The organism is Streptomyces zingiberis (genome assembly GCF_012034935.1).
GTDB classification, from domain to species: domain Bacteria; phylum Actinomycetota; class Actinomycetes; order Streptomycetales; family Streptomycetaceae; genus Streptomyces; species Streptomyces zingiberis.
Map to the genome: position 1 here is coordinate 1 of NZ_JAATEN010000026.1, position 92,338 is coordinate 92,338.

Sequence of the window (92,338 nt, forward strand, 5' to 3'; positions counted from 1 at the left end):
CGATGGGCTGCCACCGCCCCCTAGGGGCTGTCGGCAACTCGGAGAACAGTAGGGATCTTCTCCGGGGGTGTCAACTCGCCACGGTGGGCGGCCACCGGGGTGGTCCGGCAGACGGCACGGCGCCACCCCGTTCATCGTTCGTGTCCGTGCCTGCGTCCGTGGGAACGACGGCGGGCCGCTGGTCCCGCGGCGCCGGCCGGCCGGTCACATGCCCACCGGCCGCGGTGGCGGTGCTCTCAGCCCGGCGGGCGGCAGCTGTCCGGGAGGGCGAACTCGCACCAGACGGCCTTGCCCCCGCCCGGTGTCCGGCGGGAGCCCCAGGCGGACGCGATGGTGGCGATGATCGAGATGCCCCGGCCCGATTCGTCCACCGGCTCGGCGCGGCGGCGGCGCGGCAGATGGTCGTCCCCGTCCGTCACCTCGACGATGAGGCGCCGGTCCGTACGGCGCAGCCGCAGGCGCATGGGGGGCGTGCCGTGCTGGAGCGAGTTGGCGACGAGTTCACTGGCGGCCATCACGCCGAGGTCGTGCAGATCGTCGGGGAAACGCCAGCTGGTGAGCACTCCGGAAGCGAAGGCCCGGGCGCGGGGGGCCGCTTCCACGCCGCCGAGAAGGTCGAGCGCCGCGTTGTGGAACAGCTCGGCGTCCGGCCCGGTGCGCATCGGATGCTGGAGGACGAGTACGGCGACGTCGTCGTCGTGGTCGGCGGTGACGCCGAGGGCGTGGATCAGCCGGTCGCAGACCGCGCGGGCGGGCCCGTCGGCCGAGGCGAGCGCTTGCTCGAGCGCAGCGATGCCGTGGTCGATGTCGGCGTCACGGCGTTCGACGAGTCCGTCGGTGTAGAGCACCGCGGTGGAGCCCGCTCCGAGTTCGAGCGAACCGGAGGTGTGCACCCAGCCCCCCGTGCCGAGGGGAGGGCCGGTGGGCTCGGCCGCGCGGCGCACGGTGCCGTCCGCGTCGCGGACGATGATCGGGAGGTGGCCGGCGGAGGAGTGGACCAGGCGGTTCTCGTTGGGATCGTGGACGGCGTAGAGGCAGGTGGCGATCTGGTTCGGGTCGATCTCGGCGGCGAGACCGTCGAGAAGCTGGAGGACCTCGTGCGGCGGCAGGTCGAGGCGGGCGTAGGCCCGCACGGCGGTGCGGAGCTGGCCCATCACGGCGGCGGCGCGGACGCCGCGGCCCATCACGTCCCCGATGACCAGGGCCGTCCGGCCCGCGCCGAGGGTGATCACGTCGTACCAGTCGCCGCCGACCGCCTCGTCGGTGCCGCCGGGCCGGTAGGTGGCGGCGACCCGCAGGTCGTCCGGCTGTTCGAGCTTCTGCGGGAGGAGACTGCGCTGCAGGGTGACGGCCGTTTCGCGCTGGCGGCGCTCGCTCGTCCGCAGCCGTTCGGCCGCCTCGACCTGGTCGGTGACGTCGGTGGCGAAGAGCATGACGCCCCTGCGGCGGGTGGACGCGGCGGGGGAGGCCGGGGCGTGCGGGAGCCGGGCGCCGTCACCGCCGACACCGCCACTGCGGCGGCCCACCCCGTCCACACCATCCTCACCGTCCACACCGTCAAGGCGGTGCAGGCCGTCGAGGCCGCCCACACCGTCGGCGCGGCCGAGGGTGGCGGGGGCGCGCCTTCCGTCGGGCGGCGCCCCTTCCACCGCGCCGGAACCGCCGTCCGTCGCGCCGGGGGAAGCGCCGTCGGCGAGGACACGCGGCTGGTCGGCGGGGAGGGCGCCGGTGGGGGATTCGCCGTCGGTGGCCGACAGTTCGACAGGGGTGCAGGTGAAGGTGTAGTGCCCCGCACCGGCGGGTCCGTGGGTACGGTGTGCCCGGACCGTCCGGGGGCGACCGCTGCGCAGCACCTGGTCCATCACCGGCAGGAGCCCGAGTTCGGAGAGTTCCGGCAGTGCGTCCCCGGCGGGGCCGCCGACGGGACGGTCACCGAAGACCGTCGTATACGCCCGGTTGACGTAGGCGATCCGGTGTTCGGGGCCGTGGACCACCGCCACGAGGCCCGGGACCTGGTCCAGGACGTCTCGGGCGAGCGAGTCCCGCGGGGGCGGCAGGCCCGGGACGCCCGGTCCGGCGCCGTCCGCGCGCGACGGTGGATCCGGCCGCTCCTTCCCGTCCTTCCCGTCCTTCCCGGCGGCCGGCGCGGCACCGTCGGGCGGGGTCTGCGGGCCCGGGCCGCGGCCGGACCGCACCGCGGCGCGTCGCTGTGTACCGGGGAGACGGGCGCTCCAGCGCGTGAAGTTCACTGAGATTTGCCTCGTGATGTCGCTTCGGGTCAGCGGACCGGCCGGGGTGTGCCGCTGCTTTCGTGGTTCGGTGGGACTCGGGGAAGGGCGGGGCCGCGCGGAGTCGGCGCTCGCGGTCCTCCCGGCGCGGGAGGCCGCGGTGCTCCTGGCGGGGAAGAGCCGGGCCCGGTTGGTCACCTGCCCAGTGTGACCGACCGGGATGACATCCGTCAGACGAGCCCACCGGCCGGTAAGTTCCAGGGGCCGCCGCCGCCCGGGTCATCAGCGGTCACGCAACTGGTCTGCCCCGGCCGCGAGTTCGAATTCGGCCCGTGGGTGCTCCAGCGAGCCGAGGGAGACGATCTCCCGTTTGAAGAGACCGGCGAGGGACCATTCGGCGATCACCCGGGCCTTGCGGTTGAAGGTCGGTACCCGGCTCAGGTGATAGACGCGGTGCATGAACCACGCCGGGTAACCCTTGATCTTCTTTCCGTACACCTGCGCGACGCCCTTGTGGAGTCCCAGCGAGGCGACCGAGCCCGCGTGCGCGTGCCGGTACTCCTCGGTCCGTCCGCCGCGCAGGTGCGCCACCAGGTTGTCGGCGAGCGTGCGGGCCTGGCGCACCGCGTGCTGGGCGTTGGGGGCGCAGAGCGCGCCGGGCGTGGTGGCGGTGCGGTCCGGCACGGCGGCGGCGTCCCCGGCCGCCCAGGCGTGCTCCGTGCCCTCGACCCGGAGGTCCGCGCCGCACCTCAGCCGCCCGCGCCCGTCCAGCGGCAGCCCCATGGCGGCGAGGACCGGGTGCGGCTTGACGCCGGCCGTCCACACCAGGGTCCGGGTGGGCAGCCGCGAACCGTCGCTGAGCACGGCGACCCGGTTCTCGCAGGAGGCGAGCCGGGTGCCCAGGCGCACGTCGATGGTGCGGCGGCGCAGTTCGCGGACGGCGTAGCCGCCCATCTCCTCGCCGACCTCGGGCAGGATGCGCTCGCCGGCGTCGACGAGGACCCACTTCATGTCCTCGGGTTCCACGTTGTGGTAATAGCGCAGGGCGTAGCGGGCCATGTCCTCCAGCTCGGCGATCGCCTCGACGCCCGCGTAGCCGCCGCCGACGACGACGAAGGTCAGCGCGGCGTCGCGGAGGGCGGGGTCCCGGGTGGAGGAGGCGATGTCGAGCTGTTCGAGGACGTGGTTGCGGAGCATGATGGCTTCCTCGACGGTCTTGAAGCCGATGCCGAACTCGGCGAGACCGGGGACCGGGAGGGTGCGGGAGACCGAGCCCGGGGCGAGGACCAGCTCGTCGTAACCGATCTCCACCGGCGGGCTGCCCTCCTCCGCGGTGGCGAGGGTGCGCACGGTCGCGCTGCGCGCGGCGTGGTCGAGGGCCGTGACCTCGCCGACGACGACCTGGCACCCGCGGAGCACGCGGCGCAGGGGCACGACGACGTGGCGGGGTGAGATCGAGCCCGCGGCGGCCTCCGGCAGGAAGGGCTGGTAGGTCATGTACGGCTCGGGATCGACCACGGTGACCAGCGCCTCGTCGCGTTTGAGCCTCCGCTTGAGCCGCAGCGCCGTGTACATCCCGACACAGCCGCCGCCGACCACGAGAATGCGCGCCGGTTCCGTCACAGAGGGTCTCCTCGCGATGTCGTTCGTCCGCGCCCGCTTCCCGGGAAGCACGGCACCCTCCCATGAGGCACCGGCGTCGGCCGTTTGTCCACAGGCCCCGCGAAATGTATGACTGCCACGCCGTGATCAACGGAAGGGCGTGTTCCGGTAGGTCGGGCACAAGGCACGCAGGTCAGCGTGGGGGTGTCCGTGGTGGGACGTTCCGGGCTCCGCTCCGGGCGGCAATCCGCTTCGGCCGGGGGGCGGTCTGTGCTGAACTGCCCTCTTCTTTCCGGGCCTGGGCTCAACTATGTTCGTATCCCGCCGGGGGAGCCAGACCGCCGCCCGGCGCCAAACGACGGGGAGTCTCCGGGGGGAGACGTCATCACCGGGGGAAAACATGCACAGGCAGAGCTCTCAATGGCCCGCCGCTGTCGCGACCGGCTCGGACGGCGGCTCACGGGTCGTCCCGGCCGCCACGGACGTCCTCGGAGCGGCCCGTTCGGCACCGCTGCGGGTCGACGCCCAGCGCAACCTGGAGCACGTGCTGCGCGCGGCGCGGGAAGTATTCGGGGAACTCGGTTACGGGGCCCCGATGGAGGACGTCGCCCGGCGGGCCCGGGTGGGCGTGGGGACGGTCTACCGCCGCTTCCCCAGCAAGGACGTACTGGTGCGCCGGATAGCCGAGGAGGAGACCGCGCGTCTCACGGAGCAGGCGCGGACGGCGCTGGGCCAGGAGGAGGAGCCCTGGTCGGCACTCTCCCGCTTCCTGCGCACCTCCGTCGCCTCCGGTGCCGGGAGGCTGCTGCCGCCGCAGATCCTCCGGGTGAGTGTCGGACCGGATGCCGAGGCGGACGGCGCGGGCACCGTGCGGGTGCCTCACCAGCGGCAGCCGGCGGGCGGGCAGGAACCGGGCCAGCCCGAGCTGCGGCTCGTCGAGCGGACTCCCCAGCCGGAGGACGACCCGGGGGTGGCCGCCCTGCTGGACGTCGTCGGGCAGTTGGTCGACCGGGCCCGCGCCGCCGGTGAGCTGCGCGGGGATGTCACGGTCGCCGATGTCCTGCTGGTCATAGCCACCGCGGCGCCCGCTCTTCCGGACGCGGCGCAGCAGCAGGCCGCGTCGGCACGGCTGCTGGACATCCTTCTCGAAGGGCTCCGCCCGCGGCAGACCGCATGAGGTGATCCGCGCGGCCTTCCGGGTCCTCACCGATGTTCCGGGGCCCGGGGGCCGTGCCGGGCGGCACGGTGCACCGATGATCGCGGGGAAGGCGCGTCCTCCTGTCCACCGGCGTCCTCGCGCTCCCTGGGCTGTGCGGGTGGTGCGGGGGCTGGTGCGCCGGAGCGCTGGGTCAGAGCTCGCGCGGGGATGCGGTCGCGAGTTCGCCCGGGGGCCGGCGGCCTCGGACGCGGTGACGGCCGTACGGGCCGTGTCCCGTGGCCGTGGTGCCGGGACCGGCCGGCCGGTGATCTCGGCGTGGTGCGAGGCGGTACGAGGCGGTCCCGCCGGAAGGAAGGGGCCTGGTCGACGGCAGCCCGGGTGCTCGGGGTGTCTGAGCTCCCAGGGGCGGGAGGGACTGCTGAGCGCTCCGCGGCGTCACGGGAGCAGTGGAATCCCCGCTCCAGCCACGAGTTCTGAGGTTCCGTCTGGGGCGTGACCCGGCCTTGTGGCACTCTTCTTCCGGGGATTCTTCCGGGATTTCGGGTGCGTCATCGCGTACGGGGGCTCCTGCCATGGCATCTGAGCAGTGGACGTCCGAACCGGACAGACAAGCGGCCGCCGATCCTGATCTGCTCCGGCGGACCACGGCCGGGGACGACCGCGCCTTCGAGGAGTTCTTCCGGCGTCATGCCGGTGCCGTACGCCACCATGCCCGTCGTTGCTGCCGGGACGCCGATTCCGCGGACGACCTGACGACCGCCGTCTTCACCCACGTACTGCGGGAGGTTCGCGCCGGGCGGTGTCCGGAGGCGCCACTGCGGGTGCATCTGCTCACGACGGTCCGGCGGATCGCCGCGGCCTGGGCATCCGCCGGCCAGGGAGATGGTCTGCGGCCCGGGTTCGCCCGCTTCGCCCAGCTCGCCGAAGGTGCGGCGCTCGTGGCGGACACGGCGGGCAGCGGGAACGGAGGCCGCGGATACGCGGCGGCGACCGGGGCAGCCGCCCGCTCCGGAGCGGGCGGCGGGGTACCGGAACCAGCGCCCGGGTGGGCCGCCTTCGCACTCAGGAGCATGCGGGCGGCGGAGCGTTCTTGCGTTGTCGAGGCGTACCGGAGCCTGCCGGCGCACCACCGGACCGTGCTCTGGCACACGGTGGCCGAGGGCGCGCCGCCGGCGGACGCCGCGCCACTGCTCGGGCTGAGCGCGGACGAGACGGCCGGACTGGCGCGCCGCGCCCGGGCGGATCTGACGGAGGCCTGGCTCCGGGCCCATGCCCGGGCCGCCGCAGCAAGAGGCGGGAACTGCGCCCGCTACTCCTCCCTCCGTGGGCCGGGAGCCGAACGGGCTCCGGCCGCCGGACCCGCCGGACCCGCCGGACCCGGCGGCTGGGGCGGCTGGGGCGGCTGGGGCGGCTGGGGCGGCTGGGGCGGCTGGGGCGGCTGGGGCGGCTGGGGCGGCTGGGGCGGCTGGGTGAGCCTCCCTGCGATCGCGGCCCGTCGTCATCCGCGGAACTGCGCCGCGTGCCGCGAGGCCGGCTCGGGGCCGGCTGGGGCCGTCGCCCGCTTGCGGGAGGAACTGCCGTCGGCGGTCCTCGGTCCCGGTTACGCGGGATCGTTCGGTGACCGGTGGACCGGGGAGGACGTACGGGCTCTGCCGCACCGCCGCCGACGGCGCGGAGCGGGGGTGGTCGCGGGGGCCGGGCGGCCGTTGCGGGCCGGGTTGGTCGCGGGGGTGGCCGCGGCCGTCGCCGCCGTGATGGTGACGGCCGGGAGGACCGGCCCGCCCGAGAGCGGGCCACAGGCCGGGCGTTCGGCCGTCGCCGTGGAGCCGCGGGCGTCGGCGTCCCTCCCCACGGCGGACGGCGGGCCGGTGCCGACGGCACCGTCCGCAAGCGGCGCCCCCGTCGCCGGTGCCCCGTGGGCGGCCGGACGGGGAGGTTCGAGGTGGGGGTGACCGTCCGCACCCGGTCCTCGGTCACGGTCGACCTCAACCGGGCGTGCAGGGCCTTCGAGGCACGGGTGGGCCTGGACGGCCTGCGTCCCGTACCGGGCGCGGCGCGCTTCTCCGTGCTCGGTGACAGCGCGCTGCTGTGGCGTTCACCCGTGCTGCGCGACGGGGACGCGGCCGTCCGGGTACGCGTCCCGCTGGTGGAACGCGCCACGCTGCGTCTCGTCGTCGAGCCCCGGGGGCTGAGCCCCGAAGCGCTCGCGGACTGGGCCGAGGCCCGCATCGACTGCCGTTGACCGGTGGCGCGGGCGCGCCCTGCGGGGCGCGCCCCGCAGGGCGCGCCCCGCAGGGTTTGGCCCCGGGCCTCGGCGGTCCGGCCGGCGGCAGGGGTGGCCCGGTCGCCGACGGCGTCCGGTGCGGCCCTTCCCGGCCCGGGCTTCCCCGCTCCGAGCCCACCCGTCACCCGTCACCCGTCACCCGTCACCCGTCACCCGTCACCCGTCACCCGTCAGAGCAACGGCCGGGAGGTGCCCGGGACTCCTGCGGACACCGCCCGCTGCCGCCGGGGTTCCGGGCCCGTCCAGCAACTCCCCCGGCGGGCGATCAGCCTGCGCAGCCAGAGTTCGGTGGAGACCAGCTCGGCCAGGCCGTCCAGCGGCACCGGCTCGCCCTCGGCGGCGGCGCGCAGCGCCTTGCGCACCACGCGCGCCTCGACGAGCCCCGCGTCGGCGAGCAGCGGTGCGTCGAAGAGTGCGACCAGCGCGTCGACGCCCGCCCGCAACCCGGCGCGTACCGCCGCCGCCTGGGAGGCCTGGGAGGGGGCGCCCCAGCCGGGCGGCAGGTCGCGGATGCCCGCGCCCGCCAGAACGGTGCGCAACACGGAAGCGCGCGCCCCCGGTTGGACGCGGAGCGCCTCGGGGAGCGCGCGGCAGGCACGGACGACCTGGTTGTCGAGGAAGGGCGCGTGCAGCCGCTGGTGTCTGATCTCCGCGGCCTGTTCGAGGACGCGGTGGTCCGCCGCGTGGCGGGCGAGGGCGGCGTTGGCGCGCCGCTGTCCGGGGCGTTCCACGGTGCCCGGCCGGGAGGCCGCGTCGTGCAGGCGCACCGAGACCTCGGCGAGCGCCTCCCCCGTCAGCCAGCGCGCGGCGGGCCCGGGCCGGCACCAGGTGAGCGCGGCCAGGGAGGCGTCGACGGCGCCCGCCTCGGCGGCCGGGACCGGGATGCCGCGGGCCGGTCCGCCGTAGCCGCCGGTGTCGGTGAAACGGCGTTCCAGGAGCATGCCCGCGACGTCGCGGACCCCTTCGTGGTACGGGGTGCGGGCGAGCCGGCGGGCCGCGCGGTAGACGGTGAGCGGTACGAAGAGTGACTGCGCGCTGGGCCCGTCGGCCCGGGCGAGCGCGGCCATCGGACGGAGCAGACGGCGCCGCTGGCGGTCGATCAGCAGGTCGGCGAGGCGGGCGGGGTGCGCGTCGAGCACCTGCCGGGCCCCGTGGCCGACGATGTGGTCGGCGCTGCCCGCGGCGAGCCGGCGGCGGTGCCGGGCGGCGGCGACGAGGGACGGCCCGGGCTCGTCGGTGAGGAAGACGGTGTCGAGCCCGGCATACGGGAGGGCCTCCTCGCCGGCCGCCACGACGACGTGGTGCAGCCGGGGGTTGGCGGCGACACTGCGGGCCCGCTCCAGTTCGGCCTCGTGTTCCCGGCCGCCGCCGGTGGCGAGGTCGTTGAAGGTGACGGCGAGGAGCCGCTCGCCGGCCCCGGTGCCGTGGTGGCCCAGGACGGTGCCGGGGTTGCCGGGGAGCCCGGCGGCGAGCAGGGCGAGGGTGGCGGAGGCGCTGCCGCCGGAGAGGTCGGCGCCTATGCCGGGGACGGGCGCGCCGCGGGCGGCTCGGCGCTCGGCGGGGCCCATGCCGGGCACGGGGCCCGGGTCGGCCGGTTCGGTCTCCGGGGCGTGCCGGGGGGCGGCGAGGCGGGTGCGCACGGCGTCGACGAGGGCGTCCCGCACCCCGTCGACGGCCTGCCGCGGGTCGAGTTGGGGGGCGGCGACGGCGAGGGAGGCGGTCGGTTCGTAGCCGGTGATCTCGCGTGCCCCGTCGCGGAGGATCAGGGCGTGGCCGGGCGGCACCCGTCTGACGCCGGCGTAGGGGGTGCCGTCGCCCAGGGCCTCCGGGGAGTCGGGGCAGGTCAGCAGCGCGGCGAGATGGCCGACGTCGAGTTGCGCCTCGACGAGGTCGGCGAGCGGCAGGGCGGCGGTGGCATAGGCGGTGCCGCCGCGCCAGGGGGTGTGGAAGACGGGCCGGGCGCCCGCCAGATCGCCGGTGACGGTGATCCGGCGGCCGACCTGGAGGACGGCGGTGTAGCCGCCGGGCCAGGCGGTGAGGTGGCGCAGCGCCCCGCCGCGGGCGGCGAACAGGCCGACACGCAGTTCCTCGTCGGTGGCGCCGCAGCAGCCGAGCACGGCGATGCGGGTGAACGGGTCGGCCTGGACGACGCGGATCTCGTCGGGCCGCCAGTCGCCCACCGCCCAGAGCGGATCGGGCCCTCCCCACAGCGGCTGGGAGCCGACGGGGTGGACATCGGCGTCACCGTTGACGCCGGCCGGGTCGCGCCTCACGCGGGACGCACCCGCGGCGGCGCTGCTCCACCCCACCAACCACCGCATCGCCGCCTCCCCAGACCGTGGCCAACCATGTCCCCGCGCCATGTCCCCGCGGTACCCACGTACGTAGTCATACGTGCACAGCGGTCACCCTGCACAGTAGTCCGAGGATGCCGCCGGTGGCCGGGCGACGCTCCGGAGGCCGCCGCGGCCCCGCCCGCCGGCGTGCTCCTCCGTACTCCGGCAGCCTCCGGCGCCCGCCGGCCTGCCGCGGGAAGGGCCGGTTCGCCGCGGGCCGGAGGGGCATGGGAGCGTCGCCGGTGGCCGCCCCTCGCCGGGGCCCGGGACCGGGCGGGCCCGGCACCGGACGGATGGGGCGGGGCGGGGTGAGGTGGGCCCGGCAGGGCGAAACGGCCAGGGGAACGGCGCCTCTCAGCGTGGGCAAGCTCACTCCTGAGGGGCGAAATTCAGCCAATTTCAAGGGGACTTGAGCGGCCCGGCCGGGTGACACCGTGCGCACGGCCCGGGAGAACGCGGCCGCCTCCCGGACCCCCCTCGCCCACGGAGGACGGGGGGTCCGGTACGCCGGACCGCCGGATCCGGCGCGGCGTGCGCCCGCCCACGCGCTCCGGAGCGAGGCGCTCCGGCCCCGGCCGCCACGGCGCGTCCGTCCGGCCACGGGGTGGCACGTTCCCACCGCGCGGTGGACCGCGGGCTTCCCGCCACCCCCGCGCCACGGCCACAATCGCGCCAACCGGAAGTTCGGCCCTTAACGGTCGGGAGGCATGGAACTACGCTGGGCTTACGAATGCCCCGTGCCCAGGCCGGGGCGGGCGTCGGTGTGTCGAGGGGTGGCTCATGTCCAGGGAGCAACGCGGGCCGAACGAGAAGCTCGGCACCGTACTCGCCCTCGCGGGCATCAGCAACGCCGGCCTGGCCCGCCGGGTCAACGACCTCGGCGCGCAGCGCGGCCTGACCCTCCGCTACGACAAGACGTCGGTGGCCAGGTGGGTCTCCAAGGGCATGGTCCCGCAGGGCGCCGCGCCCCACCTCATCGCCGCCGCCATCGGCAGCAAACTCGGCCGCCCCGTGCCGCTGCACGAGATAGGGCTCGCCGACGCCGACCCGGCCCCCGAGGTCGGACTCGCCTTCCCGCGCGCCGTCGGTGCCGCGGTGCGCTCGGCCACCGAGCTGTACCGGCTCGACCTCGCCGGACGCCGCGCGGGCAGTGGCGGCATCTGGCAGAGCCTCGCCGGGTCGTTCGCCGTCAGCGCCTACGCCACCCCCGCCTCGCGCTGGCTGATCACCCCGGCGGACAGCAACGCCGCCCGGGATCCCCAGGAGGCCGAGGCCACCTCCACCGACGGGTCACCGCCGCAGCGCGTGGGCCACAGCGACGTCACCAAGCTCCGCGAGGCCGCCGAGGACGCGCGCCGCTGGGACTCCAAGTACGGCGGCGGCGACTGGCGCTCGTCGATGGTCCCCGAGTGCCTGCGGGTGGACGCCGCGCCGTTGCTCCTCGGCTCCTACAGCGACGAGGTCGGGCGCTCCCTCTTCGGCGCCACGGCCGAACTGACGCGGCTGGCCGGGTGGATGGCCTTCGACACCGGGCAGCAGGAGGCGGCCCAGCGCTACTACATCCAGGCGCTGCGGCTGGCGCGGGCCGCGGCCGACGTGCCGCTCGGTGGTTACGTCCTCGCGTCCATGAGCCTCCAGGCCACCTACCGGGGCTTCGCCGACGAGGGCGTGGACCTCGCCCAGGCCGCGGTGGAACGCAACCGCGGCCTGGCCACCGCGCGCACGATGAGCTTCTTCCGCCTCGTCGAGGCGCGGGCGCACGCGAAGGCGGGCGACTCCCCGGCCGCCGGCGCGGCGCTGCGCTCGTCCGAGGGCTGGCTGGAGCGTTCACGCGCGGGCGATCAGGACCCGAGCTGGCTCGGCTTCTACTCGGAGGGGCGGTTCGCGGCGGACGCGGCGGAGTGCTACCGCGATCTCAAGGTGCCGCGGCAGGTGCGCCGCTTCACCGAGCAGGCCCTCTCCCACCCGACGGAGGAGTTCGTCCGCTCCCACGGGCTGCGGCTGGTCGTCGCCGCCGTCGCCGAACTGGAGTCCGGGAACCTGGACGCCGCCTGCGCCCAGGGCGCCCGGGCGGTGGAGGTGGCCGGGAAGATCTCCTCCGCGCGCACCAAGGAGTACGTCCGGGACCTGCTGCACCGGCTGGAGCCGTACGGGGACGAGCCGCGCGTGGCCGAACTGCGCGAGCGGGCCCGGCCGTTGCTGGTGACCCAGGCGTAGGGCGGGCGTACGGGCGGAGCGGCGGCTCCGCCCGGCGGGTGCGGCGTCCGGCCGGGCATCGCGCCGGGTCTCCGCCCCGGGCGGGACCTCCGGCTCCGGGCGGGGCCCGCGTTCCCGCGCGGCTCCGGTGGGCCCGGCGGTCGTGCCGGGGTGTCCCCCGTCCGGTTTCGCCCCCTCGCCGGCCCCGGACGGCGGGCGGTCGCCCCCTTGTTTCGGGGTTGTTGTCAGTGGGCCCGGGCATCATCTGAAGCGGCAGCGCCGAGCGGGGAGGTGGGGGCGGTGTCGTACGACTGTGACGTGGTGGTGATCGGCGGCGGGATCGTCGGTCTGTCGTCGGCGTATGCGATCACTCGTGAAGCGCCGGGTACCGATGTGCTGGTGCTGGAGAAGGAGCCGGGCCCGGCGCGTCATCAGACGGGCCGGAACAGCGGCGTGATCCACAGCGGGATCTACTATCCGCCGGGCTCGTTCAAGGCGCGCTTCGCGGTGCGGGGCGCGGAGGAGATGGTGCGCTTCTGCGCCGAGCAGGGGTTGGAGCACGAGGTCACGGGCAAGTTGATCGTCGCCACCGAGCGGGCGGAACTCCCCCGGCTGCACGCTCTGGTGCAGCGCGGCCGGGAGCACGGCATACCGGTGCGCGAGCTGGGCCCCGCCCAGATCGCGGAGTACGAACCGGCGGTGCGCGGGCTGGCCGCCATCCGCGTCGGCACGACGGGCGTCTGCGACTTCGGGGCCGTCGCCCGCCGGCTGGCCGCGCTCGCGGCGGAGGGGGGCGCGCGCGTCCGCTACGGGACGGAGGTGCGGTCCGTCGGCCGGGACGCCCGCTCGGTGACGGTCCGGACGGCCGACGGCACGGTGGTCCGCGCCCGTGCCCTGGTGAACTGCGCGGGGCTGCACAGCGACCGGGTGGCGCGGCTGGCCGGTGACGACCCGGGCATGCGGATCATCCCCTTCCGGGGCGAGTACTTCACGCTGCGCCGTCCCGGCCTCGTCCGCGGGCTGGTCTACCCCGTGCCCGACCCGGCCTTCCCCTTCCTGGGCGTGCACCTCACCCGCGGTGTCGACGGGGAGGTGCACGTCGGGCCGAACGCCGTGCCCGCACCGGCGCGGGAGGGTTACACCGGGAGAGCGTTCCGCCCCACCGAGTTCGCGGAGACGCTGGCGTTCCCCGGCGCCTGGCGGCTGGCCCGCCGCCACTGGCGGTACGGGGCCGGCGAGCTGCGGCGGTCACTGTCCCGGCGCGCGTTCACGGCCGCGGTGCGGCGGATGCTGCCGGAGGTCTCCCCGGAGGACCTCGTCCCGGCACCGGCCGGGGTCCGGGCCCAGGCGGTGCTCCCGGACGGCTCGCTGGTGGACGACTTCCTCTTCGCCGAGGCGCCCCGCACCGTCCATGTGCTCAACGCTCCCTCACCCGCCGCGACGGCCTCCCTACCCATCGGACGTGAGGTGGCGCGCCGCGCACTGGCCGCCCTGGGGGCGATACAGGTCTGATCGGCGCGGGTCGGCGCCCGGGGGCGGCGGGCCGGGCGGGACCGCCCGCCCGGGGCGGCACACCGGATCCGAGCCGGCGCCGGAGCCGCCGCGGCGGCAGGGCGGGGAGCCGCGGGCCGGGGTACGGCCGGAGGCGGGGTGAGACCGGAGGCGGGGGTCAGGCCCCCGGGCTCGCGGACGGGCCCGGCGGCCGGGGCCGGGGTGGGCCGTAGAATCGGGGGCATTGTGTCCGAGTCCCACCAGCGCCCGTCCCCCTCCGCACCCGAGCGGCCTGCCGTCGCGCCCGTGCCCCCAGTGCCCCCCGCCCCCACCCCCGCCCCCACCTCCGCCGAGCCTGCGGCCGGATGTGCGGACGGGCCGGCGGGCGACCCGGTGGGCGGGATCGGTGCTCCCGCCGGGTCCACGGCTCGTCCCGGGCCGGCGTCCGGGAGCCGTTCCGGGCGGCGGCTGCTGTTCCCCGAGGGGCCGGCCGTGGATCCGGCCGGTTCGCACCACGAGCGCCGGATCCGGAGCTTCCGGCCCCGCCGCGGCCGGGTCACGGCCGGGCAGGGCGAGGCGCTGCGCCGGCTCTGGCCCACCTGGGGCCTGGACATCGACGGCCGCTCCGTGCTGGACCTCGACGCCTTCTTCGGCGGTCTGCCCGTGGTGCTGGAGATCGGCTTCGGGATGGGCGAGGCCACCGCCGAGATGGCCGCCACCGACCCCGGCACCGGCATTCTGGCCGCCGATGTGCACACCCCCGGCCAGGGCAATCTGCTGGCGCTCGCCGAGCGCGCGGGGCTGACGAACCTCCGGGTGGCCAACGGGGACGCGATCATCCTGCTCCGCGAGATGATCGAGCCCGGCGCCCTGGCGGGGCTGCGCGTCTACTTCCCCGATCCCTGGCCCAAGACGCGGCACCACAAGCGGCGGCTGATCCAGCCCGAGTTCGTGGAGCTGGCCGCCGCGCGGCTGGCGCCGGGCGCCCTGTTCCACTGCGCCACCGACTGGGAGCCGTACGCCGAGCAGATGCTCGAGGTGCTGTCGGCCTGCCCCGAGCTGGAGAACACGGCGGCCGGCGGGGGTTACGCGCCCCGGCCCGCCTTCCGGCCGATGACCAAGTTCGAGCGGGCGGGGATCGGCAAGGGCCACCGCGTCCACGACCTGCTCTTCCGCCGCCGCTGAGCGAAGAGGCTCCCCCCGGCGGCGGCGTTGGTTAGGGTCGGTGGATGCACCCGTCCCCGCCCCCACAGCAGCCGGGTCAACGGAGGCTCACCGTCCCCCAGTTCGAAGCCGCTCCGCCGTCCGCGCCTCCCGTGCCGTCCTCACCGCCCGGGCCGGCCGCGCCGCCGCCGGCACCGCCGGTGCCGCTCACGCCACCGTCGGGGCCGCCGTGGTCCTCCAGCTCTCCCCGGCCCGTACCGTCCCTGCCCCCCGTGCCGCCGTCCGTCCCGCCCCCCGCACCGTTCCCCGTACCGCCGCCCGGTGCCACGGCGGGGGACCACCGCCCGTCGCACCGGGCGCGCCCCCCGCTCCGGCAGCGCGGATGGGTGCGGGCCGGCGGGCCGATGACGCTGCTGGCGCTCTGCGGCCTGGTGATCCTCGCGCTGGTACGGCAGCAGACCGGCACCCAGGGGTTCGTGGTCGGTCTCTCGCTGGCCGTACTGCCCGTGCCGCTGCTGCTGGGGGCCTTCTGGTGGCTGGACCGTGTGGAGCCGGAACCGTGGCGGAACCTCGCCTTCGCGTTCGCGTGGGGCGCCTGTGCGGCGACGCTGGTGGCGATCCTGGCGAACGGCCTCGCGGTGCGCTGGATCGTCACCCGCGGGGAGATCTCCTCGGCGGGCGAGGCCGACACCTGGGGCGCCGCGGTCGTCGCACCGGTGGTGGAGGAGAGCGCCAAGGGCGCCGCGCTGCTCCTGCTGTTCGTCTTCCGCCGCCGCCACTTCGACGGGATCGTGGACGGGGTCGTCATCGCGGGGGTCACCGCGACGGGGTTCGCGTTCACCGAGAACGTCCTCTTCCTCGGCACCGCCTTCGGCGAGGACCAAGCCCTCGGGAACACCGGCCTGGAATCGGTCACGGTGCAGACCTTCTTCGTCCGCATCGTGCTGTCGCCGTTCGCGCATCCACTGTTCACCGCGCTGACGGGGATGGGTTTCGGGCTGGTGGCGCTGTTGTCCCCCGCCGCCCGGGCGGGCCGGGTGCTGCTGCCGCTGGCCGGACTGGCCACCGCCATGGGGCTGCACAGCGTGTGGAACGGCTCCACGAGTCTGGGCGGGAACGGGTTCCTCACCGTCTACGCGCTGTTCATGGTGCCGCTCTTCGTGATCATGACCACCGTGGTGGTCCGCTCCCGGGCCGCCGCGCTGAGAACCGTCCGGGAGCAGCTTCCCGCCTATGTGGCGGCCGGGTGGCTCGCGCCGGCCGAGCCCCACGCGCTGGGGTCGATGCGGACCCGGACGCGGGCGCGCCGACTCGCCCGCCGCGCGCACGGGTGGGAGGCCGGCCGCGAGGTGGCCGAGTACCAGACCTTCGCCACATCACTGGCCTTCCTGCGGCGCCGGGCCCATCGGGGCGCGCCGGACCGGGACTTCACCGCGCGGGAGCGGGAACTGCTGCACGAGTTGTGGCGGCGGAAGGCGCGGTCACAACCGGCCCTGCTCCAGGCCGCCGCGGCCGCGATGCCCTACGGCGCCCTGCCCCTGCCGGGGTGGGGGCCGCCGGGGGCCGGTGCTCCCCACCCGGCGGGCGGTGGTGGTCCGCACGCCCCGGGAGGCGGGAGCGGCCACCCGCCGGGGAGCGCCGGGGCGTACCCGCCGGGCGCCCGTTTCGGCCCGGGGGGCTTCGGGGCGTACGGGGCCGGGCCGGGAGGCGCGGGGGTGTACGGCCCCGGGCCCGCCCCGGCGTACGCGCCCGGGGCCGTCGGCCCGTACGGAATCGCCGGCGAGGGTCCCGGGCTGGCCAAGAGGGGCGCGCCGTACGCCTCCGGGGGCGCGGCGGGCACGGCGCCGTACGGGGCCTTCGGCGCGCGGCCGGGCCCAGTAAACCCGCCGGGCCCAGTCACCCCGCCGGGCCCGGCCGTCCCGCCGGGCCCGGGCACCGGTGTCCCGCCGTCTGTGCCTCCCGGCGCGCCGCCGTACCCGGGCGCCCCGCCCCCGCCCGCGCCTCAGGGCCCCCCGGCGTACGGTGCGGGCTCCGTCGACGGTGCGGGGCTCCCGCGGCCCGGCGCACCCCCCGGCCCGTCCGGCCGGACCGGGGCGGACGGTGGAGATCCCGGAGACCCCGGGCATCCCGGGCCGTGCCCGCCGGAGAGCGCCGGACCGCCGGGCCCCCGGCAGGGGGCTCCGCCGCCGTGCACCCCGTGAGGGGGGCCGCGCACTCTCCCCGGCACATCGCGGGTCGGTGACGCCGCCGCACCGGCCCCGCGCCACACCGCACCGCCGCCCCGGCCCTGGGCAGGAGAGCCGGGGCGGCGGCTGATCCGCGGCGACCGGCGCGGCGTGCGCGGCTGCGGCTGCGGCTGCGGCTGCGGCTGCGGCTGCGGCTGCGGCTGCGGCTGCGGCTGCGGCTGCGGAGACGGTACGCCCGGAGAGCCCGTCGCCGGAGCCGGCAGGTCCTCGGCGTCAGGTCCTCGCCGGGCCCGGGGCCGGTTCGGGCTCGGTGCGCTGGGAGAGCGGTGTGGCGATGTCCTCCAGCGAGCGCCGCTCGGCCGGGACGGCGAGGGCGGCGGCCACCAGGCCGGCCAGGGTCATGAGCACGGCGCCGATCTGGAAGGCCAGCACGGTGTCCCCGACCACGCCCGACTCGGTGAGCCGGGCGAAGACCAGCGGGCCGCTGATGCCGCCCGCCGCGGTGCCGATGGCGTAGAAGAAGGCGATCGACATGGCGCGGGTCTCCATCGGGAAGACCTCGCTGACGGTGAGATACGCCGAACTCGCCCCGGCCGAGGCGAAGAACAGCACCACGCACCAGCAGGCGGTGAGAGTGGTCGCGGTCAGATGGCCGCCGTCGAACAGCCAGGCGGTGACGAACAGCAGGATTCCGGAGAGGAGATAGGTGCCCGAGATCATGATCTTGCGGCCCAGCGTGTCGAAGAGCTTGCCGAGCAGCAGCGGGCCCAGGAAGTTGCCGAGCGCGATCACCGCGAAGAAGTAGCCGGTCGAGCCGGTGTCCACGTCGAAGAATTTCGTGAGGATCGCCCCGAAGCCGAAGGTGATGGCGTTGTAGAGGAACGCCTGGCCGACGAAGAGCGAGAAACCGAGGACCGCGCGGCGGCGATAGCGCGAGAAGACGGTGCGGGCGATCAATCCGAAGCCGATGCTCTTCCGCTGGTGGATCTCGATCTCACCGGCGTGCTCGGGGAGTTCGTCGAGGCCCTTCTCGGCCTTGATCTGCTCCTCCGCCTCGCCGACCAGCCGCTCCGCCTCCTCGCCGCGGCCGTGGATGAACAACCAGCGTGGGCTCTCCGGGACGTTCCGGCGGACCAGGAGGATCACCAGGCCGAGGACGACGCCGAGGGCGAAGGTCAGCCGCCAGCCGACGTCCTTGGGGAAGATGTCGGTGTCCAGCATGACGATGGAGAGCAGGGAACCGCCGACCGCGCCGAGCCAGAAGCTGCCGTTGATGATGAGGTCCACCCGGCCGCGGTACTTCGAGGGGATCAGTTCGTCGACGGCCGAGTTGATGGCCGCGTACTCACCGCCGATACCGAAGCCGGTGAGGAAGCGGAAGGCGAAGAACCACCAGCTGGAGAAGGAGACCGCGGTGAGGGCGGTGGCCGCCAGGTAGACGGCCAGGGTGAGGATGAACAGCTTCTTCCGGCCGAAGCGGTCGGTGAGGCGGCCGAAGAACAGCGCCCCCAGGCAGGCCCCCGCCACGTAGAGGGCGGCCGCGGTTCCCGTGACCTGGGCGGAGCTGATCGGCAGCCCGCTGCCCTCCTCCGAGAGGCGGCCGGCTATGTTCCCGACGACCGTCACCTCCAGGCCGTCGAGGATCCACACGGTGCCGAGACCGATGACGATGGTCCAGTGCCACCGCGACCACGGGAGCCGGTCCAGGCGGGCGGGCACGGCCGTGGCGACGGCCTCCCCTCCCGCTCCTCCCCCCACTGTTCGATCCGCCGTCATCCCCGTTCCTCCGTTCCGCTCCACGCCCGGGCGGTGCCCGGGGCCCATCCGTGGGTGCGAATGCCCCCCACGGCCCCGTTCACGCACTCGGCGGAACGGCGGGGGAGCGGGCCGGGACGCGGGGGACGGAGGAATCCGGGGGCGGACCCGGGGCCCGACCGGGCCCGCGGTCAGGAGAGGTTGAGCGGCGGGAGCGGACCGCCGGGGCTCGCGGGGATGACGGACCGGCGCGGTGCTGCCCGGACCGTACGGGGAGGCCGGGGAGCCAGGGGCCGCACGGAGATGCGGGGCACGGCCTGCACCGCTCCCGAACCCGGAGCCGTCGCCGGGGTTTGCCACGCCGGGACGGGGTCAGACGGAGTGCGGGACACGGGGTAAGAACTGGAGCCCGGGAGCGCGCATCACACGCGCCCCGGGCTCCGGCCGTTCTTCCCTCACCGGGGCGGCGGACAACGTTCCGAGGGCTCCCCGGGCCGGCGGCCCGACGCCCCGGCCGGGGTGCGGACGACGCCACGGGGGTCAACTTCCGCCTGCCTCCCGCGCCGTGGCCCCGGGGCCGGGCACCGCGGCGGCCCGTCCCGGGCACTCGCCCGGGGCAGGCCGGGGTCCGCCCGTCCGGGGTCCGCCCGTCCGGGGTCCGCGGTGGAGGGGACGGGCGGCTCGGCTCAGATGTTTCGGCTCAGATGTTCTTGCCGTGCTCGCGGAACCAGGCGGCCGGGTCGACCGGGTCCCCGCCACCGGGCCGGACCTCCAGATGCAGGTGCGGGCCGGTGGAGTTGCCGGTGGAGCCGACCCGCCCGATGGTCTCGCCCGTCGTGACCTTGCCGGAGGTGACGGTCATCGAGGACAGGTGGTTGTACCAGATCTCCGTGCCGTCATCGAGGGTGAGGATGATGCGGTAGCCGTAGCTGCCGGCCCATCCCGCCTCGGTGATCGTGCCGCCGTGCACCGCCTTGACCGGGGTGCCGGTGGGCGCGGCGAAGTCCTGACCGGTGTGGGTGCTGGACCACAGCGAGCCGGACGCGCCGAAGCTGGAGGTGATGGTGTAGCTGGAGAGCGGGAGGGCGTAGCTGGCGGCCAGTTCGGCCAGCCGCTTCTCCTCGGCCTTGCGCGCGGCCTCCTCGGCCGCCTTGCGCTCGGCCTCCTTCTCGGCCTTCTTCTTCTCGGCGTCGGCCTTGGCCTTCTTGGCGGAGGCGGCCTCCGCGGCCTTCGCACGGGCGGACTGCTCGGCGGCGAGCCGGTCGCTCTCCTCGGCGGCGGTCTGCTGCCGCTCGGCCTGGCGCATGATGCGGGCGCGCAGCGCCTCGCCGGCGTCGGTGCCACCGGCGGCCTCTTCGGCGGTCAGCCCCGCCTGAGTCAGCGGCGCCCGGTTGGCGAGTGCGGCGGCGTCGGAGCCGCCGACCAGGGTGTCGAGGCCGGGGACGTCCTGAACGGAGAGGTCGGGCAGCGAGAGGGGGGCCTGCGGGCTGTCCTTCGCGGTGGCCATGCCACCGGCGCCGACGGCGGCGATCACGCCCACGCCGAGTACCGCGCCGCTTCTGGCCATACCGCCGCCGCGCTGCTTGACCACCCGGTGCCGGCCCCGGACGGGGACGATGGATTCGGCGGTGGGATTCCACTCACCGGCCGGCTCGCCGTCGAAACGGGGGCCGGAGTCGGCCGGACCGGCCCAGGTGCCGGGGGCAGGGCTGCTGGACGCCACGGAGGCGCACTCCTTCCTTCCTTCTCGCCTACCGGGTTAGCTGACGGGTTCGGAGCAGGAAGGTCTCCTACGGTCCCCTCCTCATGGAGGGTTCCGATTCACCCCAAGGATTGGTTCCCCGGTTCCCTTGGTGCAGGTGGTGCTGGTTCCGCGCATGCGGGATTCGGCGATTGCGCGCACGGTGCCACCCTCGGTGGCGGCTGGGACGACCGCGCTGCGTTATCAAACGTTAATTGACGGGCACGGAGTATTCCAACCCGTCCCGGCTGATCTTTTGGTCAAGCCCCCTTGCACCAAACGGACATCGGAGTACGGAGCGGGGCGAGTCGCCGCCGCGCCGGGAAACCTCTTTCCGCTGATCGTGCGTCAGTCGTTATGGATCGGGCCGCTTCGGTCACGGAGTGTGACCGTCGGGGTCCTCGGAACCGTCCCTGATCGCCAGCAGCGCCATGTCGTCGTGGGCCCCGCCGCCGGTGTACCCGGTCACGTCCGCCACGAGGGCGTCGAGGAGGTGTTCCGGGCTCTCGAAGGTCCAGCCGCTCAGCCGCACCACGGGATCGTAGAAGTCGCCGGCCCGGTCACGGGCCTCCGTGACGCCGTCGGTGACGACCAGCAGGGTGTGGCCGGGCGGGAAGGGAAGCTCCTCCACCCGGTCCGGCTCGGCGGCCAGCCCCACCAGACCGAGCGGGAGCGCGGGCTCCACCGGGTCCAGGGTCCGTACGGTGGAGCCGTCCGGGGAGAGCAGCAGCGGTGCGGGGTGGCCGCGGTTGAGCAGCCGCACCACCCGGTTCGTCGCCGGGCCGGAGCCGGCGCGGTGCCCCGAGGCGACGCCCCCCGCCGAGCCCTCGACCCCCACCTCGTCCGGGACGGTGAAGGGGATCTCGGCGAGCAGTGCCGTGGCGAACCCCTCGTCCTGCTCCAGCCCTTCCCGCCGCTTCGCCTCCCGGCGGAGGGCCGACTCCAGCCGGTGCGCGATGCCGTTCAGCCCGGCCTCCTCCTCGGCCGCCTCGCGGAAGGCGCCGAGGAGGATCGCCACCGCGCCCACCGCGCCCATGCCCTTGCCCCGCACGTCCCCGACGAGAAGGCGCAGCCCGTGCGGGGTCGACTGGGCCGCGTAGAGGTCGCCGCCGATCCCCGCGTCCGCCTGCGCCGCCTCGTAGCGGGCGGCGACGCGCAGCCCGCCGATGCGGCCGGACGGGGTGGGCAGGACGGCTCGCTGCGCGGCCTCGGCGACGTTGCGGACCGAGGACAGCGCGCGGTGACCGTGGCGCACGACCCGGTTGACGTAGACCGAGGTCGCGGCGGCGGCGAGGACGGAGGCGACATCCAGATACCGGTGCAGCTCGCTCTCGGTCCCGCGCACGAGGTTGAAGAAGGCACCGGCCAGGACGGCGACCACCGCGGTCGCCACCGTGCCCGGTGCGGTGTAGACGGCGGCGGCCATCATCGGGGCGACCGCGAAGAACGCGGAGCCGGTCAGTTCCGGCGGGCCCAGCACGCCGAGGAGGATCCCCAGAACGAGCAGCACCCCGGGGACCCAGCAGGGCAGAGGGGCATGACGCAGCCGCGTCCGGCCCTCGGCGTCACCGCAGAGCTGTCCTGAGCGTCCTGCTCTTCGCTGTGCCACCTGGTGTCTCCTGCCCGGTCGTGGCGCCGCCCGGTGACGGCCCGGGACCGCGCCCTCCCCTCAGGCTGGTGCGCCCCGGGGTGCGGGGCGACTCCTCGGGCCCCGACCGGGCGACGGCGCGCGGCCGGCGGGGTGGGCGGGGTGGGCGGGGTGGGCGGGGCCGAGGCGGTCCGGGCAGCGTGGTTCGCCGTCCGCTTCCTGTAGCTTCGAAGGCATGAGGAGCACTTCGCACCGTCCCGTGCTCGGGCTGATACCGGCCCTGCTGGCCGTCCTGCTGATCGCCGCCGGGATGCTCGCCCCCGGGGCGCGCGCGGCGGACGGGCTCGGCACCGTGGCGGAATCCCTGCGCGAGGGCCCGGTCCATGTGGACCCGCGCGCCGCCGGCCGGCTCTCCGAAGCGGACGCCAAGGCGCTGACCGACACGATCGAGGAAGCGGGCAAGCCGGTGTTCGTCGCCGTGCTGCCGGAGGACCCGGCCTTCGACCCCGGCACCCTGCTCCAGGACCTGCGGACCCGGACCGGCGTCGCCGGGGTCTACGCGGTCGTCCTCGGCGACCGCTTCGACGCGGGCGCCGACCGCTCCGTGATGTCACGGAACGCGGTGGCCAATCTGACCGGCGCGGTCGAGCGGTCGCACGGCACGGACACCCCCGCGCTGCTGGACGACTTCGTCGGCCAGGCCGTCGGGCAGGCACGGGGGGAGGCGCCCGGCTCGTGGAGCGGCGGGGGCGGCGGGGGCGGCTCCGTCTCCGGGGTCGTCACCCTGGTCACCGTGGGCGCGCTGGTCCTGGCCGGGACGGCCGCGGGCCTCACCGTGTCCCGGCGCCGGCGGGTCCGGCGCGAGCAGCGCGAGCGAGCCGAGCTGGAGACGGTGCGGCCGCTGGTGGACGAGGACATCACCTCCTTCGGCGAGGAACTGGACCGGATCGGCTTCGACCCCAGCGCGCCGGAGACCGGCGACGCGATGCGCGAGGACTTCTCCCGGGCGCTGGACTCCTACGAGAACGCCAAGGCCTCGCTCGGCCGGGCACGGCGACCGGAGGACATCCGCCGGGTCACCGAGGCGCTGGAGGACGGCCGCTTCGCCCTGGCCACCCTGGAGGCCCGGCGCTCCGGCACCCCGCTGCCCGACCGCAGACCGCCGTGTTTCTTCGACCCCCGCCACGGCCCGTCCGTCGAGGACGCCGAGTGGCGGCCCGAGGGCGGCACACCCCGCTCCGTCCCGGTCTGCGCGGCGGACGCGGCACGGCTCGCGGACGGCCACGAGCCCATGGCCCGGACCGTCGAGACCGCCGACGGACGGCGCCCGTACTGGGAGGCCGGACCGGCCTACGGCCCCTGGGCCGGGGGTTACTTCGGCGGAGCGCTGCTGCCCGGTCTCCTGGCGGGCACCCTGCTCGGCAACATGGCCTTCGCCCCGTACGCCTACGGCGCCGGCGGCTTCGGCGGTGACGGCGGGGCCGGGCCCGAGGGAGGCGACGTCACCGGCTCGGACTTCGACGCCGGTGACTTCGGCGGCGACTTCGGCGGAGGCGGCGGCTTCGGGGGTGGTTTCGACGGAGGCGGCTTCGGCGGCGGAGGGGACTTCGGCGGGGGCGGCGGTTTCTGAGGGCGCTGTTCTCCCCTCCGGGAGTCCCGCTTTCCGAGGGATTCCTTCGGGACAGCCGGGACAGCCACGGTGATCCCCGTCGGCGCCACGCTCCGGCCACGCGTCAGTCGCCGAGGTGCCGCTCGGCGTAGACCTTCATGGCGTCCCGGACGAACTCCGCCGTGCCCTCGCCGTACCGGTCGTAGTGGACGGTGAAGCGCGGATCGGCCACATACATCTCGGCCAGCCCGGTGAAGTACTCCTTCGAAGGGGGCGTGCCCGCCTCGGACAGCCATGTGTAATGGCGCCGAGTGATCTCCTGGGCCTCTTCGCCGGACGGGGAGACGCCGGAGCCGGCCGCACGGCCGTAGTCACCCGCGATGTCCGCCTCGCGCCGCTGGAGCGTCTTCCGCTCCTCCTCCCCCAGCGAACGCCACCAGCGGTCCGCGCTGTCGTAGGCGTCGCGCCCCCAGCGCTCGACCACCTCCTCCTCGTAACGGGTGTGGTCGAAGCCGTCGAATATCTCCTCGGCCATCAGGTCCTCTCCTTCCTCCGTCTTGCGCAAGGTGGTCCGTACGGACTCGATCTGCCGCCCGATCCGGTCCCGCTCCTGCTCCAGCAGGCGCAGATGGGTGCGGAGCGCGGCGGACTCGTCACGCTGGCCGGCCAGCACCTCCGCGATGGCGGGCAGCCCGAGCCCCAGCTCCCGCAGGAGCAGAATCCGCTGCAACCGGATCAGCGCGGACCGGTCGTAGTAGCGGTAGCCGTTGTCACCGACCCGGCTGGGCGGCAGCAGGCCGATCTCCCCGTAGTGACGCAGCGTCCTGCTGGTGGTCCCCGCCTGACGCGCGACGTCCTGAATCGACCACTCCATCACGGATTCCCCCTTGCTGCCCGTATCACGAGCCATGACCACCTCCGGGCTCTCTCGCCCGGCAAGGACAACGTTAGAAGTTGACGTTACGTAAAGGTCAAGCCGGAAAAATCGCGGCCGTGGGGGAAGTGGGGAACCGGCGTACGGGCGGCTTTCCGGACCACCCTCGGCCCACGGAACGCGCGGGGCGCGGACCGCCCCTGCACGGGGGACGAGTCCGGCGGTCGGACGGACCCCCGCGGCCGGGACGAGGCCGGCCGTCCGGAGGGTGCGGCGGACAGCCTCCGGACATCCGGGGCGGCCGGGCGGCCGGGCGGCCTGGCAGGTGGGCAGCCGGGCAGCCGGGCAGCCGGGCAGCCGGGCAGCCGGGCAGCCGGCGGAACGACCGGGGGCAGGACCGGCGGTGGCCCCGGCGGTCGGCGGCACCGAGCGCGGCGACGGTGCCGAGCACGGCGGCGGCCCGCCGATACGTGCCCAGGCATCCGCCCACGGTCTCCCCCCGAGCCACCCGGCCTCAGACGGTCCTGGACATCACGCACCCCGGCTGCACTTCGCGCACCACCGTCACCAGGGCACCACCGCACCACCACATCACCGGCATGCCGCCGCCCGCTCCGTGCCCCCTTCCGGTGCCGGTGAGCCACGGAGTTCGTCCCAGTGAACCGTGCGGTCACACCACCGTTCCAGCAGCGTGCGGTCGTGGCCGACGGCCAGCAGGGCCGCGCCCGTGCCCCGGCGGTACCGCTCCACCGCCGCCACCAGCGCGGCCGTGGTGGACGCGTCCAGCATCGCCGTCATCTCGTCGCACACCAGCAGCCGGGGGCGCGGCGCGAGGGCGCGCGCGAGACAGGCACGCTGCAACTGCCCGTCGCTGACCTCGTGCGGTCGCCTCACCAGCAGGTCCGGGGTGAGGCCGACGGCCTCCACCAGTTCGGCCGTGCGCGCGGGGACCTCCGCCCCGCGTCCCGTGGCCCGCAGCGGTTCGGCGATCAGATCGGCGAGTGTCAGCCGGGGATCCGCGGCGAGCCGGGGCTGCTGGAAGACGACGCCGAAGCTCGTGCGCAGCGCGCGCGGTGCCCGGTGCCGCCAGCGCCGCACGGGCTCGCCGTCCAGCAGCAGGGTGCCGGAGACGGGGCGGTGCAGCAGGGCGACCACGCGGGCGAGGGTGGACTTGCCGCAGCCGCTGGGGCCGAGCAGGCCGACGGCCTCACCCGCGGCGACGGTCAGCGACACGTCCCGCACCACGGGCGCGTGGCGCTCGTGGCCGGCGGTGACGGAGCGGAGCTCAAGCATGGGCGTCCTCCGGGTCCGGCGTGGCCGGGACGGTCTCCGTCGCCATCCCGCCGGGGCCGGGACCGGGGCCGGGGCCGGGGAAGGGGTGATGGCAGGCGAGCCCGCCGGTGACCGGCGGAGGGGTGGCGCACAGCCCGGTCGCACGGTCGCACCGCGGGGCGAAGGCGCACCCGGCGGGGAGGTCGCCGAGTTCCGGTGGTGTGCCGGGGATGGGGACGAAATCCCGGTCGGGGAGGGCCCGCAGGAGCCCGCGGCTGTAGGGGTGGCGGGGTCCGGGGGTGCCGAAGAACGCGGTGGCGTCGGCGAGTTCGACGATCCGGCCCGCGTACATGACGGCGACCCGGTCGGCGATGCGTTCGGCCGCCGCCAGATCGTGGGTGATCATCAGCAGCGCCCGCCCGGACGGGCCGCCGGGGCCGCGCCGCCAGGCCGCCGCCTCGCGACCGCCGCCGCGGCCCGCGGCATCGCCGTCGCCGCCCTGTCCGGGGCCCCCGCCTCCGCGGGCGGCAGCGTGGCGCCGTCCGGCCCCGCCGTCCCGGCCTCCGCTGTCCGGCGCCGGTCCGGTTTCCGTCCCCGCCCCCGCCGCCGCCCCCGTCCCGGCCACATGGCGGCGGAGCTCGTCGACGGTCCGGTCCACCAGGTCCCGGTCGAGCCCCGTGGTCGGCTCGTCGGCGAGCAGCAGCGGCGCGTCCCCGACGAGCGCGAGGGCCGTGGCGGCGCGCTGCGCGAGGCCTCCGGAGAGCTGGTGGGGATGGCGATCGAGGTGGTCGGCCGGGAACGCGGCCCGCGCGGCGGCGGCCTCGGCGGCGGCCCGCAGCGCCGTACGGCCGCGCACGGCCGCCAGTTCGGCGACGGTCTCCTCCAGCTGGGAGCGGATGGTGCGGACCGGGGTGAGGTGCGCGGCCGGGCTCTGCGGGACGAGGCCCACCAGCCGGCCCCGGACCCGGCGCGCGAGGGTCCGCTCGTCGGCGGTGAGCAGGTCAAGGCCGGCGATCCGGGCGGAACCGGCGGTCTCCGCGTTGGCCGGCACCAGGCCCAGCAGGGCCGAGGCGAGGACGGACTTGCCACAGCCGCTCTCCCCGACCAGCACCAGGCACTCGCCCGCCGCCACGTCGAGGTTCACGTCCGTGACGGCGTCGACCCGGCGCCCCCGGGCCAGCCGGAAACGCACCGAGAGCCCGCGCACCGACAGTACGGTGCCCGGCCCGGCCGCCCCGGGTGCTGTGCCCTCGGCCGTCGCGGCGGCTCCCACGACGGGGGCAGGACCGCCGGGCTGCCCGGGCTGCCCCGGCCGGCCCGGCTGCCCGAGCTGCCCCGGCTGCCCCGACTGCCCGGAATATCCCGGCTGCCCGGATTTCCCGGTCCTCACTGACTTCCCGGTGCTCACAGCATCAGCTCCGATCGGCGGCGCGGGTTGATCCGCTCCCGCCAGGCCCCGGCAAGCCCGGCGACGGCGAGCGTGGGGACGACGAGGAAGAGGCCGGGGAAGAGCGCCGGCCACCAGTGCCCGGCGAGCAGGGGGCCCCGCGCGTCCTGGATCAGGTTGCCGAGGCTCGCCAGATGCGTGGGCAGCCCCAGTCCGAGGAAGGAGAGCGCCGACTCGTGCCACATGGCGTGCGGGACCATCAGCACCGCGGCCAGCGCGGCCTGCGGCAGGACCGCCGGCAGCAGATGCCGGAACAGGACCCGGGCCCGGGAGGCGCCGCCGCTGACGGCCGCGTCGACGTACGGGCGCGAGCGCAGGGAGAGCACCTCGGCGCGGACGATCCGCGCGGTGGAGAGCCAGTGCGTCACCGCGACCGAGAGGATCACCGGCCAGACGCCCGGCCGGAACATCGCCACGATGAAGATGCCGAGCAGCAGGTGCGGGACGGACGCGAGCGCGTCGACCACCCGCATCAGGCCGCGGTCCACCCAGCCGCCCAGCGCTCCGGCGACGGCGCCCACGGCGGTGCCGATCACCGTGGCCGCGAGCGCCGCCGTGACGCCGACGAGCAGCGAGACCCGCAGCCCGTAGACGCAGCGCAGCAGCAGATCCCGGCCGACGTCGTCGGTGCCGAACGGGTGTGCCGGCCCCGGCGGCCGCAGCGCGGCGGCGAGGTCGACGGCCTGCTGGTCGAGCTGGGCCAGTGGCGGCACCAGCAGGACGGCGAGGACGGTCACCGTCAGCACAGCGGCGGAGGTGCGGACGCGCAGGGCGCGCGAGCGGCGGCGCGAGCGGCGGCCGGCGCGCGACCACGGGGCCGGCCGGGCCGGGGCGCCGGACCCGGCCGTGCCACCGGCGGCCGAAACGGCCGCGGCACCGGCGGCGGAAACGTCGGCGGGAGGGGCAGCGGCACCGGCCGGGGTGGCGGCCGGGGAGCCCGGTACGGGATCGGCCGGCGTGGCAACCGGGGAGCCCGGCGCGGGATCGGCCGGGGAACCGGCCCGGGGGTCACATGTCATCGAGGTTCACCCTGGGATCGAACAGGCCGTACAGCAGATCGGCGAGGAGGTTGCCGACGAGGACGGCGGCGGTGGCCAGGGTGGTGAGGGCGGCGAGCAGCGGGAAGTCGACGGAGGTGGCGGCCCGTACGGTGGCCGCGGCGATGCCCGGCCAGCTGAAGACGGTCTCCACCAGCAGCGCGCCGGTGATCAGTTCGGGCACGCGGGAGCCGATCAGGGTCAGCACCGGCAGCAGCCCGGAGCGCAGGGCGTGGCCGAGCAGCACGGTGCGTTCGGCGAGGCCGCGGGCGCGGGCGCCGCGCACCGGGTCCTCCGCCAGCGCGTCGCCGACGCCCTGGCGTACGTAGAGGGCGAACCAGGGCAGCTGGGAGAGGGCCAGTACTCCGGCGGGCAGCGCCAGATGCCGGAGGGTTCCGGCGAGGGTGACCGCGTCGCTGCCGGTGTCGGTGAGCCCTCCGGCGGGCAGCGCGCCCCACTCCAGGGCGAACAGCCAGAGCGCGAGGAGGGCGATCCAGAAGACCGGCGCGGCCTCCAGGACGTAGGAGAGGGAGGTGACGGCGCGGTCGGTCATCGATCCGGGCCGGCGGGCCGCGAGCAGCCCCAGTACCGTGCCGGCCACCACGGCGGCGGCGAAGGCGACCGCGCACAGCAGCGCCGACCACACCAGCCGCTCCCCGATGACCTGCGCCACCGGCTGCCGCATCACCGGGGACCAGCCCAGGTCGCCGCCGAGCGCGGAGGTCAGCCAGTGCCACCAGCGCTGCGTGAACGGCCCCTCCACCCCGAGGTTGGCCGCCAGCCGGTCCAGGGTCTGCTGGTCGGCGCCGAGGGCGGCGGTGCCCGCGTACGCCTTCACGGGGTCGAACGGGGAGGCGGCGGCGATCGCGAAGACGCCGAAGGTGACGACGAGCAGCACGGGGGCGGCGAACAGCAGCCGCCGTCCCGTCAGCCGCGCCATCCCTCCCCAGGGCAGGGCGGCGGGTCTCACGACGTGGGCCGCCAGTCCTCGACGTTCCACCAGGGACCGCTGGCGAACCCGTGTTCGTGCGGCTCGACCTGGGTCGTCAGGCCGTCCCACCGGTCCGCGAGGACGTAGAGGTGGTCGATGTGGGTGAGGAAGGTGTAGCCGGGGTCGTCCTTCAGGGCGCGCTGCACGGTGTCGTAGGCGTCCTCGCGCTCGTCCCGGTCGCGGGTGCGGCGGCCGGTCTCCAGGGCCTCGTCCACCTCCGCGTTGTCGTAGCGGGCCATGTTGTTGAAGCCGTCGCCGGCGAGCGAGGAGTGCAGGAGCGTGAAGAGGGCGAAGTCGGGATCGCCGGCGGAGCCGAAGCCGGCGAGCACCGCGTCGTCCTTCATCCGGGGCTCGATGACCTCCCAGGTCGCGCTCTCCACCGTCACCGCGATGCCGGCCTCCTTGGCGTCGGAGGCGTAGGCGAGGGCGTGGTCCTGGCGGACCTTGTCCCCGGAGGGCGTGAGCAGGGTGAAGGCGGCCCGGCGGCCGTCCTTGACGCGGATGCCGTCCTTGCCGGGCTTCCAGCCGGCGCGGTCCAGGATCCGCTTCGCCCCGCCGAGGTCCCGCGGCCGTTCGGTGGAGCGGTCGAACCACGGGTCGCGGCGGGGCAGCGGGCCGTACGCCGGGTGCCCCGCGCCGTCCAGGATCGTCTCTACCATGGCCGCGCGGTCCACGGCGGCGTCGAGGGCGCGGCGGACGGCGCGGTCGCCGGTGACGGGGTTCCCGGTGGGGAGGGTGACGGCGCGGAAGTCGTAGGACTCCGCCTCGTGGGTCTTCCGGGCGCCGTCGCCGGCGAAGGTGGCGGCGAGGTCGGGCGGGAGGACGGCGCCGTCGAGGTCGCCGGAGCGCAGCCGGGTGGCGCGGACGTCGTCGTCGGCGACGATCGCCACGGTGACCTTCGCCACCTCCGGCTCCCCGCCCCAGTAGTCCGGGTTGGCGCGGAAGGTGACCTTCTCGCCCTTGGACCAGCCGGCCAGGGTGTACGGGCCGGTGCCGACGGGCTCGGTGTTGAACGAACCGGTGTTGGGGTCCTGCCCGCCGGCGGCGTGTTCGGGGACGATCGGCAGCACGGTGCGCGCGGCGAACGGGGCGTAGGGGTACTTCAGGGTGAAGACGACCGTGTGGTCGCCCTCGGCCCGCACGTCGTCGATCGCGTCCAGTTCGCTTCTGGACGGGTTGTTGGTCTTCTCGTCGAGGACCGTGCGGTAGGTGAAGACGACATCGGCGGCGGTGAACGGCTCGCCGTCGCTGAACTTCACGCCCTTGCGGAGGGTGAAGGTGTAGGTCAGGCCGTCCTCGGAGACCTCGGGGAGTTCCGTGGCGAGGGCGGGCCTGAGCTTCATGTCAGCGGCGCGGGCGAGCAGACCGTCGAAGAGCTTGGAGTTCCCGTCCTTGCCGTAGCCGAGCAGCGGGCTGAGGGTGTCCGGCTCGGAGGAGACCCCGATCACGACCGCGTCTGCGGAGCCGCCGTTCCCGCCCTCGCCCCCGCCCCCGGGCGCGGAACAGGCGGCGATCCCGGTGGCCAGTACTGCCGCGAGGGCGGCCCTGCGTATGCGTCCGGTCGTCATGCGGGCATTATTGCACCGGGGCTGTTGTTGCAAGAAGGTTGCGATTATCTCCCATTCCGGGTCCCGGGTCCTCGTCCGCCGTTCCCATCCCGCCGCAACGGCCCGGCCGCCGTACCCGTCCCGGCCGACGGGCCAGGGTCCACGCGGGAGTGCGGGGGCGGCTGCGCGGGGACGGCCGCGTGGCGCGGCCCGCGCCACGACGAGGTGCGGCGGGGTCAGGCGGTCGGCATGGTCCCCTGGATCAGCTCCCGGTGTGACTCCTGGAGCCCTTCCGGCAGTTCGTCCGCGGTGCACCACCGCGCCTCCAGCACCTCCAGCGGGTCGATCTCCAGCTCGCCGCCGACCACGGTCGCCTCGTACGCGACCTCCATCCGCAGTTCGAAACCGCTGCGCAGCCGGATGAGCGCGCCCACCTCGACCTCCAGGCCGGTCTCCTCGCGCACCTCGCGGACGACGGTGTCCCGGAAGTCCTCCCCGTTCCGGGCGCATCCGGTCGGCAGCCCCCACGGGCGACTCCCGGACCACAGCCGGTGGCGGAGCAGCAGGTAGCGCCCCGCGTCGTCCCGGACGACCCCGGTCACCCCGGCGGTGAACTTCGCGTGGGCGAGCCACACCACGCGCCGCTGGAGCGGGCCCCGGAGCGCGTGCCAGACCCGGCCGATCAGTCGGTTCATGTCGTCGTCCTGCCTCATCCCGGCCGGTGAACTCCGGAGCGGTCGTCCCCGGGCGGACACTCTCGCGGTTCCGCCCGCCGAGTGTCCAACTGCCCCCGCTCCAGCTGGTTATCCCCGGGCCGGGCCGGGCGGGCGCACGGGGCGGTACGCCCGGCCGGGTCCGCGCGGCGATGGCCTCCCAGGTCGCCCGGCCGGGGGTTCCGGCGCCGATCACGTGGCCGGGCGGCGGGCCGCGTCCACCCCCGAGCGGCGCGGACGGGCCACCGGCACCGGCGGCGGAGACCACCGGTTCCCCGCCCCGGGAAGAGGCGGGGAACCGGCACACCGTCAGCGGCCGATGACGCCCTCGATGAGGTCCGCCGCGCGCGAGGTGCCGCCCTCGGCGCGCGTCTCCGCGCGCAGTTCGGCGCAGCGCCGGGCCACCTCCGGGTCCGCCGCCAGCTCCACGAGCGTGGTCCGCAGCACCTCGGGGGTGGCGTCCGCCGTGTCGACGCGCCGGGCCACGCCCAGCTGCACGAGCCGGTCGGCGTTGGCGGGCTGTTCGGCGCCCTGCGGCACGGCGATCATCGGGGTGCCGGTGTGGAGGCCCTCGCTGCTGCCGCCCATCCCGGCATGGGTGACGAAGGCGTCGGCCTGCTCCAGGACGGCCAGTTGGGGCACCCAGCGGTGCACCTCCACAGAGGCCGGTATCGCGCCCAGCTCGTCCAGGTCGGTGTACTTCCCGATCTGGAGGACGACATGCCAGCCGGGCAGGTCACCGAAGGCCGCGAGGCACCGGCGGTAGAACTCCGGCTGCCGGGTGTAGGCCGAGCCCAGGGAGATCAGCAGCACCTTCTCCGCACCGGCCGGACGGGTCCAGCCGCCCTGGTCGGCGCGGGAACCGAGACACGGACCGACGAAGGTCACCACGTCGGGGTCGACCCGGTCCGCGCAGGGCTGCATGGCCCGCGGGATCAGCGCCAGGACACGCGGCGGCCGGCCGGAGAAGTCACCCACGTCCGTGGTGACCGCCCCGCACCCCCGCAGCCAGGCCGCGAACCGCGCGCGGAACGCGTCCGCGCCGGGCAGCCGCCAGAGCTCGGCGGCCACCTCCTCCTCGTAGCCCTTCCAGGCCACGAAGGTGGGCGAGAGCTGCACCAGGGGGCGGCCCTGCACCTCGGCGAGCGCACGGGCGGCGAACGAACCGATGTCGTAGAGGTAGACGTCGGCGGGGTCCGCGTCGTAGTGGGCGCGCAACTGCGGCAGCGCCTGGATCGAGTCGTCGAGGAAGACGCCCATGGCGCCGATCGGGTCCGCGGGCCAGTCGTTGTCGGAGGTCGGCAGGGTGGAGGTGTACGGCACGAGTTCGGCCCCCGCGGAGGTGACCAGCTCGGTCACGGACGGGTCGTTGGCGTAACTCACCCGGTGGCCGCGGGCCACCAGTTCGCGGATGACCTCCAGGCTTGGGAGGACATGGCTGACCGCGGGAATGCCGATCATCGCCACATGGGCGCGGGCACGGGAACGGGAGTTCATGGATCACTCATCTCAGGTCTACGGCGGCAGGGGCGGAGAACCCGGTGGGCCGGCACACGCCAGGCCGGGGCGCCCGGCGGCCAGGGGCCTCGGGGACGCCGCACCGGGATGCGGAAGCGGCCGGGGACACGGCCCCGGCGGCTCTCAGCCGTAGATCTGACGGAGTTCCATGGCGGGAGCGTAGAACGACGGGGCACCGGCGCACCACGGGTTTTCCACCGGCCGGCCACCACCGGCCGGCCACCACGGGCCGGTGGCCCGGCAGGAAGGCCTCCGACGCCGTAGTCATCGAACATCTGATGTCACCCCTGGAGACCGGGTCCGTCCCATGCCCACACCCGTACTACGCGCAGCCGGTCAACTTCGCCAGGAAGTCCGCGTTCGCGCGCACGTCATGCCCCAGGACCACGCAGTGGTGTGGCAGCGTGGCCAGGCGCCGGGCGACCTCCCGCCGCGCCGCGGGCGCCCCGCCGCCGTCCACCCGCGCCACGGCGAACACGTCCGGGTAGCGGTCCTCCGTCGCCCCGCTCAGGAAATCCCCCTCCCTCAGGGCCCGGCCGCGGTCCTCCACGGCCGGGACGGCCCCCTGCTCCACGCGCGGGTACACCAGCGCCGCGGCCTGCCCGCCCGTAGCCAGGGTGAGCCCGAACCACCGGGTGAACTGGTCCGGGAAGACCTGCGCCTTGAGCTCCTTCCCGCCCTCCCGGAGCGGTTTCATCCGGCCGGAGAGGAGCGCCTCGGTGACCCGGGCGTCCTGCGTGGGATGCAGCGCCTCCCCGCCCTCCAGCCTCACCCGGGCGATGTCGAACCAGCCGAGGGCGTCCAGGAGACCGAGGCCGAGCGCGGCGGCGGACGGCCACGGCAGGACGTCCACCCCGCCGCCCTCACGGGCCGCCCGGACGAACACCCGGTCATTCGCCAGCAGCCCGAGCCCGTACCGGTCGGCCAGGGCCAGGGCCGTCGTCGTCTTGCCCGCGCCCTTCTCCCCGAGAGTGAGGACGACCCGGCCGTCGTGAACAACGGCGGAGGCGTGCAGCACGGACCATCCGTCCCGCAGGAGGACTCCCCGGACCATCTCCCGGGCCAGCCGGGCGGCCGCCGTGGCGACGTCCTCCGTGCGGCACCCGATGATCTCCAGGGCCCCCGCGCCCGGATCCGACCGGTAGGCGAGCGCGCTCCCGGGCGTGAGTCCCTGGACCATCCCGGAAGGGTCATCAGTGGACAGGAGCATCTGCTCCCGCGCGTAATGGGTGCTGATGTGCGGGGCCCGCGTCACCTCCAGGGCCGCGGCGTCGTATGCCTCCCGGTCCACGCTCGCGGTGAGCAGCGGACCGGCCCGGACAGGCTCCGGTGCGACTCCGGCCGCGTTCCACCACGGCCCGATGTACCGAGCGGTCCAGTCGGTGACGGCCCCGTCCGGCGAGACCACGGTGACGGTGACCCCGGCGATCTCCAGGCGAACGGCGTGAGTGGTCATGAATTCCTCCCGGGCTGAAGCGAGTGGAACGGGATACCGCGCACGCCCAGGCAGACTGGCGCGCCCGGGTGCCACAGTGGGCCCGGCTGCCACCCGACGAGGAGCTGTCCCGTGAGGGACCGACACGCGGCGCCCCGCGCTCCGGCCGGGACCGGCACCAACGGCACCGCCTTGCCCGGTCCACCGGAGGGGTGGCTCCGGTCCACTGCCTCCGCCGCCCGTCCCGCTGTACCCGTACACCGTGGGCAACGGCGCGGCCCGTCCCGTACGCGAGGTCCGCGACAGGATCCGCGATCTGCTGTCGGCCTGAGAAGGAGAACGACGACCATGACCACCATCTCGGTGACCGGGCACATGGACCTGACCGAGGACAGCGTCCCTCTGGTCCGTACCGCCCTGGACGACCTGCTCAGGCACTACTCCGACGACGGTGAGCTCGTCGGCGTCTCCTGCATCGCCAAAGGTGCCGACTCCCTGTTCGCCGAGGCCGTCCTCGCCGCCGGGGGACGCCTGATCGTCGTCATCCCGTCCCGGGACTACCGTCAGAACAAGGTCAAGCCCGGCCACTCCCGGCTCTTCGACCGCCTCGTCGACGCCGCTGCCGACGTTCTGATCCTTCCCCACGAGGCCGCCGACCGGAAGGCGTACGAGGCCGCCAACACCGTCCTCATCGAACGCGCCGACCGACTCGTCGCCGTATGGGACGGCGAGCCCCCGGCCGGCAAGGGCGGCGGCACCGCCGACACCGTTCTCGAAGCCCGGGCGGCAGGCATCCCCGTGGACGTCGTGTGGCCGAACGGGGCCGCTCGCACGAGCCACGACGGACGCGGCCAGAGCACAGGGGCTCACGCACCACGCACACAGCGGCACGCGAACGAAGCGGCGCCCGGATCGGCCGAAGCCGGCCCGGGCGCCGCGTAGCAGGTGAGAGGCCGTTCCCCTCTCCCGCCACCGGTAGGCCGTGTGGGACTCGAACCCACAACCAATGGATTAAAAGTCCACTGCTCTGCCAATTGAGCTAACGGCCCTCGGTCGTGCACACCCGAGCATAGCCCTCCGCGTGCCACGGACCGATGGGGTATCCCCCCGTCCGTGCGACCGCGCGGGCCGGGGCGGCAGGGGCCGGCGGCCCGGGACGCGCGGCGGGCGGGCCCTACGGGGCCGTGCCGCCCCGGCGGGTCGCGCTGCCCGGGCGGTCTTCGCCCAACTGCCGCGGGGCCCGTACGCGTTGTGGCGTACGGGCCCCGGGCCATGCGGTTCACCGTCGGCAGTGGTGCGGTTCACCACCGCCGGTGGCGGTCAGCCGTTGCGCCGCCAGCGGGGCTTGTCGGCGCGGCGGTCGAAGGAGCGGCCGCCGGTGGCGCTGCCGCCGCGGTGCTCCTCGCGGCGGGCCGGGCGGTCGTCCCGGCCGAAGGGCCGGTCGTCGCGGCGGTCACGGTTGTGCGGGCGGTCGCCACCGCGGTGGCCACCGTCGCGCCGCTCGTGCGGGCGGCCGGAGCCGAAGCCCGGGCGGTCGTCACGGCGGTCCCGGCCGAAGCCGGACGGGCGCTCGTCGCGACGGTCACGGCCGAAACCCGAGGGGCGCTCGTCACGCCGGTCACGGCTGAACCCGGACGGGCGGTCGTCCCGGCGGAAGCCGGGGCGGTCGTCACGGCGGTCCCGGCCGAAGCCGGACGGGCGCTCGTCGCGACGGTCACGGCCGAAACCCGAGGGCCGCTCGTCCCGCCGGTCACGGCTGAACCCGGACGGGCGGTCGTCCCGGCGGAAGCCACCGCCGTGCGAGCCGGAGCCCTGCGAACCGGAGCCGAAGCGGTCGCCGCCGCGACGGTCGTCCCGGCGGTCGTCACGCCGGTCGCGGCCGAAGCCGGACGGACGGTCGTCGCGCCGGTCACGGCCGTGGCCGCCGCCGAAACCGCCCGGGCGGTCGTCACGCCGGTCACCGCGCTCACGGCGGTCCCCGCCGCGGCTGTCGCGGTGGTCGCCCGCGCCCGTGGCCTGCGCCGGCACGGACACCGCGGCCTCGGCGGCCTCCGCCGCGGCCTCGGCGACAGCGGCCTCCGCGACGGCCGCCACCGCGGCCTCCGGGTCCTCGCCCCGCTCGCGCGCGGCGCGGGCCACCAGCCGGTCGGCCTCCGAGCGCAGCTCGCTCGCGCGGCGCTGCGCCCGCTCCAGCTCCCGGGTGAGGTCCTGGACCTCGCGCTCGGCCTGCTTGGCGGAGTTGCCGGCCGACTCGGCCTGCACCTCGGTCAGCGAGCGCGCGCCCGTGATCCGGGCCAGGTCCTCGTCGAACACTCCGGCGCCGGCGACGTTGTGCCGCGCGGCGTCCACGCCCGCGTCCTCCATCAGGCGGAACATCTGCCGCCGCTGGTGCGGCAGGGCCAGCGAGACGACGGTGCCACTGCGGCCCGCCCGCGCGGTCCGGCCGGAGCGGTGCAGGTAGTCCTTGTGGTCGCCCGCCGGGTCCACGTTGAGGACCAGGTCGACGTCGTCCACGTGGATGCCGCGCGCGGCGACGTCCGTGGCCACCAGGCAGTTGACGTGGCCGTCCTTGAAGTCGGCGAGCGTGCGGGTGCGCGCGCCCTGCGTCATGCCGCCGTGCAGCGCGTCCGCGCGGACCCCGGCGTCGACGAGCTGCTCGGCGACGCGGTCGGCGCCCATCTGCGTCCGGACGAAGATGATCGTGCGGCCCTTTCGGGCGGCGATCGCGGCCGTGACCGGCGCCTTGTCCTTCGGCTTCACGATGAGGACGTGGTGGCTCATGGTCGACACGGCGCCCTGGGCCGCGTCCACCTCGTGCGTCACCGGGTCGACCAGGTAGCGCTTGACGAGGGAGTCGATCTCGTTCTCCAGCGTGGCCGAGAACAGCAGCCGCTGCCCGCCGGCCGGCACCAGGTCGAGGATCTCGGTGACCTCGGGCAGGAAGCCCATGTCGGCCATCTGGTCGGCCTCGTCGAGGACGGCGACCTCCACCTCGTCCAGCGAGGCGGCGCCGCGGTCGATGATGTCGCGCAGCCGGCCGGGGGTGGCGACGAGGATGTCGACACCGCGCTCCAGGGCGTAGATCTGGTTGCCCATCGAGGTACCGCCGCAGACGACCTTCATCTTGAGGCCGAGCACGTCGCCGTAGGGCTGGAGCGCGTCCGCCACCTGCATCGCGAGCTCACGGGTGGGGGTGAGGATCAGGCCGCGGGGGCGCTTGCGCGCCGTGGAACCGCCGGCCAGCCGGGTCAGCAGGGGCAGCCCGAAGGAGAGCGTCTTGCCGGAGCCGGTGCGGCCACGGCCGAGGATGTCCTTGCCGGCCAGGGCGTCGGGGATGGTGGCGGCCTGGATCGGGAACGGCACGGTGACGCCGTTCTGGGCCAGCTTGCGGACGATCGGCTCGGCGAGGCCGAGGTCGCCGAAGGTGACGCCGGGGGCGGCCTGCTCGGTGGTCTCGGCGGACTCGGTGGCCTGGGCGGCCTCGGTGGCCTTCGTGTCCTCGGTGGCCTCGGTGCGCTCGGTGGCCCGGGCGTCCTGGCCGTCCCGGGATTCGTCACGGGCGCCGCCCGCCGGGACGGTGGGGTCCGTAGTGACGGACGTGACGTCGCTCACGGGGGCGTCGGCCGTGGCCGCGGGCTCGGTCTCGCCGGGCATGACGGCAGGGTCAGTGGCAGAAATGGACATGCGAAATGCAAAACCTTCCGGAATCTCGGCACGCGCCCAGACTCCGTGTGTGCATACGCCCGCCTCTATGCGGTCAGCCACGGTTCGGTACAGGAACGCGCCTCGCGGCGCTTCCGCCACCTCGCGTGTCGAGGCGACGCCGTTGCGCCGGGCAAATGGGATCAAACGACCCGCCACTTTACGCATCCGTGACCCCGAAGCGCAAATCGCTTCGGCGGGAGGTCTCGGGGCGCTGTTGACAGCCGGCCGGGTGGACTGAGATTGCTCGTGTGAGATCGCGGCGTCTGCGCCGCGCTCCGTCCAGCGTACCGGACGCCCGCGGGGAGTCGCGGCCGGCCCGTACCGGAACCGGATCACAGGCCGCCGCGACCCCGGCCGGGCCAACCGGCGCCCGTGGAAAGCCGGTTGCGGAGGGAGACTGCTGCCTCGGGCACCTCGGTCACCTCGGGCACCTCGGCGCGCCGGCTCCGCCGGGTCAGCCCGACGGTGTGGCCCGCGACTCCGCCGGCGCGGCTCCCGGCTCCGGTTCCCGCCGCGGCTCCCGCCCGGATTCCCGCACGGTCGCGGACGAGGCGCCACCCGGGGCGGAGGAGGGGCCGGGCGGCTCACTCGTCGGCGCCGGCGGCGGGGTCGAGGGCTGGGGCTCCGGTTCCGGCGCCGGTGGTTCCGGATCGGGATCGGGACGGCTCGGTCCGCCGTCACCCCCCGGCCGGCGCGTGGGCCGCGGACCATCCCCGCCGCGGCCGTCTCCGCCCGTCTCCCGGCCGCCGCCGGTGTCCTCCCCCGGGTCCGCGCGCCCGGAGTCGCGCCGTCCTCCGCCGCCCTTGCCCGGGCGGGCGTCCCGGTCCCCGGGGCGCGCGCCCTTCTCCCGGTGGGCCCCCTTGCGGTCGCCCTCGCCGCGGCCCTTGCCGTCCTCGCCCTCCTCGCCCTCCGGCGCGCCCGCCGCACCGTCCGTGCCGTACGGCTGTTCGCCGTGGTCTCCGCCGCCGGGGCGCTCACCGGCGCCGGGATCGCGCTGTCCGGCCGAACCGGACGGTTCCGGCGGCTCGTTCCGGTCGCTGACGTTCATGCAGCCGGAGACCGCGGCCACCGCGAGGGCCACCGCCGCCACGCGCAACGGCCCGCGCGAACCGGCGGCCGTGCGGGCTGTCCCGGCGCCTGATCGCCCGCGGAGCGATCGTCCACCGGGAACGGGAAGGGGACCGGCCCCGCGCGCTCCGGTCACGGGCGCCCCCGGAGCGTCCGCCCGGAAACCCACGGCAGGGTCCGCCGAAGACACCCCGGGGGAGGGGGCAGGGCCGACGGAGGGGACGGGGCCGGCGGCGTCCGGTCCCTCACCCCCGGCGGCGCGGACACGCTCACCGGCAACCCCGGCGGCCCCACCGGTCCCGTCCGCCCAGGCGGCCCCGTCCCGCGAGCGGTCGCCGGGCGTGGGAGCGGCCCCGCCAGGCGTCCGGAGGGGTTCACCGGCCGGGGAGCGGCGGGACGGGTGCCGGGCAGGACGTACGGGGAGCGGGCACACGGGCGGGCACCTCCGGGTGCGGTAGGGGCGGACCGGACTGCTCAACTCCACCCGCGCCGCCCAGGACACGCCCCCGGAAACGGGACCCGCGGAAGTTCCGCCCGGACGCGCCCCCGGCGGGGGCGCGTCCGGGCGGAAAGCCCGGGCCCACCGGCCGCTCAGCCCACCAGCCGCTCCGCCGCCCACGAGGCCGACGCGAACGCTCCCAGCCCGGCCACCGTCGAGCCCAGGAGGTTGGCGGCGGCGAGCGCCCCGCGCCCCCGCTCCGCCAGCCGCAGCGTCTCGTAGGAGAACGTCGAGTAGGTGGTCAGCGCCCCGCACAGCCCCGTCCCGAGCAGCAGTCCCGTCCCGGCGGAGCCGGTGCCCGCCGCCGCGGCCCCGGTGATCAGCCCCAGTGCGAGGCTGCCCACCAGGTTGACGGTGACCGTGCCCCAGGGGAACTCGGTCTCATGGCGCGCCTGCACGGCCCGGTCGGTGAGATAGCGCAGCGGCGCGCCGACGGCGGCGCCGACCGCGACCAGCAGCCAGTTCATGGCCCGGCCCCCTTCCGCGGCGGCTGTGGTGGCTGGGGCCGGCGCCGTGGTGATGGCTGTGGCCGCTGGGGCCGCTGGGACCGCTCCGCCGACCCCGCCGGGCGTGACGGCGGGCCGCCCCCTCCCCCGCGGGTCCGGTGGCCGGCGCCACGGCCTCCGGCCCCGTCCCCGGCCGCACCTCCGCCGCCGTCTCCGCTCCCGTGTGCGCCGTCGTCTCCGCCGCCGGCCGGGGCCATCGCCCGGCGGGTCAGGGTGGCCGCCGCCCACACGGCGCCGAGCGCCGCCGCGGGCGTACCGGCGGCGCACCCGAGCGCCGTCCAGGTCTCGCCCCGTTCCAGCAGGCCGACGACGTCGGCGGCGTAGGTCGAGAAGGTGGTGAAACCGCCCAGCACACCGGTGCCGAGAAAGGGGCGGAGCAGCGGGCGCCGGTCCGCCCCGGGCCGCTCCGCGAGCAGCACCATCACCACGCCGATGAGCGCGCTGCCCGCCGCGTTGACGGCGAGCACCGGCCACGGACCCGCGTCCCGCGCCACCGGCCAGGCGAGCGTCAGCCCGTAGCGGGCGCAGCCGCCGAGCGCGCCGCCCACGGCGACCACGGCGAGCGTGCCGGCCAGCGCCCGGCCCGCGCCCTCGGCCCGCTGCGCGGGGACGTGCAGATCGACGTCGGGGTCGACGGGGCGCGGGTCCCCGGCCGATCCGTCACCGCTCCCCCGCGCGCCCGGGCCGCCACCACGGGCGCCGGAGCCGGGCGCACCGGACCCACCGGCCGCACCGCCGGCCGCACCGCCGGGCGCTCCGCCCGGCACGGTCCGCTCGTCCGGCGGCCGGGGGCCACCGGCTCCTGTGGCCCCTGTGGCCCCTGTGGAGTCTCCGGTTTCTCCGGCCCCTCCGGCCCCTCCGGCTTGTCCGGCTACGGGATCTCCCTCCGCCCCCCTCTCCCCGCCGTCACCGGGCGCCGGGCTCATCCGTAGCCCAGGGCGTGCAGCCGTTCGTCGTCGATGCCGAAGTGGTGGGCGATCTCGTGGACGACCGTGACCTCGGTCTCGGCGACGACCTCCTCCCGGCTGCCGCACATCCGGAGCGTCGGCCCCCGGTAGATGGTGATCCGGTCCGGCAGCACACCCGCGTACCACTCACCCCGTTCCGTGAGGGGCGTCCCCTCGTAGATCCCGAGCAGCTCCGGGTCCTCCGGCGGCGGCTCGTCCTCCACGAAGACCGCGACGTTGTCCATGAGCCGGGTCAGCTCGGGCGGGACCCGGTCCAGCGCCTCGGCGACCAGTTCCTCGAACTCCTCACGCGTCATCTCCAGCACCCGGCCATTCTGCGTCACCGGGGGACGCGAGCGGGAAGGCGACCGCAGGCCCGCCCCGGCGCATAGTGATCAACGGCCCCGGGCATACGCCCCCAATGGCACGCGCACCACTCAGCCGCCGCCTGCGCGGTCTCCTCCGGGGCCGGGGTGGCGGCTTCCGTTCGTCCCCGTCCTCCTCCGCGTCCTCGCCGGCCGGGTCCCCGCCGGGATCAGCGGGATCGCCGGGCTCGCGGACATCGGGACCCGTTCCGGCCGTCCGGTCCCTCGGCCACACCCCGAACCCGTACGTCCGTGCCGGCGGTCTCGTCGCGGTGGTGCTCATCGGGGCCTGGCTCGGCCTGCTGGTCGTCGGCAGCGTGCGGACGCCGGTGGGCCCCATGGACACGAAGATGGCGCTGCGGCCCTCGCTCACCGGCGGGACGAAGATCAACGTCTCCCCGCTGGGCGCGCTCGAACTCGACAGCCACCACGCGCCCGTCCGCCTGGACGTGGACGTCGACCAGCTCGACCCGGAGCGCTCCCAGGCGCTGGTGAACCACCCGGAGCGGATCGCGGGACTGCAGGACGAGATCGCCGCCGACGTGGCGTCCGGCACCGTCGAGCTGGGGGTGCGCTCGGTGGTGGCCGTCGTCTCCGGCGCCACGGTGCTCGGCCTGGCGGTGTACCGGCGCCCGCGGCGTGCCCTGGCGGCGGGCGGCCTGGCGTTCGCGCTGCTGGCCGCCTCGGGCGCCGCCGCGTACGCCACCTGGAATCCGAAGTCCGTCCTGGAGCCGAAGTTCTCCGGGCTGCTCAGCAGCGCGCCGAGCGTGGTCGGCAACGCGCGCTCCATCGTCAGCGACTTCGACGTCTACCAGCAGGAGCTGGCGCGGCTGGTCACCAACGTCACCAAGCTCTACGACGCGACGGCGAACCTGCCCGCGTACCAGCCGGACCCGAGCACCATGCGGGTGCTGCACGTCTCCGACATGCACCTCAACCCGGCTGCCTGGCACATCATCGAATCCCTGGTCGAGCAGTACGAGATCGATGTGATCATCGATTCGGGCGACACCATGGACCACGGCACGGCCGCCGAGAACAGCTACCTGGACCCCGTCGAGACCCTCGGCGCCCCCTACGTCTGGGTGCGCGGCAACCACGACTCCGCGCAGACGCAGGCGTCGCTGGAGGAGCGGGAGAACGTCCACGTGCTCGACGACGGTGACGCGGTGACCGTCGCCGGACTGCGCATCGCCGGCATCGGCGACCCGCAGTTCACCCCGGACCGCTCGGTGCAGGCCGCCGGTGACGACGCGGAGCGCGCCGCGGGCCGCCACCTCGCCCGCGCGATCGACGCGGAGCGGAAGAAGGGCACGGCCGTGGACATCGCGGTGGCCCACAACCCGGTCGCCGCCCGCGAGACGGACGGCACGGTCCCCCTGGTGCTGGCCGGCCACACCCACAACCGCAAGACGTACGAGCTGGACGGCGGCACCCGGCTGATGGTCCAGGGCTCCACGGGCGGCGACGGCCTGCGCGCGGTGGAGGGCGACGAGCCGGCGGACGTCCAGGCGTCGATCCTCTACCTCGACCGGGACGAGCGGACCCTCCAGGCCTGGGACGAGATCACCCTCGGCGGGCTGGGCCTGTCGACGGCCGAGGTCAGCCGGCGCCTCCCGGACGAGAACACCCCGGGCGGGGAGCCCTCGCCCGCCCCGTCCGGCTCGCCGTCCCCCTCGTCCTCACCGTCCTCACCGTCCCCGCCCGGGTCGTCCGGGTCCCGCTCCCCGACGCCCTCGGCGACCGCCCCGGACGGGTGACGGACGGCGGGGCGGCACGGGGACGGCACGGGGGCGGGACGGCACGGGACGGGCCGGGCGGGGGCGGGCGCGCTCCCGGCTCCCACCCCCGCCCGGGCCCCCGGAACCGTTTTGGCGATCGCTCCCCCCATCCCATATGCTTCTCACGTCCCCGACGGCGCCGGAAGGCGCTCCAGGCGGGCCATTCAGCCCTCATCGTCTAGTGGCCCAGGACGCCGCCCTTTCAAGGCGGTAGCACGGGTTCGAATCCCGTTGGGGGCACGCGTCACCCTGTGCGAGACTGGAGTACGACACCAGCGCTCGCACGGAGCTGGGTCCTGTGGAGCAGTTTGGAGTGCTCGCCACCCTGTCAAGGTGGAGGCCGCGGGTTCAAATCCCGTCAGGACCGCTGCAGCCGCAAGGCTGCGTGGCTGGGTAGCTCAGTTGGTACGAGCGTCCGCCTGAAAAGCGGAAGGTCGCCGGTTCGACCCCGGCCCCAGCCACCGCCGCCCACCAGGGCAAACGCCCCCGCCGAGATCATCGGCGGGGGCCTTTTTGTCGCTTTCTGACGGCAGTATGACGGCAGTGGCTCTCTCAGCCCGTCCCGAACAGGTCGCTCAGCTGCGTCAATGCCTTCCGCTTCTCCTCCGGAGAGGCGTGGGCGTAGATCCCCAGCGTGACCTGAAGATCGCTGTGCCCGGCGATCTCCCGGACGATGTGGGGCGCCACCCCGAGATCGAGCAGAAGCGACACGAACGAGTGGCGCAGATCGTGGAAGCGGTAGCCCTCCAGCCCGGTCCGCTTCTGGAGGGCGTACCAGTGGCGGTTGAGGTTGCGCGGGTCCACGGGCGAGCCGACGGCCGTCGTGAAGACATGACCGGAGTCCATCCACTCGCCACCACACTCCGCCCGCTCCTGCCGCTGCTGCTCGCACCGGGCCCGCAGGGCGTCTCTGACAAAGGAAGGCAGGGGGATGGTCCGGCGCGAGTGCCGCGTCTTGGGCTCCGCCGACACCAGCTCTCCGTTGATCCGCTGGAGCGAGCGAGTCACCGCGAGTTCTCCTCGGTCCAGGTCCACCACGTCCCACCGCAGGCCGAGGAGTTCCCCCTTACGGAGCCCGAGGGTCACGGCCAGGAGGTACAGCGCGTACAGCCGGTCGCCCCGCACCGTCGCCAGCAGTTCGCGGGCCGCCACCGTGTCGAGCCCTTTGCCACGCGCGTAGGAAGGCCCCTCCACCTGGACCAGCTTGGCAACGTTGCGTGACACAAGTTCCTCCCGCACGGCACTCTGAAGGGCGTTGCGCAATACGGCGTGGACGAGCTGGACCATGCGAGCTGACAAGTGCCGGCCACAGCACCGGTCCCGCGAACAGCACTGCTCCGCCTCGGGCCGCCGGACGTCGAGCTGCCGAGCACAGCAGAGACACAGATCCCGCAGCCGGGCCAGCATCGCCTGGACGTCCCGGGGCGCCAGTCGTTCGAGCCGCTTGCCGCCGAGCAGCGGCACCAGGTAGAGGCGTACCGCCGATTCGTAGGCGAGCAGGGTTTTCGGCCGCCGCCGGGGGGCCACGACATGTTCGATCCAGTACGTCAGATAGTCCCCGACCGTCCACGCCTTGTCGGCCACGGGGATTCCGCGATGCGCCTGTTCCAGCATCCGCACGAGCTTGGCGTGGGCTTCGGCGCGCGTACGCCCGTAGTGGCGTTTGCGCTTGAAGGTGCCCGCTGAGGTCGGGACGTACGCTGCCGCTTCCCAACGCCCGTCTTTCCGGCGAGTAATCGTTCCTTCACCGTTCAGCCGATTGCGGCGGCTCATATCCACTCCTCCCCGTTCCCGTGTTCGTCGAGTTCCGCGAGTGCTTCGCGCGCGGTCTCCCGGTTCTCGCGGATGTCCCGGGCGATGGAGGCCGCGAGCCAGGACTCGCCCGGGGAGTGGCCGTGCCCGGCATAGGTCCAGTGGGCGAGAACGAGCGCGGAGCCGTCCGGGCCGCCGAGGTCTTCGGGCAGGCCCGAGGCGCGGCGCTCCTGACGGGCGCGGAAGTCGGCGCGGACCTGGCGCCGCTCGCCGAAGGTCGAGGAATAGCGGCGGGACTTGGTCAGGAAGTGGCCACGGAAGCCGAGCATGTGTGCCCAGGCCCACAGCTTGCGGTCGGGATACGTCTCGTCCAGGGCATGACAGGCTTCGATCAGCCGCCGCGTGTGCGCGGGCAGGCCGGGCCGCTTGTCGAGTTCGGAGAGTTCCCCGATCCGCCGGTCCACGGTGCCGGTGGACTCGGCCGCCTTGGTCGCGTACTTGGCCACGTAGGCGGCCACGGCCTGCTCGGTCAGCTCCTGCCCGTCGGTACCGATGGCCCGGACGTCCACCTGTTCACCCCAGCGGAGCACCCGCGCCGGAACGTCTCCGGAGCCCGTCACGGCCAGGGCGACCCGGGATGCGGCGGCCCGGATCGCGTCGCCCAGAAGACCGGTGGAGGCCCAGGGCGGCGGGGTGGAGTCCGGGCCGTCGGGACCGTCCAGGCGCACGATGGCGTGGAAGTGGATGGCCCCGCGCTTCTGGAACTCCGCGACCTTCCCGAAGGCGATCCGGCAGACGTCCCGCAGCGCGCGCTGGGAGGTCCCGGCGCGGGCGGCCACCTCGCGGCGCAGATAGGTGGTGAAGCGGCGCCACAGCTCCCCGGCGTGGTTGTTCCAGAGCACCGCCCCGGCGTAGTCGTACCGCGTGGGATCGAGCGCGGTTCCGAGCCCCGGATCGTCCTCGGCGTGCGCGGAGCCGCACCGGCAGCGCCCGGACTCGGGGCGGTTGTGCACCGGGCCGAACGAGGGCGCGGTCAGCGTGACGAAGACCCCGGGGTGAACCCGCACCCGGTCCGGGACGCCCATCCTCGTGTCTCCGGTCAGTCCGGCGCGTATCAGGTGGTAGGCGTCCCCGGCGTACGTCCAGGCACACGACGGGCAGCGCGAGGCCCGCCGGTTGCCGCAGGCCACCCGGAGCCGCCCGCCGGGCTCCGCCTCGGTGGAGTAGGTGTGTAGCACCTCCCCACTCCGGGCGTCACGGGTGACGGTCGCGCCGGAAAGATGTATCGGGTCCGAACAGCCCCCGGTACGGCGTATCTGCTCCTGCCAGCGTTCGAAGCCCGGCGCCGAGGCGACACGGAGCAGATCGGCCAGGGTCAGGGGATCGGTCCCCACGGACGCGGCGGCACCGGCCACGGCTTCGGGGGCGACGGGGAAGGCGGTCACCGCTCCTCCGCCGCATCCTCGACGATCTCGACCTTCAGCATCTTCGAGCCCCGGCAGATGGGACAGAAGATCCGGAATCCGGTGGTGTCGTAACCGCTGCCGCCGCAGTCGGGGCACTCCAGCCACTCGGTACGGTCGTACTCCCAGCGGCAGGCTTGCGGAGCGTCGCAGTGCGACAGGCCGCACACAGCGCAGCACCGGGCAGCCGTACGGACGATCCTCGGAGCAGGGGGCCGACCGGTCACCCGGTGGGGGTGCACGAGTGAGACGGGCATGATGGAACTCCCTTGAGAGAGGGGTGGGGCGGCGCATCTGCTTGGCGGTAGGGGCGCCGCCCCTCAACTGGCTTGAGCCACTAGTGGCTTGAGCCAGTTGACCATGGAGGGTCACACGCGGTCAACCTTCTGGCTTAAGCCAGCGCTACGATGCTGGGCATGACGACGCCCGGAACTCCCTCCCAGCCGCCTCCGAGCAGGCGCATCGCCGAGGCCCTGCGCGCGGAGATCGAATCCGGTCAGCTCTCACCCGGGGACAAGCTCATGTCGGAACGGGCGCTGGCCGAGCGCTACGGGACCGCACGGAACACCGCCCGCGAGGCCATCCGGATCCTGGCCGAACAAGGCTTGGTGACCGCGAAGCACGGCCGCGGGGTCTTCGTCCGCGAACCACAGCGGCTCTTCCGGTTCGGCAGCGACCGCTACTCCTCGAAGAACCGTGAGACGGGGCTGACGCCCTTCCGGCTGGAGGCGCGGCGACAGGGCAAGACGGCCAGGATCGAGGTCGTCAGCATCGAGGTGGAGACTCCGCCGAAGGACATTGCGGAGCGCCTGCACGTGCCGGCCGACGAGGCCAGCGTCGTCCACCGGGAGAACCACTACTTCGCCGATGACGAGCCGGTCCAGATCGTCTCCACCTACCTCCGGTGGGACGAGGCCGAGGGGACACTGCTCATGCAACCCAAGTCGGGACCGCACGGCATCTACGGGCGGCTGGAGGAGCTGGGACACGTTATGCGCCGGGTACGGGACGAGATCAGCGCGCGGATGCCGACGCCGCACGAAGCCGCCGTTCTGGATCTCCTGCCGGGCGTCCCCGTCCTGGAGGTCCTGCACACGAGCCTGGACCAGGACGGCACCCCGTTCGAGGTCTCCCGGTACGTCCACCGCGCGGACCAGACCGGATTGCTGTACGAACTGCCCGTCGAGTAGCCGAGTAGCCAGGAGCACGACCATGGGAAGCCCGCGAATCCGTCCCCTCGAAGAGACCGACCTGCCCGGCGCGGCGGCGGCCTTGGTGGAGGTCCACGCGACGGACGGGTATCCCGTCGAGGGAGTGGAGCAGCCGGAAGCGTGGCTGTGGTCGGACGACGTACTGGCGTCCTGGGTCGCCATAACCGACGGCGGCCAAGTCGTCGGGCACGTGGCGGTGATGAGCCCCAAGGGCGAGGACGCCGCATCCCTCTGGACCGAGCAGAGCGGCGACAGCATCGAGAACGTGGCGGTACTCGCACGGCTCTTCGTCCTCAAGAGCGCCAGGGAACGCGCGCTGGGCGAGGAGCTGGCACGGACGGCCATGGCCCACGCACAGTCCCGAGGGCTCCGCCTGGTGCTCGACGTCATGACGAAGGACGTGGCCGCGATACGCCTCTACGAGCGCTTGGGCTGGCGCAAGATCGGTGAGACCGCGCACCACTACGGAGACGGGCAGCAGACCAGCGCGCTTTGCTACGTCGCACCGGAGCGGTAGCGCGTTACAAGATTCTCTACATCATCAAGTCACCCGGCTCCGCTCCGCTCCGCCGGGCGCGCGGCCGGCGGACGGCCGCGCCCGCTCCTGCCTCCGTCCCGCTCAGCGCCGCCGCCCGCAGGCCGCGCGCCCGCAGCGTGAGGGCCGAGTGGCGCAGGTGAGCATCAGAGGCGAACGGCTACGACGATGCCTCCGGCGGGGGCGCTCAGGCTCCGGGATGGCGGCGGCTCCGATGGCGAGTGCCGCGACGTCGTAGTGCGCGAGGGAGCTCCCATCCCGTCTGCCTTCGACCCAGGACAAGCCGAGCAGCCTTGGCCCCTGGTGTCCAGGTCGTTCGTACAGTGGCGCGCTCCACCTGGACACCAGGGGCCAAGCCCGCTCCACTGCGTGTGGGTCGAAGGCAGACGGGATGGGAGCTTGAGGGCAGGTCCAGGGCCATGGCAGAAGACCCCGGCTGACGGCAGTATGACGGCAACGGGGGCGGACGATCACGGTCAACAGCGGTCAGTCACGGGGTGTTCAACCTGGGCGTTCGTGGGCCGGAGCGTGATCCACCACGCATGATCAACTCGCCTGAAAAGCGGAAGGTCGCCGGTTCGACCCCGGCCCCAGCCACCACCGCCCACCAGGGCAAACGCCCCCGCCGAGATCCTCGGCGGGGGTTTCTCGTACCGGTGGGACCACCAGTTGCGCCAGCGAGTCGGGGAGTCGTCACCTCGTGGGCGCCCCCTTCATGGCCATGAGGACCTCCCCGCGTTCTTCGTGGCGGGTGGCGACGCCCTGGGACCCCTCAAGTGGTTGGCGCCCGCCCACCAGCGTTACGCTCCCGCGGCGATCTCGGCCGAAGCCGGGCAAGGAGCAACGGACGGCAGCGGCCGCCCGTGGTCAGTGGAACTTGCCGGTGAACGGTCCCAGACCTTCACGGCCTCAGGCCATGCGAGCCGCCAGTTCATCGAGACTGAGGAAGTACCGAGCGTGGGTGCGCAGCAGATCAGAACGACTCCTGGCGCTCAGGACAACCACTTCAACGTTCGCATGATCGCGATACTGTTTCTCGGCCTCGAATCGGGCAGCCAAGGCATCTCGCCGGTGCACGTACTGCCGCTCGCGCAACAGGCGACCAGCCGAGCGGTCGTACACGACGAGAACGTTGGTCATGGTTCCACGCTACCAACATCGCTCCGTTGCGAGACAGGCGTCATGTGCGTCATCTCCTCACGGAGATGCGCCAGGCTCTCCCGAACCGAGTCCCACAGTTCCCGCACCCGGTCATCCTGTCGCGCCCCGGAGACCGCAGCCTCTTCCAAAGCGTTGATCAGGTCACTCAACGCTACTGCGCTCTCCGTCATGGCCACGTGGTACCGGTAGGAGGCCTCGTAGATCTCCATGAGAGCGGCGTTCCTCGCCGTCTCACCCTCTGCCAAGCCCCTGGCCGGTTCCCACCAGTGCGCGGGGGCCTCTCCGTATCTGATACCTCGACCGATCAGATCCGCCAGCTTCTCGAACATGTCAGCCCACTCATGCTGCCATCGCGTTCTGACCTGGATCTCGACAGGGATACCGTCCAGGAAGACGATCACATGGACGGCCCGGTAGCCCTGACTTGGCTGCGACCGGCGATCCATGACCTTCGGCTCACGCTCGGCCGAAGCGAAGGCCTCGACGATCAACCGGACCGCCTCGTCTTGAGCCGTCCTGGTGCCGTCCAGCACGATCCGCATGCCTGCCAGGTCCTGCATGCTCTTCAGCCAGGAACCGCCGTGCCTCGCCAGCTTCTCCAAGATCGTTCCAGTGTTCTTGACACGACTTGTGGGATCGAATCCCAGGTCACGCACGATCTCCAAAGCAGACGCCAGGGTGTCGTCATAGGCGATCAGTAGATCGCTGAGCGCCGCGAGATCCTCATCGCTCGGCTCGTTCGCCTTGACCAAACGCTCACCGAGCCGGATGACCTGCGATTTACTGAAGGGCAATGCCATACCGGACGTTTTAGCACCGATCACACCCGGTGAGAGGTCACTTCAGCCAACAGCATCGGATGCCCTCCGCCCCAAGCATCTTCAGGCGAGCGGAAGACCGGCGGTCCCCCATGTCTGCCCCATCAGAGAGCGATTCGCGGGAAAGAGCGCGGAACACCGGTGAAATCCCCGGGATTTCCGGGCCCCCACGCACGCACGATCATTCGAGCCGCCGCCCTCCCAGCGCACGGAGGTAATGCCACCCCTTTTCCTCGCGGGAAGCCGCACCGGCGTCCTGCACGTCAACGCCAGAACGTGCCGAGGAGGGAGATACCTCCTCTCCGGCCGCGGAAGCAGCACGGGGCCCGCTCCGGAGGGGGAAGTAGTGGCCTGCCGGCCCGGCCGGGAGCCCTTCGGCGGGCCGGGACCGGGCCGGCAGGCTGGTGGAGTGGCCACGCGGCGGCGTTACGGAACCTGCGGCGCCCCTGCCTCCGCCTCCGCTTCCGCCTGGCTCGTGGTGAAGGTGGTGAAGCGGACGGTCAGCCCTTCGCGTTCCGGGGAACAGCAGAACGGGCCGGCCGTCGCGGGGGCGTCCGGGGCCAGGGGCACCAGCCGGAACATCCGCCAGGGGCCGTCCGCGCGGCGGGCCCGCAGGGTCAGCGCGTCACCCGCGCGGGCGGCGCGGATGGTGACCGGAGCCCCGGCCCAGTCGGGCACCGGCGACTGCGACCAGTCGGAGAACTCGCGGGTGACGACGGCACTCAGGTGAGGCGCGCCGTCGGTGTACTCGATGCCTGCCTTGACCCAGTTCTCGGCGTCGACGCGGATCATCAGTCCCGCCTGGTCGTAGAGGTCGGTGAAGTCCGCCTCGAAGGTCACCTCGACCATGCCGCCCTGGGGAAAGGGTGTCAGCAGGGCGTGCCCGTCGTCGCGGATGTAGCCGTAGCTCGTGCGGCGCCAGAAGTCGGTGCCGTCGGCCGTCGTGACGACCAGCGCGCCGGTGTCGTCCGTGGTGGCCCGGGGCGGGCGGTTCAGCCACTGTGCGGTCTCCCACGCGGGTCCGGTCTGCTGCTGCACGACATCGCTCACCGTTTCTCCTTGTCCTTCGGCCGCCCCGCCGGGGCCATCCTGCCGGACGGGGCGACGGGCCGGGGGCGATTCGGGACGGCCGCGGCGGGCTCCGGGGCCCGCGACCGGCCCCCGGACGGGGTCCCGCCGTCCCCTGGGCCGCGCGTCCCCTGCCCCGGCCGCCTGACCCGGCCACGCGCACCCCGGCCGGGCCCGCCCGCCCCCGGCGGGGTCCCGCGCCCCCGCCGGGGCTCACGCCGCTCCCCGGGCCGGAAACCCGGGGCCAGGCGGCCCCCGGCGGCCTCCGGGGAGGCCCCGCGGGGTAACTCGCTCGCCAGGGGTTTCCCCGAGGTGCGATCCTGGGGTCGGTATGTCTACTTCCACTCCCCCCGCCCCCGCCGACTTCACCGACCTCCGGGACCGGCTCTCCGGGCTGATGCTCCGCGACGAGCAGCGCCTCGGCCGGCGGCTGGACGGTGCCCGGCGCATCCGCAAGCCCGAGGCGCGGCAGGCGGTGCTGGACGAGATCGCCGCCGATCTGGAGCGGGCCGAGGCCCGGGTCGCCCGGCGCCGCGCCGCCGTACCGGCGATCACGTATCCCGAGGCGCTGCCGGTCAGCCGGAAGAAGGACGACATCCTGGCGGCGATCCGCGACCACCAGGTGGTGATCGTCGCGGGTGAGACCGGATCCGGGAAGACCACGCAGATTCCCAAGATCTGCCTGGAGCTGGGGCGCGGCGTCCGGGGCCTCATCGGGCACACCCAGCCGCGCCGTATCGCCGCCCGTACGGTGGCCGAGCGGGTGGCCGAGGAGCTGAACACGCCGCTGGGCGAGGCGGTGGGCTGGAAGGTCCGCTTCACCGACCAGGTGGGCCCGGACACCAGCGTCAAACTGATGACGGACGGCATCCTGCTGGCCGAGATCCAGACGGACCGCGAGCTGCGCCAGTACGACACCCTGATCATCGACGAGGCCCACGAGCGCAGCCTCAACATCGACTTCATCCTGGGTTATCTCGCCCAGCTCCTGCCGAAACGCCCGGACCTCAAGGTGGTCATCACCTCGGCGACCATCGACCCGGAGCGCTTCGCACGCCACTTCGCCCCGCGCGTCGCGGGAGCGGCAACGGCTGCCGCCACGGGAGCGGGAACGGCCGCGGGCCGGACGGCGGGCGCCACCGCGGTCCCGGCGAAGGGCACGGCTTCCGCAGACGGCGGGCCCGTCCCGGCGGGCGGGGACGGGCCGGAGGCGCCCGCCGCCCCGATCGTCGAGGTCTCCGGCCGCACCTACCCCGTCGAGGTGCGCTACCGCCCGCTGCTGGAGGAGGGGTCGGAGGAGGCGGACCGCGACCAGATCACGGCCATCTCCGAGGCCGTCGACGAGCTGACCGCCGAGGGCCCGGGCGACATCCTCGTCTTCCTCTCGGGCGAGCGGGAGATCCGGGACACGGCGGACGCGCTGAACAAGCGGAACCTCCCCGGCACGGAGGTGCTGCCGCTCTACGCCCGCCTCTCCCACGCCGAGCAGCACCGGGTCTTCCAGCGCCACGGGGGGCGGCGGATCGTGCTGGCGACCAACGTCGCCGAGACCTCCCTCACCGTCCCCGGCATCCGCTACGTGATCGACCCGGGCATGGCGCGCGTCTCCCGCTACAGCCACCGCACCAAGGTGCAGCGGCTGCCGATCGAGCGGATCTCGCAGGCGAGCGCCAACCAGCGCAAGGGCCGCTGCGGCCGTACCGCGGACGGCATCTGCGTCCGGCTCTACTCCGAGGAGGACTTCCTCTCCCGGCCGGAGTTCACCGACGCCGAGATCCTGCGGACCAACCTGGCCTCCGTCATCCTCCAGATGACCGCGGCCGGGCTGGGGGACATCGAACGGTTCCCGTTCATCGACCCGCCGGACCGCCGCAACATCAAGGACGGCGTGCAACTCCTGGAGGAGCTGGGCGCGTTCGAGACCCGGCAGACGAAGGCGCGGGCCGAGGACGGCGCCGGGGACCGGGAGGATCCCGGAGACGGCGGCGGGCACACGGAGGGCCCGGAGACGGCGCGGGACCGGGAGGACCCGGAGGATCGGGGAGACCGGGGGAACCGGGGAGACCGGGAGCATCCCTCCGCCCCCGGCGCCGGCCGCCGGGGCGGCGGCTCCTCCCGGGACGCCCGCAAGCGGCTCACGCCCATCGGCCGCAAGCTCGCCCAGCTCCCGGTGGACCCGCGGCTGGCGCGGATGGTGCTGGAGGCGGACCGGAACGGCTGCGTCCGCGAGGTCATGGTGATCGCGGCCGCCCTCTCCATCCAGGACCCGCGGGAACGCCCCGCCGACAAGCAGCAGCAGGCGGACCAGCAGCACGCCCGCTTCCGCGACGAGACCTCCGACTTCCTGACCCTGCTGAACCTCTGGCGCCACGTGCGCGAGCAGCAGAAGGAGCTGTCCTCCTCCGCCTTCCGCCGCATGTGCCGTACCGAGTTCCTGAACTACCTGCGGATACGCGAGTGGCAGGACATCTACGGCCAGCTCCGCCAGGTGGCCAGGTCGCTGGGCGTCTCCACCGGCTCGGCGGAGGACCCGGACGCGCCGGCGGACCGCGTCCACGCCTCGCTCCTCGTCGGTCTCCTCTCGCACATCGGGCTCAAGGACACCGACGCGAAGAACGAGTACCTGGGCGCGCGGGGCGCGAAGTTCGCGGTCTTCCCCGGGTCGGCGCTGTTCCGCAAGCCACCGCGGTGGATCATGTCGGCCGAGCTGGTGGAGACCTCCCGGCTGTGGGCGCGGGTGAACGCGCGGATCGAGCCGGAGTGGATCGAGCCGCTGGCCGGGCACCTGGTGAAGCGGAACTACAGCGAGCCGCACTGGGAGCAGAAGCAGGCCGCGGTGATGGCCTACGAGCGGGTCACCCTCTACGGCGTCCCGGTCGTCGCCCAGCGCAAGGTCAACTACGGCCGGATCGACCCGGAGACCTCCCGCGAACTGTTCATCCGGCACGCCCTGGTCGAGGGGGACTGGCGGACGCACCACCAGTTCTTCCACGACAACCGGAAGCTGCTGAGCGAGGTCGAGGAGCTGGAGCACCGGGCCCGGCGCCGCGACATCCTCGTGGACGACGAGACGCTCTTCGACTTCTACGACCAGCGGCTCCCCGATCACGTCGTCTCGGGCGCGCACTTCGACTCCTGGTGGAAGAAGAAGCGCCGCGAGGAGCCGGAGCTGCTGGACTTCGAGAAGTCCATGCTCATCAACGAGCGGGCGGAGGGCGTCTCCAAGGACGACTACCCGGACTCCTGGCGCCAGCGGAACCTGAAGTTCCGGGTGACGTACCAGTTCGAGCCGGGCGCGGACGCCGACGGCGTGACGGTCCACATCCCGTTGCAGGTCCTCAACCAGGTCACGCCCGAGGGGTTCGACTGGCAGATCCCCGGGCTCCGCGAGGAACTGGTCACCGAGCTGATCCGGTCGCTCCCCAAGCCGGTGCGCCGCAACTACGTCCCCGCGCCCAACTTCGCCAGGCGGTTCCTGGCCACCGCCGTCCCCGGGCAGGAGCCGCTGACGGCGGCACTGGGCCGGGAACTGCGGCGGATGGTCGGCGTCCCGATCGCCCCGGAGGACTGGGACCCCGCCAAGGTCCCCGACCACCTGAAGATCACCTTCCGGGTGGTGGACGAACGGCGCCGCACGATCGCCGAGGACAAGGACCTGGAGGCGCTCCGGCTCCGCCTGAAGCCGAAGACCCGGGAAGCGATCAGCAAGGCGTTCGACCGGGCCCGCACGGCCCCCGCCGGGGACGGCGGGAAGGACGGGCCGCCCGCCTCTCCCGTCCAGCGCACCGGGCTCACCTCCTGGACGCTCGGCACCCTGCCGCGCACCTTCGAGACCCGCCGGGCCGGCCAGCCGGTCAAGGCGTACCCGGCGCTGGTGGACGAGGGCGCCTCGGTGGCCGTCCGGCTCTTCGACACGGAGCAGGAGCAGGCCGAGGCCATGTGGCGGGGCACCCGCCGGCTGATCCTGCTGGGCGTCCCGGTGAACCCGGTGAAATACGCCCAGGACAAGCTCTCCAACCAGGAGAAGCTGGCGCTCTCGCGTAACCCGCACGGTGGCGTCCAGGCCCTCTTCGAGGACTGCGTGACGGCCGCCGCCGACCGGCTGATCGCCGCGCGGTCCGGCCCGGCCTGGGACGAGGAGGGCTTCCGCAAGCTGTACGACGCCGTCCGGGCCGACCTGGTGGACGTCACGCTGGACACCGTCCGCGCCGTGCGTGAGGTGCTCGCCGCCTGGCACGCCTGCGAGCGGCGGCTGCGCGCCACCACCTCCCCCACGCTGCTGGCCTCGGTGGCGGATGTGCGGGAACAGCTGTCCGCCCTGATCAAGCCGGGTTTCGTCACCGAGCACGGGGCGCACCGGCTGCCGGACCTGATGCGCTATCTGGTGGCGGCCGACCGCCGGTTGCAGCAGATGCCGACGGGCGTGGAGCGCGACCGGAGCCGGATGGCGAAGGTCAAGGAGATGCAGGACGAGTACGCCTGGCTGCTGGAGCAGTTCCCGGCGGGCCGGCCGGTGCCGCCGGAGGCGCGGAAGATCCGCTGGATGATCGAGGAGCTGCGGGTCAGCTACTTCGCGCACGCGCTGGGGACGGCCTACCCCGTGTCGGACAAGCGCATCGTGAAGGCCGTCGACGCCGCCGCGCCCTGACCGCCGGAGGCCGTCCGGCGCCGGTTCGACTGTCCGCCTGACCTGCTGTAGAGTCTGGCTTCGCAACGCCGCGCGAGCGGCGACGCGGCAAGGTCCTGTGGAGCAGTTTGGAGTGCTCGCCACCCTGTCAAGGTGGAGGCCGCGGGTTCAAATCCCGTCAGGACCGCACGATGTGAAGGAGCCCGTCCCCACCGGGGGCGGGCTCCTCCGCGTATCCGGGGAAGCCGGCGGGGACGGCGCCCCGGTCCGGAACCCGCGCGCACGTCGACCTCGCCCTCCACGGGATCCCGGCCGGCACTACGCCAACGGCGGTACGGCGGCACCCGATGGGCGGTACGGCATGCGGCGTATCGGAGCCGCGAGGGCTCGTACGCGTGCGGCGGTGGAGGCCGGGACGCTGCCGCCGGGACCGGCACGGCACGCAAATCCCGTCAGGAACGCACACGCGGCCGCCTGCGCCCCTCCGGCGGTTCCCACCCACTCCCGGCCCCCTCCGGCGCCTCGCGGGCCCCCAGCGGCGCCTCCGGCGCCTCATACCCCCGCCCGCGGGGGAGTTCCGCGGGAGCGGCCCCACCCGGCGCCAACACCCGTGCCACGCGGACCGGTTGGCCGGTATGCGATGCCCTCGGGACGGACCCGGCGCGGCCCCTGTTGACGGGCTCCGGGACCGGCGGTACCCAGAGCGAGGGGGAGCGGACACGTGGAGGCGGGCACATGACGAGATCCGCGAAACACGAGACGGGAGCGCTGCTCCGGGCCCACCTGGCGGCCGCCGCGCGCTACCGCCACCTCACCGGGCGCTGCCCGGTCTGCCGGCGGCTGGAGGCGCTGGCGCGAGAGGAGCCGGCCGAGGGGCGAAAACCGCAATACCGCACGGCAGTTGAGACGGACAAGGACACAGCGGTGTGACGGGTGTCACGGGGTGATTTTTCCCCAGACGGGAAGCGCGGCGCGCCGACCAGGGCGGGAATTTAATATGTGCAATTGCACCTACGCTCCACCACCCCCGCGCCACTCCCCCGCACCCCACCCCGGTCCGTCCGGCGACCGGCCCCCACACAAACCCGAACAGGACCGCGCGCCTCCCCTGCGCCCGGCCGGCCCCCACACACAACGATCGCGCTGGACCCGGCGGAGTCCAGCGCGATCGAACGACGTGCTCTCGCGTTCACGGGAGCGGAGCCTGTAGGGGCAGGCCCCTTGTCGTGGGTGGGGTGGAGCGGGGCGCAGGGCGCGGCAGGCCGTGGGGGACCCGGCCGTGCCCGGCTGGGCAGGCGCTTCTCGCGTCAGCCCTCGCTTCGCTGCTGCGGGATACCCGCCAGCAGGGCGCGAACCTCGGCCTCGCGGTAGCGCCGATGCCCCCCGAGCGTGCGGATGGACGTGAGCTTGCCGGCCTTGGCCCAGCGCGTGACCGTCTTCGGATCCACGCGGAACATCGTGGCAACCTCAGCCGGGGTCAGCAGCGGCTCGGCATCAGGGGTGCGAGCGGTCATGAGCGGCCTCCTCGGGAGAACCGAACCATCACGGTTCTTTCCTCTAAATTCTGCACCTTGACCCACGTTGCCCGAAATGGCGGACGCGGGCCGAGTCGGTTATAGGACGAACGGCTTGTCCTCGGCACTACAACTACACCATCTGTCCAGCCGCGTCGGCCAAACCGATGGAATTGCCCTCCGAGGTGGCCAAGCTCGGCGGATCCCGATGGACCGGGCCAGAACGGACAGTTACCCACCCGTGACGATCAGTCACACCGTGATCAGCGACCGCCGGTCTCACCGGGGAGGGCAGCGCACAGCGATCCGCCCGCGCACGGACGGATGGAGCACTTGCGTAGCTCCTTGTCCCATTTTGGCACGCAGATGGGGGAAAAGAGCAAGGGCCGTTTTAGTGCTCTCCCTCACGCTTGCCCGAACTTGCCCTTATGGCCCGGATCGCGGGGTACGCCCGGGAATACCCCGGGTGACACTCCCGTGACCGAGGGCTCATCCCCGCGTCCCCCGCGTCCCCCACATCCCCCGCGTCCGCGGCACCGGCGGGCCCGGACCGCACGCCCATCCGGCACGGCCGTCCAGCACGCCCGTCCGGCACACACACCACCGGACACCGCACCGCGTCCCGCGCCCCCGTGATCCCGCCACGCGTGATCCCGCCGGCGGCGGGCCACCGGCCACGGGACGGGACTCCGTGGCCCGCGAGGCGCCGCCCGTGAGCCACCGGCCCCCGGCCACCGCGCCGTAACCCGGCGCCTGTGCCGTGCCCCGGCCCCGGCCGTCAGCTGGCGAACTCCCGCTCCCGCGCCTCCCGCCAGCGCTCCACCAGCCGCTGGTAGACCTCGCCGGCCCGCGCGCCGTCCCCCGCGCGCAGGGCCTCCAGTCCTTCGGTGACGTCGGCGGCGGAGTGGTCCTCCGCCAGCCGGTCGCCGCCGAGGGCGTGCGCCAGGCCGCCGTAGTCCAGTTCGACCAGCGACCGCGGATGGAACTCCTCCAGCCACCGGCCCACGTCCTCCAGACCGTCGATCAGCGGACTCTCGTCCAACGCCTCACGCAGCACTTTAAGCCCACGCGCCACACGGCGTCTCGCCTCGACCATCGGGGTGCGGTAGCGGAGCGCGGGGCCCTCGGCCTTCTCCCCCTCGCCGGACCGTTCCGTGTACTCCCGCTCCTCGGCCCGGAAGAGCGCGAACCAGCGCACCGGCACATGCCAGGTGGCCGTGCGGATCCACGGCCGGGCGTCGGGGTTCCGCTCCAGCCACCGCTCGTGGTCGTCGGCCGCCTGCCGGCGCACCACCGGCGGGAGCGCGGCGTCCAGCACCGGGGCGGGCAGCGTGGCGGCCAGCGTCCGCAGCGCCTCCCAGCCCCGCAACCGGGTGCGCCAGGGGCAGACGCAGGTCACCCCGTCCACGACGGCGACGAAGGCGTCGCCGCTCTCGTGCACGGGCACGGCGACCGGCGGGGTCGGCAGCAGGTCGGCGAGCGAGCGGCGGAGCTCGTCCTGGGCGGTGGGCGGGTCCCCGCGCTGGGCGTAGCGGTACCAGTGCGAGCGCTCCGGTTCCGGGAAGGCCGCCAGGGGCTCGTACACCCGCAGATACGCGGCGTACGGCACCTGCAGCGATGACGCCAGACCCACCCGCTCACTCCCGTCCACGTCGTCGGGGTGCCGCCGGGCCGCCCCCGGCCGGTGCGGTCCCCCGCGCCGGCCCCCGCCCCGCGTTCCCGTCCCGTCCCGCGTGCCTGCCGGAGCAGAGCCTACGGACCCGGGTGGGGCCGGCTCGGCCCGCCCCCGCCGCACCACCACGGAACAGGTGTCTTCCGGCATTCCGTCCCGCACGGGTGATCCCGGCGCCGTCACGTCCTACTCTGTGCCTCAACAGCCCTCCCCACCCGTAGGAGGGCACCCTCCGCGCCTCTCGGGAGTCACCACCGTGACCGACGTGTCCCACCCCACCGCCGCCGGCGACCCCGGCGTCCTGTCCACCCTCTTCCGCTCCGAACAGGGCGGCCACGAAAGGGTCCTGCTCTGCCAGGATCGCGAGAGCGGCCTGCGGGCGGTCATCGCCGTCCACTCCACCGCGCTGGGCCCCGCCCTCGGCGGCACCCGCTTCCACGCCTACGCCTCCGACGAGGAGGCCGTGCGGGACGCCCTGAACCTCGCCCGCGGCATGTCCTACAAGAACGCCCTCGCCGGTCTGCGGCACGGCGGCGGCAAGGCCGTGATCATCGGCAACCCCGCGCCCGCGTCCGAGGGCGGCGCCAAGAGCGAGGCCCTGCTCCGCGCCTACGGCCGCTTCGTCGCCTCGCTGAACGGCGCCTACGTCACCGCCTGCGACGTCGGCACGTATGTCGCCGACATGGACGTGGTGGCCCAGGAGTGCCAGTGGACCACCGGCCGCTCCCCGGCCGCCGGCGGCGCCGGCGACTCCTCCGTGCTCACCGCCTTCGGCGTCTTCCAGGGCATGCGGGCCAGCGCGCAGACGCTGTGGGGCGCGCCCACGCTGGACGGCCGGACGGTCGGCGTCGCGGGGGTCGGCAAGGTCGGCCACCACCTGGTCGACCACCTGGTCGCGGACGGCGCCCGGGTCGTGGTCACGGACGTCCGCCCCGAGGTCGTCGAGCGGGTACGCGCCCGCCACCCGCAGGTGACGGCGGTCGCCGACACGGACGCGCTGATCCGCGCCGATCTCGACGTCTACGCACCCTGCGCGCTCGGCGGCGCCCTGAACGACGAGACGGTGCCCGCGCTCACCGCGCGCGTCGTCTGCGGCGCGGCCAACAACCAGCTCGCCCACCCGGGGGTCGAGAAGGACCTGGCCGACCGCGGCATCCTCTACGCGCCCGACTACGTCGTCAACGCCGGCGGGGTCATCCAGGTGGCCGACGAGCTGCTGGGATTCGACTTCGAGCGCGCCCAGGCCAAGGCCGCCCTGATCTACGACACGACCCTCGCCATCTTCGAGCGCGCGACGGCCGACGGCGTCCCGCCGGCCGTCGCCGCCGACCGGATCGCCGAGCAGCGGATGGCGGAGGCGCGCCGCACCTCTTGACCCGCCGGCCCGCGCGTGCCGGGGCCGGAGGGCCGGGCGCGGTGCGGACCCGGCCCGCCGGCGGGTGGCGAGAGATGGCTCACCACCCGTCGGCAGGTCTCCCGGGGCCGGTCGGTACCATCACGGTTGACCAGCGGGGACGGATCACACCGCCGGTCCCGTCGCGGGGCGCGTCCTGTGGGCGACGTACCGTATGGCGACGGAAGCAGGTACCGTTGAAGACCGACGGGACGGTCTCCTCATCGAGAGCCGCCCCGGACCATGAACGCGTGTCAAGACTCTGGGGCCGTCGAGCCCCGCTATCGAGGGGGTCGAGCCATGGGGCGCGGCCGGGCCAAGGCCAAGCAGACGAAGGTCGCCCGCCAGCTGAAGTACAACAGCGGTGGGACCGACCTCTCACGGCTTGCCGATGAGCTGGGCGCATCGACGACGAAACAGCCGCCGAACGGCGAGCGCTTCGCGGACGATGAGCCGGACGACCCGTACGCACAGTACGCGGAGCTGTACAACGACGACGAGGACGAGGACGACGGCCCGCAGGCCGGCGGCCACGCCTCACCGCGCCGCCCGGCCTGAACGCCCCGGCGCCCGCTCCCCCAGCTCCCCAGCACGCACGCCGACCCGGTCCCGGGGCCCTTCCCGGACCGGGCTTTGTGCTGCCTCCGGCAGCGGCGCGTCCGCGGTGCGCGGCGGTCCGGGGCCGCGGCGCCCGCGGCCTCCCGTCCCGTCCTTCGCCGCACCGCGCGGGTGACGTCCCCGCCGGGGGGCCGTCACCCCGCACACCGTTCGTGCTGCTCGCGCCGCTCGTGCCGGTCCGGCCACCGCGCTCCCGCCGTGACATCGGGCGTCTCGGGCGTCGGGCGTCCCGGGCATCGGCTCACACGGCGTAGTCGCCGGTCAGGGCCGCGGGGGCGGAGCGCGCGCCGCCCGGCTCGCGGCCGGTGACGGTGCCGCAGACCCAGGCGTCCACCTCGCGGTCCGCGAGGGTGGCCAGCGCCGCGTCGGCCGCCTCCGGCGCCACCACCGCGACCATGCCGACCCCCATGTTGAGGGTCTTCTCCAGCTCCCCGCGCTCGACCGAGCCGACCGTGCCGACCAGGTCGAAGACCGGGGCCGGCCGCCAGGTGGAACGGTCCACGGCCGCGTGCAGCCCGTCCGGGATCACCCGCGCCAGGTTGCCCGCGAGCCCGCCGCCGGTGATGTGGGAGAAGGCGTGCACCTCCGTGGTGCGGGTCAGTGCCAGGCAGTCCAGGGAGTAGATCCGGGTGGGCTCCAGCAGTTCCTCGCCGAGGGTCCGGCCGAACTCGGGGATCTCCCGGTCCAGCTCGTATCCCGCACGCTCGGAGAGCACGTGGCGGACCAGGGAGTACCCGTTCGAGTGAAGTCCGGACGCGGCCATGGCGATCAGCACGTCACCGGAGCGGACGCGCTCGGCACCCAGCAGCCGGTCGGCCTCCACCACACCCGTGCCCGCGCCCGCCACGTCGAAGTCGTCCGGCTCCAGCAGGCCCGGGTGCTCCGCCGTCTCGCCGCCGACGAGCGCGCAGCCCGCCAGCACACAGCCCTCGGCAATGCCCTTGACGATCGCGGCGACCCGCTCGGGGCGGACCTTGCCGACCGCGATGTAGTCGGTCATGAACAGCGGCTCGGCGCCGCACACCACCAGGTCGTCGACGACCATCCCGACCAGGTCGTGACCGATGGTGTCGTAGACGCCCATGCGGCGGGCGATGTCCACCTTGGTGCCGACGCCGTCGGTCGCGGAGGCCAGCAGCGGGCGCTCGTAGCGCTTCAGCACGGAGGCGTCGAAGAGCCCGGCGAAGCCGCCGAGACCGCCGACGACCTCGGGCCGGGTGGCCTTCCCCACCCACTGCTTCATCAGCTCCACCGCGCGGTCGCCCGCCTCGATGTCGACGCCCGCCGTCTTGTAGGAAGACGCGGTGGGGCTGCCGGCGGCGGTGGACTCGGACATGGCGCCTCGGATTCTCTCGGTTCTTCGGGTGCTTCAGCGGCTTCGGGAAGTGGTGGAACTGCGGGTCTGCCGGTTGTGCGGGACCTGCGGGGTCCCCGGGTGCCGGAACGTGACGGGACGTCCGCGGCCGGCGCCGCCCCGAGGTCCCGCCGGCGGGCCGCCGCCCGCCCCGGAGGGAGGGCGGCGCGGCCCCCTACGGGCGGCGCAGGGCGTCGGCGCCGCCGACCCCGGCCGTGGGCGTGGCCAGGCCGTCCGCGTCGGTGCGGCTCGGCTCGGCGGCCTCCGCCTCCAGCAGGTGCTTGCCCAGCAGCTCCGGGTCGGGCAGGTCGATCGGGTACTCGCCGTCGAAGCAGGCCCGGCAGAGCTCCTGCTTGGGGATCGTCGTCGCCTCGACCATCGCGTCGATCGAGATGTAGGCGAGCGAGTCGGCGCCCAGGGACTTGCCGATCTCCTCCACCGACAGCCCGTTGGCGATCAGCTCCGCGCGGGTGGCGAAGTCGATGCCGAAGAAGCAGGGCCACTTGATGGGCGGCGAGGAGATCCGGACGTGGATCTCGGCGGCGCCGGCCTCGCGGAGCATCCGGATCAGGGCCCGCTGGGTGTTGCCGCGGACGATCGAGTCGTCCACGACGACCAGCCGCTTGCCCCGGATGACCTCCTTGAGCGGGTTGAGCTTGAGCCGGATGCCGAGCTGGCGGATGGTCTGGCTCGGCTGGATGAACGTCCGGCCGACGTAGGAGTTCTTGACCAGCCCGGAGCCGTACGGGATCCCGCTGGCCTCGGCGTAACCCACCGCCGCCGGGGTGCCGGACTCCGGGGTGGGTATCACCAGGTCGGCCTCGGCCGGCGCCTCGGCGGCCAGCCTGCGGCCCATCTCGACCCGGGAGAGGTAGACGTTGCGGCCCGCGATGTCGGTGTCGGGGCGGGCCAGGTAGACGTACTCGAAGACGCAGCCCCGGGGCCGCTTCTCCGCGAACCGGGAGGAGCGCAGGCCGTTCTCGTCGACGGCGATCAGCTCGCCGGGCTCCACCTCGCGGATGAAGCTCGCGCCGCAGATGTCGAGGGCGGCGGTCTCGCTCGCCACCACCCAGCCGCGCTCCAGCCGGCCGAGGACGAGCGGGCGGATGCCCTGCGGGTCACGGGCGGCGTAGAGCGTGTGCTCGTCCATGAAGACCAGGGAGAACGCGCCCTGCACCGCGGGCAGCACCAGCGGCGCGGCCTGCTCGACGGTGAGCGGCTTGCCGTCCTGGTCCACCTGGCCGGCCAGCAGTGCCGTGACGAGGTCGGTGTCGTTGGTCGCGGCCACCTGCGTGGCGCGGCCGTTCTCCCGCGGCAGCGCCGCGACCATGTCGGCCAGCTCGGCACTGTTGACGAGGTTGCCGTTGTGGCCGAGCGCGATGGACCCGTGCGCGGTGGCACGGAACGTGGGCTGCGCGTTCTCCCACACCGAGGCACCGGTGGTGGAGTAGCGGGCATGGCCCACGGCGATGTGGCCCCTGAGGGAGCCGAGAGAGGTCTCGTCGAAGACCTGGGAGACCAGGCCCATGTCCTTGAAGACGAGGATCTGGGAGCCGTTGCTCACCGCGATGCCCGCGGACTCCTGTCCACGGTGCTGCAGCGCGTACAGCCCGAAATAGGTGAGTTTGGCGACCTCTTCCCCCGGGGCCCAGACACCGAAGACGCCGCAGGCGTCCTGGGGGCCCTTCTCACCGGGGAGGAGATCGTGGCTGAGTCGTCCGTCACCACGTGGCACGCCTTCGAGTCTAGGGCAGGTCGCGGAGTCCTTTCGAACCGGGGATTCCGGGAGGGCGCCCGGCGGGGGCGCCGCGGGCCGGTTTTCCCCGGTGGGGCGGGGTGCGGCCGGGGGCTGACCGGGCGGGATGGGACGGCGGAGAGGGCCCGGCCGGTGGAGGGGCCGGGCGCTGTCAGGCGAGGACGGGGAGCAGCCCGGAGAGGTCGGCCCGGTCGCCGCTCGCGGTGAGCTCGCCCGCGTCCAGCGCCTCGGCCCACGGCCTGCGCCCGGTGGCCAGCCGGATCCAGGTGAGCGGGTCCGTCTCCACGACGTTCGGCGGGGTGCCCCGGGTGTGCCGGGGGCCCTCGACGCACTGCACCACCGCGAACGGCGGGACGCGCAGTTCCACCGCGCCGCCGGGGGCCCGGACGGCGAGGGCGTCCGCGGTCAGCCGGACGACCGTGGCCAGCGCCTGCCGGTCGTGGGAGACGGCGGTGCCGGTGGCGGAGGTCAGGTCGTCGGCGTGGACCACGGCCTCCAGCACCCGGGTGACCACGAAGTCGTCCACGGTCATCGCGCCGAGGACGGTCCACAGCGGCTGCCGGCCGTCCGTCCGGGCGACGGCCGCGGCGAGCCGGTCCACGGCGGCGTCCAGCCGCGCCAGCACCTCGTCCGGGCCGCCGGAGCCCGGCAGCTCCGCCGCGTCCCGCACCGCGTCCTCCGCGACGCGCTCCGCGAACTCGCCGGCCCGGGTCCGCATCGCGGTCACGAACTCCTGGAGGTCGAGCTCGGCCCGGGGCGGGGCCTCGACGGCCAGCAGCCGGGGCAGGGCGTCGAAGGTGCGCGTGAGATGCATCACCAGATCGCGCACCGACCAGCCGGCCAGGCCGGAGGGAGCACCGAGCAGTTCCGGGGCGTCGGGCGCGGCGCAGAGCACCCGTACCGCCTCCCGTACGGCGCGGATCTCGGCGTCCAGCGCGGCCCGGGTCCGCGCGGGGTCGTAGGAACGGGTGCGGGGACGGCGGGGCTGCGGGGCTCGCGGAGTCATGCGGCTGAGCGTATGACCTCTCCCGCGAGGGCCTGGACGGTTGCCGTGGGTTGCCGTGAGTCGCTACGGGCCGCTGCGGGTCGCCGTGGATGGTGCGGTCCCGGGGCGTGACACCGGCTGCCGCGTGGACGCTGGGGCCGCGCGGTGGGCGGTGGCCCGCGGTGGGCGGTGGCCCGGAACGGGGCGGAGCGCGTCACCCGGCCGGTCCGGGCCGGCCGGTCCCCGTCCCGTCGCCGCCGGGCGCCGTGAAGACCTCACCGGCCGCCGGGACACCGACACCCCGCCAGTGGAAGGGGATGCCGCGCGCCACCGCGGGATCGGGCCGGTCCATCAGCTGGAAGTGCAGATGCGGCTCGGTGGAGTTGCCCGTGTTGCCCACCTCGGCCAGCACCTGTCCCGGAGCCACCCGCTGACCCTCCCGCACGGCCGCCGAGCCGCGTCGGAGGTGGGCGTAGAGGGCGTACACCCCCTGGCCGAGGTCGAGGATCACGTGGTTGCCGAGCAGCCGGCCCGGGCCCGCGACGTCCCGCACCATCGCCTCGGCGAAGAAGACGGGCAGCGCCGGCCAGGAGTTGCGGCTGCCGTGGTCCCGCCGTCCGTCGCGGACCCGCAGGACCTCGGCCTCCGCCACGGCCAGCACGGGCGCTCCGAACGCCGGGAACGCCGCGTTGCCGCGGACCGGCGGCCACCAGCCGAACGCGGGACGGGCAGCGCCCCCGGAGCCGTCCTCCTCCCGGAGGACGTCGATCGCGTACGCCTGTCCGCATGAGCGGACGCCGTGGCTCGGCACCTTGTCGGCCGGGCTGTTGAGCGCGGACCACCGGCCGGTGACCGGCGGCTCCACCTCCACCGCTTCCGGTGTCTCCGGGACCCCCGCCGCCCGCTCGGACCGGGGCAGCCGCCGGGACCGGCCGGGCAGCAGTTCGACGGTCACCGCGGCTCCGATCACGCCCCAGACCACGGCGGCGGGCAGACGGACCGTCAGGTCGACGGCGATGACCAGGACCACCAGCCCGGAGAGGACCGGGCGCAGCCGTTTCAGCCGGTCGATCGGTGGTGTCGCGGCTGCCGGCTTCCTCGCCTTCGCAGCCTTCGCCGTCTTCGCAGCCTTCGCCGGCTTGACCGGCTTCGTGTCCGTCATGTCCGCTCCCCCGTGCCGTGTGTGGTCTCCGGTCGCGCCGGGCGTGTCCGCCCGTCCACGTCGTTCCCCGTGTTCCCTGTCCCGGTACCGTTCCCGCGTGCCGCCAGTATCGCCGCGGCGATACCGGGTTCCGTACCCGCCGGCTGTGACAGGTGGCCCGCCCGGTGGGCACGGGCCGCCGGTCACCCGGGGCGTGGGTCCCCGCCCACACCTCGTCCGGGACGCCCCTCGCCGCGTCAGGCCCTCTTCCTCACGTCACCGCCCCCGGTCTCCCCCGTGGCGCGTTCGCGGACGGTGACGCCGATCCAGCAGGCCCAGCCGACCGGTTGCAGCGCCCAGTAGCTGATCGCCCGGTACAGCAGCGTCCCGGCGATCGCCGGACCCGCGGCCACGCCGTAGAGCACGAGCAGCGCGGAGAGACTGGTCTCGACGACGCCCAGACTGCCGGGCGTCAGCCGCAGACTGCCGGGGATCTGGGTCAGCGCGTAGGCGAGCAGCAGCCCGTGCCACGGCACCCCGATCCCCAGGGCCCACAGGGACGCCGTCAGGCAGGCGGCGTCCAGGACCCAGTTGCCGAGCGCGAATCCGGCCGGCCACAGCCACGGCCGCAACCCCGGCCGACGCTCCCGGGCCTCCCGCACCACATGCCCCAGCCCCCGCTGGGCCCGGCGCACGGCCTCCCAGCGGACGCCCAGCGCGGACCAGACCCGCCGCACGGCCGCGCGGACGCGGGCGAAGCCGGTCAGCGCGGCGAGCACCAGCCCGGCCGTCAGCAGCGCCACCATGACCCAGACGGCGGGGCCCAGTACGGCGGAACGGCCGGCCGGGCCCACGGTGAACATCCCGAGCACGAGCAGCAGAGCCAGCCCGGCCGCCGACAGCACCCCGGAGGTGACCAGCACCGCGGCGGCCGGCGCCGGTTCCACCCCGCGCCGGGTGAGCTGGCGGTAGATCCAGGCGGTGGCGACGGCCCCGCCGCCGGGCAGCGCACCGGCCACGGCGTTGCCGGCCAGCACGAGCGCGGTCGTCCGGCCCGGGCCCCAGCGCACCCCGCCCGCGCCCAGCAGCCAGCGCAGTACGGCGGCGAGGCTGAGCATCGCCAGCGCCTCGCACACCACGGCCACCGCGAGCTGCGGCAGCCGCACCCGGGAGATGAGCCGCAGGGCCTGCGCGATCTCCTGGCGCTGCCACACGGCGGCGACGGCCGCGGCCGCCACCAGCAGCACCGCACCCAGCCACCACACCCGCCCCGGCCACCGGGCCGGGCCGCCGGGGCCCCACCCCTCGCCGCCGGTACCACCGCCACCGGCAGTGCCACCGCTACCGGTGCCGCCGCCCGTACCGGTGCCGCCTCCCGTGCCGCCACCAGTGCCGTGGCCGGCGTCGTCACCCCTGCCGCCGCGGGTTCCGCGGCCGGTGCCGTCGACCCTGCCGCCGCCGGTGCCGTCGCCCGGACCGGAGCCGGGCGCTCCGGCCGCCGGGCCGTCACCCCCGGCGGACGGCACGGCGCGCGGGGCGGGAGGGGACGGGACCGGGGTCCGGGCCCGGATCCGGGCCGGGGGCGGAGAGCGCGCGGAGGACGGCGGCGGGGGCGCGAACGGTGGCCATGGCGCTCCTCCCGGCCGGGTTCCCCGGCGGTCCGCACGGTGCTTCCCCGCCATCATCGGCGCGCCCGGCGCGCGGGCGGGCACGCCACGCGCGGTCCCCCGCGACAGGCCCCCGGACGCCACGCGGCCCCGCCCACCGACGTGGACGGGGCCGCGCGGATCCACCGGCGCCGGGGCGCCGGCTCAGGCCAGCAGCGCCGGGATGGTCGCCTCGTACGCCTCACGCACCTCGGCCAGGGGGAGCGAGAACTGCCCCTGTACCTCGACCGCGTCCCCGTCGACCACACCGATCCTGGTGGCGGGCAGGCCCCGCGCCCCGCACATGTCGGTGAAGCGGAGCTCCTCGCTGCGCGGCACCGCGACGACCGCGCGCCCGGCGGACTCGGAGAAGAGGAGGACGAACGGGTCCAGGCCGTCCGGCACCACCAGCCGGACGCCGTTGCCGCCCTTCAGGCAGGACTCCGTCACCGCCTGGACCAGGCCGCCGTCGGAGAGGTCGTGCGCCGCGTCGATCATGCCGTCGCGGGAACCGGAGATCAGGATGTCGGCGAGCAGCTTCTCCCGGTCCAGGTCCACCGCGGGCGGCAGGCCGCCCAGATGGCCGTGGACCACCTGGGACCAGGCGGAGCCGCCCAGTTCCTCGCGGGTCTCCCCGAGGAGGTAGACGAGCTGCCCCGGCTCGGCGAAGGCCATCGGCGTGCGGCGGGCGACGTCGTCGATGACGCCGAGGACGCCGACCACCGGGGTGGGGTGCACGGCCGTCTCCCCGGTCTGGTTGTAGAGGGAGACGTTGCCGCCGGTGACCGGGGTGCCCAGCTCCCGGCAGCCGTCGGCCAGGCCGCGGCACGCCTCCGCGAACTGCCACATGACGCCCGGGTCCTCCGGGGAGCCGAAGTTGAGGCAGTCGGTGACGGCGAGCGGCCGGGCGCCGGTGGCGGCGACGTTCCGGTAGGACTCGGCGAGCGCGAGCTGCGCGCCGGTGTACGGGTCCAGCTTGGCGTAACGCCCGTTGCCGTCGGTGGCGACGGCGACGCCGAGGCCGGTCTCCTCGTCGATCCGGACCATGCCGGAGTCCTCGGGCTGGGCGAGGACCGTGTTGCCCTGCACGAAGCGGTCGTACTGGTCGGTGATCCACGCCTTGGACGCCTGGTTGGGCGAGGCGACCAGCTTCAGCACCTGTTCCCGCAGCTCCTCGCCGCCGGCCGGGCGCGGCAGCCGCGCCGCGTCGTCGGCCTGGAGGGCGTCCTGCCACTCCGGGCGGGCGTACGGCCGCTGGTAGACGGGGCCCTCATGGGCGACGGTACGCGGCGGCACGTCGACGATCTGCTCGCCGTGCCAGGTGATCTCCAGCCGGTCGCCCTCGGTGACCTCGCCGATCACGGTGGCGAGGACGTCCCACTTCTCGCAGATCTCCAGGAACCGGGCGACCTTCGCCGGCTCCACGACCGCGCACATCCGCTCCTGCGACTCGCTCATCAGGATCTCCTCCGGCGAGAGGGAGGAGTCGCGCAGCGGCACCCGGTCGAGTTCGACGCGCATCCCGCCGGAGCCGGCGGAGGCCAGCTCCGAGGTGGCGCAGGAGAGGCCCGCGCCGCCGAGGTCCTGGATGCCGGTGACGAGGCCCTCGGCGAAGAGCTCCAGGGTGCACTCGATGAGCAGCTTCTCCTGGAACGGGTCGCCGACCTGCACGGCGGGGCGCTTGGCGGGCCCGGTGGAGTCGAAGGTCTCGGAGGCGAGCACCGAGACGCCGCCGATGCCGTCCCCGCCGGTGCGGGCGCCGTAGAGGATGACCTGGTTGCCGGTGCCGGAGGCCTTGGCCAGATGGATGTCCTCGTGCTTCATCACACCGACGCAGAGGGCGTTGACCAGCGGGTTGCCCTGGTAGCAGGGGTCGAAGACGACCTCGCCGCCGATATTGGGCAGGCCCAGGCAGTTGCCGTAGCCGCCGATGCCGGCGACCACGCCGGGGAGCACCCGCTTGGTGTCCGGGTGGTCGGCGGCGCCGAACCGCAGCGGGTCCATGACGGCGACCGGCCGGGCGCCCATCGCGAGGATGTCGCGGACGATGCCGCCGACGCCGGTGGCCGCGCCCTGGTAGGGCTCGATGTACGAGGGGTGGTTGTGCGACTCGACCTTGAAGGTCACCGCGTAGCCCTGGCCGACGTCCACGACGCCGGCGTTCTCACCGATGCCGACCAGCAGCGCGGTGTTCTCGGGGGCCTTCTCGCCGAACTGCTTCAGATGCACCTTGCTCGACTTGTACGAGCAGTGCTCCGACCACATCACGGAGTACATCGCCAGCTCGGCGCCCGTCGGGCGGCGGCCGAGGATCTCCCGGATGCGCCCGTACTCGTCCTCCTTGAGGCCGAGTTCCGCCCAGGGCAGGGGCGTGTCCGGGGTCCCGGCGGCGTGCTTGGTGGTGTCGAGGCTCATGCGCTGACCTTCCCCACGGTGCTCAGCGTCCGCAGGACGGAGGTGAAGAACCCCAGGCCGTCGGTGCCGGCGGTACCGATCAGCGGTTCGACGGCGTGCTCGGGGTGGGGCATGAGGCCGACGACGTTGCCGGCCTCGTTGGTGATGCCGGCGATGTCGCGGAGCGAGCCGTTGGGGTTGCCGTCCAGGTAGCGGAAGACCACCCGGCCCTCCGCCTCCAGCTCGTCGAGGGTGCGCTCGTCGGCGACGTAGCGGCCGTCCATGTTCTTCAGCGGGATGTGGATCTCCTGGCCGGCGGTGAAGTCACCGGTCCAGGCGGTGGCCGCGGTCTCGACGCGCAGCTTCTGCTCCCGGCAGACGAAATGCAGATGGTCGTTGCGGACCATGGCGCCCGGCAGCAGGTGCGACTCGGTCAGCACCTGGAAGCCGTTGCAGATGCCCAGCACCGGCAGACCGTCCCGGGCCGCCTCCACCAGGCTCTCCATGACCGGGGAGAAACGGGAGATGGCCCCGGCGCGGAGATAGTCGCCGTAGGAGAAGCCGCCGGGCAGCACGGTGGCGTCGACGCCCTGGAGATCCCGGTCCCGGTGCCACAGGGCGACGGGCTCCGCGCCGGCCAGCCGGATCGCGCGGTGGGTGTCGCGGTCGTCGAGACTCCCCGGGAAAGTGATGACCCCGATACGCGCGGTCACGAAACGGCCCGCACGGTTTCCGCGGGGGACCCGGCTGCCCCGGTTTCCTCGACGCGGACGGTGAAGTCCTCGATGACGGTGTTGGCGAGAAACGTCTCGGCCAGCTCGTGGATCCGGGCGAGCGCGGCGTCGTCGGCCGGCCCGTCCAGTTCGAGTTCGAAGCGCTTTCCCTGGCGGACGTCGGAGATTCCCCCGAAGCCGAGACGCGGCAGCGCGCGCTGCACCGCCTGGCCCTGCGGGTCGAGGATCTCGGGCTTGAGCATGACGTCGACTACGACGCGTGCCACTGGCACTCCCGGTGGTGTGGTGGTGCGGCTGTGTCCTTCCGGAGGCACGCCATCGGGCCACAGTCACCGGGGAACGGCCCCCGGAGCCCCGAAGCATCGCGGGGAGCTCACGACTCCCCGGAACCCCCGGACAGGTACGTCCAGCCTACCCGGCCCGAAAGTCTACGCGAGTAGATATGAGCGGGCGGTCACATTGGGGTATCGGCTGCCACATCTGTTGTGGAAAATCGCCCGGAGAAAACGTACGGTCTGGATTGCCCGGTGACGCACGACGGAATTCACCGGTGGGCAACCAGCAATGCCCGCGGCTGTACAAAAGAATTATCCCTGTCCCCGATCACTCCGGCGTCCGCCGTCACCGCATGTCACGCGGGGACGCCGTCAGAAAGGACCGATATCCGTGGCTCAGCGCGTAGTGGTCACACTCTCCGACGACATCGAAGGCGGGGAAGCGGCGGAAACGGTCACCTTCGGGCTCGACGGCAGGTCGTACGAGATCGACCTCAATCCTTCGAATGCGGAGAAGCTGCGCGGCGCTCTGGCGCCGTACGTGGAGGCCGGCCGGAAGCGCTCCCGCTCCGGCCGCACCTACCGCCGCACGGCGGTCGCCCCGGACCCGGCCACCGTGCGCGCCTGGGCGCGCTCGCACGGCATGGAGGTCCCCCCGCGCGGCCGCATCCCCAAGAAGGTCTACGAGGCGTTCGAGGCCGCGAGCTGAACCGACTTGCGCGGCACCCCCGTTGATCGGCTAGAGTCTGGAGCACGCCGAGGGGCGAGGCCGCAGGGCCGAACCCCAAGGGGTCACGCGGGTGTAGCTCAGTAGTAGAGCGCCCTCTTTCCAAGAGGGAGGCGCAGTGTGCAATCCCTGTCACCCGCTCTCGTTGCTCGACCGGACCAGTCGAATGGATCAGGTAGAGTAGTGGTCGCGCCGGGAGGTGAAAGCCCCCCGGAGGCATGCGGACGTGGCTCAGTTGGTAGAGCATCACCTTGCCAAGGTGAGGGTCGCGAGTTCGAATCTCGTCGTCCGCTCAGGGGAAGGCCCCGGTCATCACGGCCGGGGCCTTCGTCGTGTTCCGGTGATTTCGCCGATCCCTTCCGCCGCGGACTCCTCGCCTCAGGACTCTCGCCGGCTTCTCCCGGCCCGCCCGGCTCCTCACCGCCCGGGGCCCGGGATGACAAGTGTCATCCCGGCTGATGACGGCTCGCACTGCCGAACCCGGCGGCCGGATTCGAGACTTGCCGTATGGAATCCGACGAACGAGTGATTGACGTCACAGATCTGCGGCGGCGCTACGGCTCCGCCGGGAAGGGCGGCTTCGACGCCGTCCGGGGGCTCTCCTTCTCCGTGGCCCGGGGTGAGGTCTTCGCGCTGCTGGGCACGAACGGGGCCGGCAAGACCTCCACCGTGGAGGTGCTGGAGGGACTGGCGCCGCCCACCGGGGGACGCGTGCGGGTGCTGGGCCACGATCCGTACCGGGAGCGGGCGGCCGTCCGTCCCCGCATCGGGGTGATGCTCCAGGAGGGCGGCTTCCCCTCCGACCTGACCGTGGCGGAGACCGCCCGGATGTGGGCCGGATGCGCGAGCGCCGCCCGGCCGGCCGGTGAGGTGCTGGAGGCGACGGGGCTCGCGGGACGCACCAAGGTGCGCGTCAAGCAGCTCTCCGGGGGAGAGCGGCGCCGGCTGGACCTGGCCATGGCCCTGATCGGCCGCCCCGAGGTGCTGTTCCTGGACGAGCCCACCACCGGGCTCGACGCCGAGGGGCGGCGGGAGACCTGGCGGCTGGTCGGGGAGCTGCGCGACAGCGGCACCACCGTGCTGCTCACCACGCACTACCTGGAGGAGGCGGAGGCCTTGGCGGACCGGCTCGCCATCATGCACCGGGGGCGGATCGCCACCGCCGGCACCCCGGCGGGGGTCACCGCCTCGCGCCCGTCCCGGATCCGCTTCCACCTGCCGAACGGCGTGGTCCCGGGGGAACTGCCGCTGTCGCTCCGCGCGGCCGTCGACGAGGACCTGCGGGTGGAGATCCGGACCGAGCGCCTCCAGGAGTCCCTGGGCACCCTGCTCCGCTGGGCGGAGGAGCAGGACCTGACCCTCGGTGGTCTGGACGCCCGCTCGGCCTCGCTGGAGGAGGCGTTCCTGGCCATCGCCGGCTCGGTGACGGACGGCGCTGACGGCGGGGACGGCGGGGACGGCGGGGACGGCAGCGACACCACTGACGGTGCTGACGAGGGAGCCGGCGGGGACGTCCGGCACCACGAGGAGCCCGCCGGGGGCGGGAACAGCCGCCCGGCGGCCGCTTCCGCGGGGCGTCGGCCGGCGGCGGCCACGGGGGAGCGGCCGGCGGCGGACGCGGGGGCTCGGCGATGACGAAGGGGACCGGCATGACGGGAACGAGCACGACGGCGACGGCGGCCCCGGAGGGGACGCGGACGGCGGAGCAGGGACGGCAGGACGGCCGGCCCGATCGGCACGGCCGGCCGGGGCAGCCGGGAGGGAAGGCGCAGACAGCTCCGGCGGGGAAGCAGCAGCGGCCGGCCTGGCGGGCGCGGGCGGCGCGGCTGGGCGCGCTCGGCCGGGCCGAGTTCATCCTGTTGCAGCGGAACCGGACGTCGCTCTTCATGGCGCTGCTGATGCCGCTCGGCATGGTCGGGGTGATCCGTTCCTCGGCCCCCGACAACGACCTGTCCGGGACCGGGCTGAACCCCGGCTCGCTCGCCCTGAGCGGCGGCATCGGCGCCGTGCTCCTCTTCGTCGTCTACAGCAATCTGGTCGCCGCGTATGTCGCGCGCCGGGAGGAGCTGGTGCTCAAGCGGCTGCGGACCGGCGAGCCGGCGGATCTGGAGATCCTGGCCGGGACGGCGTTGCCGGTCGCGGTGCTGGCGTTCGCCCAGTCCGCGCTCCTGGTCGCCGCGGGCACGCTGCTGCTGGACCTCACCGCCCCCGAGCGGCCGGTGCTGCTGCTGGCCGGGCTGGTGGGGGGTGTGCTGGTGGCGGTCCTGCTGGCCACCGCGACGTCCGCCTTCACCCGCACCGTGGAGAGCGCGCAGGTGACGGCGTTGCCGCTGCTGCTGCTCTCCTTCGTGGGCTCCGGGATGGTGATCCCGGTGGATCTGATGCCGGACCGGGTCGCGAACGTGTTCGCCGTGCTGCCGTTCAGCCCCGTCATGGACCTGGTGCGGACCGGCTGGCTGGGCGGGGGCGACGGCGGGGAGACCGTGCGCTCGCTGCTGCTGGTGGTGGCCTGGACGGCGGTGGGGGTCGTCGCCACCCGCCGGTGGTTCCGCTGGGAACCGCGGCGCTGAGCGGTGCCGCCACCGGCCCGGTGGCGGCACCGCCACGGGGGGATGCTCGGAGGTACCGCCACGGGGGGAGCCGGCGGTACCGGCGGGAACGGGCGGACTCGGCTGACGGGGAACAGGAGCGGGGGACAACGCGTTGGCCGGCGCAGCGGTGGCACGGCTCATCGGCGGCCACCGCCGCCGGGCGTACCGTCGACGGGTGAGGAACCACAGTTCGGGCCACAGTTCGGGCCACAGTTCGGAGAGGACCGGCCGGTGATCGGGAAGCGGCGGGGCGGGTGGCGGAAGCGCAGCCGTGTCACCCAGGTGGATCTGTACACGCGCTGGTCGCTGTACGCCATGGTCTGGCTGGTGCCGCTGTACACCTTGCTGGTGCTGACCCCCGTCGCGGCCCGGGACTCCACCTGGCCCACGGCCGCCCTGCTGCTCCTGCTCACCGCGACGGCGCAGGCGGTGTCGGGGGTGCGGCTGCTCGGCCGCGGCCTGGATCAGTACCGCGGCCAGGGGACGGTGTCCCGCGGGGAGCTGACGGCGGGAGCGGTGCTGATGCTGCTGTCCCTGCTCGCGGTGGGGGCTCTGTTGGTGGACGGGACGGTGTCCCTGGGCGACGGGCCGGTGGCCACGATGGCCGTCCTGGCGATCCTCCCGTTCCTCGGCCCGTGCTCGCTGCTGGGGCGGCTGCGCACCATGGCCGCGGTGCAGGCGGCCTGTGTGCTGACCGTGGCGGCCGGTTTCCTGGTGGCCGGGGTGGAGCGGCCCGTGGTCCTCGTCGTCACGATCGCGCTGGCGTTCGCCCTCCTCTGGTCGGCGTTCACCGTCCGCTGCTCGGCCTGGGTCCTGGCGGTGATGTGGGAGCTGGAGGAGACCCGTACCGTGCAGGCGCGGCTGGCGGTGGCCGAGGAGCGGCTGCGGTTCTCCCGGGACCTGCACGACGTGATGGGGCGGAACCTGGCCGTGATCGCGCTCAAGAGCGAGCTGGCGGTGCGGCTGGCCCGGCGCGGCGCGGAGACGGCCGTCGACCAGATGGTGGAGGTGCAGCGGATCGCGGTGGAGTCGCAGCGCGAGGTGCGGGACGTGGTCCGCGGCTACCGGGAGGCGGATCTCCACACCGAGCTGGTCGGCGCGGGTGCCGTGCTGCGCGCGGCCGGTATCGGGTGCCGCATCGAGGACCGCTCACCGGACGGGCTGCCCGCGGAGGTGCGGGCGGCGCTGGGCTGGGTGGTGCGCGAGGGGGCCACGAACGTCCTGCGCCATGCCGAGGCGCGCCATTGCACGATCCGGGTACGTCCCGGCTCCGGCCCGGGTGGGATCCGTACGGCGGTCCTGGTGATGGAGAACGACGGGGTGACCGGGGCCGGCGTGTCCGGAACGGACGGCGCCGGGGGTCCCGCGGGTCCCGCGCGGAGGGGGTCCGGCCTGGACGGCCTGCGGCAGCGGCTCGCCGAGGCCGGCGGTACGGTCACGGCCGGGCCCGTCCCCGGGGGCGGCTTCCGGCTGACGGCGCAGATGCCGGCGGAACCGGTTCCGGAGGTTCCGGAGGGCCCGGGGGCCGCCGCCGGGACGCCACGCGCGGGGGACAGGGCGGACCCGCCCCGGCCCGGCCCGGAACAGCCGCACGACGGCGTCCCGGCGACGGGGCCCGGCCTGAGCGGGGCGGAGGGAACACGGTGAAGGTGGCGGAGGGGACGCGGTGAGCGTGGCGGAGGGGACGCGGTGAGCGTGGCGGAGGCTCCAGACGCGGACGGGGCGGACGGCGCCGAAGGGGCGGCCGGGACCCGGCCGCCCGTGCGGGTGCTGCTCGCGGACGACGAGCACCTCATCCGGGGCGCGCTGGCGGCGCTGCTCGCGCTGGAGGACGACCTGAAGATCGTCGCCGAGGCCGCCACCGGCCCGGAGGCGCTCGCCATGGCCCGCGCGCACGCCCCGGACGTGGCCGTCCTCGACCTGCAGATGCCGGGGATGGACGGTGTGGCGGTCGCCACAGCGATCCGCAGCCAGGTACCGGGGTGCCAGACCATGATCGTCACCAGTTACGGGCGCCCGGGCCATCTCAAGCGGGCGCTCGGCGCCGGGGTGCGGGGGTTCGTGCCGAAGACGGTCTCGGCGCAGCGGCTCGCCGAGATCATCCGCACCGTGCACGCCGGACAGCGCCATGTGGACCCGGAGTTGGCGGCCGACGCGATCAGCGCCGGGGACACGCCGCTGACGGCACGGGAGACCCAGCTGCTGGAGCTGGCGGCCGACGGGGCGCCGATCGCGGAGATCGCCCGGCGCGCCTCGCTCTCCCCGGGGACGGTCCGCAATTACCTCTCCTCCGCCGCCGCGAAACTCTCGGCGGAGAACCGTCACACCGCGGTCCGCATCGCGCGCGAGCGGGGTTGGCTATACTGAGGACGCACCCGCCCGGGAGATGTCCCCGGGGAGATGTGCGGACGTGGCTCAGTTGGTAGAGCATCACCTTGCCAAGGTGAGGGTCGCGAGTTCGAATCTCGTCGTCCGCTCAGCAGAAGAACCCCCAGGTCTCTGACCTGGGGGTTCTTCGCTGTCCGCACCACCACGCGCCCCTGAAGCCACCGCGGCGCCGGTGCCGCCGGCCTCGTTGTGGTGACCCGGCCGCGCCGCCGGGGCCGGCACCGCCTCGTCGCGACCGGGACTCAGCGCGCGCCGCCGCCCTCCCGGGCCGGCCCTCCGGTGGGTACGGACCCGAAGGCTCGCACCTGGCCCCCGGGCGCCGCGCCGCCCGGGGCGCGCCCTCAGCTCCAGCTCACCCCGGTCAGGCGTTCGTACGCCTCGACGTACTTGTCCCGGGTCCGCTCGACGACCTCGGCGGGCAGCTCCGGCGGCGGCCGCTCGCCCGTCCGGTCCCATCCGGACGCCGGCGAGGTCAGCCAGTCGCGGACGAACTGCTTGTCGAAGGAGGGCTGGGCGCGGCCCGGTTCCCACCGGTCGGCGGGCCAGAAGCGGGAGGAGTCGGGGGTGAGCGCCTCGTCCGCGAGGATCAGGTCCTGCCCGCCGCCGACGAGGTCGTTGGCGTCCTCGGCCGCGGGGGTGCCGGCGTCGGGGTGGCCGGAATCCAGGAAACCGAACTCGAACTTCGTGTCGGCGAGGATGATGCCCCGCTCGCGCGCCACCTCGCGGGCGCGGCTGTAGACGGCGAGGGTGGTCTGGCGGAGCCGGGCGGCGGTGTCCGCGCCCACCCGGCGGGCCACCTCCTCGTGGCTGACGTTCTCGTCGTGCTCGCCGACCTCGGCCTTGGTGGCCGGGGTGAAGATCGGCGCCGGCAGCTCCGAGCCGTCCTCCAGCCCCTCGGGAAGGGCGAGCCCGCAGACGGTGCGGTCGCGCTCGTACTCGGCGAGGCCGGAGCCGGTGAGGTAACCGCGGGCCACGCACTCGACCGGGATCATCCGCAGCGAGCGGCAGATCAGGGTGCGGCCCTCCCAGTCGGCGGGAGCGCCCTCGGGCACCTCCGTGCGCAGCACGTGGTGCGGGACGATGTCCGCCAGGAGGTCGAACCACCACAGGGAGAGCTGGGTGAGGACGCGGCCCTTGCCGGGGATCTCGGTGGGCAGCACCCAGTCGTAGGCCGAGATCCGGTCGCTGGCCACCATCACCAGCTCGCCCGACGCGTTCCGGTACAGGTCACGCACCTTGCCGGTGTGCAGATGCGTCAGCCCCGGCACCCGCACGGGCTCGGGCTTCTCTACGAATCCGGACACGCTGCCCTCCATCGGTCGGTCCTGGAGCAGGTTCCGATTCTTCCGCACACTCCTCCCCGCGGCCCGTCCGGGGGCACAACGGCGCCACAGGAACCGGCGGAGACCGCCGGGGTGCCCGGCGGGAGACGGGCGGCGCGGTCCCGCGCGGCCGGGGAACCGTTCAGTCGCGCTTGCAGATGCGGTCGAGGAGGTTGGCCGTGGCGCGCTGGATCCGCGGGTCGGTGTGGCCGGGCCGGTCCAGCGCGGGGGACCAGGCGAAGGTGCCGGAGGCGAAGACGAGGGCGCCGCTGGGGGCCCGGTGGAGCGAGGTCTCCTGGTGGCGCCGGGCACCCGTCCGGTCCTCGTACGGGGAGTGCGCGAGCAGGACGCGGTGGGTGTGCTCCGGCAGGGCGACGCGCGGGAAGTAGCGGTCCGCCTCCCCCGCGACCAGGCCCGGGATCTCGTCCCCCTCCCCGGCGCCGGTGGCCTCCCACAGCCAGTGGCCCGCGTTCCGCACGATCAGCGGATGGGGGGTGGGGACGTGGCCCTGGTACTGGATGCCGAGGAGCTGCTGCTCCGGCCGGCCCTGGTCGCGCCAGAGGGCGGAGCGGCCGGGGCCGCGGCGCTTGCGGCAGGTCAGCAGCCGGTCGGGGGCGCCGGAGGCCGAGGGGGCCAGCTCCACCTGCCAGTACATGGTGTTGGCGGAGAGGAAGACCAGCGAGGTGCCGATGTCCCGGGCGCGCTCGGCCGCGTCACGCATCGGGACCGACCAGTACTCGTCGTGCCCGGGGAAGACGAGCCCCCGGTAGCGGCTGGGGTCCACCCGGCCCGCGTGCAGATCGCGGGCGGCGGCGTAGGCGACGTCGTAGCCGTAGCGCTCGGCCCAGCGGATGAAGTCGTAGGCGTGGCCGACGTGGAGGGGCAGCCCGGCGCCGGCGTAGGGGCGGTCGAAGGAGATGGTGACCGCCGCGTCCTCCTCGCCGAGCAGCCGCCCCCGCCGGTCCCAGGCGTGGTAGAGGCTGGCGCCGGTGCGGCCGTCCTCCGGGAAGAGGTTGTACGCCTGCCAGGTGAGTTCGGGCAGGACCAGCAGCAGGTCCGCGGGGTGGTCGTCGCGGACGGTGAAGGGGACGTGGCTGCGGTGGCCGTCGGCGGTGGTCAGCACGGCGACATAGGCGCCGGTGCTCCAGAAGGAGGGGACGTTCAGCCGCCAGGACTGCCACCAGTGGTGGCAGGAGACGGTGCGGTCGGCGGTGAGCGGGGCCGGCTGGACGATCCCGGAGAGCCGGGGGGAGTTGGTGATCTTCGCGGCGCCGTCGCCCGCGTAGTGGCCGATGCGGTAGATGTCGAGGCCCCACTGCTGGGGCGGGTTGACGGTGACGTGGAAGTCGAGCGCCTCGCCGGGGGCGACCGCGGCCGGCGAGGCGAACCCCTTGATCTGCTGGTCGACGTCGTCCGCGGTGCGCGGGGAGGAACCGGCGGAGTCACGGCGGGGCCGGGGCACCCCGGGGCCCTCCAGCGCGTCCGGGCCGACGTACCAGGGGACGATGCGCCCCGTGTCGTCGAAGTACGTCTCGCTGCCGCGGAGCCAGGGCAGCGGGCCCTGCCCGAAGGGGTCGGTGACGGCGTGCGCGAGCGCCCCCGACTCCCAGCGCCGGATCTGCTCCGTACCCATCGAACGATCCCCTCCCGCCCTGTGGACCGGGCGTCCCGCACCGTCACCGGCGCCACGCCCAGGTCCGGCCCCGGCCCGTCGCGACGGGAGACGGGCCGTGTGAGTGACAGCACATCACATTCCGCACCCGTCACGTCACCGGTCGTCGTGAAATCGCGTGAGCTGTGCGATGCCGGTCCGGCCGGGCGGTGGGGCGCCCGCGACGGGTCACACCAGGCGCACGGGCTTCTCCGGACGGACCCCTGCCGCCCCGAGCCAGCCGCGCAGCGCGGTGCCGTCCCCCTCCTCGACCAGGCGCCGTACGGGGCCGCCGAGGTCCGCGCTCCGGCTGTCGCCGAACAACAGCACGGGGCCGTCGAGCCAGTCCAGGCCGGGAGCCGCCCCCGCGGTGTCCACGGCCGCGCAGCACACCATGGCGGTGACGTGGTCGGCCAGCAGCTCCCGCGGTGAGCGCGGCAGCTGGAACGGCACCAGCGGTACGGCGCCGGGGCCGTGCGGGCCCGCGCCGCCCTGGACGGCCGGTGCCGTTCCGCCGTCGGCGGCGTCCCCGGCGGGGGACGCGCCGGGGGCGCCGGGGGCGGCCAGTGCCTCACCGGTGCGGGGTCCGCGCTCCCGCTCCTCACGGTGGAGCTCGGCGGCCAGCCGCTCGGCCAGCAGTTCCGCCGGGTCGCCGGCCCCGCCGGTCCCGCCGGCCGGAGCGGGCGACCGGGTGAGCCGGTCCAGGACCCGGGCGAGGGTCGGGGCACAGGGCGGCGCGGTCTGTGGCCCGGAGGCCGCCCCGGGCCCGCCCCGCCTGGTCTCCCCGCCCGCCGCCGGAGCCTCCTGTTCCCGGTCCCCCGCCGGGCCGGGCGGGTCCGGCGGGCGGTCGGTGGCGGGGAGTGCGTCGAGCACCCGGTGGAGCCGGGCGGCGTCCCGGCGCCAGGCGCGGTCCACCACCTCCTCCGGGTACGCCTCCCAGCCGACCGGTGACCACCGGGGCCCGCACGCGGCGGGGCCGCCGTGGAAGAGCCGGGCCGCCAGCAGCGAGGCGGCCTCGTCCACCAGGCCGGGCTCCTCCAGCAGATCGCAGGCCGGGCGCTCCCCCAGGCGGGACGCGAAGCCCTCGGCGAGCCGGTCCCGGCGGGAGAGTTCGGTGAGGGCGGAGACCACGCCCGCGTCGAGCCGGGACGGCCAGCGGCCCATCCGCCAGGCGGGCACCGCCACCCGCGTGAGCAGCCGGTCCCAGCCGGCGTAGGCGAGGCCCACCTGTTCCTGGGCGACGATCCGCAGCCCGTAGTCCACCGACTGCGCACGGGCCGACGCGGCGGCGGCGACCCCGCGCTCCATCTCCGCCGCGTGCCCCTGGCAGGCGCGGAGCAGCAGCCGCGCCGCCCAGCCGACGAAGGCCAGCACCCGGTGGCGGGCGGCGACCGCGACCGCCGCGTCCAGACCGCGGACGAAGCGGCGGGCGGCCGCTATGTCGGGCTGCGCGGCGGGGCCCGTCCCGGCGACCACCGGGGCGAGCAGCGCCCGCAGTTCGGCCACGCGCATCCACCACAGGAAGGGGGAGCCGATGACCAGTTCGGGCGGCGGGTCCGGGGCGGGACTGCGGCGGACCGCGCGCAGCAGCCGCCGCGGGCCGAACGGCGCGGCGGAGCGGGCGAGATGGGCGCGGTCCTCCAGCCAGCTGTCGCAGTCGGGGGTGGTGGCCATGGCCGAGGGCGGCGGCACCCCGAGCCGTTCGGCCAGCTCCCGCACCAGCCGGTAGAGATCGGGGGCGCTCTCCTCCCGGATCGCGACGGTCGGGCTGACGGCCGGCCGCGCCCGCGCCACCACGGCGGCGACGACCACCGCCGGGACGAGCACCGCCAGCGCCAGGCCGGCGACGGCCCACCGGGCCACCGTCCAGGGACCGCCGGCCGCCCGGCCGGAGGCGGCCGCCGCGAACAGCACGATCGCGACGGCGGCGGGGAGGAGCGCGACGGCCACCGCCGTCGAACGGACGTGCAGGACCGCGAGGGCCCGGGTGCGCGCCACGTGCATTCCGGGCTCCGCACCGACCGGTTCGGACGCCAACGAAGCTCACCCCTGTCGGTCTGCTGAACGCTGCCCACCCCCACTGTGGCACCGGCGGCGGCCACCGCAACGCCGGTGCTCCGGTTGGGGCACCGGGGCTCCCGTCCGGCCGGAGTCCGGTACGGGGCCCGCTTGCGGGCACCCTAAGCGGCAGCGCGAGCGTACGTCAGCAGGTCCTCCGGGCGGTCACTCGATGGAATGGCTTTGGTCAAAGCTTGTTCCACAAGCCTTGACTTCCCGGTCACCGGCACGGGCGGGACTTGCGGGACCGGGTGGCGGCCGGCTGCCGCGTCGCACCGCCCCGGAGGCGGCCGCGGAGGCTCACGGGGCCGGGGCGGGGCGGGGCGGGCCGGAGCCGGCCGGGGCGGGGCGGGGCCGGGTCGAGGCGGGGCGGAAGCGGCGGGGCCGGGTCGAGGCGGGGCGGAAGCGGCGGGGCCCGGTCGAGGCGGGGCGGAACCGGCAGGCGACGCCCGGTCCGTCCGGGCCCCTTCCGGCGGCGGACCGCTGCACCGCTGCACCGCTGCCCCCGCACCGCCTCGGAGACCGCCGTCACGCCGGTCCCGGCGCCCGTCCGCGGGCACGTCACGGCCGTCGCCGGAGCCGGGCACGGACCGGTCGCGCCGTCCGCGCGCCGGAGCCCGGCCGCGCGTCAGGCGCCGGCCGCCGCCCGGGCCGCGATGTCCGTGCGGTGGTGGGAACCCTCCAGTCCGATCCGGGAGACCGCCCGGTAGGCCCGCGCACGGGCCGCGGCCAGCTCCGGCCCGGTCGCGGTGACGGAGAGCACCCGCCCGCCCGCGCTCAGCACCCGCCCGGTGTCGTCCCGGCGGGTGCCGGCGTGCAGCACGTACGCGTGGTCCTCCTCGGCCGCCACCGCGTCCAGCCCGGTGACCGGGTCGCCGGTGACGGGTGTGCCCGGGTAGTCCCGGGCGGCCACGACGACCGTCACCGCGGCCCCCTCGTCCCAGGTCAGCGGCGGGAGATCGGCCAGCTCGCCGGTGGCCGCGGCCAGCAGCAGCCCGGCCAGCGGGGTACGCAGCCGCGCCAGCACGACCTGGGTCTCCGGGTCGCCGAAGCGGGCGTTGAACTCGATGACCCGCACCCCGCGCGAGGTGATCGCCAGCCCGGCGTAGAGCAGGCCGGAGAAGGGGGTGCCACGGCGGCGCAGCTCGTCCACCGTCGGCTGGAGGACGGTGGCCAGCACCTCGTCGGTCAGCTTGGGGTCGGCCCAGGGCAGCGGCGAATAGGCGCCCATGCCGCCGGTGTTGGGGCCCTCGTCGCCGTCCAGGGCGCGCTTGAAGTCCTGCGCGGGCTGGAGCGGGACGACCGTGGTGCCGTCGGTGACCGCGAAGAGCGAGACCTCCGGGCCGTCGAGGTACTCCTCGATCACCACCCGCTCGCAGCGGAGCGCGTGCGCCCGGGCTTCGGCGAGGTCGCCGGTGACGACCACGCCCTTGCCCGCGGCGAGACCGTCGTCCTTCACGACGTACGGCGCCCCGAAGGCGTCCAGCGCCTCGTCGATCTCCTCGGGGGTGGCGCAGACCTGGCTGCGCGCCGTGGGGACGCCCGCGGCGGCCATGACGTCCTTGGCGAACGCCTTGGAACCCTCCAGCCGCGCCGCCTCGGCGGAGGGGCCGAAGGCCGGGATCCCCCGGGCCCGCACCGCGTCGGCGACCCCGGCGACCAGCGGCGCCTCCGGGCCGACGACGACCAGGCCGGCGCCGAGCCGCTCGGCCAGCGCGGCCACGGCGGCGCCGTCGAGCGCGTCCACCGCGTGGCTCTCGGCGAGCTCCGCGGTACCGGCGTTGCCGGGGGCGCAGTGGAGCTCGGTGACGGCGGGATCGAGGGAGAGAGAGCGGCACAGGGCGTGTTCGCGGGCGCCGCCGCCGATGACGAGGACCTTCACGCGGCTCAGGGTAGCCGCCGCGGTGCGGGCCCCGCGGAGCGGTCTCACCACCCGGCCACGGCCCGGTCACCGCCCGGCCGCCGCCGGGCCACGGGCGGGCGCCAGCGGGGCACCGGGCGCGGGGAAACGGGGGCACGGATCGGGCGGCCGGGGGGCCGGGGGCCGGGACGCGGGTCACCGCGCGGGGGCCTGACACGCGGGTTCCACCGGGCGGGTGGCCGGAGCGCGGGGGCACCGCGCGCGTGGCGGGCGGCAGGCTCGCCGCGACTCGCGGCGGGGGCTGCGGGACGCGCGCACCGCCCCGAGGGCTCGGCAGCGGCGGCCGACCCCAGGAGCCGTGTCCCGTACGGGAGTTGAGCCGCCCCATCCGCCCCGGTGGCCCCTCGGTGCACAGGCGGCGCAGCGCCGTCCGGAGCGCCGCCGTACCGTCGCGGGGTGCGGCTGCCATCCTTTCGGGTGATCGAATCGGGCTCTATACCTGATCACAGGCCCCATCCCTGGATGAATCGACGCGTACCGCCGTCGAGCCCCACCATTTGGCGGTAGGAAGGTGGCGCGCGGCAGACGTCCGCGTCGCCGCCCCCGCGGACGGGGCGCGGAGGACCGGCGGCGGCCGGGCGCGGCACCGCCGACCAGGGCGTCCCACCACAGCCGATCACGAGGGAGCACGGGTGAGCCAGCCGGAAATGCAGCCCGAGGGGTCTCCCCCGAGGGAGCGGGGCGAGGGGGACGACCTGCTCGGCCGCCCCCTGCCGCTCGGCGACTGGGGGGAGCCCGCGGAGCGGCTCGACGAGCTGTACCGCTGGGTCGAGGAGCGCGCGCTGCGCACCTCCGAGTGGTACCTCACCCACCGCGCGTGGAAGCGGCGGGGCGCGCGGCTGCTGCGGGCGGGCAGCGCGCTGCTGGGCACCGCCGGCTTCGGCCTGCCGCTGCTGGAACTGACCGGGGTGGTGGCGCGGGGCGCGGGCTGGGGCTGTGTCGCGCTGCTCGCCGCCGCCGCCTGCGTCGTCTGCGACCGCTTCGCCGGGCTCACCTCCGGCTGGATGCGGGACGTGGCCACGGCCCAGGCCGTGCAGCGGCGGCTGGAGTCGCTGCAGTTCGACTGGGCCTCGGAGAGCGTCCGCGAAGTGCTCGGCCCCACGGAGGGCACGGCGAGCGAGGCCGCCGAGCGCTGCCTGGGGGTGCTGCGCCGCTTCTCCGAGGACATCTCGGACCTCGTGCGGTCCGAGACGGCGGACTGGATGGTGGAGTTCCGCTCCGGTTCCGTGCCGCTGCTCACCCAGTCCCTGGTGCCCTGGGGTCCCCGGGGGGAGGGCGGCCGCTCCGCCCCCCGCTTCCAGCTGCCCCCGGGCGCCCGGCCCAACATGCCCCGGCAGCGGCCGCCGGAGCCCCCGCGGTAGCGCCGCGGCCGGCGCGGGTCCACCGGGAGGGCGGCGGCGCCCGTACCCGGCCGGCGCGGCGCACGGCGGAACGCGCCCGGCCGGGCGCCGGGAGCCCCGGGTGGCGCTGCGGCGTGGCGCCGGGCCCGGCCGGAGACCGCCGAGCCGCCTGCCCGGCGCCGCGCGCCGGTGCTCCGGCCCCGTCACGGCACCGCCCCCGTCACGGCACCGGCCGGGCGGACGGCCCCGCGGGGGTGTCCGCCCGGCCGGCGTCAGCTGAAGACGATCATCGAGCCCTGGCTGAGGCTGCGGGTCGCCGCCGCGTTGAGCCCCAGCCAGACGTGCCGCTCCCGGGCGTACGGGCTGTCGTCGTACTCCACCGTCGCCGCCGGCTCCTCCAGGCTGGTGGGCCGGACGGGCGGCGCGGGCGCCAGCGGCGGGTTGACGGGGTCGATGCCGATGGCCGGGGCGACGGCCTCCAGCTCCCGCAGCAGACGGTGTGAGGAGCCCAGCGGGCCGCCGCCGCTCATGAGTTCCTCGTTCGCCAGCGGCTCCGGGAAGTCCACGGGGACATAGGCACCGGCGTGGTCGTAGTGCCACACCAGGTGGGACTGCTGGGCCGTGGTCTCGAACATCTCCAGCAACTGCTCGTAGTCACCGCCCAGTTCGTCCACCGGAGTGACCGGCAGGCCGCAGACCTGGAGGAGGTAGGCGCGGCGCAGGAAGTGCAGGGCGTCGTAGTCGAAGCCCGCGATGGGGGCGACGTCCCCGCTCAGGCCCGGCATGTAGCCGAACACGGGGACGGGCGGCAGGGCCGCGTCGCGCAGGGCACGGTCATAAACCGCGATCTCCTCCGCGAAGGGGTTGTCAGGGCTCTGGCAGAGCACGTCGACGAGTGGGACGAGCCACAGATCACACGCCACGAGCACTCGCTCTCTGTCCGGGCGGCACGATGGTCGGATCAGATTAATGGGAGTGGGGAGCCGCGTGGACCGCCCCACGGGGGCCGGGAGGTTCGCGCGTCCCCCACGCGTTCCCCGCCCGCCGGACTTGCCCGGAAATCCCACGGATCCCCAGGGGCGCCGGAGCCACCCCGGCGGATGCTCCCGGGCTCCCCGGGGCCCCCTCAGGGGTTCCCCGCGGATTCTGCCCGCTCAGCCCACATCCCAGACCCAGGCGTCCCCGACCCTTTGCGGCTTCTCCCCGAGCAGCAGCTCGACCGTGGCGCGCAACGCCCCGTCGTTGGGCTGCCGCTGCAACACCAGGGCGCCGGCCCGCCAGTAGGCCAGGTCCTCGGCGGCGGCCAGCCGCTGCTCCGGGCCGATCCCGGGCACCTCACCGCTGTAGCGCACCTCGCGCAGCAGTTCGGCGGTCGGCCGGGGGACGGCGCCGTAGATGCCGGGCGGGGCGGGCTCACCGGGGAGTGCCGGCCCGGCGGGGCCGACGAAGTAACCCCCGGGCATCGGGAAGGCGAAATCGGCCGCGATCTGCCAGTGCAGCGGGTCGGCCTCCCCGGGCGAGGGCAGCGGGACGGGGACGAGCGAACTGCCCGGCTCCACGTACACGCGCCAGTTGCCGTTGGCGACGAGGGTGGGCACCGGCGGCCGGTCCACCGTCTCCAGTGGCGCGGGCGCCGCTGGCAGCAGCGCGGCGCCGATCAGCACGGCCCCGGCGACCCGGATGAGCAGGGCCCGGTGGCGGCGGTCCCGGTCGGCGGGGAGCGGTGCCGACCGGCGCGCGTGGCCGGCCCGTCGCGCCACGGCGGCCCAGGCGAGCGCCAGCACCATCCCGATCACCGGGCCGCAGAGCATCGCGTAGCGGGACTCGATCACCGATTCGAAGAGCGGCAACCCGTCGAGGAACCGCCAGGGGCCGGGAACGGTGGTGGCCCCCTCGGCGCCGGACAGCGAGACGTCCGGGCCGAGCGAGAGCACGGCCCCCACCAGCCCCGTGGCGGCCAGCGCCTTGACGGCCGGGCGGCGCCACAGGCGCACGGTGGCGACGGTGGCGAGGAGGAGCAGCGGCCAGCCGTAGAAGGCGTTGCGTTCGGTGGGGTTGAGGGAGAGCGCGTCGGCGGTGGGCGTGTCACCGGCGAGGGAGTGATCGGAGAAGGCGGTCAGCGCGCGCAGCGGGTTGCCGGTCGGGCCGTGCGCGATGGCGCCGTAGCTCTGCTCGCCGAAGAACTGCCAGTACAGCGGGTACGCCACCAGCGGCAGGCAGACGGCCGCGCCGATCGCCAGCCCGCGCAGCAGCGGCCCGGCCGCCCGGCGCGCGACGCCCGGGCGGACGCAGGCGTACACGAGGGCGAAGACCAGCATCCCACTGGCGGCGAGCAGCAGCGCCTCCTCGCCGAGGAAGACCTGCCAGGCCGTCAGCAGCCCCAGCACGACGCCGTCCCGCACCACCCGGCGGCCGGTGGTCAGCCGCAGCGCCCGATCGATGATCAGCGGGATGACGAACAGCACGGCGAGATTGGGGTGCCCGTTGCCGTGGGAGACCATCGGCGGGGCGAACGCGGCGACGGCTCCGCCGAGGACAGCGGCGGCCCGGTCACCGGTGAGATGACACCGGATCAGCCGGTACCAGGCGGTGGCGGTGGCGGCCAGGCCGACGGTGAGGACCGCGCCCAGCGAGACCGTCGGGCCCAGGGCCGCGGTGAGCGGGGCGAGGGGCACGGAGAGGCCGAACATGGCGGTGTTCGCCATGAGGTTCACCCCGAGCGGAACGTTCTGCACCGTCGTGAAGAGCGGATTCTCCCCGTTCAGCACATGGTGCGCGGTGATCGCGAAGAACCACTCCCACTGGTTCTGGTCGCGCATGCTGTCGACGAGATAGCGCCGGCCGGGGTCGGCCCAGAGGCCCGCGTAGAGGAGGACCGAGACCAGGAGATACCCGGCGGCGACGGCGAGCGAGGCGCGGCCGGGACGGAGTGCGGCGAGACGGCGGGCCGGGCGGGGGGCGGGACCGGGATCGGCCGGGGCGGGACGGGCCGGGGCGGGATCGGCCGGGGCGGGATCGGCCAGGGCGGGATCGGCAGGGGGCTGCGTCGGGAGGGCTTCCGGGGGTGCCTGCGGGAGGGGACTCCCCGCCGTGGACGGGGGCGGAGCCGCACGCGTGGCCGTGGTCGTGGTCGTAGTGGTGTTCGCGTTCGCGTTCGCTTTCGCGGCAGCGTCGGGGGGCGGGGCTGGGGCCGGAGCGGTGGTGCCGTCCTCCTCCGGCGTGGGGGCGGCCCCGGGCCCGGTGTCCCGGCCGGATATCGCGCTCCCGTCCGGCCGCTCCGCCGCGCGGGCCTCCGGTGACGCACCGGCGGGCGGCGCCGTGTCCGCCGTTCCCGTCATGTCCGCCGTGCCCGGCGTGACCTCCTCCGGGCCCGACGTGGCTTCCGCCCCTGCCGCCCCTGCCGCCCCTGCCGTCCGCTCCGTCCGCTCCGTCTGCGCAGTCCGCTCCGTCCGCGCAACCCGTGCCGTGCCTGCCGTCTCGCTCATCGGCCGTTCTCCCGCGTCGTACTCCGCTGCCCGGCCGGGGTCTCCGGATCCGCCGGGCTTTCCGTTCCCTCCCGCCCGTCCGGAACATCCGGAACGTCCGGGCCCGCGGAACCGGCCGGTTCCTCCGGATCGCGGGATCGGCGCGGGCCGGGAACGCCCGGCGCCCGGCCCGTGGTCCGTATCCGCACCGCGACGACCTCGGCGACGACCCGGGCGTAGTCCAGCGGGCCCACCTTGGACCCCGCCCGGTGGGCCCAGCGCACCGGCACCTCGGCCACGGGCCAGCCGCGGGCGCGGAAGTGACGCAGGATCTCCACGTCGAAACCCCAGCCGTCGGTGCGGGCCAGGGCGAAAGCGGCACGCGCCTTGTCCCCGTCGAAGAGCTTGAAGCCGCACTGGGTGTCCCGGACGCCCGGCACGGCCAGCACCTGGATCAGCCGGTTGCCGGCCTTGCCCAGGAGTTCACGCACGGGGTGCTGGCGTACCTCGATCCGGGCGGCGGGGCCGGCGCGCGAGCCGATCGCCGCGGCGTACCCCTCGTCCAGGCGGTCGGCGAGCCGGGCGAGTTCCTCGATCGGGGTGGCGCCGTCGGCGTCGCAGAAGAGCACCCGCCGGCCCCGGGAGGCCAGCACGCCCCGCCGCACGGCGTGGCCCTTGCCCCGGTTGACACCGGTGCGGATCAGCCGGACGCGGGGTTCGTCGGCGGCGGCCCGCGCGGCGAGCGCGGCGGTCGTGTCGGTGGAGCCGTCGTCCACGACGATCACCTCCCACCGCTCCCAGCGGTCGCCGCCCGCGCGCAGGTAGCGGCAGACCTCCGCGACGCCGTCCCGCAGCCGTGCCTCCTCGTTGTAGGCGGGGATGACCACGGAGAGTTCGACGGGGGAACGGCCCCCGGGCCGGGGCGGGGGAACGGCGGCGCGGCGGGACGTCACGGAAGAAGGACCCTCCCCGGCCCGAACGGGTTCCCCGCGCGACGGATCCGGAGGGAACCACGGGCCGGCCCCGCACCACGGATGAGCGCGGTGGTCATGGTCGGCCGTCGAGGGTCGTGAAACGGTCGAGAAGGCGCAGCGCCTGGTCGTTGTGGTCGGTGACGATGCGCCGGGCGGTCTCCTCGTCACCGGCGGCGACCGCGTCCGCGAGATCGCCGTGGCCGCACCACAGCCGGTTCCGCAGTTCCCGCTCACGGCGGAGATACGGCACCGTGAAGGCCCAGCCCTGTACCCGCACCCGGTCCAGCATGTCGCCGATGTACGGGTTGGCGACGAGCCGCCCCATCTCCCGCCAGAAGCGCAGGTCGTGCCCGATGACGACATCCAGTTCCCCCGCCCGGGAGGCGCGCACGGCCTCGTCGGCCCGGCGCCGCAGCGAACCGAGGGCCTCCGGGGTGAGGCCGTGCGGCTCGCCGGCCGGGGAGCGGAAGATGCCGTCCACGATCAGCGTGCGGGCCTCGACCATGGCGCGGAAGTCGTCCGGGGTGAACCGGTGCACCTGGAAGCCCCGGTGGTGCTCCAGGTCGACCAGGCCCTGCGCGGCCAGATCGACCAGCGCCTCCCGCACCGGCGTCGCGGAGACCCCGTACTGCTCGGCGATCTCCTTGACGGCCACGTGCCGCCCGGCGGGCAGCCGGCCGGCCAGCACCTCGTCACGGAGCGCCTCGGCGATCTGCTGCCGCAGCGTGTTACGGGTGACAGCCGCTCCCCGGGGGTGGCTGCCGCTGCCGGGCATGGGTGATCGGTCTCCTTCGCCGGTGACGCGGACGGGTGCCGGGGCCGGGCGCGCGGCCCCGGGGGTCACCATAGGCGACGGCCGCGCCCCGCCGGTCGCCGGAGGCAGACCGTCCGCGCACGTGGGAGGGGTACCGAGAGGGGGTCCGGGCCCGGCCGAACGGTCACGGCCGGGCCCGGTCACACCTGCGCGCGGGGCGACCGGCAGCTCCTCGGCGAGAGCGGACCGGCCCTTCCTCGGCCTCCGCGGTGGTGGCACCCGGGAGTACGGGACGGGGCCGGGCGGTGTTCAGCGATCCGCGGGATTTTCCCGCCCCTTCTTCCGCCGTTCTTCCGCCGCTCCCCCGGCGCCTTCCCGGAACGCGGCCCCACCGGGGGCCCGGCGCCCCCGCGCCCGCCTCCACCACGGCCCCACCACGGGGTGACCGCCGCAGCCCCAGGCCGCACGCCGTGCGCCGGACCGCGCCGACGGGCGCCGGGCGCGGGGAGTGAGGGGCGAGGGGCGAGGGGCGAGCGAGGGAGACCTCGGCCGCCGGGCCGATCCCCTCCACGCCCGGAACGCCCCGGGACCGGCCGGTACCACGGCAGGTCCGCGCGACGTCCGGGAGAAGGCGAAACTGTACGGGTTCGGGGGGACCTTGTACGGGATCCAGACACTATCGGGGGGTGCTCCGCCCGCAACCCTCTCGCCACCGTACGTGTCGCTCTATTCTCCCTCCGTGTCGGAACGGCACGGTTTCCCATCGGGGGAGAGGGCACGGCGGCATGGCGGAACTGAGGGACGGCGCCCCGCGGCGGACGGGCGGGCACCCCGCCACGGGTCCCGGCGCGACCACGGCACACGACGGGAACGCCCCGGCCACGGCGGCCCCCGACCGGGCCGAGGTCATCACGGCACACCAGCGGACCGGGACCACGACGGGGCACCTCAGGTCCGGGGCCCCCGGCGGACACCGGACCGGAGCGGCCACGGCGGAGCCGACCGGGCCGCTCCCCCTCGCCTGGCGGACGCCGCCCGGCAGCCCGGGCATCCTCGGCCTCACCGAACCCGGGACGCGGGGCCCCGTCGTGCCGCTCCAGGCCCACCAGGGATCGGGGCGCCCTTCCGCGCCCCCGGCGTCCCCGGTCTCTTCAGTTCCTTCGGGCCCTTCGGTCTCTTCGGAGGACCCGCGGGACGCCTACGGACCGCCGGGGCCCGGGGAGCGCTCCGGCCCCGCGTGGCCGGGGGTGACGGACGGCCCCGCGGAACCGTCAGCGGGGCACGCCCCGGTGGAACCCCCGGAGGTGGCGCACCAGCTACAGGACCCCGCGGTGGCGACGCGGGGGTACGGTCCGCCGAGGCCGGGGGAGGCGCGGGACCGCACGCGGCCGGACACCCGCACCCCCGCGGCGACGGAGGCCGCCCACCGCCCGGCGGGGCCGGAGAACGCCTACGGCCCGGCGGGACCCGAGAAGGTCGACAGCCCGGCAGGACCGGACGACGCCTACAGCCCGGCGGGACCGGAGAAGGTGTACAGCCCGGCGGGACCGGAGAAGGTGTACAGCCCGGCGGGACCGGAGAAGGTGTACAGCCCGGCGGGACCGGAGAAGGTGTACAGCCCGGCGAGGCCGGAAGAGGCCCACGGCCCGGCGGGACCCGATTACGCCTACGAGCCCAGCCCGATCCGGCGGGCCGCACCCCCGCAGCCTTCCGCCCCGACCCGCAGAACCGGCCCCGGCCCCGGCCGCGGCCCCGCCCCCGGCCACCTGCCCGGCTCGGAAGACCAGGCCCTCCGCCCGGCCGCGCCGCCGGACCCGCACGACATCCGCCGGCCGGACACCCGCACCCCGGCCGTCGACGCACCGCAGGCTCCGCTGCCCGCGCCTCCCGAGCCCTCCCCCTCCGACGCCCCTCCGCCCTACGCCGGAACCACCGCGCGGCCGCATGGCTTCATCCCCCCCCCCCTCTCCCCCCCCCCCCCCCCCCC

Annotated in this window: 63 protein-coding genes, 8 tRNA genes, 3 pseudogenes and 1 riboswitch; of the genes and pseudogenes, 29 read left to right on the plus strand and 45 right to left on the minus strand. The window is 74.8% G+C overall.

Annotated features, from left to right (window positions below):
• Positions 1-236 precede the first annotated feature (236 nt).
• Positions 237-2,195: a SpoIIE family protein phosphatase gene (locus HCK00_RS24105; protein ID WP_446459022.1), complete on the minus strand. Its 1,959-nt coding sequence runs from the start codon at positions 2,193-2,195 to the stop codon at positions 237-239.
• Between the two features lie 315 nt (positions 2,196-2,510).
• A complete protein-coding gene (locus HCK00_RS24110; RefSeq protein ID WP_168104153.1) occupies positions 2,511-3,851 on the minus strand; it encodes an NAD(P)/FAD-dependent oxidoreductase in 1,341 nt (446 codons plus the stop codon).
• 379 nt (positions 3,852-4,230) lie between these two features.
• On the opposite strand from HCK00_RS24110, the gene HCK00_RS24115 reads away from it, so the two are divergent.
• The 3 genes from HCK00_RS24115 (at position 4,231) to HCK00_RS24125 (ending at position 7,231) form a co-directional block, all read left to right on the plus strand.
• Positions 4,231-5,007 (plus strand): TetR/AcrR family transcriptional regulator, encoded by a 777-nt coding sequence (locus HCK00_RS24115; protein ID WP_168104154.1) that lies wholly within the window; start codon positions 4,231-4,233, stop codon positions 5,005-5,007.
• Positions 5,008-5,561: 554 nt separating this feature from the next.
• On the plus strand, positions 5,562-6,941 hold the full coding sequence (locus tag HCK00_RS24120; protein WP_168104155.1) for an RNA polymerase sigma factor: 1,380 nt from the start codon (positions 5,562-5,564) through the stop codon (positions 6,939-6,941).
• Positions 6,938-7,231, plus strand: coding sequence for an NPCBM/NEW2 domain-containing protein (locus HCK00_RS24125; RefSeq protein WP_168104156.1), 294 nt, complete (start codon positions 6,938-6,940; stop codon positions 7,229-7,231). The genes HCK00_RS24120 and HCK00_RS24125 overlap by 4 nt, the downstream gene beginning before the upstream one ends.
• A 212-nt stretch (positions 7,232-7,443) precedes the next feature.
• On the opposite strand, the gene HCK00_RS24130 is transcribed toward HCK00_RS24125, so the two are convergent.
• On the minus strand, positions 7,444-9,594 hold the full coding sequence (locus tag HCK00_RS24130) for an asparagine synthase-related protein (RefSeq protein WP_168104157.1): 2,151 nt from the start codon (positions 9,592-9,594) through the stop codon (positions 7,444-7,446).
• Between the two features lie 795 nt (positions 9,595-10,389).
• Here HCK00_RS24130 and HCK00_RS24135 point away from each other — a divergent pair.
• The 4 genes and pseudogenes from HCK00_RS24135 to HCK00_RS27990 form a co-directional block, all read left to right on the plus strand.
• The gene (locus tag HCK00_RS24135; RefSeq protein ID WP_168104158.1) at positions 10,390-11,826 is read left to right on the plus strand and encodes an NsdA family TPR-like regulatory protein; all 1,437 of its coding nucleotides are present in this window, start codon (positions 10,390-10,392) and stop codon (positions 11,824-11,826) included.
• A gap of 279 nt (positions 11,827-12,105) precedes the next feature.
• Positions 12,106-13,317, plus strand: coding sequence for an L-2-hydroxyglutarate dehydrogenase (gene lhgD / locus HCK00_RS24140; RefSeq protein ID WP_375781999.1), 1,212 nt, complete (start codon positions 12,106-12,108; stop codon positions 13,315-13,317).
• Between the two features lie 285 nt (positions 13,318-13,602).
• Entirely contained in the window at positions 13,603-14,481 is an 879-nt protein-coding gene (gene trmB / locus HCK00_RS24145) for a tRNA (guanosine(46)-N7)-methyltransferase TrmB (RefSeq protein WP_375782000.1), read from the plus strand.
• A 44-nt stretch (positions 14,482-14,525) separates the two neighbouring features.
• Positions 14,526-16,067 (plus strand): annotated as a pseudogene (locus HCK00_RS27990) (PrsW family intramembrane metalloprotease); the annotation flags it as partial.
• Positions 16,068-16,919: 852 nt separating this feature from the next.
• Here HCK00_RS27990 and HCK00_RS24155 read toward each other — a convergent pair.
• The 3 genes from HCK00_RS24155 to HCK00_RS28290 form a co-directional block, all read right to left on the minus strand.
• Complete coding sequence (locus HCK00_RS24155) at positions 16,920-18,422, minus strand: MFS transporter (protein WP_168104160.1); 1,503 nt, start codon at positions 18,420-18,422, stop codon at positions 16,920-16,922.
• A 679-nt stretch (positions 18,423-19,101) separates the two neighbouring features.
• Entirely contained in the window at positions 19,102-20,124 is a 1,023-nt protein-coding gene (locus HCK00_RS24160; RefSeq protein WP_311765461.1) for a M23 family metallopeptidase, read from the minus strand.
• A gap of 10 nt (positions 20,125-20,134) precedes the next feature.
• Positions 20,135-20,303: riboswitch (cyclic di-AMP (ydaO/yuaA leader) on the minus strand.
• 215 nt (positions 20,304-20,518) lie between these two features.
• Entirely contained in the window at positions 20,519-21,751 is a 1,233-nt protein-coding gene (locus HCK00_RS28290; protein ID WP_311765462.1) for a PP2C family protein-serine/threonine phosphatase, read from the minus strand.
• A gap of 214 nt (positions 21,752-21,965) precedes the next feature.
• Between HCK00_RS28290 and HCK00_RS24170 the strand changes: the two genes are divergently transcribed.
• Positions 21,966-23,360, plus strand: a complete 1,395-nt coding sequence (locus HCK00_RS24170) for a hypothetical protein (protein ID WP_168104161.1) — start codon at positions 21,966-21,968, stop codon at positions 23,358-23,360.
• Positions 23,361-23,463: 103 nt separating this feature from the next.
• Here HCK00_RS24170 and HCK00_RS24175 read toward each other — a convergent pair whose 3' ends face one another.
• From HCK00_RS24175 to HCK00_RS24215, 9 genes are all read right to left on the minus strand, one after another.
• Positions 23,464-24,213: a MerR family transcriptional regulator gene (locus HCK00_RS24175; RefSeq protein ID WP_168104202.1), complete on the minus strand. Its 750-nt coding sequence runs from the start codon at positions 24,211-24,213 to the stop codon at positions 23,464-23,466.
• A gap of 591 nt (positions 24,214-24,804) precedes the next feature.
• The gene (locus HCK00_RS24180) at positions 24,805-25,506 is read right to left on the minus strand and encodes an ABC transporter ATP-binding protein (RefSeq protein WP_168104162.1); all 702 of its coding nucleotides are present in this window, start codon (positions 25,504-25,506) and stop codon (positions 24,805-24,807) included.
• A complete protein-coding gene (locus HCK00_RS24185) occupies positions 25,499-26,758 on the minus strand; it encodes an ABC transporter ATP-binding protein (RefSeq protein WP_168104163.1) in 1,260 nt (419 codons plus the stop codon). Before HCK00_RS24185 ends, HCK00_RS24180 begins: the two co-directional genes overlap by 8 nt.
• A gap of 131 nt (positions 26,759-26,889) precedes the next feature.
• Positions 26,890-27,702, minus strand: a complete 813-nt coding sequence (locus HCK00_RS24190) for an ABC transporter permease (RefSeq protein ID WP_168104203.1) — start codon at positions 27,700-27,702, stop codon at positions 26,890-26,892.
• Positions 27,703-27,940: 238 nt separating this feature from the next.
• Positions 27,941-28,909: an ABC transporter permease gene (locus HCK00_RS24195; protein WP_168104164.1), complete on the minus strand. Its 969-nt coding sequence runs from the start codon at positions 28,907-28,909 to the stop codon at positions 27,941-27,943.
• 26 nt (positions 28,910-28,935) lie between these two features.
• Positions 28,936-30,528, minus strand: coding sequence for an ABC transporter substrate-binding protein (locus tag HCK00_RS24200; protein WP_168104165.1), 1,593 nt, complete (start codon positions 30,526-30,528; stop codon positions 28,936-28,938).
• Between the two features lie 215 nt (positions 30,529-30,743).
• Positions 30,744-31,202: an NUDIX domain-containing protein gene (locus HCK00_RS24205; protein ID WP_168104166.1), complete on the minus strand. Its 459-nt coding sequence runs from the start codon at positions 31,200-31,202 to the stop codon at positions 30,744-30,746.
• 327 nt (positions 31,203-31,529) lie between these two features.
• Positions 31,530-32,717: a macrolide family glycosyltransferase gene (locus tag HCK00_RS24210; protein ID WP_168104167.1), complete on the minus strand. Its 1,188-nt coding sequence runs from the start codon at positions 32,715-32,717 to the stop codon at positions 31,530-31,532.
• 343 nt (positions 32,718-33,060) lie between these two features.
• A complete protein-coding gene (locus HCK00_RS24215) occupies positions 33,061-34,194 on the minus strand; it encodes a phosphoenolpyruvate carboxykinase (ATP) (RefSeq protein ID WP_168104168.1) in 1,134 nt (377 codons plus the stop codon).
• Positions 34,195-34,521: 327 nt separating this feature from the next.
• Here HCK00_RS24215 and HCK00_RS24220 point away from each other — a divergent pair.
• A pseudogene (locus HCK00_RS24220) lies at positions 34,522-35,004 on the plus strand (hypothetical protein); the annotation flags it as partial.
• 145 nt (positions 35,005-35,149) lie between these two features.
• Here the strand turns inward: HCK00_RS24220 and HCK00_RS24225 are convergent.
• From HCK00_RS24225 to HCK00_RS24250, 6 genes and pseudogenes are all read right to left on the minus strand, one after another.
• Positions 35,150-35,222, minus strand: a tRNA-Lys gene (locus HCK00_RS24225).
• Positions 35,223-35,493: 271 nt separating this feature from the next.
• Complete coding sequence (locus tag HCK00_RS24230; RefSeq protein WP_206320861.1) at positions 35,494-37,827, minus strand: DEAD/DEAH box helicase; 2,334 nt, start codon at positions 37,825-37,827, stop codon at positions 35,494-35,496.
• A 505-nt stretch (positions 37,828-38,332) separates the two neighbouring features.
• Complete coding sequence (locus tag HCK00_RS24235) at positions 38,333-38,926, minus strand: hypothetical protein (protein ID WP_206320862.1); 594 nt, start codon at positions 38,924-38,926, stop codon at positions 38,333-38,335.
• Positions 38,927-39,537: 611 nt separating this feature from the next.
• A complete protein-coding gene (crcB, locus tag HCK00_RS24240) occupies positions 39,538-39,912 on the minus strand; it encodes a fluoride efflux transporter CrcB (protein ID WP_168104171.1) in 375 nt (124 codons plus the stop codon).
• A gap of 233 nt (positions 39,913-40,145) precedes the next feature.
• A pseudogene (locus tag HCK00_RS28000) lies at positions 40,146-40,568 on the minus strand (fluoride efflux transporter FluC); the annotation flags it as partial.
• Between the two features lie 305 nt (positions 40,569-40,873).
• Positions 40,874-41,224 (minus strand): metallopeptidase family protein, encoded by a 351-nt coding sequence (locus HCK00_RS24250; RefSeq protein WP_311765463.1) that lies wholly within the window; start codon positions 41,222-41,224, stop codon positions 40,874-40,876.
• Between the two features lie 95 nt (positions 41,225-41,319).
• On the opposite strand from HCK00_RS24250, the gene HCK00_RS24255 reads away from it, so the two are divergent.
• The 4 genes from HCK00_RS24255 (at position 41,320) to HCK00_RS24275 (ending at position 43,505) form a co-directional block, all read left to right on the plus strand.
• Entirely contained in the window at positions 41,320-43,023 is a 1,704-nt protein-coding gene (locus HCK00_RS24255) for a metallophosphoesterase family protein (protein WP_168104172.1), read from the plus strand.
• A gap of 188 nt (positions 43,024-43,211) precedes the next feature.
• Positions 43,212-43,284, plus strand: a tRNA-Glu gene (locus HCK00_RS24265).
• Between the two features lie 52 nt (positions 43,285-43,336).
• Positions 43,337-43,411, plus strand: a tRNA-Asp gene (locus HCK00_RS24270).
• Positions 43,412-43,431: 20 nt separating this feature from the next.
• Positions 43,432-43,505 (plus strand) — tRNA-Phe (locus tag HCK00_RS24275).
• Between the two features lie 91 nt (positions 43,506-43,596).
• On the opposite strand, the gene HCK00_RS24280 is transcribed toward HCK00_RS24275, so the two are convergent.
• From HCK00_RS24280 to HCK00_RS24290, 3 genes are read right to left on the minus strand one after another with little or no spacing between them, the layout of a single operon-like run.
• A complete protein-coding gene (locus HCK00_RS24280; protein WP_168104173.1) occupies positions 43,597-44,817 on the minus strand; it encodes a site-specific integrase in 1,221 nt (406 codons plus the stop codon).
• Positions 44,814-46,241 (minus strand): replication initiator protein RepSA, encoded by a 1,428-nt coding sequence (gene repSA / locus HCK00_RS24285; RefSeq protein WP_311765464.1) that lies wholly within the window; start codon positions 46,239-46,241, stop codon positions 44,814-44,816. Before repSA ends, HCK00_RS24280 begins: the two co-directional genes overlap by 4 nt.
• Entirely contained in the window at positions 46,238-46,516 is a 279-nt protein-coding gene (locus HCK00_RS24290; RefSeq protein WP_168104174.1) for a hypothetical protein, read from the minus strand. Before HCK00_RS24290 ends, repSA begins: the two co-directional genes overlap by 4 nt.
• Before the next feature lie 159 nt (positions 46,517-46,675).
• Here HCK00_RS24290 and HCK00_RS24295 point away from each other — a divergent pair, with 159 nt between their 5' ends.
• Both HCK00_RS24295 and HCK00_RS24300 read left to right on the plus strand, forming a co-directional pair.
• The gene (locus HCK00_RS24295; RefSeq protein WP_168104175.1) at positions 46,676-47,449 is read left to right on the plus strand and encodes a GntR family transcriptional regulator; all 774 of its coding nucleotides are present in this window, start codon (positions 46,676-46,678) and stop codon (positions 47,447-47,449) included.
• 22 nt (positions 47,450-47,471) lie between these two features.
• A complete protein-coding gene (locus tag HCK00_RS24300; RefSeq protein WP_168104176.1) occupies positions 47,472-47,987 on the plus strand; it encodes a GNAT family N-acetyltransferase in 516 nt (171 codons plus the stop codon).
• A 927-nt stretch (positions 47,988-48,914) separates the two neighbouring features.
• Here the strand turns inward: HCK00_RS24300 and HCK00_RS24305 are convergent.
• From HCK00_RS24305 to HCK00_RS24315, 3 genes are all read right to left on the minus strand, one after another.
• Positions 48,915-49,145: a hypothetical protein gene (locus HCK00_RS24305; RefSeq protein ID WP_168104177.1), complete on the minus strand. Its 231-nt coding sequence runs from the start codon at positions 49,143-49,145 to the stop codon at positions 48,915-48,917.
• The gene (locus tag HCK00_RS24310) at positions 49,142-49,966 is read right to left on the minus strand and encodes a RelA/SpoT domain-containing protein (protein WP_168104178.1); all 825 of its coding nucleotides are present in this window, start codon (positions 49,964-49,966) and stop codon (positions 49,142-49,144) included. Before HCK00_RS24310 ends, HCK00_RS24305 begins: the two co-directional genes overlap by 4 nt.
• A 444-nt stretch (positions 49,967-50,410) precedes the next feature.
• The gene (locus tag HCK00_RS24315; protein ID WP_311765465.1) at positions 50,411-51,034 is read right to left on the minus strand and encodes a DUF1349 domain-containing protein; all 624 of its coding nucleotides are present in this window, start codon (positions 51,032-51,034) and stop codon (positions 50,411-50,413) included.
• A gap of 349 nt (positions 51,035-51,383) precedes the next feature.
• Here HCK00_RS24315 and hrpA point away from each other — a divergent pair, with 349 nt between their 5' ends.
• The 3 genes from hrpA to HCK00_RS24330 all read left to right on the plus strand — a co-directional run bounded on the left by hrpA (position 51,384) and on the right by HCK00_RS24330 (position 56,609).
• Positions 51,384-55,700, plus strand: a complete 4,317-nt coding sequence (gene hrpA / locus HCK00_RS28005; RefSeq protein ID WP_168104179.1) for an ATP-dependent RNA helicase HrpA — start codon at positions 51,384-51,386, stop codon at positions 55,698-55,700.
• A gap of 91 nt (positions 55,701-55,791) precedes the next feature.
• Positions 55,792-55,866, plus strand: a tRNA-Asp gene (locus HCK00_RS24325).
• A 548-nt stretch (positions 55,867-56,414) separates the two neighbouring features.
• Positions 56,415-56,609, plus strand: coding sequence for a DUF6274 family protein (locus HCK00_RS24330; protein ID WP_168104180.1), 195 nt, complete (start codon positions 56,415-56,417; stop codon positions 56,607-56,609).
• Positions 56,610-56,986: 377 nt separating this feature from the next.
• On the opposite strand, the gene bldC is transcribed toward HCK00_RS24330, so the two are convergent.
• Positions 56,987-57,193: a developmental transcriptional regulator BldC gene (gene bldC / locus HCK00_RS24335; protein WP_020869672.1), complete on the minus strand. Its 207-nt coding sequence runs from the start codon at positions 57,191-57,193 to the stop codon at positions 56,987-56,989.
• A 778-nt stretch (positions 57,194-57,971) separates the two neighbouring features.
• Positions 57,972-58,826, minus strand: a complete 855-nt coding sequence (locus HCK00_RS24340; protein WP_168104181.1) for a DUF8083 family protein — start codon at positions 58,824-58,826, stop codon at positions 57,972-57,974.
• Positions 58,827-59,121: 295 nt separating this feature from the next.
• Between HCK00_RS24340 and HCK00_RS24345 the strand changes: the two genes are divergently transcribed.
• Positions 59,122-60,240, plus strand: a complete 1,119-nt coding sequence (locus HCK00_RS24345; RefSeq protein WP_311765466.1) for a Leu/Phe/Val dehydrogenase — start codon at positions 59,122-59,124, stop codon at positions 60,238-60,240.
• Positions 60,241-60,558: 318 nt separating this feature from the next.
• Positions 60,559-60,816 carry a DUF3073 domain-containing protein gene (locus HCK00_RS24350; RefSeq protein ID WP_168104182.1) on the plus strand — a complete coding sequence of 86 codons (258 nt, stop codon included), beginning with the start codon at positions 60,559-60,561 and terminating at the stop codon, positions 60,814-60,816.
• Positions 60,817-61,117: 301 nt separating this feature from the next.
• On the opposite strand, the gene purM is transcribed toward HCK00_RS24350, so the two are convergent.
• The 8 genes from purM to purS form a co-directional block, all read right to left on the minus strand.
• Positions 61,118-62,212 (minus strand): phosphoribosylformylglycinamidine cyclo-ligase, encoded by a 1,095-nt coding sequence (gene purM / locus HCK00_RS24355; protein ID WP_168104183.1) that lies wholly within the window; start codon positions 62,210-62,212, stop codon positions 61,118-61,120.
• Positions 62,213-62,405: 193 nt separating this feature from the next.
• Positions 62,406-63,965 (minus strand): amidophosphoribosyltransferase, encoded by a 1,560-nt coding sequence (purF, locus tag HCK00_RS24360; RefSeq protein WP_168104184.1) that lies wholly within the window; start codon positions 63,963-63,965, stop codon positions 62,406-62,408.
• A gap of 172 nt (positions 63,966-64,137) precedes the next feature.
• Entirely contained in the window at positions 64,138-64,992 is an 855-nt protein-coding gene (locus tag HCK00_RS24365; RefSeq protein ID WP_168104185.1) for a sterol carrier family protein, read from the minus strand.
• Between the two features lie 193 nt (positions 64,993-65,185).
• A complete protein-coding gene (locus tag HCK00_RS24370; RefSeq protein WP_168104186.1) occupies positions 65,186-66,133 on the minus strand; it encodes a M23 family metallopeptidase in 948 nt (315 codons plus the stop codon).
• Between the two features lie 236 nt (positions 66,134-66,369).
• A complete protein-coding gene (locus tag HCK00_RS24375; RefSeq protein ID WP_311765467.1) occupies positions 66,370-67,377 on the minus strand; it encodes a lysylphosphatidylglycerol synthase transmembrane domain-containing protein in 1,008 nt (335 codons plus the stop codon).
• 546 nt (positions 67,378-67,923) lie between these two features.
• Positions 67,924-70,173, minus strand: a complete 2,250-nt coding sequence (purL, locus tag HCK00_RS24380) for a phosphoribosylformylglycinamidine synthase subunit PurL (RefSeq protein ID WP_168104187.1) — start codon at positions 70,171-70,173, stop codon at positions 67,924-67,926.
• Positions 70,170-70,865, minus strand: coding sequence for a phosphoribosylformylglycinamidine synthase subunit PurQ (gene purQ, locus HCK00_RS24385; RefSeq protein ID WP_168104188.1), 696 nt, complete (start codon positions 70,863-70,865; stop codon positions 70,170-70,172). The genes purL and purQ overlap by 4 nt, the downstream gene beginning before the upstream one ends.
• Positions 70,862-71,152 carry a phosphoribosylformylglycinamidine synthase subunit PurS gene (gene purS / locus HCK00_RS24390; RefSeq protein WP_168104189.1) on the minus strand — a complete coding sequence of 97 codons (291 nt, stop codon included), beginning with the start codon at positions 71,150-71,152 and terminating at the stop codon, positions 70,862-70,864. Before purS ends, purQ begins: the two co-directional genes overlap by 4 nt.
• 400 nt (positions 71,153-71,552) lie before the next feature.
• Between purS and HCK00_RS24395 the strand changes: the two genes are divergently transcribed.
• From HCK00_RS24395 to HCK00_RS24430, 8 genes are all read left to right on the plus strand, one after another.
• On the plus strand, positions 71,553-71,870 hold the full coding sequence (locus HCK00_RS24395) for a histone-like nucleoid-structuring protein Lsr2 (protein WP_168104190.1): 318 nt from the start codon (positions 71,553-71,555) through the stop codon (positions 71,868-71,870).
• An 87-nt stretch (positions 71,871-71,957) separates the two neighbouring features.
• Positions 71,958-72,029 (plus strand) — tRNA-Gly (locus HCK00_RS24400).
• Between the two features lie 79 nt (positions 72,030-72,108).
• Positions 72,109-72,181, plus strand: a tRNA-Gly gene (locus tag HCK00_RS24405).
• Positions 72,182-72,395: 214 nt separating this feature from the next.
• Entirely contained in the window at positions 72,396-73,523 is a 1,128-nt protein-coding gene (locus tag HCK00_RS24410) for an ABC transporter ATP-binding protein (RefSeq protein ID WP_168104191.1), read from the plus strand.
• Positions 73,524-73,537: 14 nt separating this feature from the next.
• Positions 73,538-74,458 carry an ABC transporter permease gene (locus HCK00_RS24415; RefSeq protein ID WP_240966114.1) on the plus strand — a complete coding sequence of 307 codons (921 nt, stop codon included), beginning with the start codon at positions 73,538-73,540 and terminating at the stop codon, positions 74,456-74,458.
• 303 nt (positions 74,459-74,761) lie between these two features.
• Positions 74,762-76,126, plus strand: coding sequence for a sensor histidine kinase (locus HCK00_RS24420; RefSeq protein WP_311765468.1), 1,365 nt, complete (start codon positions 74,762-74,764; stop codon positions 76,124-76,126).
• A 114-nt stretch (positions 76,127-76,240) separates the two neighbouring features.
• Positions 76,241-76,846 carry a response regulator transcription factor gene (locus tag HCK00_RS24425; RefSeq protein ID WP_168104212.1) on the plus strand — a complete coding sequence of 202 codons (606 nt, stop codon included), beginning with the start codon at positions 76,241-76,243 and terminating at the stop codon, positions 76,844-76,846.
• A 37-nt stretch (positions 76,847-76,883) separates the two neighbouring features.
• Positions 76,884-76,956: transfer RNA gene (locus HCK00_RS24430), tRNA-Gly, on the plus strand.
• Positions 76,957-77,208: 252 nt separating this feature from the next.
• On the opposite strand, the gene HCK00_RS24435 is transcribed toward HCK00_RS24430, so the two are convergent.
• From HCK00_RS24435 to purD, 4 genes are all read right to left on the minus strand, one after another.
• Positions 77,209-78,171: a phosphoribosylaminoimidazolesuccinocarboxamide synthase gene (locus tag HCK00_RS24435; protein WP_168104192.1), complete on the minus strand. Its 963-nt coding sequence runs from the start codon at positions 78,169-78,171 to the stop codon at positions 77,209-77,211.
• A 160-nt stretch (positions 78,172-78,331) separates the two neighbouring features.
• Positions 78,332-79,822 carry a N,N-dimethylformamidase beta subunit family domain-containing protein gene (locus tag HCK00_RS24440; RefSeq protein WP_168104193.1) on the minus strand — a complete coding sequence of 497 codons (1,491 nt, stop codon included), beginning with the start codon at positions 79,820-79,822 and terminating at the stop codon, positions 78,332-78,334.
• Positions 79,823-80,029: 207 nt separating this feature from the next.
• Positions 80,030-81,844, minus strand: coding sequence for a M48 family metalloprotease (locus HCK00_RS24445; RefSeq protein ID WP_168104194.1), 1,815 nt, complete (start codon positions 81,842-81,844; stop codon positions 80,030-80,032).
• A gap of 682 nt (positions 81,845-82,526) precedes the next feature.
• Positions 82,527-83,780, minus strand: coding sequence for a phosphoribosylamine--glycine ligase (gene purD / locus HCK00_RS24450; protein WP_168104195.1), 1,254 nt, complete (start codon positions 83,778-83,780; stop codon positions 82,527-82,529).
• A gap of 671 nt (positions 83,781-84,451) precedes the next feature.
• Between purD and HCK00_RS24455 the strand changes: the two genes are divergently transcribed.
• On the plus strand, positions 84,452-85,180 hold the full coding sequence (locus tag HCK00_RS24455) for an SLATT domain-containing protein (RefSeq protein WP_311765469.1): 729 nt from the start codon (positions 84,452-84,454) through the stop codon (positions 85,178-85,180).
• A 251-nt stretch (positions 85,181-85,431) separates the two neighbouring features.
• Here the strand turns inward: HCK00_RS24455 and HCK00_RS24460 are convergent, their stop codons facing one another.
• From HCK00_RS24460 to HCK00_RS24475, 4 genes are all read right to left on the minus strand, one after another.
• A complete protein-coding gene (locus tag HCK00_RS24460; RefSeq protein WP_168104214.1) occupies positions 85,432-86,082 on the minus strand; it encodes a putative DNA-mimic protein in 651 nt (216 codons plus the stop codon).
• Positions 86,083-86,313: 231 nt separating this feature from the next.
• Positions 86,314-88,644 (minus strand): glycosyltransferase family 2 protein, encoded by a 2,331-nt coding sequence (locus tag HCK00_RS24465; protein ID WP_168104196.1) that lies wholly within the window; start codon positions 88,642-88,644, stop codon positions 86,314-86,316.
• Positions 88,641-89,576 (minus strand): dolichyl-phosphate beta-glucosyltransferase, encoded by a 936-nt coding sequence (locus tag HCK00_RS24470; protein WP_168104197.1) that lies wholly within the window; start codon positions 89,574-89,576, stop codon positions 88,641-88,643. Before HCK00_RS24470 ends, HCK00_RS24465 begins: the two co-directional genes overlap by 4 nt.
• 94 nt (positions 89,577-89,670) lie before the next feature.
• A complete protein-coding gene (locus HCK00_RS24475; RefSeq protein ID WP_168104198.1) occupies positions 89,671-90,372 on the minus strand; it encodes a GntR family transcriptional regulator in 702 nt (233 codons plus the stop codon).
• Positions 90,373-92,338: the final 1,966 nt, after the last annotated feature.

Excerpts from the sequence above, each read along its gene's own strand:
- HCK00_RS24370 (WP_168104186.1), bottom strand. The coding sequence starts at position 66,133 with ATGACGGACACGAAGCCGGTCAAGCCGGCGAAGGCTGCGAAGACGGCG.
- HCK00_RS24350 (WP_168104182.1), top strand. The coding sequence starts at position 60,559 with ATGGGGCGCGGCCGGGCCAAGGCCAAGCAGACGAAGGTCGCCCGCCAG.
- HCK00_RS24195 (WP_168104164.1), bottom strand. The coding sequence starts at position 28,909 with ATGGCGCGGCTGACGGGACGGCGGCTGCTGTTCGCCGCCCCCGTGCTG.
- HCK00_RS24465 (WP_168104196.1), bottom strand. The coding sequence starts at position 88,644 with ATGAGCGAGACGGCAGGCACGGCACGGGTTGCGCGGACGGAGCGGACT.
- HCK00_RS24130 (WP_168104157.1), bottom strand. The coding sequence starts at position 9,594 with ATGCGGTGGTTGGTGGGGTGGAGCAGCGCCGCCGCGGGTGCGTCCCGC.
- HCK00_RS24230 (WP_206320861.1), bottom strand. The coding sequence starts at position 37,827 with ATGCCCGGCGAGACCGAGCCCGCGGCCACGGCCGACGCCCCCGTGAGC.
- HCK00_RS24120 (WP_168104155.1), top strand. The coding sequence starts at position 5,562 with ATGGCATCTGAGCAGTGGACGTCCGAACCGGACAGACAAGCGGCCGCC.
- HCK00_RS24445 (WP_168104194.1), bottom strand. The coding sequence starts at position 81,844 with ATGCACGTGGCGCGCACCCGGGCCCTCGCGGTCCTGCACGTCCGTTCG.
- HCK00_RS24180 (WP_168104162.1), bottom strand. The coding sequence starts at position 25,506 with ATGCTTGAGCTCCGCTCCGTCACCGCCGGCCACGAGCGCCACGCGCCC.
- HCK00_RS24215 (WP_168104168.1), bottom strand. The coding sequence starts at position 34,194 with ATGACCACTCACGCCGTTCGCCTGGAGATCGCCGGGGTCACCGTCACC.
- HCK00_RS24365 (WP_168104185.1), bottom strand. The coding sequence starts at position 64,992 with ATGACTCCGCGAGCCCCGCAGCCCCGCCGTCCCCGCACCCGTTCCTAC.
- HCK00_RS24330 (WP_168104180.1), top strand. The coding sequence starts at position 56,415 with ATGACGAGATCCGCGAAACACGAGACGGGAGCGCTGCTCCGGGCCCAC.
- HCK00_RS24200 (WP_168104165.1), bottom strand. The coding sequence starts at position 30,528 with ATGACGACCGGACGCATACGCAGGGCCGCCCTCGCGGCAGTACTGGCC.
- bldC (WP_020869672.1), bottom strand. The coding sequence starts at position 57,193 with ATGACCGCTCGCACCCCTGATGCCGAGCCGCTGCTGACCCCGGCTGAG.
- HCK00_RS24205 (WP_168104166.1), bottom strand. The coding sequence starts at position 31,202 with ATGAACCGACTGATCGGCCGGGTCTGGCACGCGCTCCGGGGCCCGCTC.
- HCK00_RS24255 (WP_168104172.1), top strand. The coding sequence starts at position 41,320 with ATGGCACGCGCACCACTCAGCCGCCGCCTGCGCGGTCTCCTCCGGGGC.
- HCK00_RS24290 (WP_168104174.1), bottom strand. The coding sequence starts at position 46,516 with ATGCCCGTCTCACTCGTGCACCCCCACCGGGTGACCGGTCGGCCCCCT.
- crcB (WP_168104171.1), bottom strand. The coding sequence starts at position 39,912 with ATGAACTGGCTGCTGGTCGCGGTCGGCGCCGCCGTCGGCGCGCCGCTG.
- HCK00_RS24415 (WP_240966114.1), top strand. The coding sequence starts at position 73,538 with ATGACGGGAACGAGCACGACGGCGACGGCGGCCCCGGAGGGGACGCGG.
- HCK00_RS24175 (WP_168104202.1), bottom strand. The coding sequence starts at position 24,213 with ATGGAGTGGTCGATTCAGGACGTCGCGCGTCAGGCGGGGACCACCAGC.
- HCK00_RS24295 (WP_168104175.1), top strand. The coding sequence starts at position 46,676 with ATGACGACGCCCGGAACTCCCTCCCAGCCGCCTCCGAGCAGGCGCATC.
- HCK00_RS24115 (WP_168104154.1), top strand. The coding sequence starts at position 4,231 with ATGCACAGGCAGAGCTCTCAATGGCCCGCCGCTGTCGCGACCGGCTCG.
- purM (WP_168104183.1), bottom strand. The coding sequence starts at position 62,212 with ATGTCCGAGTCCACCGCCGCCGGCAGCCCCACCGCGTCTTCCTACAAG.
- hrpA (WP_168104179.1), top strand. The coding sequence starts at position 51,384 with ATGTCTACTTCCACTCCCCCCGCCCCCGCCGACTTCACCGACCTCCGG.
- HCK00_RS24410 (WP_168104191.1), top strand. The coding sequence starts at position 72,396 with ATGGAATCCGACGAACGAGTGATTGACGTCACAGATCTGCGGCGGCGC.
- HCK00_RS24155 (WP_168104160.1), bottom strand. The coding sequence starts at position 18,422 with ATGACGGCGGATCGAACAGTGGGGGGAGGAGCGGGAGGGGAGGCCGTC.
- HCK00_RS24170 (WP_168104161.1), top strand. The coding sequence starts at position 21,966 with ATGAGGAGCACTTCGCACCGTCCCGTGCTCGGGCTGATACCGGCCCTG.
- HCK00_RS24310 (WP_168104178.1), bottom strand. The coding sequence starts at position 49,966 with ATGGCATTGCCCTTCAGTAAATCGCAGGTCATCCGGCTCGGTGAGCGT.
- purL (WP_168104187.1), bottom strand. The coding sequence starts at position 70,173 with ATGAGCCTCGACACCACCAAGCACGCCGCCGGGACCCCGGACACGCCC.
- HCK00_RS24280 (WP_168104173.1), bottom strand. The coding sequence starts at position 44,817 with ATGAGCCGCCGCAATCGGCTGAACGGTGAAGGAACGATTACTCGCCGG.
- HCK00_RS24210 (WP_168104167.1), bottom strand. The coding sequence starts at position 32,717 with ATGAACTCCCGTTCCCGTGCCCGCGCCCATGTGGCGATGATCGGCATT.
- HCK00_RS24235 (WP_206320862.1), bottom strand. The coding sequence starts at position 38,926 with ATGAACGTCAGCGACCGGAACGAGCCGCCGGAACCGTCCGGTTCGGCC.
- HCK00_RS24135 (WP_168104158.1), top strand. The coding sequence starts at position 10,390 with ATGTCCAGGGAGCAACGCGGGCCGAACGAGAAGCTCGGCACCGTACTC.
- HCK00_RS24475 (WP_168104198.1), bottom strand. The coding sequence starts at position 90,372 with ATGCCCGGCAGCGGCAGCCACCCCCGGGGAGCGGCTGTCACCCGTAAC.
- HCK00_RS24305 (WP_168104177.1), bottom strand. The coding sequence starts at position 49,145 with ATGACCAACGTTCTCGTCGTGTACGACCGCTCGGCTGGTCGCCTGTTG.
- HCK00_RS24300 (WP_168104176.1), top strand. The coding sequence starts at position 47,472 with ATGGGAAGCCCGCGAATCCGTCCCCTCGAAGAGACCGACCTGCCCGGC.
- HCK00_RS24440 (WP_168104193.1), bottom strand. The coding sequence starts at position 79,822 with ATGGGTACGGAGCAGATCCGGCGCTGGGAGTCGGGGGCGCTCGCGCAC.